General features: G+C 57.7%; 105 protein-coding genes and 5 pseudogenes (1 of these 110 running past the window's edge). 58 read left to right on the top strand and 52 right to left on the bottom strand.

Going from position 1 to position 115343, the window contains the following annotated elements:
• Positions 1–46: the 3' end of a DUF3742 family protein gene (locus BLQ55_RS32815; protein ID WP_092254234.1), read on the top strand. The gene continues 371 nt to the left of window position 1, outside the view; the window shows 46 of its 417 coding nt (coding positions 372–417); the start codon falls outside the window, past its left edge; it ends in the stop codon at positions 44–46.
• Positions 47–56: 10 nt separating this feature from the next.
• Here BLQ55_RS32815 and BLQ55_RS13080 read toward each other — a convergent pair whose 3' ends face one another.
• The 33 genes from BLQ55_RS13080 to BLQ55_RS12910 all read right to left on the bottom strand — a co-directional run bounded on the left by BLQ55_RS13080 (position 57) and on the right by BLQ55_RS12910 (position 30404).
• Positions 57–1562 (bottom strand): conjugal transfer protein TraG N-terminal domain-containing protein, encoded by a 1506-nt coding sequence (locus BLQ55_RS13080; RefSeq protein ID WP_092254232.1) that lies wholly within the window; start codon positions 1560–1562, stop codon positions 57–59.
• Positions 1559–1912: a hypothetical protein gene (locus BLQ55_RS13075; RefSeq protein WP_092254230.1), complete on the bottom strand. Its 354-nt coding sequence runs from the start codon at positions 1910–1912 to the stop codon at positions 1559–1561. Before BLQ55_RS13075 ends, BLQ55_RS13080 begins: the two co-directional genes overlap by 4 nt.
• The gene (locus tag BLQ55_RS13070; protein WP_092254228.1) at positions 1909–3315 is read right to left on the bottom strand and encodes an integrating conjugative element protein; all 1407 of its coding nucleotides are present in this window, start codon (positions 3313–3315) and stop codon (positions 1909–1911) included. Before BLQ55_RS13070 ends, BLQ55_RS13075 begins: the two co-directional genes overlap by 4 nt.
• Complete coding sequence (locus tag BLQ55_RS13065; protein ID WP_092254226.1) at positions 3312–4265, bottom strand: TIGR03756 family integrating conjugative element protein; 954 nt, start codon at positions 4263–4265, stop codon at positions 3312–3314. Before BLQ55_RS13065 ends, BLQ55_RS13070 begins: the two co-directional genes overlap by 4 nt.
• Positions 4266–4431: 166 nt before the next feature.
• On the bottom strand, positions 4432–4926 hold the full coding sequence (gene radC, locus BLQ55_RS13060) for a RadC family protein (RefSeq protein WP_092254224.1): 495 nt from the start codon (positions 4924–4926) through the stop codon (positions 4432–4434).
• Between the two features lie 810 nt (positions 4927–5736).
• Positions 5737–8586 (bottom strand): conjugative transfer ATPase, encoded by a 2850-nt coding sequence (locus tag BLQ55_RS13050; RefSeq protein WP_092254220.1) that lies wholly within the window; start codon positions 8584–8586, stop codon positions 5737–5739.
• Positions 8586–9011 (bottom strand): TIGR03751 family conjugal transfer lipoprotein, encoded by a 426-nt coding sequence (locus BLQ55_RS13045; protein ID WP_092254218.1) that lies wholly within the window; start codon positions 9009–9011, stop codon positions 8586–8588. Before BLQ55_RS13045 ends, BLQ55_RS13050 begins: the two co-directional genes overlap by 1 nt.
• Entirely contained in the window at positions 8989–10416 is a 1428-nt protein-coding gene (locus BLQ55_RS13040; RefSeq protein WP_092254216.1) for a TIGR03752 family integrating conjugative element protein, read from the bottom strand. The genes BLQ55_RS13045 and BLQ55_RS13040 overlap by 23 nt, the downstream gene beginning before the upstream one ends.
• On the bottom strand, positions 10406–11293 hold the full coding sequence (locus BLQ55_RS13035; RefSeq protein WP_092254214.1) for a TIGR03749 family integrating conjugative element protein: 888 nt from the start codon (positions 11291–11293) through the stop codon (positions 10406–10408). The genes BLQ55_RS13040 and BLQ55_RS13035 overlap by 11 nt, the downstream gene beginning before the upstream one ends.
• The gene (locus BLQ55_RS13030) at positions 11290–11973 is read right to left on the bottom strand and encodes a PFL_4703 family integrating conjugative element protein (protein ID WP_092254212.1); all 684 of its coding nucleotides are present in this window, start codon (positions 11971–11973) and stop codon (positions 11290–11292) included. The genes BLQ55_RS13035 and BLQ55_RS13030 overlap by 4 nt, the downstream gene beginning before the upstream one ends.
• The gene (locus BLQ55_RS13025; protein ID WP_092254210.1) at positions 11970–12365 is read right to left on the bottom strand and encodes a TIGR03750 family conjugal transfer protein; all 396 of its coding nucleotides are present in this window, start codon (positions 12363–12365) and stop codon (positions 11970–11972) included. The genes BLQ55_RS13030 and BLQ55_RS13025 overlap by 4 nt, the downstream gene beginning before the upstream one ends.
• 12 nt (positions 12366–12377) lie before the next feature.
• A complete protein-coding gene (locus tag BLQ55_RS13020; protein WP_063321929.1) occupies positions 12378–12737 on the bottom strand; it encodes a TIGR03745 family integrating conjugative element membrane protein in 360 nt (119 codons plus the stop codon).
• Positions 12738–12753: 16 nt separating this feature from the next.
• Positions 12754–12987, bottom strand: a complete 234-nt coding sequence (locus BLQ55_RS13015) for a TIGR03758 family integrating conjugative element protein (protein ID WP_063321928.1) — start codon at positions 12985–12987, stop codon at positions 12754–12756.
• Positions 12984–13322: an integrative conjugative element protein, RAQPRD family gene (locus BLQ55_RS13010; RefSeq protein ID WP_092148112.1), complete on the bottom strand. Its 339-nt coding sequence runs from the start codon at positions 13320–13322 to the stop codon at positions 12984–12986. Before BLQ55_RS13010 ends, BLQ55_RS13015 begins: the two co-directional genes overlap by 4 nt.
• Positions 13323–13436: 114 nt before the next feature.
• A complete protein-coding gene (locus tag BLQ55_RS13005; protein WP_092254208.1) occupies positions 13437–14186 on the bottom strand; it encodes a TIGR03747 family integrating conjugative element membrane protein in 750 nt (249 codons plus the stop codon).
• Entirely contained in the window at positions 14183–16312 is a 2130-nt protein-coding gene (traD, locus tag BLQ55_RS13000; RefSeq protein ID WP_092254206.1) for a type IV conjugative transfer system coupling protein TraD, read from the bottom strand. Before traD ends, BLQ55_RS13005 begins: the two co-directional genes overlap by 4 nt.
• A gap of 2 nt (positions 16313–16314) precedes the next feature.
• The gene (locus BLQ55_RS12995) at positions 16315–16686 is read right to left on the bottom strand and encodes an integrating conjugative element protein (RefSeq protein ID WP_256326576.1); all 372 of its coding nucleotides are present in this window, start codon (positions 16684–16686) and stop codon (positions 16315–16317) included.
• A 53-nt stretch (positions 16687–16739) separates the two neighbouring features.
• A complete protein-coding gene (locus tag BLQ55_RS12990; RefSeq protein WP_092254358.1) occupies positions 16740–17249 on the bottom strand; it encodes a transglycosylase SLT domain-containing protein in 510 nt (169 codons plus the stop codon).
• 50 nt (positions 17250–17299) lie between these two features.
• A complete protein-coding gene (locus BLQ55_RS12985) occupies positions 17300–18019 on the bottom strand; it encodes a TIGR03759 family integrating conjugative element protein (RefSeq protein WP_092254202.1) in 720 nt (239 codons plus the stop codon).
• Between the two features lie 8 nt (positions 18020–18027).
• Positions 18028–18681 (bottom strand): hypothetical protein, encoded by a 654-nt coding sequence (locus BLQ55_RS12980; protein WP_092254200.1) that lies wholly within the window; start codon positions 18679–18681, stop codon positions 18028–18030.
• Positions 18678–19205: a PFGI-1 class ICE element type IV pilus protein PilL2 gene (locus BLQ55_RS12975; protein WP_092254198.1), complete on the bottom strand. Its 528-nt coding sequence runs from the start codon at positions 19203–19205 to the stop codon at positions 18678–18680. Before BLQ55_RS12975 ends, BLQ55_RS12980 begins: the two co-directional genes overlap by 4 nt.
• Before the next feature lie 168 nt (positions 19206–19373).
• Positions 19374–19676, bottom strand: a complete 303-nt coding sequence (locus BLQ55_RS12970; RefSeq protein WP_092148092.1) for a hypothetical protein — start codon at positions 19674–19676, stop codon at positions 19374–19376.
• A gap of 137 nt (positions 19677–19813) precedes the next feature.
• Complete coding sequence (locus BLQ55_RS12965) at positions 19814–20296, bottom strand: STY4534 family ICE replication protein (protein WP_063321919.1); 483 nt, start codon at positions 20294–20296, stop codon at positions 19814–19816.
• Positions 20297–20418: 122 nt separating this feature from the next.
• Complete coding sequence (locus BLQ55_RS12960) at positions 20419–20823, bottom strand: hypothetical protein (RefSeq protein WP_092148086.1); 405 nt, start codon at positions 20821–20823, stop codon at positions 20419–20421.
• 204 nt (positions 20824–21027) lie between these two features.
• Positions 21028–22281 (bottom strand): DNA cytosine methyltransferase, encoded by a 1254-nt coding sequence (locus BLQ55_RS12955; RefSeq protein WP_092254196.1) that lies wholly within the window; start codon positions 22279–22281, stop codon positions 21028–21030.
• A gap of 460 nt (positions 22282–22741) precedes the next feature.
• A complete protein-coding gene (locus tag BLQ55_RS12945; RefSeq protein ID WP_092254191.1) occupies positions 22742–24757 on the bottom strand; it encodes a DNA topoisomerase III in 2016 nt (671 codons plus the stop codon).
• A 285-nt stretch (positions 24758–25042) separates the two neighbouring features.
• A complete protein-coding gene (locus BLQ55_RS12940; RefSeq protein ID WP_063321915.1) occupies positions 25043–25447 on the bottom strand; it encodes a single-stranded DNA-binding protein in 405 nt (134 codons plus the stop codon).
• 11 nt (positions 25448–25458) lie between these two features.
• Complete coding sequence (locus BLQ55_RS12935; RefSeq protein ID WP_092254189.1) at positions 25459–25959, bottom strand: DUF3158 family protein; 501 nt, start codon at positions 25957–25959, stop codon at positions 25459–25461.
• Positions 25959–26750 (bottom strand): PFL_4669 family integrating conjugative element protein, encoded by a 792-nt coding sequence (locus BLQ55_RS12930; protein WP_092254187.1) that lies wholly within the window; start codon positions 26748–26750, stop codon positions 25959–25961. The genes BLQ55_RS12935 and BLQ55_RS12930 overlap by 1 nt, the downstream gene beginning before the upstream one ends.
• A 151-nt stretch (positions 26751–26901) precedes the next feature.
• Positions 26902–28047, bottom strand: coding sequence for an STY4528 family pathogenicity island replication protein (locus BLQ55_RS12925; RefSeq protein WP_092254356.1), 1146 nt, complete (start codon positions 28045–28047; stop codon positions 26902–26904).
• Positions 28048–28051: 4 nt separating this feature from the next.
• A complete protein-coding gene (locus BLQ55_RS12920) occupies positions 28052–28612 on the bottom strand; it encodes a DUF2857 domain-containing protein (RefSeq protein ID WP_092254185.1) in 561 nt (186 codons plus the stop codon).
• Positions 28609–30177 (bottom strand): ParB family protein, encoded by a 1569-nt coding sequence (locus BLQ55_RS12915; protein WP_256326572.1) that lies wholly within the window; start codon positions 30175–30177, stop codon positions 28609–28611. The genes BLQ55_RS12920 and BLQ55_RS12915 overlap by 4 nt, the downstream gene beginning before the upstream one ends.
• Before the next feature lie 14 nt (positions 30178–30191).
• Positions 30192–30404, bottom strand: coding sequence for an AlpA family transcriptional regulator (locus tag BLQ55_RS12910; RefSeq protein WP_092254354.1), 213 nt, complete (start codon positions 30402–30404; stop codon positions 30192–30194).
• An 861-nt stretch (positions 30405–31265) separates the two neighbouring features.
• On the opposite strand from BLQ55_RS12910, the gene BLQ55_RS12905 reads away from it, so the two are divergent.
• From BLQ55_RS12905 to BLQ55_RS12875, 7 genes and pseudogenes are all read left to right on the top strand, one after another.
• A complete protein-coding gene (locus tag BLQ55_RS12905; RefSeq protein ID WP_092254181.1) occupies positions 31266–32081 on the top strand; it encodes a helix-turn-helix domain-containing protein in 816 nt (271 codons plus the stop codon).
• A gap of 402 nt (positions 32082–32483) precedes the next feature.
• A pseudogene (locus BLQ55_RS12900) lies at positions 32484–32750 on the top strand (Arm DNA-binding domain-containing protein); the annotation flags it as partial.
• A 370-nt stretch (positions 32751–33120) separates the two neighbouring features.
• Positions 33121–33792, top strand: coding sequence for a hypothetical protein (locus tag BLQ55_RS12895; protein ID WP_092254177.1), 672 nt, complete (start codon positions 33121–33123; stop codon positions 33790–33792).
• A complete protein-coding gene (locus BLQ55_RS12890; RefSeq protein WP_092254175.1) occupies positions 33785–34492 on the top strand; it encodes an RES family NAD+ phosphorylase in 708 nt (235 codons plus the stop codon). The genes BLQ55_RS12895 and BLQ55_RS12890 overlap by 8 nt, the downstream gene beginning before the upstream one ends.
• A 254-nt stretch (positions 34493–34746) precedes the next feature.
• On the top strand, positions 34747–34995 hold the full coding sequence (locus tag BLQ55_RS12885) for a hypothetical protein (protein WP_092254173.1): 249 nt from the start codon (positions 34747–34749) through the stop codon (positions 34993–34995).
• A 517-nt stretch (positions 34996–35512) separates the two neighbouring features.
• A pseudogene (locus BLQ55_RS31510) lies at positions 35513–35638 on the top strand (MotA/TolQ/ExbB proton channel family protein); the annotation flags it as partial.
• Positions 35639–35660: 22 nt separating this feature from the next.
• A pseudogene (locus BLQ55_RS12875) lies at positions 35661–36057 on the top strand (ExbD/TolR family protein).
• Here BLQ55_RS12875 and BLQ55_RS12870 read toward each other — a convergent pair.
• From BLQ55_RS12870 to BLQ55_RS12860, 3 genes are all read right to left on the bottom strand, one after another.
• On the bottom strand, positions 36044–36826 hold the full coding sequence (locus BLQ55_RS12870; protein ID WP_092254171.1) for an HNH endonuclease: 783 nt from the start codon (positions 36824–36826) through the stop codon (positions 36044–36046). The pseudogene BLQ55_RS12875 and the gene BLQ55_RS12870 sit on opposite strands and share 14 nt — an antisense overlap.
• Entirely contained in the window at positions 36823–39108 is a 2286-nt protein-coding gene (locus tag BLQ55_RS12865) for an AAA family ATPase (protein ID WP_092254169.1), read from the bottom strand. The genes BLQ55_RS12870 and BLQ55_RS12865 overlap by 4 nt, the downstream gene beginning before the upstream one ends.
• Before the next feature lie 108 nt (positions 39109–39216).
• Positions 39217–40311, bottom strand: coding sequence for a PD-(D/E)XK nuclease family protein (locus BLQ55_RS12860; RefSeq protein ID WP_092254167.1), 1095 nt, complete (start codon positions 40309–40311; stop codon positions 39217–39219).
• A 276-nt stretch (positions 40312–40587) separates the two neighbouring features.
• On the opposite strand from BLQ55_RS12860, the gene BLQ55_RS12855 reads away from it, so the two are divergent.
• The gene (locus BLQ55_RS12855; RefSeq protein ID WP_256326570.1) at positions 40588–40836 is read left to right on the top strand and encodes a LysR substrate-binding domain-containing protein; all 249 of its coding nucleotides are present in this window, start codon (positions 40588–40590) and stop codon (positions 40834–40836) included.
• 69 nt (positions 40837–40905) lie between these two features.
• Here the strand turns inward: BLQ55_RS12855 and BLQ55_RS12850 are convergent, their stop codons facing one another.
• Positions 40906–41994 carry a helix-turn-helix transcriptional regulator gene (locus BLQ55_RS12850; protein WP_092254165.1) on the bottom strand — a complete coding sequence of 363 codons (1089 nt, stop codon included), beginning with the start codon at positions 41992–41994 and terminating at the stop codon, positions 40906–40908.
• 98 nt (positions 41995–42092) lie between these two features.
• Here BLQ55_RS12850 and BLQ55_RS12845 point away from each other — a divergent pair, with 98 nt between their 5' ends.
• The 10 genes from BLQ55_RS12845 (at position 42093) to BLQ55_RS12805 (ending at position 50365) form a co-directional block, all read left to right on the top strand.
• Complete coding sequence (locus tag BLQ55_RS12845; protein WP_092254163.1) at positions 42093–42962, top strand: hypothetical protein; 870 nt, start codon at positions 42093–42095, stop codon at positions 42960–42962.
• Positions 42963–43064: 102 nt separating this feature from the next.
• Positions 43065–43433, top strand: coding sequence for a hypothetical protein (locus BLQ55_RS12840; RefSeq protein WP_092254162.1), 369 nt, complete (start codon positions 43065–43067; stop codon positions 43431–43433).
• Between the two features lie 179 nt (positions 43434–43612).
• Complete coding sequence (locus BLQ55_RS12835) at positions 43613–44248, top strand: helix-turn-helix domain-containing protein (protein WP_092254351.1); 636 nt, start codon at positions 43613–43615, stop codon at positions 44246–44248.
• Between the two features lie 11 nt (positions 44249–44259).
• Complete coding sequence (locus BLQ55_RS12830; RefSeq protein WP_092254160.1) at positions 44260–45069, top strand: ubiquinol-cytochrome C chaperone family protein; 810 nt, start codon at positions 44260–44262, stop codon at positions 45067–45069.
• A 31-nt stretch (positions 45070–45100) separates the two neighbouring features.
• On the top strand, positions 45101–45244 hold the full coding sequence (locus BLQ55_RS32160) for a hypothetical protein (RefSeq protein WP_176814209.1): 144 nt from the start codon (positions 45101–45103) through the stop codon (positions 45242–45244).
• Between the two features lie 28 nt (positions 45245–45272).
• Positions 45273–46502 (top strand): AAA family ATPase, encoded by a 1230-nt coding sequence (locus BLQ55_RS12825; protein ID WP_092254158.1) that lies wholly within the window; start codon positions 45273–45275, stop codon positions 46500–46502.
• Positions 46503–46582: 80 nt separating this feature from the next.
• Positions 46583–47611 carry a radical SAM family protein gene (locus BLQ55_RS12820; RefSeq protein ID WP_092254156.1) on the top strand — a complete coding sequence of 343 codons (1029 nt, stop codon included), beginning with the start codon at positions 46583–46585 and terminating at the stop codon, positions 47609–47611.
• Positions 47608–48462, top strand: coding sequence for a histidinol-phosphatase (locus BLQ55_RS12815; protein ID WP_092254154.1), 855 nt, complete (start codon positions 47608–47610; stop codon positions 48460–48462). The genes BLQ55_RS12820 and BLQ55_RS12815 overlap by 4 nt, the downstream gene beginning before the upstream one ends.
• Positions 48459–49592, top strand: a complete 1134-nt coding sequence (locus BLQ55_RS12810; RefSeq protein ID WP_092254152.1) for a hypothetical protein — start codon at positions 48459–48461, stop codon at positions 49590–49592. Before BLQ55_RS12815 ends, BLQ55_RS12810 begins: the two co-directional genes overlap by 4 nt.
• The gene (locus BLQ55_RS12805) at positions 49583–50365 is read left to right on the top strand and encodes a glycosyltransferase (RefSeq protein WP_092254150.1); all 783 of its coding nucleotides are present in this window, start codon (positions 49583–49585) and stop codon (positions 50363–50365) included. The genes BLQ55_RS12810 and BLQ55_RS12805 overlap by 10 nt, the downstream gene beginning before the upstream one ends.
• A 4-nt stretch (positions 50366–50369) precedes the next feature.
• On the opposite strand, the gene BLQ55_RS12800 is transcribed toward BLQ55_RS12805, so the two are convergent.
• From BLQ55_RS12800 to BLQ55_RS12780, 5 genes are all read right to left on the bottom strand, one after another.
• Entirely contained in the window at positions 50370–51836 is a 1467-nt protein-coding gene (locus BLQ55_RS12800; protein ID WP_092254148.1) for a glycosyltransferase family 9 protein, read from the bottom strand.
• A gap of 182 nt (positions 51837–52018) precedes the next feature.
• Positions 52019–52405 carry a hypothetical protein gene (locus BLQ55_RS12795; protein WP_092254146.1) on the bottom strand — a complete coding sequence of 129 codons (387 nt, stop codon included), beginning with the start codon at positions 52403–52405 and terminating at the stop codon, positions 52019–52021.
• The gene (locus BLQ55_RS12790; RefSeq protein WP_092254144.1) at positions 52402–53172 is read right to left on the bottom strand and encodes a hypothetical protein; all 771 of its coding nucleotides are present in this window, start codon (positions 53170–53172) and stop codon (positions 52402–52404) included. Before BLQ55_RS12790 ends, BLQ55_RS12795 begins: the two co-directional genes overlap by 4 nt.
• A 68-nt stretch (positions 53173–53240) precedes the next feature.
• Positions 53241–54431, bottom strand: coding sequence for a hypothetical protein (locus BLQ55_RS12785; RefSeq protein ID WP_092254349.1), 1191 nt, complete (start codon positions 54429–54431; stop codon positions 53241–53243).
• Positions 54432–55109: 678 nt separating this feature from the next.
• On the bottom strand, positions 55110–55574 hold the full coding sequence (locus BLQ55_RS12780; protein ID WP_218130112.1) for an APC family permease: 465 nt from the start codon (positions 55572–55574) through the stop codon (positions 55110–55112).
• A gap of 789 nt (positions 55575–56363) precedes the next feature.
• Here BLQ55_RS12780 and BLQ55_RS32495 point away from each other — a divergent pair.
• Positions 56364–56593: pseudogene (locus BLQ55_RS32495) on the top strand (collagenase-like protease); the annotation flags it as partial.
• A 134-nt stretch (positions 56594–56727) separates the two neighbouring features.
• Here the strand turns inward: BLQ55_RS32495 and BLQ55_RS12775 are convergent.
• Positions 56728–57519, bottom strand: a complete 792-nt coding sequence (locus tag BLQ55_RS12775; RefSeq protein ID WP_092254142.1) for an SDR family NAD(P)-dependent oxidoreductase — start codon at positions 57517–57519, stop codon at positions 56728–56730.
• 60 nt (positions 57520–57579) lie between these two features.
• Positions 57580–58992: an aldehyde dehydrogenase family protein gene (locus BLQ55_RS12770; protein ID WP_092254140.1), complete on the bottom strand. Its 1413-nt coding sequence runs from the start codon at positions 58990–58992 to the stop codon at positions 57580–57582.
• Positions 58993–59273: 281 nt separating this feature from the next.
• Between BLQ55_RS12770 and BLQ55_RS12765 the strand changes: the two genes are divergently transcribed.
• The 7 genes from BLQ55_RS12765 to BLQ55_RS12735 are packed head-to-tail and all read left to right on the top strand — an operon-like array spanning position 59274 to position 67238.
• On the top strand, positions 59274–61601 hold the full coding sequence (locus BLQ55_RS12765) for an enoyl-CoA hydratase-related protein (protein WP_092254138.1): 2328 nt from the start codon (positions 59274–59276) through the stop codon (positions 61599–61601).
• Positions 61598–62824 (top strand): acyl-CoA dehydrogenase family protein, encoded by a 1227-nt coding sequence (locus tag BLQ55_RS12760; RefSeq protein WP_092254136.1) that lies wholly within the window; start codon positions 61598–61600, stop codon positions 62822–62824. The genes BLQ55_RS12765 and BLQ55_RS12760 overlap by 4 nt, the downstream gene beginning before the upstream one ends.
• Before the next feature lie 37 nt (positions 62825–62861).
• Positions 62862–63290, top strand: coding sequence for a Zn-ribbon domain-containing OB-fold protein (locus BLQ55_RS12755; RefSeq protein WP_092254135.1), 429 nt, complete (start codon positions 62862–62864; stop codon positions 63288–63290).
• A 1-nt stretch (position 63291) separates the two neighbouring features.
• Positions 63292–64458 (top strand): thiolase C-terminal domain-containing protein, encoded by a 1167-nt coding sequence (locus tag BLQ55_RS12750; protein WP_092254133.1) that lies wholly within the window; start codon positions 63292–63294, stop codon positions 64456–64458.
• A 28-nt stretch (positions 64459–64486) separates the two neighbouring features.
• Positions 64487–65734 (top strand): NAD(P)/FAD-dependent oxidoreductase, encoded by a 1248-nt coding sequence (locus BLQ55_RS12745; protein WP_092254131.1) that lies wholly within the window; start codon positions 64487–64489, stop codon positions 65732–65734.
• Positions 65725–66045, top strand: a complete 321-nt coding sequence (locus BLQ55_RS12740; protein WP_092254129.1) for a 2Fe-2S iron-sulfur cluster-binding protein — start codon at positions 65725–65727, stop codon at positions 66043–66045. The genes BLQ55_RS12745 and BLQ55_RS12740 overlap by 10 nt, the downstream gene beginning before the upstream one ends.
• Positions 66046–66080: 35 nt before the next feature.
• Positions 66081–67238 (top strand): acyl-CoA dehydrogenase family protein, encoded by a 1158-nt coding sequence (locus BLQ55_RS12735; protein ID WP_256326569.1) that lies wholly within the window; start codon positions 66081–66083, stop codon positions 67236–67238.
• Positions 67239–67294: 56 nt separating this feature from the next.
• Here the strand turns inward: BLQ55_RS12735 and BLQ55_RS32695 are convergent, their stop codons facing one another.
• Both BLQ55_RS32695 and BLQ55_RS12725 read right to left on the bottom strand, forming a co-directional pair.
• Positions 67295–69958 (bottom strand): winged helix-turn-helix domain-containing protein, encoded by a 2664-nt coding sequence (locus BLQ55_RS32695; RefSeq protein WP_092254127.1) that lies wholly within the window; start codon positions 69956–69958, stop codon positions 67295–67297.
• A gap of 75 nt (positions 69959–70033) precedes the next feature.
• On the bottom strand, positions 70034–71203 hold the full coding sequence (locus BLQ55_RS12725) for an aromatic ring-hydroxylating oxygenase subunit alpha (RefSeq protein WP_092254125.1): 1170 nt from the start codon (positions 71201–71203) through the stop codon (positions 70034–70036).
• 242 nt (positions 71204–71445) lie between these two features.
• On the opposite strand from BLQ55_RS12725, the gene BLQ55_RS12720 reads away from it, so the two are divergent.
• From BLQ55_RS12720 to BLQ55_RS12655, 14 genes are all read left to right on the top strand, one after another.
• Entirely contained in the window at positions 71446–72651 is a 1206-nt protein-coding gene (locus BLQ55_RS12720) for an acetyl-CoA C-acetyltransferase (RefSeq protein ID WP_092254124.1), read from the top strand.
• Between the two features lie 19 nt (positions 72652–72670).
• A complete protein-coding gene (locus tag BLQ55_RS12715) occupies positions 72671–74830 on the top strand; it encodes a 3-hydroxyacyl-CoA dehydrogenase NAD-binding domain-containing protein (RefSeq protein WP_092254122.1) in 2160 nt (719 codons plus the stop codon).
• Entirely contained in the window at positions 74827–76113 is a 1287-nt protein-coding gene (locus tag BLQ55_RS12710) for a 3-hydroxyacyl-CoA dehydrogenase NAD-binding domain-containing protein (RefSeq protein WP_143011725.1), read from the top strand. Before BLQ55_RS12715 ends, BLQ55_RS12710 begins: the two co-directional genes overlap by 4 nt.
• A gap of 43 nt (positions 76114–76156) precedes the next feature.
• Positions 76157–76957: an enoyl-CoA hydratase-related protein gene (locus BLQ55_RS12705; RefSeq protein WP_092254118.1), complete on the top strand. Its 801-nt coding sequence runs from the start codon at positions 76157–76159 to the stop codon at positions 76955–76957.
• A 117-nt stretch (positions 76958–77074) separates the two neighbouring features.
• Complete coding sequence (locus tag BLQ55_RS12700) at positions 77075–79627, top strand: LuxR C-terminal-related transcriptional regulator (RefSeq protein WP_092254116.1); 2553 nt, start codon at positions 77075–77077, stop codon at positions 79625–79627.
• Between the two features lie 374 nt (positions 79628–80001).
• Positions 80002–80832 carry an alpha/beta fold hydrolase gene (locus tag BLQ55_RS12695; protein ID WP_256326568.1) on the top strand — a complete coding sequence of 277 codons (831 nt, stop codon included), beginning with the start codon at positions 80002–80004 and terminating at the stop codon, positions 80830–80832.
• A 155-nt stretch (positions 80833–80987) separates the two neighbouring features.
• On the top strand, positions 80988–83444 hold the full coding sequence (locus BLQ55_RS12690) for a CaiB/BaiF CoA-transferase family protein (protein ID WP_092254344.1): 2457 nt from the start codon (positions 80988–80990) through the stop codon (positions 83442–83444).
• Positions 83441–84307, top strand: a complete 867-nt coding sequence (locus BLQ55_RS12685) for a crotonase/enoyl-CoA hydratase family protein (protein WP_092254112.1) — start codon at positions 83441–83443, stop codon at positions 84305–84307. The genes BLQ55_RS12690 and BLQ55_RS12685 overlap by 4 nt, the downstream gene beginning before the upstream one ends.
• Positions 84308–84602: 295 nt before the next feature.
• On the top strand, positions 84603–86222 hold the full coding sequence (locus BLQ55_RS12680) for a DUF1302 domain-containing protein (RefSeq protein ID WP_176814208.1): 1620 nt from the start codon (positions 84603–84605) through the stop codon (positions 86220–86222).
• A gap of 397 nt (positions 86223–86619) precedes the next feature.
• Positions 86620–87702, top strand: coding sequence for a WD40/YVTN/BNR-like repeat-containing protein (locus BLQ55_RS12675; RefSeq protein ID WP_176814207.1), 1083 nt, complete (start codon positions 86620–86622; stop codon positions 87700–87702).
• Positions 87699–90191, top strand: a complete 2493-nt coding sequence (locus BLQ55_RS12670; RefSeq protein WP_218130111.1) for an efflux RND transporter permease subunit — start codon at positions 87699–87701, stop codon at positions 90189–90191. Before BLQ55_RS12675 ends, BLQ55_RS12670 begins: the two co-directional genes overlap by 4 nt.
• 47 nt (positions 90192–90238) lie before the next feature.
• Positions 90239–91594, top strand: a complete 1356-nt coding sequence (locus BLQ55_RS12665; protein WP_092254107.1) for a DUF1329 domain-containing protein — start codon at positions 90239–90241, stop codon at positions 91592–91594.
• 153 nt (positions 91595–91747) lie between these two features.
• Positions 91748–93271: a class I adenylate-forming enzyme family protein gene (locus BLQ55_RS12660; RefSeq protein WP_092254106.1), complete on the top strand. Its 1524-nt coding sequence runs from the start codon at positions 91748–91750 to the stop codon at positions 93269–93271.
• 67 nt (positions 93272–93338) lie between these two features.
• Entirely contained in the window at positions 93339–93953 is a 615-nt protein-coding gene (locus BLQ55_RS12655) for a glutathione S-transferase family protein (protein WP_092254104.1), read from the top strand.
• Positions 93954–93992: 39 nt separating this feature from the next.
• Here the strand turns inward: BLQ55_RS12655 and BLQ55_RS12650 are convergent, their stop codons facing one another.
• Together BLQ55_RS12650 and BLQ55_RS12645 are read right to left on the bottom strand one after the other, a co-directional pair.
• The gene (locus BLQ55_RS12650; RefSeq protein WP_092254102.1) at positions 93993–95198 is read right to left on the bottom strand and encodes a cytochrome P450; all 1206 of its coding nucleotides are present in this window, start codon (positions 95196–95198) and stop codon (positions 93993–93995) included.
• Between the two features lie 112 nt (positions 95199–95310).
• Positions 95311–95631, bottom strand: coding sequence for a 2Fe-2S iron-sulfur cluster-binding protein (locus BLQ55_RS12645; RefSeq protein WP_092254101.1), 321 nt, complete (start codon positions 95629–95631; stop codon positions 95311–95313).
• Between the two features lie 168 nt (positions 95632–95799).
• Here BLQ55_RS12645 and BLQ55_RS12640 point away from each other — a divergent pair, with 168 nt between their 5' ends.
• The 13 genes from BLQ55_RS12640 (at position 95800) to BLQ55_RS12580 (ending at position 109193) form a co-directional block, all read left to right on the top strand.
• Positions 95800–97425, top strand: a complete 1626-nt coding sequence (locus tag BLQ55_RS12640; protein WP_092254099.1) for a GMC family oxidoreductase — start codon at positions 95800–95802, stop codon at positions 97423–97425.
• A 12-nt stretch (positions 97426–97437) separates the two neighbouring features.
• Positions 97438–98547 (top strand): acyl-CoA dehydrogenase family protein, encoded by a 1110-nt coding sequence (locus tag BLQ55_RS12635; RefSeq protein ID WP_092254097.1) that lies wholly within the window; start codon positions 97438–97440, stop codon positions 98545–98547.
• A 103-nt stretch (positions 98548–98650) separates the two neighbouring features.
• Positions 98651–99244 carry a TetR/AcrR family transcriptional regulator gene (locus tag BLQ55_RS12630; RefSeq protein ID WP_092254095.1) on the top strand — a complete coding sequence of 198 codons (594 nt, stop codon included), beginning with the start codon at positions 98651–98653 and terminating at the stop codon, positions 99242–99244.
• 124 nt (positions 99245–99368) lie between these two features.
• Positions 99369–100340, top strand: coding sequence for an NAD(P)H-dependent flavin oxidoreductase (locus BLQ55_RS12625; protein ID WP_092254093.1), 972 nt, complete (start codon positions 99369–99371; stop codon positions 100338–100340).
• 31 nt (positions 100341–100371) lie between these two features.
• Entirely contained in the window at positions 100372–102522 is a 2151-nt protein-coding gene (fadB, locus tag BLQ55_RS12620; RefSeq protein ID WP_218130110.1) for a fatty acid oxidation complex subunit alpha FadB, read from the top strand.
• Positions 102523–102563: 41 nt separating this feature from the next.
• On the top strand, positions 102564–103736 hold the full coding sequence (locus tag BLQ55_RS12615) for an acetyl-CoA C-acetyltransferase (protein ID WP_092254091.1): 1173 nt from the start codon (positions 102564–102566) through the stop codon (positions 103734–103736).
• A gap of 19 nt (positions 103737–103755) precedes the next feature.
• The gene (locus BLQ55_RS12610; RefSeq protein WP_092254089.1) at positions 103756–104538 is read left to right on the top strand and encodes an SDR family NAD(P)-dependent oxidoreductase; all 783 of its coding nucleotides are present in this window, start codon (positions 103756–103758) and stop codon (positions 104536–104538) included.
• 10 nt (positions 104539–104548) lie between these two features.
• Positions 104549–105730 (top strand): acyl-CoA dehydrogenase family protein, encoded by a 1182-nt coding sequence (locus BLQ55_RS12605; RefSeq protein ID WP_092254087.1) that lies wholly within the window; start codon positions 104549–104551, stop codon positions 105728–105730.
• Positions 105727–106488 carry an SDR family NAD(P)-dependent oxidoreductase gene (locus BLQ55_RS12600; protein ID WP_092254085.1) on the top strand — a complete coding sequence of 254 codons (762 nt, stop codon included), beginning with the start codon at positions 105727–105729 and terminating at the stop codon, positions 106486–106488. The genes BLQ55_RS12605 and BLQ55_RS12600 overlap by 4 nt, the downstream gene beginning before the upstream one ends.
• Positions 106489–106497: 9 nt before the next feature.
• Entirely contained in the window at positions 106498–107160 is a 663-nt protein-coding gene (locus BLQ55_RS12595; protein WP_092254083.1) for a histidine phosphatase family protein, read from the top strand.
• Between the two features lie 14 nt (positions 107161–107174).
• A complete protein-coding gene (locus BLQ55_RS12590) occupies positions 107175–108224 on the top strand; it encodes a phosphotransferase family protein (RefSeq protein ID WP_092254081.1) in 1050 nt (349 codons plus the stop codon).
• Positions 108221–108535 carry a hypothetical protein gene (locus BLQ55_RS12585; protein WP_092254079.1) on the top strand — a complete coding sequence of 105 codons (315 nt, stop codon included), beginning with the start codon at positions 108221–108223 and terminating at the stop codon, positions 108533–108535. Before BLQ55_RS12590 ends, BLQ55_RS12585 begins: the two co-directional genes overlap by 4 nt.
• Positions 108536–108899: 364 nt before the next feature.
• Positions 108900–109193, top strand: coding sequence for a DCL family protein (locus BLQ55_RS12580; RefSeq protein WP_176814205.1), 294 nt, complete (start codon positions 108900–108902; stop codon positions 109191–109193).
• Here BLQ55_RS12580 and BLQ55_RS12575 read toward each other — a convergent pair.
• The 3 genes from BLQ55_RS12575 to BLQ55_RS12565 all read right to left on the bottom strand — a co-directional run bounded on the left by BLQ55_RS12575 (position 109174) and on the right by BLQ55_RS12565 (position 111779).
• Positions 109174–109899 carry an RHS repeat-associated core domain-containing protein gene (locus tag BLQ55_RS12575; protein ID WP_218130109.1) on the bottom strand — a complete coding sequence of 242 codons (726 nt, stop codon included), beginning with the start codon at positions 109897–109899 and terminating at the stop codon, positions 109174–109176. The genes BLQ55_RS12580 and BLQ55_RS12575 overlap by 20 nt on opposite strands.
• Before the next feature lie 41 nt (positions 109900–109940).
• Positions 109941–110513 carry an ArsR/SmtB family transcription factor gene (locus tag BLQ55_RS32295; protein ID WP_218130108.1) on the bottom strand — a complete coding sequence of 191 codons (573 nt, stop codon included), beginning with the start codon at positions 110511–110513 and terminating at the stop codon, positions 109941–109943.
• Between the two features lie 369 nt (positions 110514–110882).
• The gene (locus BLQ55_RS12565; protein WP_092254075.1) at positions 110883–111779 is read right to left on the bottom strand and encodes an AraC family transcriptional regulator; all 897 of its coding nucleotides are present in this window, start codon (positions 111777–111779) and stop codon (positions 110883–110885) included.
• Positions 111780–111928: 149 nt separating this feature from the next.
• On the opposite strand from BLQ55_RS12565, the gene BLQ55_RS12560 reads away from it, so the two are divergent.
• The gene (locus BLQ55_RS12560) at positions 111929–112654 is read left to right on the top strand and encodes an SDR family oxidoreductase (RefSeq protein ID WP_063321876.1); all 726 of its coding nucleotides are present in this window, start codon (positions 111929–111931) and stop codon (positions 112652–112654) included.
• A 205-nt stretch (positions 112655–112859) separates the two neighbouring features.
• Here the strand turns inward: BLQ55_RS12560 and BLQ55_RS12555 are convergent.
• A pseudogene (locus tag BLQ55_RS12555) lies at positions 112860–113480 on the bottom strand (TetR/AcrR family transcriptional regulator); the annotation flags it as partial.
• Positions 113481–113581: 101 nt separating this feature from the next.
• Between BLQ55_RS12555 and BLQ55_RS12550 the strand changes: the two are divergent.
• The 3 genes from BLQ55_RS12550 to BLQ55_RS12540 all read left to right on the top strand — a co-directional run.
• On the top strand, positions 113582–114475 hold the full coding sequence (locus tag BLQ55_RS12550; protein WP_092254073.1) for an NAD(P)/FAD-dependent oxidoreductase: 894 nt from the start codon (positions 113582–113584) through the stop codon (positions 114473–114475).
• 56 nt (positions 114476–114531) lie between these two features.
• Entirely contained in the window at positions 114532–114912 is a 381-nt protein-coding gene (locus tag BLQ55_RS12545) for an antibiotic biosynthesis monooxygenase family protein (RefSeq protein ID WP_063321874.1), read from the top strand.
• Between the two features lie 83 nt (positions 114913–114995).
• Positions 114996–115343, top strand: a 348-nt coding sequence (locus BLQ55_RS12540) for a methyltransferase family protein (protein ID WP_092254071.1), incomplete at its 3' end; no start/stop codon positions are given.

Below are 115343 nucleotides of genomic sequence, written 5' to 3'. Positions count from 1 at the left end.
GGATACACGTATCGACTACGGAGAAATGTTCGACGACCTTGAATGAGCTGGAATGATCACTTTTTCATTCCTTTGATCACCGAAGTACCTGAACGACCAGCCCCTTTAGCGTCGAAAATTGCATCACCCATCCCTTTGATTAAGCCTCCTGCGTTGATACCCACCCATGTTAGAGCTGCAATCCAGAACGCAGGCAGCACTACGAAAAGTGATCCCATTACGTAATTCAGCAGCATGTCCCCAAAGGAATTGTTCGCGCCTAGGAGCACGTTGAAATTGCTGTGGGGTGAGTTCCAACCGTAGAGGGCATCGAGGATCGTGCTGTCGAGCCAGCGTGCGAGCTGGAACCAGAAGTCGACGAAGAACAGGGCGAATTGCACGCAGCTGATGGTGACCAGGGCTTTGAGCTCGTAGGTGCCGATGACCAGGATCAGTGGGATGCTGATGGTCAGCGCCATCTTCAGAAAAGACAGGACCATGGGCAGGGCTTGGCGTACGACATCCATCGCAGGGAAGTACGCTGTTGCACCTACGGTCAGGCCCAGATCTGAGGCTAAGCGTGCGGTCAGGTTGGAGACACTCATGTCGATCTGGCCTGCGTAGCTGGAATAGACTTGGCCTTGGTTCAGCGTCTGCTGACGTGGTGAAGCCACCGAACGAACAACGGCGTCCTCGGCTTGGGCCATGCTGAGGAAGCGTGCCCACTGGGTAAGTCGAAACAGTAGATTGGGATCAACCTGCCGCAACAGCCTGTTCCTTAGTCCGTGACCGACATCCGACCACCACTGCTTGCAACTCGGATAGCCACCACCGCCCGGAACCTGCAAGAGGCCTGCATCACGTGCACTGTTGTAGGGCCAGCGACTGCGAGGTGTTTTCGAGCGGTACGCGTCGTAGTAACCGTGGGTATCGAGCAGGTATTTTGAGCCAATCCAGTTGATGTCATCCATCAACGCTTCGCTCAACGTAGGCCGGTTCATGAACAGCTTGGCCCGGGCTGGGCCGTAGCAGTCTTGGCTAAAGTCAGCCACTTCCTGAGCCAGGAGAGGATCGTCGATGCGCGCTGCATCGATGTCGATGCGTATCTGCCGCAGATCTGTACCGCAGGGGATTGCAGCAGTGGCTCCCCCCGTCAGAGCCTTGGACAACGAGTGCATGAAGAACCACCACACAGGCACCTTTGCACTTTGGTTGTTGAGCGTGGTGAACGTGTTGGACCAGCGCGTGTCCTGTGGTGTGGCCACGTTGACCTGGCACTGTGTAGAGCGTGTGTCGTCGAACTCAATGGTGTTCAAGTCCACATCAATGAACGGTACGCCCGCGAACATGATCACGACGATGGCGACCCAAACCCGATTTTCGATACGCAGCGAGGAGAGCACGCCCTTATTGCCTTCGTCAGCACCTTCACTACGGGCCCTGAGCCACTCCTGAATGATGATCGCCAGGAAGGGCAGGGTGAAGACTCCGCTGGCGACCAGCATCTCCCATATCCCGTTGTTGACGATCCATGCGACCAGGGTCAGGTAATACTCCAGATAATCGTTCGTGTAGAGCGTCATGGGCGTGTCCAAGGCCGGCTTTCGTCGGTGACGGCTAACAGCTCAAGCAGGGTGAGGACTCCAATGGCGGCGATCTCGGCGCACAGCAGGCGTCGATGCTGTTCGGCTGTGAGTCCGCGGCGGGTCAGGCGCCGACGCATTCGGTACCACGCCACCGCAGTTGCGCCATAGAGGGTCAATCGCCAGATCAGCAGGGCTGTCTTGTTCTTGTCCAGCCAGGAGTACCAACCGTTCAAATCGTTGGCTGCTTCCAGGGTTAGCAATCCGACGACTGTGAATGCCAGGCCAAGGATGACGCCCCATAGAACCAGATGAGCGATTACAAGTCGTGTCTTTGTTGGACGCATCATCGAGATTGGCCCTCCGGTACCGTCTGCTGGATCAGATCCAGGCGGTTGCGGACGGAGTCCCCCTGATAAACACCGCGAGAGGCAGCGGCGCGGTCGCTCTGACGCTGGATCAGCATCATGGGTGAGTTGCTCGCCAGGGTGCGACGCAGCTCGAGTTCGATCTTGAGGTTGTTGATTTCCTGAGTCAGGGATTCGCTTTCGGTGTTGATAGCTTGCTGAGCCAGTTGGTTGGCCGCTACGTTGGGTTCTTTGCGTCCGGTGAGTAAGGTTCGTTGCAGCAGCAGAGCTTTTTCCAGGACGCTGGAGAGGGCTATTTCTGAGGCAAGACGTTTTGCCAGCAAGTCTTGATCAGGTTCATCGCGCAGTGCTTCGATGACGCCGCGGGTGATGGGCAATGATTGGCTGCCCGCTGCCATGAGGTGTTCGGCGGAGGTGGGCTTGCTGCCTTTGATCAAGGCCTCAAGAACTTGCAGCTTGGCTTCGTACTCTTCCTGAATGAGTGGAGTGAGACCCACGCCAGGTTTGGTTTGAGTTTTGGTGCAGTTGTCGCAAGTCTGGTGTTCTCGTTCTCCCAGAACACGGATTGCCCAGGCTTCGGCCTCCTGGGGAGACGACCAGGTCTGGCAACTTAGGCGGTTGCCGCAGCTGTTTTTGGGAATAGGGGTACGGTTGCCGGCGTCACGGCCATTGAGCAAATTGAAACCGGCGCGGGTGACGTCGGAGACGACTTTGATGGGCGGCTGTCGTCTGCCTCCAGCCGACTGACCTCCAATCCAGGGGACGCCGTTGTTGCCTCGATTTGCCTCGGCCTGCTCAACCGCCGCAACGGCGTCGTGGTTTTTGACGGTATGACTCAGCGCCATACCTTCGGCCAACTGCCCCCAACCGAGCTGGCCGCCGGCGATATCTGCCATTCGTTCGGCGACAGCTCGGCACGTCGACTTGGATCGGTCAAAGTCCAGCCGTGCTTGGAGAATGCCGTTGGTGAGTAGGTTGTAGAGACCGGGGTCAGCACGCTGGATGATCAAGGCTGGGAGAGAGGCTACTGCGCTGGTAGCGTTCTGGATGATATTGCCCATGATGGATTTGAAGCCGCGTGTGGCACCGTTGAGTTGGTTCTGCAGCGTGGTGTCCAGGCTCATGTCACCGCAGATCAAGTTGGCGTCCCAGCCGGCCCCTACCGAAATGCTGTCCATGGACGCCGATCCCCCCATGGACACAGCGCGTCCGCCGCCAATGCTGTAGAGCACATCGTCTCCAATCGAACCGCTGTGGTTGATGCCGTCTTTGTTGATCTGGGTTTGAGTGGCGTATGCGTTGTGGGCCGTGAGAAGCAGAGTGGCGATGATGATTCTGGTGACGGAACGAGGTGAGACTGGAGTGCGAAAGTGGGCTGTTTTCATTCGCTTGCTCCCGCGAAATCGGTACTGCCCAGGAAGATCTGCCCCTTGCGTTCGCAGCAGCTGTAGGGCCGCCAGAGGGCCCAGGCGTAGTCGCCACGTGGTGATTGAACATGCACAGCGTTGTTAGGAAAGACAACGCAGGTTGGGGATTGGCTGGGCATCAGCTCTTGCCATTTCCCGGTGCTTGCGTCGCTTTCTTTCAGCGGGCCGGCTGGCCAGTACCCATCCCGCTTGGAGCCCAGAAGCGGCTGGTACACGTGTGCTTGACCTTGCCGAGTGACAATGTCTCCCGCGCGTTGAGCGACAACCGCAGCGCTTTTGTGGTCGTCGACGCCATGCAAAAAACCTCCACGGGGATAGACCGCTCCCCACAGGTTCCCGGCAGCGCGACTGCCGATCTCCCTCATGCCCGGCGTGACAGACTCAGGAAAGACCAGCTCCGGAATGTTGTAGCGCCAGGCGACACTGTCCAAGGTGCTCAGGAAGTAGGGCATCATCATCTGTCCAGCACCTGGGCAGGAGTAACCAGACTGCCCCGCAAACTGGCTGAAGGTGGCTCCTCCAGGATGACCGATTACATCGGCATTCTTGAATTTGGCGAGGTCATTTTCATGGCTGATGCCTGCACTGCCATCGCCGCCGCCCTGGGCAGAGGCATTGGCTGAGCTCATGGCTCGGACTTCCGTCCAAGGGTTCCCGCCGGTGGTGCTGTAGCTCGACACCACTGCGTCAGGGACATAGTGGTGAACCTTCGAAGAGGTTTTAACGCTGCATCCGAACTTGGTGCAGAAGAGCCAGTAACAAATGCCTACCACGCGATAGGCAATGCAATCTGGCGACAGGCTGGACGCAGTGATGGTTGCGGTATTCAAAGCGTGTGCGGAGAGCGGAATTCCGACGGCCAGGGGGATGGCAATCAAACGAAAGATTTTTGAGCGGTGGTAGGACATGGATTGATCCTGTGCAGGGTTATCTGCACAGTGAATCAGCGCTCGGAAGCCCATACCCTTGAAAAACGGATTTTGCCGCAGCCCGCATAGTCGTTACCCAGAAAAAAAGCGCCCTGAAAGGGCGCTTCGGCTAGGAGGTAGCGGAAAGATCAGGCTGCCTGATGGTTCAGAGCAAGCCAGCTTCAGCGAAAGAGTAGGGCTCACCTTCTCCGATGATGAAATGATCCAACAGACGGACATTGAGCCTTGGCAGCAGGTCGTTTAGCACCTTGGTGATTTCTTTATCCACGTTGCTCGGCTGAGTTTCGCCAGACGGGTGATTATGGGCGACGATGATCGCTGCGCAGTTATGCTCCAGAGCGCGTTGCAGTATCCGTCTTGGATAGACGCTCACCGAGTCAATCGTGCCGTAGAACAGCGGTTCATAGGCTACCACTCGATGAGCGCTGTCTAGGAAAAGCGCAGAAAACACCTCTTGAGGTTCCCCTGCAAGTTGGAGCTTTAAATATTGGCGAACGTCGTGCGGCCTTGCGAGGTAAGGACCGCGCTTGAACATACGCTGCTCCAGAATGGAGATCGCTTTTTCGACCAGCAGGTCATCATGATTAGAGGGCTCATTCTCTTGAATGGAGGGCTTGGCCGGTGGAAAAATTGTTGTCATGGGAGACTCCGTTGACGAAAAGAGGCTCCCGTCCCAAAGGGCGGGAACCCCAAGGGAATGTGTGAGATAGAAGACCCGAGCTGACTCGGAAGGGAGAAAGGTGCATCCGCCACCGCTTGAGCGGAGATTCGCTAAAAAGGATGCTCAGCGAACGATTTTGGTCTGCGCAGTGAGGCTGCGCCGTAGCCTTAAGGACCAGAGCTACCTGGGCAGTTGCTAAGGGTGTCAGAGGTGACACGTCGTTGCCGGATCATTGTTATGAGAATGAAGGTCGCTGTCCCGATTTAAACCGTCCTGACAGCTCTCCACTTTTTCATTCGTACTTCAACGTCTTCCCCCGGCTCGATCACTTATGTGGGGTGGACCTGTATTAAGTGGAGGAGTGCTCATCTGGGTGTCTGGCATGCGGCCAGCTAGCCTCTCGCTTCATCCTCAAGCTTTCCTTGGCCACTGCTGAGTGGAGTGCTTCCGTCAAAAGATCCGCAAGTCGTAAAGCCACGTCCTGCTCCAATCTTCTGATTGTCCCCGTTCTAGGGGTGGCGCAACTAATAGTTTTCTCAGCGATACGGAGCGAGGAGATCACGCCCCGTAGGTACCCGTCCAAAAATTGATTATCAAAGAGGACATGGCTTTCAGGCGCTTCCTGATAGTCCCAGTCCACTCTGAAATACTTCCCGTCTTTAGACACTTCGATTTTCGGCAACGATGACTCTGAAAGAGACGATTGTGCTCGGCTCATTGACTGACCTCTTGAAGGCTTGGGGGCATGAGATTCACACAGTATGGAGAACGGCTGCTACGATGATGGTGTTAACCATCGCTATGAAATTGTAACGGTTGAATTCCTCGATCCCGGTCTATGTTTTCTGCCATTCGAATGGCGGCATCAAGCTCACTTATTCCATGTTCCTGCATGAGCTTGAACCTCGCTGCTTTCTCCTCAGGTTCGGTCATGGCCATGGCCAAATACAGGCTAGGTGGCACGGCGCGAAAGAGCGCCTCCATCGACTTGGAGAGCACGACGCCTTCGCAGTATTTTCCGGCCTCTTTGCGGGCTGACATCATCATCGATTTTTGGGCAGGGCTGAGCTCGCGGAAGCGCGCGATCTTCTCGACCTCGTCAGGCGGCATGCTCAGGCAAATCCACCACTCGATCATGTTCAGCATTGGCTCTGCGGCTTTGGGTAAGTCGTCAAGATTTTGTGTGGCCAGCCAGAACCAGGCCCCCAGTTTTCGCCACATCTTGGTGATCTTTACGACGTAGGGCGAGAGCAGGGGATTCTTGGTGATGATGTGTCCTTCGTCCGTGACGTTGATAATGGGCCGTCCCTGGAATTGGTCCCGTTCAGCGATGTTGTTCACTGTGTTGAGCAACGAAAGGTAAGCAATTGAGAGTTGAGCGTTGTAACCCTCACGAGCGAAGGTGGCCAGGTCGACAATGGTGATGTCCGCCTCCGGCCAAGGTGTACCAGGGCGGTTGAATAATTCGCCATCCAGCCCCTGACAGAACAGATCCATGGCCTCAGCCATCTCGAGTAGTCGCGTTCGCCGCGACTCAGGCAAGCCAGTATCTCGGCCACGGTCACGCATTGCATCGCGCACGTCCTGAGTCAGCACGGATCGATGCTCATCGGCGCAACGTTGTGCCGCGTCGAGAATGCTCTGACGAATCAGACTACGGTCTGCCCGGGTCAGGCGAGCCTCTTCTTTGTCTTCGCCCCCGGTGATCATCAGGCGCGCCGTGATCTCCAATTCTCCAAGGACGTCGCGCTGCTCATCGGCCTCCTGAGGAGTGGCCGTCTCTTCTAGCCGCTCAGCATCCAATGTCTCGATTTCCTCAGGCGTTTCAATCAAACGGCGAGCATCTGCAAACGGCGCCAGGCTTACGCCGGCTCCTGGCGAGAGCTTCACATGATGCACCGTCAGGCCCAGGCGCTTGGCGAACTCAGCAAACAGCCCAAAGGAGTTGCCAGCCTCTACGATGAACAACCGTGGTCGATAAATGGCAGTGATCTGGTTGAGGATATTATTGAGCGTCGCTGACTTGCCGGAACCGGTAGGCCCAAACAAAAACAGATGCGCATTCATTTGCCGATCGAGGCGGTTCAGCGGATCGAAGGAGAGGGTACCGCCGCCGCGATTGAAGAATGTGATGCCTGGGTGTCCCGTCCCTTGGCTACGGCCCCACACCGGGGCTAGGTTCGCCGCGTGCTGTGCGAACATCAATTGGCTGTACCACTGCCGTTTGTCCTTGGCCGGGTCGAAGACACACGGCAGCCAACGTAGGTAGCTATTGAGCGGGGCTACTTCGTCGTCCTCTCGTACGGGCTGCAATCCGGCATTGAGCATCACGTTGGCCAACTGCAAGCCGCGGGCATCCAGTTCCGCAATGTCTTTGCCACGTAGGAAAAACGCGAGGGATCCGCGATACAGTTTGTGAGCGCTTCCGATAATTGATCGAGCCTGCTGGACATCTTGGCGGGTTTGCTCCGAGGCCAGTGTGTCGCCCACGGATTTCTTGCTGAGGTGATTAAGGTGAGCCTCCAGTACATCCTGAGGTGTGGCCACCAAGGTCAGACACATCATGGTGTCTTCTGGCATCTGGTCGAAGTAACTGTTGATGGCGTCACCCTTGCGCGTTTCACCCGTCAAATGGCCTGTGTGGGGTACTGAGCGCATACGGTCCATCAACATGACCCGATGCGGCATGCCGTTGAAGGACCAGGTGCCGTGGGCTGCATCAGAGTGAGGTTGGCTGAAGAACAGACGTTGAGAGAAGTCTGTGCCGCTGGCCAATTCGACTTCCCCGAGATCTGTTTCCTCAGGGTAGGCGGTTAACTGATAGAACCTGTCCCGATCACTTGCAGCATCCCCCAAAAGCGTGGGATTGGGGTTGAACCAGCGCAGTAGCCAGTCGTAAATATCCTTTGCCTCAAGGCGTTGCGTCTTGAGTCCAGCACTGCTCAAGCCGGCCGTCAGCCTATCGCAAACATTGCTCAGGGCTTGTTCTGCGGAGTGCCCCTTTCTGGATGTCGCGACGGAGGCCCGTCGGTAAACAACCATTCGTACCCGCCGATTCTGTCCCTTCCAGGGCAGACGAGTGAGCGTGGTGTCCTCAAAGAGTCCGCCAGGCTTGGCAATCGCCTTTAGGTGGTGGGCAAAGAACCGTAAATAGAAATCACTGAAGGCGCTGTCTCGTGCTCGTGGTCTAAGGTACTGACCCAGCGTATTCAGGTAAGCGTCCCAGTTGGTTTCGTCCTGGGCATAGAGCTGCACCACCCATGGGTTGCTATCCAGTTCGTCGAAGCTGTCCTGCAACACGTTTTCAAGCGTATCCCTGGCCTGCAACAGCCAGGCAGTTTCCCGGCCTTCGGTACCCAGTGGCATCAGCTCGAAGAAGGCCGCAACTGAAACGCCATCCTCCAGCAACATGCATTTGGATTGGGGCAGGAATTCGACCCATGGCAGCCGCTCCACAAAGGACGGCGACACGTCGTAAAACCGGGTGTCGTCTGCTTCAGTCACGGGTTTGTTGTGCCAGCCACCGGGCCCAGCGATACCTCGCTTAGCGAGTTTTGCAATGTGCCGGCTCCAGGCATCCTGTTCCGTAGGCTCCGACGTTGGCTCATAACTTTTGCGAGGAGAGAAAAACCAGGCCATCAGTAGTCCTCCAGGCGTTCACCAGGCAGGGCGTATTGCACGCGTTGGTGCAGTGGAAAAACGGTGCTGTACCCAGGCACCGGTACGGCTTCTGTTCCAGCCCGGTGAGGAAAGACGTACATCACCAGGTCCGGATTGGGTAACCGATGGAACTGACGCTGGATTTCGTTTTGTGCGGTCCGTGTATAGGGAGCCGAAAAGGAGGGCACCAAAGGTTCTGTCAGTGGACGTCTCAAGGCTTGTCGCGCCTCGAGCAATCGTTGACTCGATTGCCCATGACGCGAGCCGGTTGTTTGCCGATTCCAGACCTCCAGCATGGTGCTGCCGTCATGGCTGAGTAGGTCCTGGGTATTGGTTGCGCATCCAGACAACGTGATGACGATCAGCGCAGCCGCCATTGCTTCAATCCAAGTCCGTGATGCCATGACGACCTCCGAGGGTGTGATCGACTTTGCGTCCTTGAGGTTCGTAGTCGAGAGTAAGTGGTTGTTCGATATGGACGGCGATCTGTGCGCCAGGCTCCACGTACACGGCGGCGAAGGCTTGTCCGTAGAGTTTGTTGACCCATTGCGAGATGTCCTGCACACCGCTAGCCAGCAATCGGTTCATGGCTTCACCGCTGGAGATGCCTACGGTCCCCATTGCACCGTCGCCATTGCCGGCATAGAGGGTCGTGTTGTCTGACTTGATCAAAGAGGCTGCGCCAACCCCAGCGGCCGTAATCAGAGCCTGTGAGCCCAGATACTGCTGAGCGTTGCTTCGCCGTTTGCCCGGTACACACGGAATGCCATGTTGATCACTGATCCAGCCGAGACCTTCTTGCCCATGATTTGAGTCGCTCCTGGACTGTCCTGCAGACTCCTCACGGCTGTCACCCGGTAGGGTTCGGATGGTGCTGTCCTGGAAAACGAAGGTGATGGAGCGGATCTGACCTCTGACGCAAGACAGTGTCCAATCACCCGACGCAGTACCACTGACGACCGCACCTGCGATCTCAGGGAGATCAATGCCATTGGCCGTCAGGTTGTCGGCCCCAATCAGTACCTTGAACGGGTAGGGGTCATTAACGGTGCCGTCGATGGGGATTCTTCCAATGAGCGCTGTCATTGCCACGGACCCCATCAGCGTGGCATTGGATGGAACGGTATAGGTGGGCTTCAGCAGCCGGCTACCAAGGTCTCCGATAGCTCGTGTGGCGAAATTGTTTGCTATATCGCTCAGAGGATTCTGCGCGGGACCGAAACGTGTCGGGAAGCTGAAGCTCGGTTCGTTGGAGGTGTTCGCAGATTCTTTTGGTATTGCATCATCGGGCTCAATCCAGCGAATACCGTTCTTGAGTGCCGTGCCGTCGCCGTCCTGCAAGCCGAGTCCCAGCGGCAGGTCCGACGGATCATCCGGCTGCTGCAAGGTACTCAGCTGCCGTTGAAGATCTTGTAGAAGCCATTGAGTCTCAGCGTTACCGTCATCGGTAGTGCTTTTTTCCTCCTGGATTCGTCGTCGTTCATTCTCCAGGGCGAGTTGAATGCGCTGCTCGATGACATCTGCGAATTGGCCCAACGATTCGGGTGTACCCGTGCGAAGCTCGTTTTCGTTTATGGTTCTTTTCAGCTCAGCCCGAAGCTGCCTGACCTGAGCGACCAGGGTGGCCACCGTATCGCTTGGCGTGTCGCCCTCCAGTCCCAGTGCCTTCATTTCTTCGGCGGTGAGCTGGCTTTCTAGCGCTGGCGGTTCGGCTGGGGAGGGCTTATTGGAGAACACTTTCACAAGGATCAGCACGACAAGCAGCACCATCGGAACCATTAACCATTTGAGCAGCCCGTTACTTTTCATTTGGCCTCTCCTTCGGCGATGCTCCAAGTGCTTGAGGCAGGTTCAGGGCTGCATCTACCGGGCTAATCGTGGGAATCAACGCAGCCGCAATGCCTTGCCCACGAGTGGTGAGGTACAGCACCGTGGTGTCTGAGGGAGTGCCCCTGGGGCCAAGGAACTGATGTTGGAAGGTGGCCGTCGCGAAATCTCCCAACAGATATCGAGGATCCAGATCAACATGAGATTGGGTTTGATTGCTGAGCCGAATAGCCGTAACCCAGTAATCATCCAACCGCCACGCAGCGAGCGTTTTGGCACTGATTGATAGGCTAGGCATCAATAGGTGGAGCGCGAGATCGGCCGGCAGGTTAACGGGTCTGACGCCGGGTAAAGGTTCTACAGTTCTAAGCGGTGCGTATAGGTTTTGGGCTGCATACCGAGTCAGTACGACTGGTACCGGAGTTTGTTGTATATGTTCATGGACAGAGGCTGTCGGTTCGGAATGGCCATCTTTCGTGTGTGCTTGGTTTATGGGGGATTCGACGATCTTTATCGCTTCCAACGGCGCCTGACCCGCTTGAGCTACCTCAGCAGCGATATCCAGGAGAATCAGCTCTCCCGTTGCCGCGTCTTGTAGCTGCAAACGTGTCGGCTCGATCGGTTCATTGGCCCGCAGGTACACGGTTCCTCCTGCACTTTGGACTCGTAAGCGATCTCCCAGCCCGGCCGGTATACCGACCCTTACGTTACGTTCAACAAACAGCACGCGCTCTTGGCCAACAACCAGCGGAACTGTCAAAGGCAGCCGCTCCCAACGCATTATCTCCACTGCTTGGCATTTGAAGAGGGGAAGAATCAACGTCAGCCCTAGCACAACGGACGTCGCGAATGGATTCATGGGGCATCTCCCAACGAACGGTCCAGGGTTCGTGTAGCAGGTGTCGAGGACGTGGGCAGTGTTATGCGTTGAGGCGTGCCTTCGTAGCAGTCCAGGGCCAGTCCGAAGGGGTTGAGCTCAGGGTCGATATCCAGGCGTACGACCTTGATGGGATAGCGAACGAGTGCACGCTTAACCTGCTCGGCGCCGTGGTACTCATCGGCATTGATGTCCAAGGTGACCAGCCAATCATTGTCTGAAATTACTTTCACCCGAGTTTCCGGGTCGTCCCCGTAGCCGCGTCCAGGAATTTCATACACTCCGCGCATACGCTTTCTGAGCTCACCTAATCGGCGGCGCTGGTCATAGTCCTGTTGGAAGAACGATCGGCACGCGGGAGTCAGATAGGCCGTCAGTGATTGCAGGTTACGGCTGTAGTCGTCTTCACCGTCGTTGGGCCAGCGGTTGAGCTGCTGGAAGATGTAGAAGGTGAATGCATAGACAGATTCGGGAGGGATCTCCCACCACTTACGAGTGCTGCCAGAGCGCAGGTCCGGGGGGACATGGATGGTTAAATCTCGTGGGGCATTCCACCATCCCGCGCCTAACCCGACGACAACAAGAAATAACCCACCGGTGCAGAGCCTCAGCGTCCTGACATGAGATTGCAGGTGAAGGACCTCGTTTTTAAACCGGCTCATGCCTCACCTCGACGCGTCACCCAGAAGCCGGAGTAGGTAATGAGCCCATGAATACCCAATTGGCGGCTCACCTGAGGGTATTTTGTGGCGAGCCTCCATTGGAGATGTCGATAGAGCCAAGTCTCCGGTTGACCGCGTTTCTGTCGACGTAATAACCCTCCGCCGAAGAAGAGTCCGGCTGCAATCGACAGTACGATCATGGTGGGGACCATGGCGATGCTGCTGGTGAGGCAGACTAGCGGTACGCCCAGAATCAGGCCAATTGCCGCTGATAATCCGGTGCAAATCCAGAGTTCATCTGCGGTCAATCCTCGAACGACAACAGGTTGTCGATTCAGGCGGTGGGGCAGGAAGGTAATGGTGGCCTTAGGCGCACTCTGTAGAGACTCCATGGGGCGTCGTCCTCACAAAATCCCGGTGGCTTTGGTCAGCAGCCAAATGCCGACCACCAGCATGACTGCACCCACCGCGATGCTCAGGCCGAACTGACCCCAGGTAGATCGTCCTGTATGAATTTCGGAGTAACGGGTGTAAGCGTGATAGCAGACACCGATGAACATGGAAGCAACCACTAGCAGCGCCACAAGCATCACGATGTCGTAGCCATAGTTTTGCATCGTATCCATGATGCCCTTGCCCGCACCGCGGGATGGGTCCTCCATCGTCGGTAACTTGCCTTTGGCCAAAGCCAAGGAGGGCAGTGCGCTAGTCCAAAGGGCTGGTACGACAGTGAATCTTTTGGAGCACGAGATATAAAAATTCATGGAAGATTCCATTGGCTTACGAAAGGAGGAGGTAGGTCAGGGCCAGGTACATCGCCATGAAGCGGATCACCACGCCGAGGAACTGGCGCTGGTTCAGCCGTTGCTCAGCCCAGCCGGAATAGGCGGTTCGTATAGCCCAGGTGCCCCAGAGCAACAGCACCGCAAACACGGTTGAAGTCAGAACCAGGGCGGTGATTGAAGGTGAGAAGCCACCGTTTGCTTGAAAAGCAGCGATTTGGGCGGTGCTCATTGATGAGGCACCGTTTCATCGAAATAACTGCCGTACAACGCCCCGGCGTCGCGAGGGGAGGCCCGCTTGGGAGACAGATAGTCTTTGATTCCCGTACTGACACGATGGATATCCATGCGTAAACGGACATAGTCAAAGTGGTAGCGAGCGGTCTCGGGGGCTTTGATGAAATCATCGGCAGCGACAAGCCGCTCGATAGCCGTCAGCTCGCGAAGGACGGTGGCTAGGCGGGTATGTTCATCAACGATCTCATTGGCTGTTGCAGTGACTGCTCCCACGAGTGTGAAGAGCAGGCCGGTAGCCTTTGTGAGTGTTGGAGGTGAGGGAGTGATCATGGTTGAGCTCGTTCAGTCAGACGGCTCGATAGTGCTAGGGGGGACGTACTGATGCTGCGATCAATATGTCATGGGAGAACCCCCTATTGATCAGCGATATATCACTAGCAACGGTCAGAGATATTTCTTGAATCTACTGGCTGCTAGGGAAAGAGTGATTGCCAGAAAAATCGCACCAGGTAACAGAATCCAGGCAGCATTCAAGCTCACAGGCAGCGCCAGGTAAATGACCCAGGGCCATGTCAGCAACGGCATCACACAGGCCTTGGCTCGATGGTAGACGTAGCCTGACTCACGACCTGCACCGAAACGACGGATGTCACGTTGTATGAGTCCATCCACCAAGCCGATGAAGGCCGCCATAAACAACAGCGGCACTGAGAGAAACAGCACGATCAGCCGAACGACGAACACCAGGACGCAAAATGCCGCAGCGATCAGGTTGTTTTCCAAGTGTATGTACAGCAGCGCAATGTAGTAGTGAGGTTGGTGAAGCGCCTCAGCGTGGGCTCGGGTCGCGCCCTCCGATGTTTCTTTCAGAGACCTGATGATTCCGGTCTTGATCAGCACACCTTCATACACCAGCTGGACAATTGCATTGGCGCTGCGACCTGGTTCTTGCACCAATGCGCTGCGTTTGAAGTCATTGGACAACTGGGCCAGCTCATATTCAAACATCTGTCTTGAATGCCGCCAGCCATCTTCAGGCCAGAAGGCATACATACCGATACACTCGATCACGATGTTCAGCAACAGCGACCCGAACAACACAGCGACAAACCGGAAAGGCAGTGTAATCAAACCGAACACAAATCCCTGTTGCTGCCGCTGCTGACGTTGCGCTGTCGATGACGGTTCGCTCATTCTTCGGTCTGCTCGGACGGTGCAGACTCTTCGAGTAGATCCTTTGGCAGTGGGGCATCTTGATAGAGCACGGCTGCCAAATTCAACCAATCATCCGCCGCGACGTAACGTTTACGCATGTAGCTGGCCATCATTTGGAGGTCCCTGGGCATCACTTCATCGGGATCTGGTGCGGGGAGTGGCATGCGAATCTTCCAAAGCTGACCGCCTTCAATCAATCCGAAGGCTTGCCCTTTGGGCAGGGCGACCACATGGGCAGGTTCGATCATAGGAACTGAGGTCGCGGTGACTCGATCCTGGGTATTTGAAGTGAAGGCAGTGTTGCCATGCGGGTCTGAGCTGTCGGTAGCAGCGCTCATCACCGACGCTGTATACACCTCCACCTTGGGCAACTGGTTGGTGAGTAACTCGGCTGTGACCGTTTCACGAACGCGCAACATGAACAGATTATTGAAGTTGCCGATGACCTGGCCCGCCTTGGCCCGGTTTCCGATTCGTGCCTCGATATCACTGAGCGTCTGGGTGTAGGCCGTGACCTGAATCCCGGCACCACCACCTTTGTTAATCATCGGGATGAATTCGTCTCCCATCAGCTCGTTGAATTCATCGGCATGGAGGTTGATGGGGATTTTCTTATCTGCCACTGCTTTATCCAACCCAAAGTCCACTCCGAACTTGTAGATGTGACCGGCCACAGACACCAGGTCCGAAAACATGGAGTTGCCCACGGCAGAGGCCACCTCGGCATCCGAAAGTGCATCGAGGCCAACGTAAACGACAGCACGTTTGCGCATGACTTCCATCCAGTCAAAGATCGGTCGCGAGTCATTCAGATTGGTGTAGTCGGGAGCCAATAGATGGGCGATCTCACCCGTGGTGAGTTTTTCCAGCAGAGGCAGTAGGGAGGCGACGATCTTGTCGAAATAGGTCCGGTCATAGCGCACGGCTGAACGCAGTCCGTCGAGCACAGGATCATACAGGCGTGCCTGCGCCAGGTATTGCTCAATCGCCACGACCCGTTTCTCACGACCCATCATGTGCCGCGGAGTGTTTTTTTCATTGATCCTGGCTTCCAGTTGCACGATGACGTCCCAAGCCTTGGGAGCTTTTTCGGCAAAGAAGTGAGCCGCATATTCGATGAATAGCGCGTCGATGTTGATCACGTGCCGCTGGATCAGCAAATAATCCGGACGTTGGCCCAGTTCAACCAGGGCACGAGCGATAATGTTGACGAAGCGCCAGGCAAACTCCCTGAAAGCAGCAGAGTTACCTTCACCGGATAGTTGCCCGGCAATTCGGGATGCCACCTCAGTGATACGTCCGAAACGGCCGATGGCGTTATATCGGGCTGAGATTGTGGGTTGTCCTAGGTGAAAAACATAGAATTCGTCACCGCGACCTGCACGTTGGGTCTCAACGTACATGCGCTTGAGCAGCTCGGCATCACCCTTTGGATCGAAAACGATGCAGACCTCGCCGCGACGAATGTCCTGGCTGATGAATAGCTCGGCAAGTCGAGTTTTTCCAACTCGAGTGGTACCTAGCACCAGCGTGTGACCGACCCTTTCACCCAAGGGGAGGGTGACATCCAATTCTTGAAGCTCTACAGCATGGAGCCGTGGCATACCCCCCACTGGCGGTAATGGCCTCATCGGGTTCAGCGGATGGTCCCAGCCAGTGAGGCGGGGGAGCTGGCTCAACGGGTGAGGAGAAAATTCAAGTCTTGCTTCCAGCCGGCGTGCCCACTTGTACAGAATCGAGGGTTCTACAAAACGTCGGAATTCCGGTCGGTAAGTCTGCATCAGTCGGTGGGTATGGCGTTGATCCCAACGAAATCCTTTTCCCACAAACAGGCGCTGATGACTGACTGGGATTTCACGGCTGGTCATCATATAGCGTGGCAATCGCCTCATCTGCCTGCGATAGCGCAAAACGGTGCATGCCTGGTTTAGGCGAATGACGCCTAGAACCGCGAAGGCGCAGGCCGCGGCTGCACCGATAGCAGGCGCTAGGGCTAATGACCACGGCGCTGTGATACATAGGATCGCCCCGGAGCTGCATGCAGCGACGCTATACAACTCCACCGCCGGTCGTAGCAGCGTTTCAATGCCATGGTTGTGCGTCATGGTTACTGCTCGATACTGCTGGCCGTGACTAAAACGGGGTAGTGTTGAAGTTGCAGTCGTTGGGCCAGATCATCGGCGGAGACGGGAGACAGGGTGAGACCTGGCGCTAACTGACGAAGTTGAATGAGTGATGCGTTGGACTCCACATTGACGACCAACCCGGCGGCCTTGAGCTTGGTCAGTTGGGGTAGTCGCTGCCTAAGCCAAGATCGTGAAAGCGCGTCGTCTCCGATCAGGAAGAATGCCGGTAAACCAGAGGCATTCAGGGGCCTGCGTTTAACGGTTCCGGGGGACAAGGTCTTGGAGTGAATCGGCAGTAGGTCGTCTTCGCGAAAGCGGTCCTCTGCGTATTGAGGCATCGATTTGTCCGCCATGCATGGAGTGCAATCGAGTGCTAAAAGAATGCATATCCACCCAATGGTATTTTTCATGGTTGCAGTCTCCTTTTTGAAGCCAATTGGTCCAGGTGTTTGCGGATGCGATCTCGGTAGCGTGTAGCCAACGGTCCGCCTGCCGGACGGTGATAACGACCAGCAGCTAGGAGCCAATCTTCGCCCTGGCGGTGATGGTTACGCAGGATGGTGGCGGCAACCTCCAGATTCCGATGAGGTCGCAGCAACTCACAAGGGTGCCGATAAAAATGGCGTTGGTGACCCAGGTTGATCTGGGCCAGACCTGCGTCTATTTGAGAGGGAGGGTGGTGCTTAAGGGCTCGTTGAAGTGTGTCGCAGGCATCAGATTCTCTAGGGAAATAACGGGAGCCCCCCGCGATGTTGAGCGTCCAGGGCCATGGCATTCGTTGGCCTCGCAGCGTGACGCCGCTTTCCTGTAGCGCCACTGCAAACAACAGTTCCGCAGGCACTCCCATTCGCCGCGCAGCTAAACCGTAGGCTGGGGGCGGTTCCAGAGCGGTCACGGCCCCTTCAGCAAAACCCATCCAAAAAAGGCTGGCGAGGCTCAGGAGGCGAAGCAGTGGACTGCGAGTACTCACTGTCGCACCCACCTGCCATTGACCTCCTGCATCACAGCCGGCAGTTCTCCGGCATCACCGATCGATACCCAGCGTCCTTTGTCATGGTTGATTGAAATGGTTCCGTCTCGAACCTTGATGGGCCTGATCCCAACTTTATGAGCCCACTGACGAATGCCGTTGTCGTCATGTTGGCTATCAATGATGTAAAGATCGAACGCTGTCCCTGAGGCTTGGAGTTGCCTGACCCGATGCTCGCATTCAGCACAGTCAAGGCGCACGAAAACAGATTTTCTTCCGGCGGTCTTGATCAGTAGTGGACTGTGTAACGGAGGAGGATTGATCAGTACCATCCCCGGAATTCGGTTTTTCCATGCTTGATCATAGGCACGTTGATAGGAGAGTAACTTCTCGACGCGTACAGCTTCGGCTTCAACCTGAAGCTGGGCATAGTGCTGCCGTTCAGCATCAGTTCGGGCCTCGATCCCCAGAGCGCTCAATGGGTCCAGGTGAGGGGAGTACGTACCCAGTGGGCCGCGCATCAGTGCAGTGAAACGGTCGAATTCTTCTTGCTCCAACCCCCATTGTTGAGCCAATAACGCGCTTTCAAGAGAAACCGCCGTATCGGTATGTGGCTTGGACTTGAGCCCAGCGAGGGTGCTCGGAGTGAAGTGTTGTGCCTGAACCCCACAACATAGCGACAGGGCCAGCAGGGGCAGTAAATGCAAGCGGAACATAGCCACTCCTATCGAACGTTCAATTTGTGCGTGATGCCGTCGACAGAAAACACTGCCGTCTGCTCGTCGAGGCGCTCAAGCCTCCAGCCGAGATAGGTATCGCCGATCCTCAAAAGTTGGCTTTGATCCAGCGCTTGGACACCTACTGGTGCGACAGACAGAAACTGCACTGCGCCTCGTAGCTCCAGACCCAAGATCTGGAAGCTAGGCTCAGCGCCTTTCTTCGGTTTTTGAATAGAGGGCTTGGCTTGTTTGGGAGTGGGAGTGGGAGTTTGCGTGATTGATTTCTGACTGGATTCGAGCCGCTCCAATCGTTGCAGCAATGGTTGCAAATCCTGCTGCGCCATATGTGTTGCTAAGGTGTTCTCCAGGTCTACCAGGCGCTTGTTCAGATCAACCTGCAGATCCTCCAGGTCGTTACGATTGGGTACGTGTCTCGCTGTCTGTTGCACTTGCAGGACAGCTTGCTCTAGCCCTAACACCGTACTTTCAAGATGCTCCAGGCGATTAACGTCAGGATGGTCGCTCAGACCCTGGGCCAGCTTCGACAACGACACCTGATGAGAGGCGAGCACGCAGCTCATCAGCGTGAATACAAGCGCAGGCGTCCAGCGTTTAAGGCGACTGTGCAAACGAGGCCCAGGCAGGGTGGCGTATATCATTGTGCGACCTCCAGATTGACTTCCGCTTGTGCTGTAGGGCTGGGTTTGGCAGCCCCGGCAACAGGGATGAAGCAGACCAGGCGAAGCTGATCATCGGTTTGCAGCGCCCAGGCTGGCCCCGCAAGCGTCTGTAACGCGTCGCGAAGTTGAACAGGGCCGAGCTTCAGGTGAGGTGCAGGGAGGGGTAGGGCAAACAGTGCCGCGTTTTCTGGTGTGCGATCACAAAGTCGATACCCCGAGCGCAAAAGGACATAGCGCAGCGCATCAGCAACTGAGATGGACCAATTGCCGGGAAGATCGATATCGATCACTTGAAGCAGAAGGTTTTGTTGTGCAACGTGCGGCGCGAGCTCCACCAGGGTGTATCGACCATATCGTTGAACGGGGATGTAGTGGTCGGAAGAGGGCTGGGGCACACTCGGTACGGCCTGTTCTATGGAGGTTCGTTCCGTAGACAGGCACGCAGTCAGGGTTAGGTGGCTCAATAGCATGAAGGGCAGCAGACGCATCTGTATCGTGGGCATACGAGGAGTTCCTGGATGGGATATGCGAACGATCTCAAGCAGGTGACTCTGTAGCAGCCATCAATAGGTAATGACCCGTTACCTGTTTCAAGGCCATCAAAGAAAACGGCCTCCGAGGAGGCCGTTGCGAGGATTAACTGAAGTGCTAGAGAGGTCTGGCCGCAGGCCTCAATATTCCTCAGGTAGAAGAATGGTGGTCACGGTACGATCAGCTTCGGTGATAACCCACAATCTCAAGCCAGGTTCAACATCGTAGGCAGACATCAGACGATAACCCGATTGCAGCGCATCTTCATTGAGCTGACGATCTTCATCACAGATATCGCCCCAGTCGCCCAAGATGTGGCGGCCGAAGTAATGGAACGGATCTAATCGTTTCGTTTTCATCAGTGCATCAACGCCAGGGGTCATAACCAAAGCGCCGTGCTCGGACCAGGGTTTGGCCGAATCTCCAAATTTGATAACAATCATGGTCTGCTTCCTATTTAAAAAGTGGGGCCATGACACCCCCCTCGGGCGTCATGGCTTACGAGGGAGGGTGGGAGCTTCAAACGTCGACGTGAATGACGACGTTGAGGAAAAACCAAGACCCGTAGCCGGATCTGAGATCAGAATGCAAAGTCCTCTTCGGGTGATGGAGGAGCTGCATTCACTGGTTGAGTTGTAGCTTCGGATTTCAGGCTGTCTTGATTCGAAGGTTCGCGCTTATGCACCAAAACACCGTCGATCTTGATCCAGTTCAACAAGAGCAATCGGGCCTTGAAGCTCACGCCCAACTGTCCCTGGTTAATGCCTTTGGAGTAAGTGAACGTGTCCACCCAGGGATCTCCCAGACGAAAACCAACCAGGACCTTACGGTCCAACTCAACGGCTCTGGCACAGCGCCGAACCAGTACCTGTGCATCTTCGCCTGTGACACGAACGTCGAAACGCCGATACTCAGCGCAGTCGGTCGGACCATTGAGCGCTGCGATGTCGCAAGCTAGGAATGATTCACCTTTCTTGAGCTTCACTTCACGAATGCGATTGAGGTAACCCAGTCCAGTGATGTGAAGGTCAAAATAGGTCGTTTCATCAAACGTAGGATTCATGACATGCCTCCAGGCTAGGAATAACGATGGAGGCGCCTCTCCCGAAGGGGCAGTCGCCCCCAATGGGTGATTGGTTTGAAAAGTGGGGAAAACTGCCAGGCCCCAGTGAATAAAGAGGCTGATTACCAGCCGTGGTAATGAAGGATCAGCGAAGCAATGATGCCTCGCTGTAGAGGGTCTAAAAGGCCCAGATCAGCCAAGCCTTTAACCCCTGCCTGCTTGAGCAACTCACAACCTTTTTGGGTGTCGTGGAAGCTCACCATTGCAGCTATTAATATCCGTTCCTGATTGCTCAGGACTTCGAAGTTTTTATCGATCAATCGCATGATGGGGCGCAGATCCCATCGGCAATTGGCCTTGTTGAATCCAGCTTTAGAACCGTCACCAAAATAGGTGAAACCGGCTAAGGCAACGCCTTTTTTCCAAGCGGCGAAGAAAGCGGCTGCTGTATTGCCGACATCAGCAAGTTGTGCGGCGGGCTTAGGCTGGGACAGAGACGACAGTTGAGTAGCGGGAGCGTTTTTCATCGCTAATGACTCCTTGGATCTGATTTAAGTGAAAGGTGTGGGTAACCCTCACGGCGAAAGACAGGCATCAACGCCTTCGAAGGCGCACGTCCACGGAAACGATGCCGGGCGGACTGGGCGGGGCCAGCGTGAAACATTTCACGACACAGCTTTGAAGACCCTAGCTGCCTGGGCATGCGCTGATCAGTGATCAGTCTTGCGTGGTCAAGAATGGTTTTTCTTAGCCGGCCTGTCAGTGATCAATACCTCGCTGAAAGACTCCGGATTTCTAAGCACGTCGAGCAAACGTTTACCGAGCCAAGTCAGGCAGGGGACGGCCATTGAGTTGCCTATGACCTTGTAACGGGGGCCGTCAGCAGCCATCAGCATCCAGCCATTGTCGGTGACTTCCCACATGTCCGGAGGCCGACGGTGGCTGATGCGCCTTATTGCGTAATGACGCCTGGGAATGCGTGTGTAGTTATCGGGTAGTCCCTGCAAGCGCTCACATTCAATGGGAAGCAGGCGCCTGGCCGTAGGGCGCGCGTGGCGGCTGTTGCATGCGATAACGTTTTGGTGCAGCAGATGGGGAATTGAGGTTTCACAGACGGAGCCGTGTGTGCCACACACCACAATCGCAACGTCGTGATTGCAGGTCAGTGTAGGGCAGCATTCCAACGCCGCCTCAGCCCCGCCTTGGCCGTTGGCCATGCCATAGGCGTTGCTGAACACGACGGCGCGTAAGGGGGCACTTAAGGTTGCAAGGCCTGCGCCAGCAGGGGTGGCAGCCTGCGTTTGTAGCGTGCGGTGCGGCGCAGTATCCCGGCGCGGGCCTTGGCGCTCAAAAAGTACCGCGGAGGGATCAAATCCCACACGAGCACTTGCGACAAGGAACACGCGACGGCGTCGTTGGGCCAGGCCGAAATATTGGGCATCCAGGACGCGCCACGCGACTGTTCTTTGGGGACCAAACACAACACCTGCGTGCGACCAAGTCTTCCTTGGGGGGACGAGTTCATGTTCTTCGCCAGCCAGTGCTGCGAGAAAACATCCGAAGGCGTTACCCCTATCGTTGAGCACGCCGAGAACGTTTTCCCAGACGATGATGGCTTCAGGTTCCTTTTGTTGTATTCGGACTTGATCGATTGCATTGGCAAGCTCCACAAATGTAAGAGTCAGAGCACCTCGAGCATCTGCGAGGCCCGCGCGAAAACCCGCCACACTGAATGCCTGGCACGGCGTGCCGCCAATCAGAATGGCAGGAGCAGCAATGGTTCTGTCGAGTGCCCGACGAGCCAGTCGCTTCATGTCACCGAGATTAGGTACGGCTGGGTAATGATGGGCCAGCACCGCACAAGGGAACGGTGCTATTTCGGAAAACCAAGCCGGGGTGAGGCCTAAAGGCTTCCAGGCGACGGTCACCGCTTCAATCCCGCTGCAAACACTGGCGTATTGCAGTGGCGGAGAGGTTTGAATCATGGGGTATGTCCTTTGCAAGCGCGCATTTTTTTGCCCGAGCGATGTCAGGCACGGCGCAAAGTGGGAGAAAGGACAAAGGCGCCGAAGGCGTGACCTTCGGCTTGAACAGAGAGGCCACCCGTGGGGCTGTTCCGGGCTTGGCGGTCGTCAGGCCAGGCGCCTTCACAAGCATCTCACCCGACCCGTTTCGTGGCGTGGGTCGGTATCATCAGGCACACATCCGCGTACAAAAGGAGCTCGTTGTTTGACCGGCGGGGTCCGGTACCGACTATGTCCACCCTGAAGGGTCTCCTGATCGCCCCAGGGAAGGCGATCAGGGGACCCTTCAGCACGGCACTGTCCTACTGAACCATCATGCTGTAGGCACAGCTCAGACGATGTGTTCCTCCGTGCCACCGGCTGTTGCTCGGCTTGGCGCGCTCGCTGTTTCAGAAGGAGAAGCGAGCTTGGGCAAGGTCGTTCAGGCGTTTCCAGGTTTTGAACGACGCGGCTTTCGGTGGCGTGGGGGCACCCTCCCTTGCGAGGCGATGGGTAAAGCCCCCCGACATTCTGGATACCGAGTACAGGACCAAAACTTGTTGTGCTTGCCGTCACGTTGACGCATCGGCGCCCCACACAAAGGGCAGCTCGGGCCGCCAGGGCTATGGAGCGCCAAGGTCGTCGTACGGTAATGCTCGACCAGTCGGCTGATCCAGGCGGTTTGTTTTGCGAGGAAATCCTCCAGCGTCAGTTGACCGGCCTCGATCATGTCGAACGCCTGCTCCCAGATGGCGGTGGTGGCCGGATCCGCTATGGCGGGAGGTACCGAATCGATCAAGGTGAAGGCTGCCTCAGAAGCCCGTACAGATCGCCCTTTGATGTACAGATACCCTCGGCTCAGCAAACCGCTGATGATATTGGCCCGTGTGGCTTCTGTGCCGATGCCTGTCGTCTCCTTGAGAACCTGCTTCAGCCTTGGGTCTGTCACCAGTTTGGCCACGCCTTTCATGGCCTTGATCAGTTCACCCTGGGTATAAGCTTTGGGGGGCTGAGTCTTGAGGGACTTTAGCTCCACGTCCACCACGTTGCAGCAAACACCCGAATGCAGGTCTGGTAGCGCTTGGCTGCGTGGCGACGCTTCGTCGTCGTTGGGGGGGCATTCGCTACCCAATACTTGGTGCCAACCTGATTCCACGATGTGTTTGCCATGGGCTTTCAATGCATGGTTGCCACAGGTGAGCTTCACGGCGGTGCGGTCGTACTCATGAGGGGGCAGAAACTGCGCCAGATAACGGGCACGAATCAACTCATAGACCGCGCATTCGCGTTCGCTTAAGGCCAACCGTTCAAACGGTTCCAGTGTCGGGATAATGCCGTGATGCGCGCTGACATGGCTGTCGTTCCAAGCCCGGGAGCGCAACGTGGGATCGACGGATTGCACCAAAGGGCCCACGCCAGGATCGCTCTTTATCAGTGCAGCGAAGACCGCTTCTGCCTCGTGCAACATGCTTTCGGGAAGGTAGCCTGAGTCTGTGCGCGGATAGGTCGTCGCTTTGTGGGTCTCATAAAGCGATTGAGCAATGTCCAATGTTTCCTGCACGCCGTAGCCCAAGCGTCTTGAGCAAACTTCTTGCAAGGTGCTCAAGTCGAAGGGGAGCGGCGGAGCCTCTCGAGTTCGTTGCGTCTCAACCTCCAATACCTGTGCAACCCCTGTCGCTCTGAGGCTCTGCTGCGCCTGCAAAGCGATGGCTTGCCTGATGCAGCGGCCAGCTTCGTCAGTGGCACTGTCGGGTACCACCCACTGCGCTGTAAACGCTTGCCCCAGTACTTCAAGCTTCACCTGGATAACCCAGTAAGGCGTTGGTACAAATCGTTCGATCTCGCGATCCCGATCAACCACTAAGCGTAAGGTCGGCGTTTGCACACGTCCCACCGACAACACTCCGTTGAGCCCTGCCTGGCGGCCCAGGAGGGTAAACAGTCGGCTCATGTTCATGCCGATCAGCCAATCCGCTCGTGAGCGGGCAAGGGCAGAATGGTAGAGGGACTGAGTTTCTTCTGCCTGTCGTAACTGACTCAGGGCTTTGCGGATGGAGGCGTCGTTAAGTGCTGACAGCCACAGCCGTTGGATAGAACCGCGGTACTGACACAGCTCAAGCACCTCTCGAGCAATCATCTCGCCTTCGCGGTCCGCATCAGTGGCGATCACTAATTCAGATGTTTGGGCCAGTAGTTGTTTGACGATTTTGTACTGAGCCGCCGTGTTCGCTTTGACGCGGACGCGCCACGAGATTGGAAGGATGGGCAAATGGTCCAGCGACCACTTTTTGAAGCGCTCATCATAAGTTTCAGGTGGTGCCGCTTCGACCAGGTGTCCGATGCACCAGGTCACACTGATACCCACGCCTTTGAAGCAGCCGCTGCCACGTTGTCGAGCGCCAAGTACCCTGGCAATGTCTTTGCCCTGGGAAGGTTTTTCACACAGAAAGAGTCGCATGTCATGCCCAGCAAAGCAGTTGAGAGGGCAGGAAGATGCATGAGGGGAGACGGTGCGCGCGACTCTCAAAGCGATTCTGCATCAGAGCGTATTGATGATCAGTCGGCAGAGACGACCATGAGCCAGGCTTGGGAGCAGCGGTCTTTGCACCAGCGAATTCGTCATGTGCCGCTGGCTGGAACAGGATGGACGTCAGTGGACACTCACAACGCAGTAGGGCTTGCGAGCGTTTTGGGACAAAAGAGCGACTGACGACAGGGCCAGCCGCTCTCGCGCTTCCAAGGATCAATGCGGATGGTCGTCGCCATCGGTAGCGGCGGCAGATGATTTGCCACCCAATGTGACCCGTTCGACCCGGTAGGGCAGGATGCCCACACGCCGCGCCTCGATTTTGAACGTCACTCGCGCGTTCTCATCCGCATCGGCCCATTCCTCCTTGACCGAGCGTCCTTCGACCATCACCCGCATGCCTTTTTGATACAACGTGCTCCAGTGCTCTGCTTCACGGTGCCAGATTTCAACCGGCGCCCAGAAGCCGCCTCGATCTTCATAGCCGTCTTTGACAGGGACAGGGTTGTCGAAATAAACGTTGAGCCTCAGCAGACGCCTGGGCTCGTCATTGCGGTTGTTGAATTCCCGAAATTCGGGCGCCGATCCGATATTACCTTCACCGAAAAAATGAGTGCTCATGAGGGGCTCGCTTATACAAGGGCGCGTTGGTTAACGCAGCGTTGATAGACCGCTTCGGCATGCGCCATTTTGATGGCGCAGTCATTGGCTTGGCGGGCCAGGACGTGGGTCATGCTGATTTGCATATTCAGCACGATCCGCTGTTGCTCCAGTGCGTAGAGGTCGTCAATCAGCAGATTGGGAGTGGCCTCGTGTTCAATGCATTGCTGCCACAGGGATACCCCCATGTTGGTGCGATCGGGGTTGCGCCAGCGCAGAAAGGTCGTCCCAGCCCCCGTGCTGTGGCGGGTCAACTGGGCTGCCAGCAGGTTGAAGGGATAACGCCGAGCTTGGGTCAGGATTCGTGTCTGCGCCAGCTCAATCAGACCGTCACGAAGTGCATTGCAATCGCTGGCCCAGTCCTCCAAACAGCCCTTACCTTTAAAAGGCTGTAAAAGGCCTTTTAGGTAGGCCGCATGCTGCAGTTGCTCGAGCTCTGAATGAACCAAGGGTTTGAAATAATGCAAGGCCATCAGCGCTTTTCCTCTGCTGGCTGCTCCGGAGCGCAGGAGGCAGGTTCATGAGGGCAGGGCCCTTCACTGTCGATGGCGACGTCCAGGGTATTCTCTTCGTCCCTTTGAGGGGCACTGATCGTGAGACGGCGCATCAAGGGTGGGGCAAAGCGCGAGCGACGGTTGCCTTCCAGAATGTCTTGATCAATCTCACCAAAACGTTCTTTGGCCGATATTGCCAGGGGGGTATTGGCCTGATAGTCCTCACGGTTCAAGCCGGATGATTTGTACTGTTGAGCCAGGCTGAACAGGCTTCGTAAAGCGTGTGCTCCTTCGTTAAGCCAGTGTTCTAAGCTGGAGCGATCAATCAATGCGGTGTGATGAGCCAGGATCAGACGTCGCGCCAGGTCGTCATAGTCTGCCAACAGATACACGGCCATGAAGCCGAGTTGGGCGTTGACGAATAGCGGTAATTTGACTGGCTGCACATTGAGGTTCTCGCCCAAGCTCAAGGCGGAAGGGACTTCTGATAGCGCCAGGTTCACCTGCTCATTCAAGGCGTTGAGGATGTCTTTGGTCGCGTTGAGCTTGTCTTCGATTCTTAACATCCAGACGTCGGCGTAGGGGTCATCCAGTTCCGCGCCACGTTTCATTTTGTTCATGACGGCAATGAAACCGTTCAAGCCGATGATCGTTGCTCGGCCTTGGGAGGCGTCTCGCCCGTGCCAGATGCGAGATGCGTGATGGGTGTGCAAGGTCAATTGCACGCTACTGCGCAATGTACCGAGGTTCAGTTGCAGGTCGTTTGCCATGGGAAGTCACTCAGGGACTGTGGGAGGGTGCCCAGCTTTGCGGCACGGCGGGACTCTGTCATTGAACAAAGCGCAGGCAGTGCGAGCCTGATTGGTGACTGCGGAGGTGGGGGCGACAGCTATCCCCAGGGGATAGCTCGATACCCTGCCGTCATCGTTCCTTCAGCAGACCCTTGAGCTCGTCCAGATAGGCGTGAGCAACAGCTGGGTCCCGCTCCGTCTTCTGAGTTTGCTTGGGGCTGGGCTTCGTTCCACCCGATTCAGAAGCTTGTTCCTTGGCTGCCCAGACGGTGAATTGACCCTGCAACGCTTTCTGCAAAATGCCAAACAGGTAGCCGGCTGGATTGCGTATGTGGGCCTCTCGACACCGAGCTGCCCATTCATCCAGGACTGCCTGCCGCAATTCGCCTGGCAATCGCTGCAACGCCACTTTGGCACCCGATTGCTGTGCAGGCGTGAGCGATGAAAAGCGGGGAGGGAGATCCAGCTCGAAACCTTCCTGCGAACACTCGCCAGTACGTAGTGTTTTTAACGCTTTTGTACTTAACATACTCGCAGGCTTCGGATGCCGAAGAGAGTGGTCCTGCGGGGCTTTGGGCCTTGGTTCGGATACCGAAGACGGGGCGTTTTGTTTCCGAAGAGCCTGAGAGGTACATTCTTCGGTCGGCATATCTGGCGCAACATCGACGGCCTGCGCTTGCTGCAGACGCAAGGCTAAAACCTGTAGATGGCTGGGCAGCAATTGAGTCTGAACGCTGGGGTCATGGCTTATTTCTTCGAGCACCGCCAATCCGACGCGCTGAATACCCTTATTGGCGTGCTTGAGCGTGTGGCTGACCAATACCATGTATTCGGGATCGATCTGCATAGCTTCAAAGGGCGTCAAAGGGCGATCATGCAGCACATACAGGTTACCGAGCACACGTCCGGTACGTGCATCTCGCCGTCGACGGGCCAAGCTCAACCACCTTGTCAGACGCAGGAGTGTCAAGGTCTTCGCAACTGACTCATGGGAGGCCAGGGCGCCGCAGGGTACGGAGGCCAGATACTTACGTAACTGGTCATAGGTCGGAAAAGCGGTGACTCCGTCGTCGTTGAGCAGCAGCCGAAAAACTTGCCAGGCATTGCGTTCAAGCGGGGTCAAACGCTCATCGAGAAGCAACGCCCTAGGGACGGTTTCATGGCGGTTGCCACTGAACAGGAAACCGTCCCCATTCCCTTGCGTGCTCGGGGCACACAAGCTCTTCAGGGCGCTATCAAGCACGGAGGAGAGAGGTTTGGGGGCCGAGCTTTTCACCACGCTAGACCAACCCTTGATCGATCCAGTCACGCAATGATGCCCAAACCACCGAGGCCGGGTATGAAAGCTCCTCAGCCAGATCAAGCGTCAGGTCCAGTAAGGCCCGGTCATCGTCTACCGAAATTTTTCGTGCCTTGAATTGAGGATGCCAACGCTCCCAGAGCAGTGTGTCCTGTGCTTCGCTGAGCACATGGTGCCGGCCTTTACGCTTGGGCAGTCCCAAAATGTTGCGACGCAGGGCCACTTCCTGATGAGTCAGACCGTAGAAGTGACTGACCATCTCCGTACTGGCGCCCAGGTGCAGCATCCGATCAACACTGGCGATTTCTAGCCCCACGCCTTCTGCCTGACCGAGGATTTTCTGCAGTACTCCACGGTTTATCTGGACCGTGCACCAAGGCACACGGGCATTGAGCAGGACACTGATCAGCCCGGGCTCCTTGAGGGCGGCCAAATCCTCATCAGCAAATCCCATGGTCTTGCAGCGTCTGAGTTGGCCGTTGCGCAGATCATGCAGCGCCTGGGCTATAACGGCTTGGTTGATCGGATGGGGTGTCGTCATGAGTCCTCCTTGGTGTGCATGTCCTGGTCGGTGCCAAATTCTGATTTGAGGTCAATCAAGCGTCGGGCTAAACGAATCAAGCGAAACAATTTGATCAGATTGGCGTCGCTCAATCGGTATGCTTGGGCATCCCGATGTGCGCTTCCCAATAGAAGAGGGCCGATTTGCATCGGGACGCTTGGTACAGAGGAATTGGTCGTCAATGTCTCGAGCAAGGCGACCAAGGTTAACTGTGAGGGATGCTCGGGTACCGTCTCGAGGCGACAACGAAAGCCGATCCCTTCATCCACTTCGGTGATGAGGTCGGCCTGGGCAACGTCCTGACAAATTTCACGTGCGAATTGGCTGATATGTATCCGCAGGCGTTGTGGCTCATCCAGTGCCGGATCAATGTTCCAGATGTCCGAAATAGGGAAGAGACTCCCTTGTGAAAACGGCAGGACGTCAGATGCCAGAGAGGGTTCATCGCCCGTATGTCTGGCCACCAACGCTTGGATGGATTGCAGGCGATCAGAACCAGATGCATCCGGATGGTCAGGCTCTTTAAGCGCCTGAACAGTTTTCGTTGGAGGGCCAGTCGGGATAGACGGGACGGTTGGGAGGTCCAGACCGGTTTCCGAAGCAGCCGTTTTTGGAGGGCAGGGCGCGTAGCGATGACTCGGAACGTGAGTTAATGCCTGCTCACGTTTTTCGCCTGCCTCAGACGCCAAGGCCAGCGTGTCGTAGTCAACACCCAAGTAATGAGCCATTTGCCCAATGACCTCATCCTGAGCGCGGTCGATAGAAAAATCGGCCGTTGCTCCATCAAATAACATCAGAGCTTCCTGAAAAAGGGATGCAAAATCGATGGTCAGGATTTTTGTTTTTGCATGCTCATCCCAGATCTTGGCACAGGTCCGTCGAAGCACAGCAAGGCGCTCGACTTGATGTCGGCCTAGCCCTCCGTACAGAACGTTGGGAATCGCAGGCAGCAAGTAGTGAATCGCATCTCGCATCCGGCTGATGTGGGATTGGTGAACAGGGTAGCCGTCCGAGGTTAAGCGCCTGGACAGCTCTGACTGGGAAAGCGCCGCTCCGCTCTCAAGCTCGTAAAGCTCCCTGGCTTTCTCAACGCCGAGCGCGCGCTCGATAAATGTCAGACCGCCGCGCATTTCATTCTCAGCTAGGTGGCCTGTCAGGGAAATGATTTCACCGCGCTCGGGCCAAGGGCGAAACGTGCAGGTCAGATGATAAAACTGCTCGTCCTTTGTTTCAGACCAGAGCTCGCGCAGGATCGAAAGCCGCGTGTTGCCACCGTTGCGCACGCGGAAACAAGATTCACCTGGACGCCGGGTAATCGGCGGCGGCGAGTCGAGTCCACGCTGGCGGATGGACGCCTTGATTTCATCGTACTTGGGATTGCGCGTGACCCTCGGGTCCAGGTCGTAGGGCTTCAAGCAGTCCAGTGTGACGACCATAGGCGTTTCGACCTCTGGATCGCTCGAGCATGCCGAGACAGCGTTTTCGCAAGGCGCATTTGAAACACGTTTAGACGCCTGATCTTGTGTAGGGAAGGTTGATGCCACGCTCGCATAACTCCTTAGCCGCGATCGCTTAAACGATCGGCAATCCACTGATCGACTTCCGTGGCATCCCAGCCTACGGCCCGAACGCCCAGGCGGACGGATTTTGGGAATTTGCCCTGATTCATCAGGCTGTAAAGGAACGAGCGCTTGAGCCCCGTTTTTTGCTCGACGTCTGAAAGTCGCAAAATGCGAAGCTCATGAAGGGGAGGTTTTGAATCAATATGCATAGGCATGGTTGACACTCCTTGACGATTGATCGCGCCCGATAGAGCACGGGTAATAATGTTTCAAGGCAAACGAGCGTCGCTAATGAGCGCTTTGGTTGCAGCGGTCAGGTCATGGCTGGGCTCAGAAACGGCGTAGTTCGTTAACTGTTTGCAAATGTGTCATGGGTACAGTGAGCTTTACGAATACATGCAGGGATGTTCAGGCAGACTGCTAGATTGAAATGCCGCCTTTAGCACACGGTAGTAAGCGTTGGTGCCGTTGAACTGTTCATTTTGATCATGAGTCTTTCCATAGCCTGCAATGTCCATCTATGGAACTGCATGCTTGGGAACGACGAAAGATTCAATGCGTCAAGGCACATACCCGTTTAACTGGTAGACAGCTGATGATTTCTAGATATTGCATTGGAGAGGTCGCAGCGTTGCGTTGTTCGCGGATCGTACGCGTTATGAACGAGTACTCGAAGACGCCGCGGATCAACACGGTTCAGGCTTGAGCTCACTGCCAAAGCATTGTCTTTGAGAGATTCCAACTGATGCATGCAGCGAACATGAGAGGGTTGCCATGTTGGTAATAGGCAGTAACATTTTGAAGAAACTTGCGTGCCTATTACACATGGTGAAACGGATGTGAAGTTGACAGCAATAAGACCTTTCCCTAGGAGGAAGTCGTTTATGACTTCGAGCATGTGGTATTCCTTACCATATGTTGCAGTGACTTACGTGAAGATGTTTCGCGACGGTTTGCAAGGGCAATATTTCGTTAATGTCTTCTCATAAGCAAGTGCTCGAAGTGCCATTATCTGATGCGAGTTGCTGCTACTTTATTGGTCTTGTCGCTCTGAGACTGAAAATTCAAGTATGTATGAACACTTTTCATCAAACCTGTACCATCTGTGCCGCCATTATCGATCTGTCGCAGAGGTGTGCCGCAAACTGAAGATCAACCGGGGGCAGTTCACCAAGTATCTGAACGGCAGCAGCCGACCCACGCCTTACAACTTGAAGCGAATTTGTGATTTCTTCGGCGTGGAGGAGGGCGAGATCGCGCTGCCAACCGAGCAGTTTCTTCCCCTGATTGGCGTCCAATCTCGCTCTCGAACGACCGAGCCGCTGAGCGCCGCTATGAGAATGTTCGATCATCTAAGCAAATGCTCGTCAGACGGAGCCTCGACGTTGCTTGGGTACTACTATGAGTACTGCTACGCCATGACCGAGCCCAGCCAAATCCTTTGCTCATTGGTCCATTTGCGCGAGGAAGCTGGACAGGTGGTGTATGAGCGTCATGAGCGAGTACAAACGATTGAGGCGGGGCAAGAAATTTTTGAGCGATACCTGTACAAGGGAATTGCCTACTACCTGCGAGACCGAGTGTTTCTTCTCGATTACGAATCGCTGACGAATAATGAGATCACCCAGACCATCCTGATTCCTAGCTACAAAAGCCGTTTGTCTCGACTCAATGGACTGAAACTAGGGGTATCGGCTACAGACCAACGCGCACCCACATGCACGCGCGTGGTGTGGGCTTTCTTGGGCACCCATATTGATCAGGAGGACGCTCTAAAGCGGACTCGATTGTATCGGCCCGAAGATTCGAGATTGGATGCCGATTTGCTTGAGCGTTTATCGCGGACGGAGTTCGAGGGAGGGAAATTCAGGCTGGTGTCATCATAGAAAACCGTACCGTCTTTTTATCGGACCAGAATCTGGCCACCAGGAAGGCGATCATCCGTTAACGCCTCCGCTACCTGTACAGTGTGATTTACAGTCGAGAATCACTATCTGCTCCCACAAATAACGGGAAACCTTATATTACGTAAGGTCATGAATTCGAGTCTCGTTTCCCGCTCCAATTATTTTTCTATAGACTTCCATTGAAGTATGCAGAAACCAAAAAAAGAGGCTTAGGCCTCTTTCGTTGTTCCAGTAAAGTCTACTCTTATACATCAATATCCACGAATTTTTAGTACATTTTTTAGTACATAAATCCGACGCTTGGTAAATCAGTTTTTAGAGCTGCTGGGCACTTTGAAAACTGTACAAAACTCCTTCATTCATATGAGTGGAGTTAGTACGATGGTTCTCACCAATACGGCGATCCGGCACGCCAAACCTCGCGCCAAAAACTACACCCTTCCTGATTTTGACGGCCTCGCGCTTTTCGTGAATACGAAGGGCAGCAAAAGCTGGCACTTCCGTTTCTCTTGGGCGGGAAAGCAGGCTCGTATTTCGCTCGGTACTTATCCTGAAATAGGTCTACGCGATGCTCGCGCTCTGTGTGATATCGCCAGAGGGCTGGTCGTGAAGGGTATCGATCCCCGCGATCAGCGACGCCTTCAGCGCAATGCCAGACTGGTAGTTCTGAAAAGCACCTCCTGAACGTTGTTTTAGCATCTGCGTTGCAGATCCTCAGTCCAAGGAGGGACCGCCCGAGGAGTTGGCTTTCGTGGTGCGCTGGGAATCCAAGCAGTGCTGAACTCGGTTATGCCAACTTTTCGCTCCACCGTCGCGGGGCTTGAGCAAGATTGCTTGCTACACATCTGATTGCCAATATCGTGTCCTTGGGCTTCTCGCCTCAACGCCGCGCTGAGCGCGGCAAGGCTCGCTCCCTCAAACCTATCTATGCATCCGGATGAATGGAGGCTAGGCCACGGCTGGGGTTATCAAAGATATGCTAGTATTTGATAGCGTAGATAACTGATGGGGGATTTCCATGAGCGTTATAGAGCAATCGGGCGTCTCCACCTTGATCGGTACGCCTAAGGAGGCTCGGGCCAGCTTGAGCCGCTCGCATGCGGACCGAGTGCTGGTCGTGTCCTTCGATCAGGTCAACCTCAGCGTATTTGAGGTGTTGGCGGAAAACTTCGCCAATGTGGCTTTCTCAATGTATGAGGTGCTGCAGGAGCGTCAGGACCCGAAGTCGCTGGAGCGACTGGCCGAGGTCTTTGTGACGCGTAAGCCGCCGTCGCCTCGCCTGCTCAAGGAAGCGGCAATGCTGGTCCAAGCCCGCAAAGCGGTATTGGAAAGTGGTGACTGGTTGACCGCCGCAGACATCGCTCAGGTGGCTCAATTGAGTACTCGTAACCCGAGTGCCCAGCCTAACAAGTGGAAAAAGCAGGGGCAGATTTTTGCCATTAATCACGGAGGGGCCGACTATTTCCCGGGTTACGGCTTGGATCCGGACGCGGGCTATCGGCCGTTCAAGGCGTTAGCCAAAGTCATTGAGGTTTTTGGTGGCCATAAGGATGGCTGGGGGATGGCTTACTGGTTCCGCTCAGATAACAGCTTTCTGGGCGGCAGAAGGCCCCAGGACCTTCTGGCATCGGCGCCTGATCGGGTGATTGCTGCCGCACAGGATGAAATCCAGGGCATTGTCCATGGCTAAGCAGCGGAACGAGTCCAGTAAGGGTAGGGCGACGGCTGCCACCGATTTGACGGCGTCCGTTACCCCAGCGCCTGCGGCTACGTTGCACGTCACTTTCACCGTGATCGCCAAAGGCGATGTGCTTCATCGTGTGCATCAAGATAAGTATCAGCCTGATCAATTCAATCCTGGTGTGCACGGCAACGCACGCTTCAGCCCGATCCAGGATGATCAGGGGCGGGCGATTCCCACCTTGTATGGCGGCACGACAGTCGGTTGCGCCTTGATGGAGACGGTCTTCCACGACGTTCCCCATACGGCTGGCTTCAAGAGCTTCGACAAAGGCAAGCTGACTGGACAGGTGCATTCTACCGTCCAGGTTAGCCACCCGCTGCACTTGGTTGATCTGTCCAGCGTGCCCCTGCGGAAACTGGGCATCATGCGCAAACAACTGATCGACACTGAGAAAGATCAATATCCTGCGACACGCAAATGGGCAGAGGCAATCTACCGTCAGTGTCCAGATGCCCAAGGGCTATCTTGGGTGTCGCGACAAGATGATTTGGCACGTGCGGTGGTGCTCTTTGGTGATCGGATTCCTGACGGTGCGCTCCATCCGCAGGGGTTGTCACGGAGCTTGACCGGGGACTCGAATGCATTCGACACGGTGTTAGATCTGGCCGAGCGGATTGGGGTCGTTATCATCGCGGGAAAAAGCTGAGTCAAAATGACCGAACAGTGGCCCCTGGAATCCGCTCTCTGAGGCTGGAATTGCCATTCCTCAGTCATTAGATCTTGCTGAAGACGGCGGGCTTTGATGGGGCATTGATGAATTCTTCCGTACAGGACTGCGTAGCATCGACGGTCAACAAATAGGTCTTCGGTGCGTTCTAGGAGCGGACGGTGCTTGTCCCGGAACACGCAGCAATAACATGATGACTGGCTCCGTGCTGGCCTAAAAATGCGGAGCTTGTTATGGACATCAACCCGATGTTAAGTGATGAACTGGTGAGCCGGCTGGAACAGAAAATTCCAGACATGGCGAAAGGCGCGATTAAGGCGGCCTATATCAATACGCTGGCGGCCGGACTCAGTGTGATGGAAATCAGGAATGGCATGCTCGTTGAAACAATGGCTGATGGTCAGCACAAGGTTATTCGAGCGGCCAAGCCCAAGCATAAGGTAGCTTCGGACATGATTATCAAGGTGCGCCGCTTTTCATAACGAAAGGTTGAGGGCGCCCGTATCTTCACGATGTCGCCGCGCAGCGCGCGGGAGTTCTGACACTTCGGCGAGTCCAGCCTTTATGCTGTGCAGGATACCGCCAAGCTCGCCATCGCGTGGGCCGTTAAGTCAGTGACCCTGGGTTCTCAGCTTAGCCAAGCCCTGCTTGATGTGTCCGGCATTCTCTCCGATGGTCTGAAGTGCACCTCGGACGTTGGCACCAATCTCCGCTGCACCTTGGTCCTCTACCTTCAAGGTCAGTTCCATCACCGCGGCCTCCAAGGCGAGCTGATTTTGGTACAGCCGCTCGAGAACATCAGAAAGTGAATATTAGGTGGGCATTGTTTCCACTCCAATCGAGGACTCAAGAGCGTAGCAGCGGAAGGGGCGGAAACCAAAGGGCGGACGAGGGAAGCGCGTACCTGTTGGTATCGAACGAAAGTAATCGGCCCAGAAGGTAAAACGCTAAATCGGGTCTATAGCAGCGGCTGTTTTAAGCCAGGTTTCCAGCGCCGCCTTGAAGCTGACCGCCGCAGACTTGGTCGATTTCGCCTACGACTTCTACAGCCTGGCGCAGAAAGATGCCTTCCGCGTGTTGTTGCACCCGGTCCTGAACAAGCCTGGCGCGACCGTCGCCGTGTAACACGTCAAGGAGGCGTCCTGACATGGCCTTCTCGACACGAGACAGCGATGAAGTGCTCAGCGAGATCAACGTCACGCCCTTGCTGGATGTCATATTGGTGCTGCTGGTGGTGTTCATCGTCACCGCGTCGCTGCTGACAAACGCCATCCCCATCAACCTGCCCAAGACCGAGTCGGTACCAGTAGCGCAGAAAGACCGTTGGTGGTGAGCATTGATGGCAAGGGCAAGGTCTTCATCAATAAGGACGAGATCCAGGCAGATTTGCTGGAGTTGAACCTTAAAGCCGCCAAGGCGAAAAAACCTGATGTCCGCGTGCAGCTGCAGGCGGACAACGGCGTGAATTATGGCGAGGTGGCTCGGGCCATGGCGTCTATTGAAAGGCGGGGATCAGCAAGTTATCAGTGATTACGGCGAAGTAGATTGAGATTCGTCAGGCACTATCCATAGTGCACTGACGTTGTCGCCGTCATCGAGGCGCTCGGCTATCGCCTTGTCCATCGCATCACGGAATGCTTGCAAGGCAGGGCGAGACGTTGATTGAGGCTCGGTATCAAATTCCTCAAGCGTACGCAGCCAGCCGGCTAACTGAGGATAACTTTTTTTCAGGTTAATCTTACCGACTACCCTGCTTAGCAGCTTTGTACACAGGTGTTGTCCTTGAGGGGTGAGTCCATGGTAAGTGACGAATTCCTGTCGATTTGTTTCCATACGCAGGTAGCGGATATGTTCATCATAAAAATGGTAGCGGGGATGAAAAAAATGCATGGTCGCAGGGGAAGGGTAAACTTTAGGCGATCCGGTGAAATTTCCCCAATCAGCGTCGGATTTCAATGAATTGCAATCATTGCAGGCAATCGCGAGGTTGCGCGCACGGAGGGCAAATTCTGGATAGTGCTTGCGTGGCAGAATATGTTCTATGGGGCTCGCATGTGCATTGTTTAATAGCCAACGCTTGCAATAGCAGCAACGTGGCTCTTGGCGAGCCTTCAGGCTTTTACGAAGCTGGGCCTTGAGATCCTTGCTCGGAGCATTTTTAGTATCGCCCAGGCGAGTCCAGACATCGATATCGCCACCTTTTGCCGCGATCCGCAATTCACGCAGGAGGGTCAGACGGTCCTGTCGGAGGCTCAGGCGTTTTTCGGCTCGGGAAGGTTTGAGGTCTGTGGCTTCGGCCGCTTTACCCGTCATTCAGGCAACTCCTCTTGGGCGAAGCGAAATGTCTCGGCAATCGCCTGACGAGCTTGAATGATCAGTTGCCGGTCCTGCTCATATCGCTTGTCTTCGCGATTGCCGGAGTTCGTCATGATCTCCTCCATGTCATTTAGCTCATCCACCAGATTTTGTTGCTGGCTGGCCTCGATACCTTGGCTGTGATTAATTGCTCTAATTGCTTTTGCGACAAGGGCGGCACAACGTTCGGCGATTTCGCGATTGTGTGGCGTATAGGTCTCGAATCCCTCCAGTAGTATGGTCTCCACTGAATGGCGCTGCTCAGGCGGAACCGGGTGAAGCTGCTGGTTTTTGGCGAGGAAACAAGCACTGATGTCGTCCTGGGCATTGGCGATCAGTGTGGGCGAGTGCGTCGCGATGACCATTCGTGTTTCCGTTTCCCGGGCAATCAGGCTGAAACATGCCGGCAGCAATTGCTGCCATCGGACGTGCAGACTGATTTCTGGCTCGTCGATGAGCAGAACCTTTCCAGGGCCGGCGCCCGCCATGATCTTTCCGAGCAGCAGCAAGACTTGTTGTTCCCCGGAGCTCAGCTCGTTGAATTTCACCAAATGGGAACTGCCTTGCCGGGACAGGGCGAGCGTGACGTGGTTAGTTGGCGCGGAGTCCTGAAATGCTTCTGCCAGAGGCTTAACTCGATCAATTAAATTGTCGGGGACTAGAAATTTATTGAAAAGCTCGATCGGGGCGAGGTAGACCCGGCCTTTCAGACCAAGGAGTTCCAGCGCTTTTTCGAATAGCTGAACACGGTCGGGTAGGGCGAAAGCCTCCTTTAGGAAAGCGAGTAGTTTTTTTTCGGTGTTTTGTGTGGAACTGCCTTTCGTCGTCCTATCGCCCATGTAACGGTAGGTACTTTTGTTGCTGGTCACGGGGAAGCGATCCGTGCTGCCGCTGGCAATCACGGCACAGGCCGTTGCTTGATCTTGCAGGTGGGCAGCCAGGGCGGCCAGCAAAAGACTTTTACCTGCGCCATTGTCGCCAATGATATAGAAGCACAATGGCCCCTTCCCTACACGTTTTAATGCATCTACAAGCAGATGCTTATCCAGAAGGGAAAACTCTCCACCGCCCGAGGTGGCGGGCGGGACAAGTCGACTCCATGGTGCATTTAGTACATACCCTGAGTCATGAACGGCGCAGAAACCCTCTATGTCTCGGTAGTCGCTTTGAAAGTATTGGCTAAAAAGGCCTTGAAGTAATCCTAGACGTGCATGGGGAAACTGTCCGATGCGAAACTTTGCAGGAGAAGCCCAGAGTTCACACGCTGCTGACGCAAACCATGCAAGCTGTTCCGCTGTAGTGCCGGGAAAATGCTCGAGCAGTTTTCGCGTATCGATGCATAGCGTCTTCGTGCCGTGATACTTGTCGCTGTTCAATAACCAAGCGCGAAATGGAACAGGCCTGCCTTTCGCGCTGTAGCTGGTGAATTCGAAAACAGCCTCCAGAAGATCGTCTTTCCGCAGTATGTGTTTGAGCTCGTCCAACGTCTGACGCTTTGACCCGACGCTGGGTTTGAACAGTACCAGCGTACGCCCTGCCAACTTGCCGGATTGGAGTTGTTGGTAGAGTGTCCGAAGTGGAGCCGCATGAGTTGCGGAAAGATCAAGCAGTGTCAGGCATTCGCTGTCGAGCTCGTCGAGCGCATCATTAACCCGCCGGGCGCCAGTCTGATACACCGCTAACCTGAGTCGCAATAAGTCCTGGCGATGATCTTTGGTCGATGTGTAGCTGTATATCGGCGAACCTTTGTCCAAGCGTGAGTGCACGATAAATGGTTCACCGCTGTACCCTTGCAGCTCGATCAAACCTTCCTTGCGGGCCAAACCGTTGGCAAAAGCGGCACTGATCTCTGCGTGTCTGCGATCAATACCGGCTTGGGCGATGATGCGATAGAACAAGGTGTCAAAGAGTGCGAGGTGTTCATTTGGGTGGAGTCGTATCAGCGCATCTGTTACCAGATGCGATAGATGTTCGTGAATGCTGCTATGGCGAGCCGAGAGTTCGTCACCGCGGTCACAGTAGTCCATCAGCATTTGTGCGCGATCGTCCAGATTGCGGTCGGCCGCCCAAGACCTATTCGCTCGTCCGTGATGCCATTTGTCGCTGCTCCAATCCACCATGTGAACGGCGAGCCAATAAAGTAGCAGTTGTTGGAAATCCAACTTTGTCATGTCTTTATCAAGCTGACGATCCGTCGATGCTTTGAGTAGCCTGTTCAGCCAGATGACACTTTCGTCCATGATGGAAACCAAAAATTGATAAGGGGATAGATTTTCAATCAGCTCCGATGAGACGCGGGAGCGTGCAAAAATCAATAGGGCGAGTTTATTGGTGTCTCAGTCAGTTGCCTACGTGGTTGATGACGCTAACTTGTCTTCATCTCGGCGATCGTCATTCTCAAATCGCATCAGCAGCTTCATCTTTTCAGTGATCACTTCGATAATCGTCTGCTCATCGAACGTCTCCAGTTGCCATTCGAATCCGATGACAGACTTGCCTTCGGTCCATGGTTGCCGGCTGGGGCGTATGAAATGCTTGCGTGCCTGCTCCATGAGGTTTGTGTCGGCATCGCATAAATAAACACGTATGAAGGGTTTTAACGTTGATTGACTGCAATCCAGGTAGAGGAGAACGTCCGACCAGTTCTCCCAATCATTGCAGGCGTAGCGCAGAACCGGGCCATCAGCCCAGTTTTGCCGTCGCGTATAAGGTACGTAGTCAGGGATTTCGGCTTGGAGATTGCCTAGGATCTTGCTGTTCAACGCTTCCAGGGCCTTATCGCGCAGCTTGTTCAAGGCGTTAATTTGGGGAAGCTGATCAAAGATAAATCCAACGCTGTTCGTATCCATAGCCTGCTCAATAGTAAGATTTTCTAAGTGCAACACGAACTCTCCCACCAGTACTCGCCATTTATCCATTGGCTCAAGTAGGGAGTAACAAGATAGTTCTTCACGTAACTTATTGATAAATAACACGTAGCTCAAGCCAATCCAGTTAACGTCTGGGCTGCGTCCTGATGGAGACAGCACGACGAGAATAGGATGGCTAGAACTTCCGTACGCAAGCGCTTTAGCGTGGAGTTCATAATCGGCAAACGGATTGACTTGGCCATGGAATATCTTGTTTTCCAGAACCAAGATCCATTCCTTCCCCTGAAGGAGTAGATCGATCCGGTTGCCATTGCTGGTCATTACCTCTCGCTCGGGCGGAGAACGAAGCGCAGTAGAGGGCAATGGTTCCTGGCCTATACAACTCAGCAAGACTCGAAGGAAGCAATCGCCAAAGCCATGTATCTGAGTGGGATCGAGGAAGAATGCCAGCAAATCACTCGTAGGATTTTCGTAATAGCCCCTTCCGCCAAGAGCAAAGATGCTGGGCTCGTAGGTGGGTTGTCGATGCTGTTGAGCTTGCGCTAACAAAGCTCGAGCCTGTTCCTGGTTCATCGCGTCTCCTGAGTTGAACCCTTTCTCCTCGGTAGAGGCTGCCTCAATGGCATAGTGATATCAAGTGGTGAATGAAGCGGCGTGACGGTTTGCCTTAAAGCCTATGCAGGATGCGTGTGTACCCTTCATGGCTGACGGTCGTGGGGGCTTGAGGCGGGACTGGTGGGAGCAGCCTGTGACGGTTGGAGGTGCACGATCAGTCGAGCTTCGCTGTCCCCATGGTGGCACAGCGAACGCTGTATCATCCTGAAATCGATACCACCGGCAATTTCATTGATGACCACCGAGCCGGGCCATGCTGGTCTGCAACAACATCGACATGCTTTTCAATGCCGCCATGGAAGGGCGGGCATTGCCTGCCTGCAGGAATTTTCCGTCAAGGAGGCCCTTGAGTCTGGAGAATTGCGGGCCGTGCTTACCCAGGAGGTAACCCGCACAATTCACTTTAGTGTGCTGTGGCCGCCGAATCGCTTTATCACGCCCACGCTGCGCTGTTTTGTGGATTTCATTTCTTTGCACATTTGAGGGGAGGGCGGCGTGGGGCGATGGATGTACAAAATCTGCCCCAGGTGCCGGGAGCCTTTCCAGTGGATTTCAGCACGTGTACTGCGATAGCGCTGTTTCGAGTTGCTCGCGGACATGACAGCGAAGGTGCTCGGGCGACACGACTTCGACGTCTGCGGCATTGCTCATCAGGAATAATCTAAGCCCCTGAGTGTCGAGCAATTCACAACGCAGCAACCATCCGTTGCCATCTCTTTCGACCCGTTGATTCGCCGCAAGCGCGTTTTCCGTAAGGCGATTGTGAAGGTTCTCCTTCAACCGCAACACCAACTCTATCGTCTCGTTCGCGTGGACAGAAATTAGGTCTCGCTGAACCTCGATGGAGCGAACGTCATAGCCTTCAGGTTCTTGGATAGCATCCCTCGCCACCCGCACGTCCACCATCCGATGCAACATCAGCGCACAGGTTTTACCAATCCCGTTGCTGCTGTACTTTCCTCTTGGCAAGCCAGGATCGGGCGCCTCTCCATGCCAGGTCTCCTTTGCTACAAATGCTGACAGGTAGATGTTGCTGTCCTGGTATGCGAGCGCGAGCGGTTTCAGAAGGTAGGAGCACTCCACGCCGTTGGCATCTCGAGGTCTATAACGCACGGTCAGGCTATGATCGTCGATCATTGCACCTTGTATGAGCTTGAGGTGCTCATGGTCATGTTGCCCATGCTCCAGCACCGTGAACCGCGTGCCAGTGATGATGCGACCCTCGGCGACTAAATGCCGGGCTGATCGAGACTTCAGCTCCCAGGCCGCGTACTCGCGCAGCTTTGTAAGCTCTTTCGTGTCCATCCAGAAACCGAAGCGTTCAGCATGTTGGAAAATAGCGCTAAGGGTCATCGATTCTTGCGGCGAAAGCGCCAAGTCAAAACTGCCCTTGCCCAATTTCCAGCGATGCGCTCTGCGTCGCTGTCCTGATTCTTCGGGTACTTTTTCTACAAACCCTTCCGCCTTCAACTCAAACAGGTCACGCCGAGTTGTCCTCGGATTGGCGGTACCGTCCGCCCATTCGAGCATCTCTTGATGCAACTCCTCGGTCGACAAAGCGCGGCCTGCACGTTGGAGAATCTTGCGCAAATATTTGCGCCGCTTTTCTCGGTGTTCAGTTTCATCTGAAATAATTCGCATAATTTTTCAACTCGGACAAATCAGTGTCTAGTAGGACTGCATCATAGCCCCGCTGGCACGCAATTGGGCGTTGAATATGCCAGCCCACAGGAGCATTCATGAACACTAAACACCCCTACGCTAAGCTTGATCACGTCCCCGAATTCATCGACTGGTTGGCGGGTCATCTTGATTCGGACACGCTCATCACGCATGAGTACGTTGATCGTCGCTCGGGAGTACGGTGGTCGTGTAACAGCCTGTACGGCGCGTTTACCTCGTATTGCTGGAATCACCCGGGTAATACCCGCCTCGCGTTCAACCCAGGGGTTAGCGCTGCCAGCAACGAAATGGCGCTGTCCGCACTGCGCGCAGACTTGATCGGCGCTGGCAGCAGCGATGCGTTGATCCTCCAGGCGTCCCTCGACGTCATGGCCTGGGGAGGTGTCACCTCCCGAAACAACGAATGGTTGAAAGCCAACAAGACTGGCCTTGCAAAGATGATTTCGGATGTCGCTACAGCATTGGTAGACAATGATCCCGACGCCCCGATTCTTCGTAATCAATCGCTGCGCTTCAATTCGGGAATGACCAAAATCTATTCGTTGCTTTGCCCTGATTTCATCATCTACGACAGCCGGGTAGCCGCTGCATTGGGATTGCTGGTGGTCAAATACTGCAATGCCAAATGCCTGACGAAAGTTCCGCCGGCGCTTAATTTCCCTTGGGCCGGGGCGAAAGAGTCGACCACTGCTCTCGCACCTAAACGCCGTAACCCAAGTATCGGAAGTCTTCAGTTCAAACGCCTGCGCTCAGGGTCGCATCACGCACGTTGGAACATGCACGCCAGCTACGTGCTCAGCCAAGTGGCAAAACATCCTCTCTGTTCTGAGAGTCCTTTCCGGGTCGGTAAAACAACCCAACAAACACTTCGCAGCATCGAACAGGCGCTGTTCAGTATTGGGTATGACTTGCCGGTGAACGACTGACCACCATTGCTTGGTGAAACGATCTCACAAGTCACCCTGCTGGAGGAAGCGAGGGGGCGTCCTGCGCCCTTGCGCCCCCACTAACTTAAATCGGAGGCCCCAATGGCCGAGATGACCTCGCTGCAACTCATGATTGTCGAGTTGGCGAAAAGCGGTATTAGTTCGTCGTTGCTCAAATCTGCTGTCCTAAGCGTTCACCCACACCTGAACGATGGTGCTTACTTGGGGGAATTGGCCACCTTGCAAGTCGAAGGCCGGCTTGTTGGTGAAGAGAAGGAGGGCGCTTGGTTTTTCACGTCTTTCATCGACGACGTGGTCTCTGAGCGGGTACCTGAGTACAGCCCGGAGTTCGCCGAAATGATTGTGGCCGCGGATTGTGGCAACTGGACCGAATTGGACCCGGATGAACTCATAGCGCAGTTGGATGAAATGCTCAGAAAGGCAAACGCCCGGCGTTCGGGAAAAGCGTAGCGTTGGATTTACAGGGCTCCGTTGTTGTCTTCACCCTGACAACGTACAGAATAATGGAGTGACAACGCTCCAGTCACCATCGGGGGATCCTAAAAATGGAGTGGCAGCGCTCCAGTTAGGCCTTTCGCTACGCTAAAAATATTACTAAAGTGCCACTATCTAATAGCGAGATGATGGCAATGAATATCCTCACGCCTCAACCCATTCAGGTTTCGCTCGGCCAATGGTTTAGCCGCAACCTATCCTCCGTTCTCGCTGTCGCAGGTGCGCTGCGGGAAACGCAACACGATGCCGACGGCCCCGGGCCTTTGTCCGCGGTGCAGATCCAGCAGCAAACCGGCATCGCTCGTAGCACGCTGCGGGCCCTGAAATCACCAGCGCAAGGTAGCGATGCCAACCCGGACCTGAGCACTATCGAGCGTCTTGCCCAGGCTCTGGGGGTGCCACCTGCTTTCCTGTTGATGCGCCCCCAGGACTGGGCACTGCTGGCCAGCGCGATCGGCAACAGTGGCGATTACTTGGTTGCAGCTCACAAGTTGGAGGCCGAAGAGCGGCTTCAAGAGATTAATCCGGTGGAAAAGGTCTTGCGCGAATGCAAGGTCCATCCGGATCAGCGCCCCAGTATTGTGGGTGCCTCGCCGGAAGTTGCCCGGGCCAATGCCCGCGATGAGTGGCGTAGACGCGCATGTCTCAAGCTCGATGCGCTGATGCTGCGCGAGATTTCAAAATCCGGCCCACGCAAGTGGTTGGCCGCGATAGCGGGCGCCTGGGTCAGCCAGACCACGCCACACGATCCTTCTTCTAGCGAACAATAAGGAGTGCCGGGATGCCGATCATTCACGACCCCGATCTTGCCGATGTATTGATGAGTGCCAGCGCCGACGACGTGGGCCTGTTGATAGATGTGATCACCGACAACGGCAAGGGCCGCATCTCCCTGTCATCTTCAGTCTGTCGTCAGTTGATGTCCGACAAGGACAAGGGTGTCGGCGAGTCGACCCGGGCTATTTTCGCCGAGGAGCTTACCCGCTTTGGCGGCAACTCACTGGTCAACCTGTTCCGCGGCGGCAGTGGTGTGCCGTACCGCGAGCTGTTGGCTGATGTGGCCGGGCACGTCGGCGCGAAGAACAAGGCGAGCGCCAGCTGCGCCGAGATGGAAATGGCGATCATCACCAAGGTATTCGCCCAGTCCCTGGCGCGGATGAGCGAGGAAGACCGCAAAACACTGTTCGAATCCCTGGGCGGACTAACGTACCGACCCGGCATGGGGCCGGGGGCATTGGCGGCTTTGCTGGCTTCACTCGGTAGTTCCGGGTTGGCTTCCTACAACGTGGCGGCGGTGGTCGCCAGCGCGACCATGAGCAGCCTGGTAGGGCGTGGCGTGGTGCTGGCGGGTTCGAGCACCCTGGGTCGTGGTCTAGCAGTGCTGGCTGGCCCGGTGGGCTGGGCCATCACCGGGATCTGGACGGCATTCGACCTAGCAAGCCCGGCGTACCGGGTCACCGTGCCCTGCGTCATCCAGATCGGCCATATGCGCCAGAAGATGTTGCTCAAACCCACCTGTCCCGGTTGCCACGCGATAGTCGCGGCCGGCGCCAACTTCTGTGGCAAATGCGGGATACGCCTGGGCGCCTGATGCCCACTTTAGACGACCAAGGAGTGAGTCAATGAACCCTGTGATTTCCCCTCTCGAATTTCTCCTGACCAACGTCATCTGCTTCGCCGCTGGCGCGGCCACGGTGGTCGCGCTGAGCCTTGCGGCGAAAGCCGTGCATGCCTCCGGCAAACGCGCCGCGCAGAGCGCCACCTGAACCAACGGATTGAGTAGGAGCGAGAACCGTGTACAGCAACCATCACGCCAAGCGACTGGTATCCCTCAAGGGGGAAATCATAAAGATCAATGCAGACATCCAGAATCTGCGTGCCGACCTCGAATGGTTCGAGCGATTCGACCAGGAGAGCAACCATAGCAGGCTCGCTCAGGTGCAACGGGAAACTCTCGCCGCGCGGGAGCAGCTTGCCAGGGTCGAACAGAGCATCAAGGCCAGCCGCGCTGAGCTGAACAGCGCCAAGGGCGTTGCCGAGGCGGGCTGGTCGCCGTTGCACTGGTTTTCCAGTGAACGGCGCGTGGCTGAGCGCCAGGTCAGCACCCTGCAGGAGCGGCTGGCGCAGTTCAAGAGCCGGCAGGAGGGCTTGGTATCCGGGCTCGGCGAAAGCGAACGGGAGCAGCTGCGCCTGAGCGCCAATTCGCGGCGATACCAGGGCTTCGATTCATTGCAGGCCAAGGCCACCATCACGCAACTGGACAACGACGTGCAACGCCTGCAGAGCGTCGTCGACGAAGTCAGAAAGGCCAGCGCCCACTGGGAGGCGGTGGCCGGAGAGGTGTATCGCAATTGGAAAACTACTCATGACCAGTTGCGGGCGACGGAGCGGGACATCATCGATGCCGAATGCTTCATCAACCAGTTGGACAATGCGCAAAGCTCATTCGATAAAAGGATGGCCCATGACGAATGTGAAAACCGCTTTGGTGTCGGGCAACGCAGTCCGGATAGGGTGTTGAAGGATCGGCAATTCCACCAGCGCAAACTGGAACGGGAAGAGGAAAAACGCAAGCGGCGCCTGCGCGACACCATTCGCTTGCTGGAAAACGAAATCCGCAACTTGGTGGTAGATGGCAATAATCTTTGCTACCTGAACGAAGCGGGCGGAAAACGGCGCTTCATCGGTCTGGAGGTGCTCAAGACACTTGTGCCTCACCTGGCCGCGACTTATGGCGTGACCTTGGTCTTCGATCCGGGCATCCGCCGCCAGCTCGATATGAGCGACAACGCACTCCAAGCGATGTTTCCGCAGGCCCGGGTACTGGTTATGCCGCCCACCCTTACCGCCGACCATCCGGTGCTGGCCGCCGCGGAGTTCGATGTCGAGACCTATGTGATCAGCAACGACCACTACAGCGATTACCCGGACATGGCTGCGGTCCGAGAGGATCGGGTACTGCATACAGTGGTCCATCGCGACTCCGTGCAGATCCCGCAGCTGCAGGTATTGCAGCCTTACTGATGCCCCACGCGACCGGTGACTACCGGTCATGTGCAACCCACGCCTGTGCAATCGTGCAGGCTAGCAACGAGTCAAGAAAGATGGATCTGAAAGGCCACCTGCTGTACATCGATATCACCCAAATCTGCGGCATCGGTTGCGCGTTCTGCATGTACGCCGACAAGCACAAGACGGGGATGAGCATGGAGTTATCGAGCCTCGCCCGGGAGAACCTGGCGGCGCTGATCAACGCCCCCGACGTCAAGCGCATCTCCATCAGCGGAGAGGGCGAACCCCTCAACAACGCCAGAGTCTTCCACGAGATTCTTGAGCTTTCCCAGGGCGGCAAGCGTTTCGAGTTCATCACAAGCGGTTTCTTTCCCCACGAGAAGATGGCGGAGTTCTATGACACCACCAATCGCATCGTGGTCAGCCGGGGCGACACCTGCAATATCCGACTGAGCTCGGACAGCCACCATATCGAAAAGGTGAAATGGCGGGCTCATGGCTTCAGCCTGGATTACCTGCGACGAAACAAACCGGCCGGGCTGAGCTTTTCGTTTCGCTCGATCGACACTGATCGGGAGTTCACCCGCGACTACCTCCGGGAGGAACTGGCGCGCTGGGGCCTCGACGCCGGGATCGTCGCGGGCAATGCCCTGGAAGATACGCTGGTGGTCGGCGAGGAACGGTTCGGTATCGACTACAAGAACCTGGTCCACCCGGCGGCCGACACGCCACCAGGTTATCTGGATCTGCATGGCTACATCGACGCGATCGAAGCCCGGGTCAACAAGCGCTTCACCCTCGGCAGCCTCAACCCGCCTCCTCACGCCAACGGCATGGACCTGACGGTGAAACCTAATGGTGACGTCTACCTGTACGGCATCGAGCACCAGCGCCTGGGCAATATCCACTTTGACCGGATTGGCTGGGAGCGACTGGCCAGCCATGTACGCGACACGCCCCTGGTCCGCGCCCTTTACAGCCAACCACTGAGGGACCTGCTGGCGCGTCTCGACGACCTCGAACTGGTGCACAAGATCCTGCGCAAGGCGAATAACCCCTACTGGCTGGTCAAGGAACTGGCCAATCACGATGGCCTGTTAGAACAGATGGTGCCGGCATGATCGACTCCCACAGTCATACCTTTTATTCCAAGCATGCCGTCGGTACGGTGGACGAATTGGTGCGGGCGTCAATCGCCGCCGGAGTGAAGATCCTCACCATTACCGACCACGCGCCGTTTCCGGTGGACAGCGACAATCGCCTGCTGGAGGCGGAACTGGAGCGCTATTTCGCCGATATTGAGCGGGCACGACAGGAGCACCAGGGGAAGATCAAGATCCTGCGCGGACTGGAGTTCGACTACATGCCGGGTGCGGATGCCTACAACCGCGAGATACTGGCCCGGTACGAGCTGGATTTCGCCATCGGCTCGATCCACTACGTCGAGTTGCCGGGCGAGACCATGGCTAAGGTTTGGGAGTTGGCCCGGCTGTCCGCCCCGGCCTTTCTCGACCGTTATTTCGCCCATCTGCAAGCCTTGCTGGAGTGCGGGCTGTTCGACGCAGTCGGGCACGCCGACACGCTGCTGCGCGGCGTGGCGGAAGACGTAGTGCTGCGCCGGATGGAACCGCTGCTGCCGCTGTTCGCCCGCAATGGTGTGGCCTACGAATTGAATGCCTCGGGCATTCGCAAGTCGAGCCTGTTGCCCGGTTCGACTCGTGAGGTTCAGGGTGTCTGGAGCTATCCATCACGCACCCTGCTGCCCCAACTGATCGCCCACGGCGCGGCCTTCACCATAGGTTCAGACGCCCACGATCCGCTGGACGCGGGGGCAGGCATCCGCACTTTGGTCGATGAATTGCAACCGCTGGGCCTGGACCGGATCAGCTACTTCGAAGAGCGTCGACGCATCGACATGCCCCTAGACTTCTTCAGCCTGTCGTCTGGCTCCGATACAAGGATTGTCCCGTGAACTCCCGATCGAATGACTGGAAACTACTCGCCAAGGCGCCTGTCGACGAACAGCTGGCGCGCTTTCGCGAGGCCGTGGCCCGGCCGCAGGCGGAGGACGTGAATGGAGGTCTGCGCGCGTTCGCTGGCGGCTTGCTTGCGCAAGACCTGATCGATATGGACAGCTATGTCGCGGTGCTCGGTGGTCATGCCCTGAACTGTCTGACGCCCGACGGCACCAACGGATTCCGCGACATGAGTAGTGGCGCAAGCGCCTCCGCGCTCACAGCCATCTACAGCCGTGCCAAGTACGGCAGCCAGAAGGACATCCGTTTTCTCGCCGGCCTGGTGATCAACTATCTGGCGCGGCAGCTGGATGACCCGGCATCGCACTGGGCACGGCTGTTCACCAGCGCGCGGGAGCTCAACGACAATGTGGTGCTGATGACCACTGGCTGGCGCAACGTGCCTTCGACGGCCAACGTGCTCTACGACATCGTGGTTGAGGAGATAAACGTCAAGCTCGCCCATATGGGGCTGCCCACCCTGATCAACGTCAAGCTGCCGCGCATCGCCCCTCCTTGCGAGAACTACGCGAGCCTGAGTACTGAAGAGCGCGAGCGGGTCAATCTTGTCCAGGACCATGTGATACCCGCGGAGAACTTCTATCGCTGGAGCGGCGTGCACGTCATCTTCGGCGACGATGTGCTGGTGACGGGATCGACCGCCGACAAGGTGTTGCGTGAGTCTCTGCTAGCCGGTGCCCGCTCGTTCCAGGCGATCTACCCGGTTGCCATCGATCCGCGGGTCGCCCTGGCGGATGCCACCGTCGAGGAGCGCCTGAACATGGTGGAAATCAGCCATCAGCTGGACGACACATTGGCCAAACTGCTTGGAGCCGTGGATTACCAACCCATCCTGCGCACGTTGCGTCTACTGTTTTCGACGAACAACTACCAAGCCTTGCCGTCATTCCTGGCGCGAGTGCCGGCGGCCAATTGGTTGCGGCTGTACAAGGCGGCTCTCGGAAACGAGTTCCTGCGCCAGGCCGAATGCATACCCTCGCTGACGCTGCTGCGGCATTACCTGGAGGACCATGGGCTGCTTGGTAGTAGCGGCGTGAAGGCAAAGAGGGCCCCGTTGTGCGTGTGAACTACGTGAGCTACTGGGAAACGGCGGCGGGGCAGAGCATGCCGCCGTGGATCGCCTTGGCCCTGGTCTCCATGCAGCGGGCGCTGGGGAACCATTTCACCCTGCTAACCCCGGACAGCCTGGAGCATTGCATAGATGCTTCTATCCTCGGCAAGGTTTGGCGCTTCGAGCCGCTGACCTTCAACATGGACAAGGGGATCGAGGCGATCGTCGCCAGGAGCGACTTCATCCGCATGGCCTACGTGCATCGCCATGGCGGTGCATGGATCGACGCGGACAGCATCCTACTGCGCGACCCGACCTCGCTGCTGTTCCCGACGGGACTCGACGAGCGACTGCACTGGCACAGCGAATGCCTGTTCGCCTCACTGCCGGGAAATGCCCATCTCGCTGAGGCACTGGCGTCCGGGCTCGCCGTCGAGAAACATGCCTGGGGCAACCCGGGAGGGATCAAGGAGATTGTCGCCAGGTCGCCGCACCAGCTGGTGCCAATTTCGCCCTCGGTATGCGACCCGGGTTATCGACCGCTGTACAACTTCGACAGTTGCGCGGTGATGAGGCGCACGGACATTGGCGTGAGCGACTTCCTGCTACGCGACGTGAGTCTGCTCAAGCTGTACAACACCTGGTTCAAGCGGACAGCGACACGCGATGAGTCGGTGGCGGAATTCCTTGGCGAGGGAACCCTGCTGTCACGCATCTTCCTGCATATCGAACCCGATCGTGGCTATTGGCTGGGGGAGTGTGAGCGCTTGATCGAACGCTGTGGCTGAGGATTCAGGCCAGATCCACTGCATGCGCCGGCAGGTGCACGCGGCAACGTTTGGCCCCGTTTAGCTCCAAGCGAGTCGCGATCACCTCGTGCACTGTCGAGGTCCGCCGGTGTGGCGAGCCATGTGCGACATATAGCCAGGCCGGCACGCGGTGGGCAAGGTGGTCGAATTCCAACTCGATGCGCAATAGGTCGAACACCTCTTTGGTACGTCCGCTCGGAGTCCAAGCCAGCGGCGCGCTGCGGTGATGAGGATGGATCAAACGCAACGGTCGTGACAGTTGCAGGTTCAGCGTGCCCGGATGGCACTCGGCGACTTCAGGAAAAGACCGGCTGATCAAGGGCAGCTGGCGGGCAAGGGTGCCAGTGGCCACGCCCAGGCCGGAAACGATATGCGCATCCACTGCGAGAGTCGCAGCGATCGACTCTTGCAGCAGTTCGGCGACGGGTTGAATCACGTCGACATCAATGAATTCGTTCAAGTTTTTCCTGCCGGTATGCGGGTACTGACGTGGTTCCTGGCGGCTGAAGACAACCCGGGTACGGGGGGAAAGCGGCGGCAGCCAGGGATTGAAAAAGTTACTGGCTGGATAGATCGCGACCAATGCCGCTTTAAGTCCGACGGCCATATGGACAATGGCGGTATCGACGCTGACAACCACCCCGGCCCGCTGGATGGCACCCGCGACCGCGCGGGGCGTATCCAGTTCGAACAGTGTCCGGACGTTGCTGCGGGCGATGGCGTGCTCGAGTCGCAGTGCCTCGGCACGGCTGGCGGGACTGCACAGAATGCCAATATGGTGCTGCGGCCAGGCATCCGCCAGTGCACGGACCAGCGATAGCGCTCTGGCAAACCCAAGGCTTTTGTCAGGTCGGCTGGCATAGGGATTGACCAGGATGTGCGCGACGGTGTTGCCGTCCTGTCGTTCGGGAAGCGGGACGATATAGTCGCGGTTGATCCGGGGCGCCCCGAGATCGAGCAGGACCCGGGCGTAGCGCTCGACCACGTTAAGCTGGGCGGTGGCTTCACCCAGTTTGCCGCTGACGCAGTGTAAAGCATCGTCCAGCGAGTAAACCCGGGCAGGTTTAAGCAAGCGAATGAACAGTATCTCGAGGGGCTGGATACGGCCAACTAAGTGGACCAACACATCTACCGATCCCAATTCGCGTACCAGTTGGCCCATCCCGGTCAACGTGGATGGGCAAGTGACGGGGATGACCCGGTCGACGCCGAAGTCGAGCCGATGCAGGTCGACGAGCTCCGGTACGGTGAGCACAGTGAGCCGGGCACCGAGCTTCTGCGCTTCGCGAAAGAAGAATGAAGAAACGATCGCGTCGCCCAGTTTGGCGTCCCAGCGGGGAAGCACGATATGCAGGGGTTGGGCAAGGTCGCGACGTGCCAGCTGGCGGTCCACCAGGCAACGCATCAACAGACGTGCCATTGACTTCCGATGGTTTTGCAAAATCGGCATCAGCTCACACTTTCGGGAATAGCTGGCGATGATATCTATGGCATGGGGCCGTTGCCAGTACTGGCCTAAGGCGCGTGAAATATGCCGATGAGGCAGGGCTTTGCGCTCTTATCTCGGCCACTCGCAAAGTCGATACCTACCGACGAAAGCGGCCACGCTTTCGCCTCTGCCTTCGCACTTCATTATTCAAAACTCAACATTACAGATGAGGGAGCTTTTTCACCGAACAGCTTCTCTTGGCGCTTTTTCTGGACCTTAATTGCTCTGTTGCTGATCTCCCGACTTATTGTCGGCATAAAGGCCGTGAAGATGGCTGTTGGTGCTATCGAGGCTTCGGACCATATGTCAAAACGGCCATCGACGATCTTCATAAACAGAATGGACGCGCTCCAGAAATCCTCCTGCCGTTGGGCATTTAGCATCTTTTCATACCAAGTCTTTACCCAAAGATTCCTTGCATACGAATCGCTCGCAGTTGAGTGGGCCTTGCCAATGAAACCCTCGGTGCCGTCGAAGCGAGACAGAACCGCCTCAGCGTGGACGCTACCGTCGCAAAAGCCTGCAATCATGAGCGCAAGTGCTGTCTCGTACGGCCGGTCCGTGGCAAGAAGTTCATCAATACAGGTCTGTAGAATTGCCACCTTTCCGCAGAGATGGGCTGCGATGACCTCGCGCGCGATGTCGCTGTCGCTTTGCGGTGTTCGTAGGTTCGTAGGCGCCTTTTGCATATGTCCACCATCGCCGGGTTAGCAGTGTTGCTCCATAGGACAATGGTCTCTACAGGGATTTTTGCAGCGCCGGTGACACGACGTATGGTCGGGCCCAATGCCAAAATGCGGGTAATGAACTCAGGTGCTAAGAGATTGCCGCTGGTGCCGAGTGCGATCGCTACCTGCAGGGCGACGTGGTGAAGATGACGGAGCTTTCGATCGGAGGTGGCGACCAACATCCGGAGCCAGCGCTGATCGCGATCAGCATCCTGTCCGATGATCGATTTGATGCCGTCGAACGTGAGGTCGGAGAGTATTAGGTCTGCTTCAACAGCGGTAAGCTCACCGACAAAGCGTTCATAGGCATTGTTCATGCGGCGTTGGCGCTCGTCGAACTGTTCTTCCGTTTCCGAAAGCCGATTCATCTGGGATGCGAAGTCGTTTTCCGATGGAGCCCGTTCCGCTAACGAAACTAGGGGAGGCGCGAGGTCGGACACTGTCGGCGCCCCAGCCTCAATCTCCGGCAACTCCACATCCCCCTCATAGTCCAATGCTTTCACAAGCGCGGCTTCGATGCGAGCGGCGATGGCATCATTTTGTTCGGTAGGTAGCGTTTCGGCGCCCATATCCTGGGAGACGGGCGAATCGACGAATTTAAGCCAGGCAGGTAGGTATGGAATGCTCCTTTCAGCGCTTATTCGGACCACCAACCTTTTTCCACTTGGCCGTAGTGTGAACCACTGAACCAGCTTTCCAGCTGCACGTCCAAATTGGTGATCTGTGCGAGATTTTCCTGGAGTGGATCTAAGAGGTTAGCCTGCTTGTGAGCCCAATCAATCCATCTCTGGGCCATTTCGGGGTCTGCTAGAGAGGCAGATCTAAGGCTGTCTTCAACACTCTTTATGAACGCCCGTAAGCGCTCGGCGCGTTCCCAGCACTCCGTATGCTTAACGAGTGACCGCCTGAGACGACGCTGTGTTTCTGCTTCTCGGACATGTTCAAGGCGACGTTTCTCATTTTCAGCCCATTCACGATTTCTTGCCTCCTCTTTCTCTCGAAGCGCCTTGATGGAGATTGAGGCGGACGTGAGGCCGGACAAAATGCTAGGTAGTTTTTTCTCGAGCGGTGCGGTCTTGGTGTCCTTCCAATTTTTCCGCTCCCCATAATCCATCCGCGCTTCAATCTGAAAGGTCAGCTCACCCGTTGAGGCCCACTCAAACTGTGGCCTTCGCAGAGACATAAAATCAGGTTCCCAAGGAGCACCGGGGCGGCGCTTGGGGGGAGGCGGGGGCGGTATCGGATGTTTGTCTAAGCGTTCCACGAGTCGCATGGCTATGGGCTCGTCGTTAACAGTGACAATGGTTTTTCCTTCAGCATTGATCTTCCATGCATAACCTTCAGCTTCACCTTCATTGATCAGTGCATCGAACAGGATTGCGCAGCGTTCGATCAATGACGAGGAGATCATTGCATTCAAGACACGCTTGCCTGCGTAATCGAGGTAGCCATCTTTGAGCTTTGCTGCCTTTGCGCTTTTTAACCACTGACTCACCAGAGCGTGGGGCTCGGTCAATTGAGACGGGACTTCAATCATCCGCTGGACTGTAGGTGAGTTTGTCTCCGCATTATTCGCAGCGGGTAGGGGGGCACGGTCGAGAACTTGGAATTGGATCACGCCCTCAATAGCAGGAAGCTTGGGTTTGCGTGGTCGCTGCTTTTCCTGCTTCGCCCAGTAGCCACGGCCAGGGAGAGGGATGCCGGCTTTTCGGCAAGCCTTGGCGACAGCAACGTCAGACACACCGATGTCCTGAGCCAATTTGACCATCGGCGTTTCCCATACCTTTTCGAACAGTTCCGCAATGGTGAAGGTCACTAATGTGTACATGCAGTCTGCCATCCCAATCTATCGCGAGTTTAGGTCAACTCGGTCGGAGCGGATGTTAAATTTCAGAGAATTTTGGGCACAAGCAGTCCACATGGCGGGCGTGTTACGCTGGTGCTGAAAGGGCATCATCGACTCGGTCGGCGGGTGCTCGCTCGTGAAGAGATGAGCCTGCCGTCCTTCACGGACCGACGCGTCATCGTCATCTCGTAAACCATCGCCTAACTGTCCAGACCGGACGCTTCCGGTCCGGTTGGCTATGGATAGAAGGAAATGGCACAGCCCGGAGTCACCCCTTCTTGGCCCTTGATACTCCCCAAAAACGAGTCCAGAATTAAGTCTTTTCCTGCTTCGGCAAGAAAAGAAAACCCTTATTTTTCAATGGGTCGGTCGCCAGATACGAGTCTCGTTTCCCGCTCCAAATATTGCGCTACTAGAGTTCCAGTGAATTCTATAGCGACTGAAATCAGGACCTTCGGGTCCTTTTTTCGTTTCGGCGGGAACCACTGGATGGGCTTGCGCTCAATGTCACGGCCCGTGGGGGAAGGATCTGGTATTTCAGGTGCTACTGAGCAGGTAAGCAGAAGCGGATGTCCCAGGGTAGTTTACCCGCAGATCAATCTCAAAAGCACGTGGGCGCCGTGATGAGGCGCGTGCCTTGGTTGCTCAAGGCATCAATACTTATGAGTGCGTGAACAGCAGCGTCGCTCTGTTCGTAATGTGGCAGAACACACCTATGAAGCGGTGTAAACGGATCAATACCCAACGCTGCAGGAAGGAAACTTGCGATGGCATAACCATTAGATGCAAAAACAAAATCAGTGTCCAGATGTAAAACCATCCAGTAATCCAACCTAAGTTATCCCCAAGTAGGCGGCGCGCCCATTGATAACTACCGCCTTGAAGAGGCCAGCGGGAAACCATTACACCTAGTGATAGTGCGATTAATAATTGTAGGCATAAGCCAATGGGGAATACCCACCAACCCGCAGGGCCCGCTGCCTGAACAATAAGTCCGAAAACAGCATATAGAGCGACGATCGGTGAAATGTAAACAAATGCTAGAGTGAACGCATCATGCATTTTAAACTGGCGCTTCAATGGCTCAGTGGTTGCGGTTTGACTTTGTGTGGGCGGAAATGTCATTGTTAGTATTCCGTATTATATTAAGCCTGCTGATGAAAGTTCGCTCTAACCTTTTTGTTTTATAGCGCTCGGAATAAACGTCTGGTTAGGCTGATAGCCATTGTGTCACCAAGATTAAAAAATATTCTATAGAGAGGCTGCAAGTTGGCCGTTTGGGCTAATTTATGGCCTAATCTGCAATGTAGATTTAAGTTGCGGAAATTTTCTCAAGCGCAAGGGGGGGCTAATTATGAGTCTTGGATGCCTTGACGATTGCAGCGTAAGCTCGACCCGCCGTCCTTACGGACTGAGATTCGACCGGCCAGATTGCCATCCTCCCGGAGGATTCGGCCGGCATCGTTGGCGGTCAGCGACTCGAGTTCTTTGATTGTAATTTTGGCCATGAAACGGCCCCCCCCCCTACTTTTCCTCCCACAAAAACGTCGGCTCTTGATGGGCGTTACTGGACTCTCGTAGAGCAGAACACCGCTGGAGCTGAAGTAAATACTAGTTTAGAGAAATCCAGAGTAAAATTTTGGAAACTCTCAAGAAGTATGGAAAAGAAGATAGGGTGCTAGGGGGCGTGTTCGAAAAACTCCGTCCCGACCATATAATTCAAGAGGTTGCGACATTTTATCTCGCGACCCTTTTTATTGGTAGGTATTTTTACCCCTACAAAACCACTGGCTCTGAGTGGACGTCAAGTTTTGAAGCGATTGAACAACTGATTCAGCTGCGCGACTGCTCGGTTAGCTCGGTACGCGCCGATATGCAATATGATTTTGGCAGACGTTTACAAATCTCCCCTTTCGCTCGTTCAAGATCGAAGGGCGCTATAAGGATATAAAGTAAGAGAAGAGTATCGCGGTTTACTGCCTTCAGCATCTGAAAGACGTGCTTGAAGATCGCCCAAATTTAGCTCAGGCGTCGACTGGCCGCATCGCGCATTTCTTCTGTCCGACCCGGTCAAGAAGTTCAACCTTGGCAGCACCGACTACTTTGCCAGTGGGCGTAAGATAGGCATCAACTACCTCGATTCAAGTTGAGATCGCTGCGCAAATGGCGCTTCGAACTATGCGCATTTCCAGACTGCAAGGCGACCGTTATACGGAACGAGTCGCTGCTCTTGAGTACGGTCCCGGTTATACAGATACCCGGGCGGTACGGCAGCAGACTATCTGGGATACTGCGCATCGTCCACGCGCAAACAAAGCCCGGTTACAAACGCTGAATCTGGTGACACCAGGTAAAGTAATGTGCTGTCCAACTGATGAGGCTGTCCAACACGTTTGCGCGGTAGGCGCTCGATCATGCGCTCACGGTGCCGAGACAGTGGCGCCTGAGTCATTTCGGTTTCAAATAATCCTGGTGCTATAGCGTTGACGTTGATGCCGTGTCTTGCCCATTCCATCGCCAGGGCTTCGGTCATGCGGACCACTGCGGCCTTGCAGGCGCAGTAGAAAGCGGCATTCATCCCAGGGCTGTAGTGGAACGCGCCAACGGAAGCAATGTTGACAATCTTGCCTGGGCGCTCCCGAGTGATCATGATCCGTGCGACTTCGCTGGCCAATATAAACGGAGCACGAACATTGGTCGCGTAAAGCTGATCCATGGCTTCTATATCAGTTTCCAGCGCGCTACTGCTGGTGCCTACACCGGCGTTGTTCACCAGGATATCGATGATGCCGTGGGTCTGGGTCAGCTCGGCAATGCGTTGGCGCAAGGCCGCTGCGTTACGTACGTCCATGACTTCGACAATCGCTTCGCCACCTGCATCGATAATGGCTTTTGCCAATTCTTCGAGTCGTTCGCGTCGTCGACCGCAAATGATGACCCGCGCCCCGGCAGCCGCGAGCACGCTGGCAAAGCGCGAGCCCAGGCCACTACCAGCTCCCGTGACCAACGCAAGTTGCCCCGATAAGTCAGTGCGCAGGGATGCACTGGCTTTCGATGAAAGAGTATTCATTTGGATGACTCCGAAATTCAGCGAAACCGGTGGCGACTGCCACCGGCATAAGAGGGCGTGTCAGGCTGATTTAGGAACAAAAATCGATTTGGCCTGGGTGAACTCCATCAAGCCAGCAACGCCGTTTTCTACACCAATACCCGATTGCTTGTGCCCGCCCAATGGCACCGCAGGGGAAGACTCCAGGTTCTGATTGATCCATACGGTGCCAGTCTCCAGGCGCTTGGCGATTGCCAGGGCCTGGTCTACGTCATTGCTCCACACGGCGCCGGCCAAGCCGTATTCGCTGTTGTTGGCACGAGCGATGACATCGTCGATATCGCTGAAGCGCAGCAGCGGCAGCAGTGGACCGAACGCTTCCTCGGTGACGACTCGCGCGTCGTCCGGTGGATTGTCCACCAGCGTCAGTGGCATGAAGTAGCCTTGTTCGGGGACGGCGGCGCCCTCCAGCAGCACCAGACCGGCAGCTCTTGCCTCATCCCGCATCTGCAGCACTCGGCGGTATTGCGGCAGGTTCTGGATCGGACCGAACAGTGTGCCTGGCTGCATGCCGTCACCAATTGGCATGGTTAGGGCCAGTTCGTGCAGTTTGTCGCGTACTCGGTCATAGATGTCTTCGTGGATATACAGGCGTTTGCAGGCTACGCAGACCTGCCCGCTGTTGAAGAATGCGCCCATGAACAACTTCATCGCGATTGCATCGACATCCACGTCGGGCAGGACTATCGCTGCGTCGTTCCCACCCAGCTCCAGAGTGATGCGCTTCAGGTCTTTGGCGGCGGTTTCCATGATTCTGCGCCCGGTGGCGGTAGAACCGGTGAAGGAGATCTTGGCAAAACCTTTGTGGGCGGTCATCAGCGGGCCGAGGTGGTCACCGCCGCTGATGATATTCAGCACGCCAGCGGGAAAGATGTCATGGGTCAGTTCGCCTAGCCGCAGCGTGGTGAGTGGCGTGAACGGCGAGGGTTTGAGGACGATGGTATTGCCGGTGATCAGCGCATGGGAAATCTTCCAGGCCGCCAACAGGACGGGGAAATTCCACGGCACCAGCGCGCAGACCACGCCCAATGGTTCGTGATGGACTTCCACCCGGCGGGTTTCAGTTTCCTCGACGATTTCTGTCGGAATTTCCAGCTGGCCGATGCCGCGAATCCAGAAGGCCGCACCGAGAATTTCCTCCTTGGCCATTGCCAGCGGACGACCATGTTCCAGGGTGAACAGCGCGGCCAGTTCGTCGACGTGTTCCACCATACGTTTGGCGAAAGCGTTGAGCCGTTCGCGGCGCTGTGCATGGGAGGTTGCCTTCCAGATAGGAAAGGCTTTGCGCGCACAGGCGACGGCATGATCCAGCTCCAACTGGCCGGCGTCAGGGGCATGACCGATGACTTCAGTAGTTGCCGGGTTGATGACTTCCAGCAGGCGTTCAGTGGTGAGCGGCTCGGCGCCGATGGTCATTTGGGGGGCGAGGGACATGGAAGACTCCTTTTCTGGCTTTTGTTGTTGTGTGGGCTCGCCCCGACAAGGCGGAAAGCGGCTGTAACGGGGGGTCTATTTACCTAATGTAATTAGGTGAAAAGGTCTCGTCAATCGAAAAAAAACCTAAATTAAGGCTATTAATAGCTAAAAGAAGGAGGGGGTTTTCAAAGCCTAACTAATGCTGTTAGATTAATTTCATCGCTGCCCTTCCTGCCAAAAGGCGCAGCGAAAGCCAGAACAATAAAAGGGCCACGCCCCGCTGTTTCGAGGAGCTGCAGATGCTGAATCCAGCTACCACCGCGGTAATTATCGGGGTCGGTGAATACGTCGATCGTCCCCTTGAACTACAGCAGGCGCTTGAGCCGCTAGCGCTCATGCAAGAGGCTGCGGTCAAGGCCGAACAAGATGCCGGTACCCGCGTGCTGGCACAGGTCGAATCCGTGGAAGTCGTCGGTTTTGTCAGCTGGCGCTACGAAAATCCCGTCGCCACTTTATGCGAGCGTTTGGGCATTGCGCCCTCGCGTCAGGTCAACGCGTCCATGGGTGGCGAAACACCGGTGCGCCTGCTTCACGAGGCCGCCTTGCGCATTGCAAGCGGGCAGGGGCTGACCTCGCTGATCGTCGGGGGCGAGGCGATGAGTTCGCTGAATAAGGCACGTAAACAGAAGCTGCGCCTTGATTGGACGGCGATTGCGGATAAAGACCGGGCCTGCCGGTTCGCCAATGACTCGATTACGATTCGTCCGCTGGCGAAGGCTTTGGGAATTCGTGATCCTGCACAGATGTATCCGCTGTACGAAATGGCCTGGCAGGCACGCCAGGGCGTCACTCCCGCACAAGGGCGTGAACAATCAGCGCACTTGTGGGCCCGTTATGCGCAGGTCGCGACAGGTAACCCTAACGCGTGGTTGCGCGATGCTCCTTCGGCGGCGGCCATCGCCGAACATGGCGAAGAAAACCGCCTAATTTGCTGGCCTTACTCGAAGTGGATGATGGCCAACCCGAACGTCAATCAGGCATCGGCAATCCTGGTGACCAGCCTGGCTAAAGCGTTGGAACTGGGCGTGCCCGAAGATCAATTGATCTATATCTGGGGCGGTGCCAACGCCAGCGAGCCCGATGATTTTCTTGATCGCGCCGACTTCAGCCGCAGTGCAGCACAAGAGCGTGTTCTCGCGGCTGCCGTGGCAATTGCCGGAGGGCAAGCATCGGCATTCGACCTGATGGAGCTCTACAGTTGCTTCCCGATCGTGCCGAAAATGGCCTTGGCCAATCTGGGCATGAACCTTGATGCATCGCCCGAGCCTACAGTCGCAGGCGGGCTCAGTTTCTTCGGTGGCCCTTTGAACGAATACATGGGGCATGCCACGTGCAGCATGGTCCGGGCATTGCGCGCCCGCGTGCAAGGGTGTGGCCTGCTGTATGGGCAGGGCGGGTTTGTTACCAAGCACCAGACGCTGGTTCTGGGCCGTCAGCCATCGCAGCTATCGGCTCCGCCAGTGCTCGGCGAACCCTTGCCCGCCACGGCGCCCGATTTTGTGGACACCTACAGCGGGCCCGCGACGATCGAAACCTACACCGTGCTGTATGGCCGTGACGGTCAGCCCTATCAGGGCGTACTGGTCCTGCGCACGCCGGAGGGCGCGCGCACATTGGCGCGAGTCTGTGCAGACGACCCGCAAACGCTGAACCTGTTGGTGTCGCTGGAGTCCAGCGCGGTTGGCATCGACGGCGTTGTCAGCACCGATGTTTTCGGCAAGCCGACCTGGCGATTCGGGGATGCCGCTCGTCCGACCTACCGTTATGCCCAGGTGGAGCGACGCGGCCACGTGACTGTCGTGACCATTAACCGCCCCGAGCAAATGAACGCATTGCACCGGGATGCCAATGCCGAGTTCGCTCAGATATTCGACGATTTCGCCAACGACCCTGAGCAGTGGGTCGCGATCCTCACCGGCGCCGGAGAGCGTGCGTTCTGCGCGGGCAACGACTTGAAGTACACCGCCAATGTCATGGCGCAAGGTGGGCAGATCGAAGTACCGCTATCCGGTTTTGCCGGTCTGACCTCGCGTTTTGACCTGAACAAACCGGTTATCGCAGCCGTAAATGGCAGCGCCATGGGCGGCGGTTTCGAGATCGCCCTGGTATGTGACTTGATCATCGCTGCAGAACACGCGTCGTTTGCCTTGCCAGAGCCCAGGGTCGGTCTCGCCGCGCTGGCGGGTGGGCTGTTGCGCTTACCGCAGCAGATCGGCCTCAAGCAGGCGATGGGCATGATCCTCACTGGCCGAAGTGTGAAAGCACAAGAGGCGCAGACGTTAGGCCTGGTCAACCAGGTGGTGCCCGCGAGCGAGCTGATGGCTGCTGCGTTGCAATGGGCCGACCAGATTGTTGCATGCAGCCCGATGTCCATTCGGGCTTCCAAAGCGTTGGTGCGCAATGGTCTGGAGGATGGCGCGACAGAACAATCCTATGCCGCCCAGATGCGCTCACCGGCTGTTCGTGCACTGTTCCGCAGCGCGGATGTATTGGAAGGTCCGCGGGCATTCGCCGAGAAACGCGCGCCACGCTGGGCGCCGACTCAGCACGCCGGAGACAAAAAATGAACATTGCCTGGACCGCGCAAGATAATGCTTTTCGCCAAGAGGTCATTCAATTCTTCGAGCGCGAGTTGACCGATGAACTGCGTAATGCTGGTCGCTTCATGACCAGCGTCTACGGCGATCACGAGCTGTGCTTGCGCTGGCAGCGCAAGCTGCTCGCACAGGGCTGGCTGGCGCCTTCATGGCCGGTAGAGTCGGGTGGCTGCGACTGGAGTGTCGCCCAACATTACATCTTCGCTCAGGAAAAGGCTTATGCCGGGGCACCGCCGGTGTCACCCATGGGAATACAGATGTGCGCACCGGCGCTGATTGCGTTCGGCACGGCCGAGCAAAAAACCTTTTTTCTGCCACGTATGCTCAGCGGCGAACATTTTTGGTGTCAGGGTTATTCGGAACCAGGGGCTGGCTCAGATCTGGCGGCGTTGAATATGACTGCCGTGGACGAGGGCGACACATTCGTCTGCAATGGCAGCAAGCTCTGGAGTACCCACGCGCATGTCGCCAACTGGGTCTTCTGCCTGGTGCGTACGTCCCGTGAGGATCGCCCACAAAAGGGCATTACCTTTCTGCTGATCGAAATGGGCAGCCCCGGTATCGACGTACGCCCGATTGTTTCGCTCACCGGCGAACATATTCAGAACGAGATCATTTTCACCGATGTACGAGTCCCTAAAACCAATGCGGTCGGCAAGATCGGTGCGGGCTGGACGGTAGCCAAGTACCTGCTGGAGTTCGAACGCGGTGGCGCGGCCTACGCACCATTGATGCATGTCAGGCTGCGCGAACTGCGCCAGCTGGCGCTACAAGCACCGTCGGATCAGGGGGGCTGCCTGGCGGACGATCCCCTGTTCATGTCGCGGCTGGCCGACGTCGAATGCCAGGTCAATGCCCTTGAGCTTTACGAACTCGAAACGCTTTCCCGCCTCACCCGTGGCGAGTCGCCCGGTGCTTCGGCTTCAGTACTGAAAATCCTCGGCACCGAACTGCAGCAAGCCGTTACAGAACTGGGTCTTGATGCCGCCGGACATTATTCGACGGCATTTCAACCTCAGGCAGGACATCCCGGCGGACCGGTGCTGCGAGCTCATCGCAGCGACGCCTTTTCAGGCGGACGCGCCGCGGCCCTTGCACCCTTGCGCTACTTCAATGAGCGCGCCGGGACCATCTATGCCGGCTCCAACGAGATTCAGCGAAACATCCTGGCGAAGACCGTATTGGGACTTTGAACCAGTGACTGATAACAAGAATAAGGAGTGACGCACAGTGAAAGGTATAGGCGCCGATGGCGAGTACTGGGTAGCGCTTGCCCAAGGCAAATTGAAAATGCAGCGATGCGCAGGCTGCAGCCAGTGGCACTGGCCGGCAGTGTGGCGCTGCGGTGAGTGCGGCAGTTGGGACCAGCAATGGCATGAAGTTGAGCCGCAGGGCCGGATCTACAGCTGGACTCGCTCCTGGTACGATTTCGGCGGACCACGCGATCTGCCAATGCCCTACATCAGTGTCGTGGTCGAACTCGATGACGTGGAAGGCAAGCGGCTGTTGGGCACCCTGGATAGCTCCAGTGTGGAGCCGTTCATTGGCATGCCAGTGACAGGCCGCACGCACCACTCCGAATTCGAAGGCGAAGCGTTGCTGTCGATACGCTGGATCCCGCTCGAAACGCCTCGAACAGCCACGGTAGAGGGCGTCTGACATGTCCAGTGCAAACTTTCGCAATGCGGTCTCGGTCGCGGGCGTTGGCCTGCGTCAATACAAGCGAGGCAAGGCGCCTCTGCCAGAACAGGGCGTATTGATCGGAGCGATTATCGATGCCTGTGAGGACGCGGGATTCGCCCCCGCGTTGATCGACGGTTTTGTCTCCTACGGTGACGATAACAATGAGCCGGTGCGGCTGATGTCGGACCTGGGTACGCAAGAGCTGCGCCTCAACGCACAAATGTGGGGTGGCGGTGGCGGCGGTATCGCTGGCGCGTTCGGTCTGGCGGCCTCTGCCATTGCGACTGGGCAGGCAACCGCAGTGGTGGTGTTTCGTGCACTGGTGCAGGACAACAGCGGGCGCCTGTCTGCTGCGGTGATGCGCCACCACCTCAACGACCACTTGATCGGTGCCGGCCTGTTGTCGCCAGCGCAGATCTGCGCGTTGCGTGCGCGACGCCTGTATGAGTTCCACGGTGTGCGGCCTTCGGTGGCAGAGGAGCTGGTCCGCGCCTCCTATTACCACGGCTCTCGCAACCCGGATGCCACGGCCTACGGGCAGCCGCTGGATCTGCAGGCTTACCGCGAAGGCCGCTGGATTGCCGAACCCTTTCGCCTGTTCGATTGTTCCCGCGAAAACGATGGTGCTGGTGCGTTGCTACTGGTCTCCACCGAGCGCGCACGCGACTTGCGCAAGCCGCCGGTACGTTTGCTGGGGGTTGCCAACGGCACTGCCAAAGGCTGGGGTGACTTGTGCGAGAACGATCAGGATTACGCCTCGGCGGGATTTAAACCGATCGCCAGGCGACTGTGGGAGCAGACCGGAATCACTCCGGCGGATGTCGACGTGGTTCAGCTTTATGAAAACTTCAGTGCCCAAGGCGTGGCGTCGTTGATCGACCATGGCTTTTGCAACTATGAAAATGCCGCCGAATTTATCCGTTTCGACAACTTGATCGCTCCCGGCGGCGGGTTGCCCGTGAACACCGCGGGCGGCAACTTTGCTCACGGTTTCGTCCATGGCATTGGCATGGCTGTAGAAGCGGTGCGCGTGCTGCGTGGCGAGTCGGCCAACCCGGTGGCGGACGCCAAGATCTGCCTGATGACGGGTGGGCCGGGTGCTCCGACCGTCAGTTCTGCTTTGTTCAGCCGCGACGATCTTTAACGTCGGCTTTGCCGAAGAGGAAACTGTTATGTCGAACCCTTCTCACTGCATCATCGTCGGCGGCAGCCACGCCGGCGCCCAGGCCGCGGCGAGTCTGCGCCAGGAAGGCTTTGCTGGAGCGATTACGATAATCTCCAGCGAGCGGACTTTGCCTTATCACCGGCCACCGTTGTCCAAGGCGTCGCTGTGTGTCGGCGCCTGCGATCAAGACTTGTTCATTCGGCCGTCCGAATTCTATGCCAAGCAGGCCATTGAAGTGCGAACGGCCACGCGGGTCACCGCGATCGATGCACAACGGCGCAGCGTGCAATGTGACAATGGCGAGCAATTGTTTTACAGCCACTTGATCCTGGCCACGGGGGCGGACGTGAGACGCCTGATCCTGCCTGGCGCAGAGCTCCCTGCGGTGTGTTACCTGCGAGACCGCGAAGACGTACTGAAAATACGCACATTCATTCGTCCCGGCGGTCATGCGGTGATTATCGGTGGTGGCTACATCGGTCTGGAGACAGCCGCTTCGTTGCGCAAGCAGGGGATGTACGTCACCGTAATCGAGGCCCAGTCACGGATACTCCAGCGGGTTACTGCGGCCGAAGTCTCGGCGTTTTACATGCGGGTGCACCGTGAAGAGGGTGTCGAGTTCTTACTGGACGCTAGTATCGAGTGCCTCAACGCCGAGGGCGAGCAGACCGCCGTGCAATTGGCAGATGGACAGCGTCTGCTGGCAGACCTGATCGTGGTCGGCATCGGCGTGTTGCCCAATGTTGAGCTGGCGCGCCAGTTGGGCCTGGATTGCCCGAATGGTATCGCGGTGGATGAGCACGCCCGCACCGCCTGCGAGAATGTCTACGCCGTGGGCGACTGCACCTATCATCACAACCCAATCTACAACACCTCACTGCGCCTGGAGTCGGTGCAGAACGCAACAGACCAGGCCCGTGTCGCCGCGCAAGACATTTGCGGCAAGCCGACTGCCTACAAGGTGCTGCCATGGTTCTGGTCTGATCAGTACGACCTCAAGCTGCAGATCGCCGGGCTCTCCAACGGCTACGACCGTGTCGTGCTGCGGGGTGACAGTCTTCAGGGACGCAGTTTCTCTGCCTTCTATTTTTGCGGTGCGCGATTGCTGGCGGTGGATGCGATCAATCGCCCCAAAGAATTCACCTTTACCAAGCGCTTCCTGGCCGAGGGTCGCAGTGCCGATCCGAGCCTGTTGGCCGACGAATCGATTGATATCCAGAACTGTTTTACCCAAGAGGCCAGTTCATGCCACTGATTACTTTCGTCGCCCACGACGGTTCGTCCTATGAAGTACAAGCGGCAGCGGGCAGCAGTCTGATGCAAGTGGCACTGGCCAATGGCATCGACGGCATCCTAGGTGAATGCGGCGGCTCGTGCAGTTGCGCAACTTGCCATTGTTACCTGGCTGAAGCGGACTATGGCCGAGTGTCGGCGCCCGGTCGCACAGAAAGAGAGATGCTCGAATGCGTCTCCGAGCCGCAGGCTACCAGCCGCCTGGGCTGCCAGGTGATAGTCACTGGCGACATGGAAGGCATGGTCGTGCACATGCCGGCTTCGCAATACTGAGCCCTATGACAACAATGATTCAGGAGATCGCGAGCATGATGCCACGGGTCATTTTTGACACTGAGCATGAGCAGTTCCGAGACAGCGTACGCCGCTACATCCAGGGCGAAGTAGGTCCTCGTGCCGAAGGTTGGCGAAAGGCCGGGCAGGTGGACAAACAAGCCTGGCGCGGACTGGGCGAACAGGGCTATTTGCTGATGTGGGCACCGGAAGAATACGGCGGCCTGGGCATCGAGGATTTTCGTTACGACCAGATCCTGTATGAGGAGAACGTGCGCTACGGCGAGGTGGGTTTCTACATGCAGCTGCACTCGCGCCTGGTGGCGCCCTACATCGGTCATTTCGGCAGCGCAGAGCAAAAGGCTCGTTTCTTGCCTGACTGCATCAGCGGGGAAACCGTACTTGCCGTGGCCATGACCGAGCCCGGTGCCGGCTCTGACCTGGCGGGGATGAAAATGCGCGCTGAGGACAAGGGCGATCATTGGCTACTGAACGGCTCCAAGACCTATATCTCCAATGGTTTGACTGCTGACCTGATCCTGGTAGCTGCCCGTACCGTACCGGACGCCCGCTATGGCATTGGTCTGTTCCTGGTGGAGGCCGACATGCCGGGCTTCAGTCGTGGGCAGAAACTGCACAAGATGGGGCTGGACGCCCAGGACACCGCGGAGCTGTTTTTCCAGGATGTGAAAGTGCCCAAGGCCAATGTGCTGGGCGACCCGACACAGGGATTCACCTACATGATGCAGGGCCTGGCCGAGGAGCGCCTGACCGGCTCGGTGATGTCAATGGCGAGTGCGCAAACTGCGTTCGATCTGACACTGGAATACATTCGGGAACGCCGTGCCTTTGGTGTGACAGTCGGCAGCTTCCAGAACTCGCGGTTCAAAATGGCTGACATGCGTTCGCAACTCGATGCGGTCCAGACGTTTCTTGACCAATGCGTGCTGCTGCACAACAAAAAGCAACTGAGCAGTGAAGTGGCGGCGCAGATCAAATTGCTCACCACCGAGCTGGAAGGCAAGGTCATAGACGAATGCCTGCAGCTGTTTGGGGGGGCCGGCTATATGGAGGAATACCGCATCTGCCGCATGTATCGGGATGCGCGCATCACCCGGATCTTTGCCGGCACCAGTGAGATCATGAAGGAAATTGTCGGGCGAAAATTGGGCTTGGATGATCGCAAACGCTGATCGGGCTGGCAGGTGTCGGCGGTACTGCAAGTGGCGCCGCCGATATCAAGCACTTTTCACAGCAGTTTCATATGCCGTGCCAGTGATACCGCCTCGGTGCGGCTATGGGCGCCGAGCTTGGCGCTGATATTGCGCAAGTGCGTACGCACGGTGGTTTCCGAAACGAACAGCTTGTTGGCAATCTCGGTGTTGCGCAGGCCCGTTTCCAGGAGCGCCAACACTTCGACCTCTCGGGGCGACAAGATCACATCCTCTTGGGATTGTCGTGTTTCGCAGGCCAGGGCATGGCCCAATTGAGCCATGAAGGACTCCAGGAGCGAGTCATGACCACTGTCGTTTCGCAGCAACGCGCGGTTGGTCTCGCACCAGCGCAATGCCATGCGACAGATGTCCGCCCCTTCATCCAGAAACAGTCGACTGTAGCCTTGATCGATGGCATGACGCAGGGGCGCGGCGATCAGAGCCATGGCGCGGTCGTCGTTTGAATCGAGGGTGAGATGGGCGCGAACCAGCAAAAGCTGCAGCTCCAGGCTGCGACGAATACGCCCACAGCGCTTTGCCTCTTCGATAGCGCTGTGCAACTGATCGAGGGTGCCGGGCGCTACCCGACCTTGCACGGCCAGGCGCAGTTGCAGCAGCGGCGCCCAGTCTGATTCATGCTGGTAAACCACCAATAGCCCGGAATCCTTATGGCCAGAATGCACGGTGGCGCGGCGGTAGGCATAGTGGGCACCAGCAATATCGCCTTGTTTCCAGGCCATCCAGGCACGCCCGAGCCAGGCGCTGGCGCTCAAGCGCGGAATATCATGCACGCAGCTCAGTGCATCGAGTTCGTCGAGGTATTCGTTCGCCAGCGCCGGTTCCTGATTGAGGGCGTGGATTCGCGCCATCAATAAGTGGGCATAGATCAGTTGATCAGGCGTACCGTTGTCGGTAATCAACGGCATGATCTCCGTCAGCAGGCTCTGGCAACGCGTCAATTCGTTGCGTTCGTAGAGCGCGATGGCCAGGGTTACGTCGTTCAGACTGCGACTGCGATAGCGAAAGAGTGGTTGGGTAGTGGAGGGCAGATCGTACTCTGAAGTCAGTTGGCCGAGGGCCGTGCTCAAGCGCCCTTGGATCAAGTCAATGGATGCGCTGAAGCCATTGGCCATGGCCTGGGTGAAGTTGCCTTTGTGTTCCAGGGGCAGGGCCAGGGATTGTGCCAATGCATTACGCGCACCGGTAAAATCGTTCTCGGCGATCAGCCCGTAGATGATGATATGCAACATCACCTGTTGGCGTAGCGGGTGAGGGTCGGCAACAATTTCGGGTGACTGCTTGAGCAGCGCCAGACTTTGGTGAGTGCGGTCCACCATGGCCAGGCTCACCGCGCGGATGGCCTGAATTTCGCGGCACTGTTCTACCGGCAGGTCGTCTTCTTGGGCCAGCGCACCCAGATGACTCTGGGTCTCGGTGTGGCGACGACTCAAACCGAGTGCCCAACTCAACGTGATCGTCAGCGCACGGTGGCTTTTGATGCTCTGCGGGGAAAGCTGATCAAGCCAGCGAAGGAGTAAACGAGCGCGTCCTTTGGCCAACAGGTCAGGTGAAATCTGTTCGATCAAGCGTATGGCTGCTTCATGGCAGTCGGCCAACAGGAAGTGGTTGACTGCTGGAATCGGCCGACCGTGCAACACATACCATTGCGCTGCACGGCGCTGAATGTGGCGGCGACGATCAGCGCTGATGCCGCTTTGCAGCAGATCGGCGAAAAGGCTGTGATAGCGATACAAATCGCGCTCGGGATCGCGCCGACTGATGAATAGCTGATGGCGTTCCAGGTATTCGATGTGTTCTCGGCTGTCTTGGCGGCCCAAGGCGTGATCGCACACCGCCGCGTCAAACTCACCCAGGACACTGGAGTCTTCGAGAAACTGACGCACTTCGCTCGATAAGCCATCGAGTACCTGTCGGGAAATCAGACTGCCCATGGACGCACCACCGACTCCGATACGTCGAGCCAGTTCCTGATCCGAAACCGGGCCATCCAGTGTGCCGCTGAACAAGCCGATAAACGCCGCCCAGCCACCACTCTTGCGATGCAACATTGCCAGTTGATGATCGTTCAAGCTCTGTCCGCTACGCTCAATCAGCAAGCGCTGGACTTCGTCATGGCTGAAGCTCAACTGGTGCGCGGTGAACTCTAGTATCGCGCCTTTGGCACGCAGCCGAGGAACGCCGACGCCAGGAATGCTGCGCGACCCAATGAAGATTTCACTGTCACTGGTAACGCGTTTTAGCAGTTCGCGCACAAAGCTCAAGACACCTTCATTGGTTATGGTTTCGAACTCATCAAGGAACAGGCAAAAGGGCGCTTTGAGCAGCACGCCCTCCAGGCGCTCAAACGCATTGTGAGTAGGGTCATCCCCCGGTGTCTTTTCAAACGTCAGTTCCAGACGACGGGCGAAGTAGTTGATGTCGTTGTCGGGCTCGGTCAGCGTCAGCCAGTGGCACGTGCGGTGCGCCGAGCGGGCGACGAAAAATTGCCGCAGCAAGGTCGTCTTGCCGTAACCCATGGGGGCGTGAACCAGGGTCAGGGCGTGGGATCGGGCCTGATTGAAACGCTCAAGCAAACGCACGCGCGGAATCGCCTTGACCTCATCCGAGATCCGTTGGCGTGTTCTAGTCGCAGGCGCATCCACCGTCAACAAGCGGATGGCAGAGGTATTATTATGCATTGTCCCCCCTAGCCGGCACGTATCTGATCGCCCGCCCGGCTGCCGCCCGTGCCAGCGGCGGTGCGGGACAGAGGGTCAGTTCATGTATTTTTCAAGGGTTTCGTACTGCATGAGAATGCAGTGCTCCAGGCCTGAATAGACCACGTCGATATCGTCCAGCACCCCGGTTTTCAAACCCTTGAAGCAATACTCGGCGGCAACGAAATCCTCGTTGCCGAATACGCCGAGTACGGTTTCGTAGGAGGTTTTGTAGAGCGCCTCGGATTTTGGGTTGTCGGCTTTGTTCAGCGTCAGCATGTGGTACATCACTCGGGTTTTTCCGGCGGCCAGCGGGATGACGATCATCAAGCTCATGTAATACGGGCTGGTAATGACCACGGTGTTGGGGAACAACAGGTACGCATGAGTAATGGTCTTGTGGATGTTCTTCTCGTTCTCGAGCCCTTCGGGAGCGAACTCCAGCTTGCCCGAGACCTGACGGATATGGTCGCCTAGCCGGGTGACGACGGTGGGTACGTCAGCAAACAGCGGGCCGACTGACTTGGCGTGCAGACGCTGTACGTGATAGCCCTCGAGGAACGGTTCTATGACTTGTTTCCAGTTGGAATCGAGGTCGAACTGTTTATGACCGTAGAGGTGCTGGCGATCCAGCTCAAGCGCAGTCAAGTCAGAGAGGATGTCGTCGCTCAACAGGCTGAAGTCCGGTTCTGCGTTGCGGTCCAGAATCGCCCAAACGATGCCGCCGGCTTCTTTGCAAGGCAGCTCAACCAGATTGCGTTTCTGCTTGTCGAGGCAATCGAACGTTTCCCCCCGCGCAACGCCGGCCAGGCTACCGTCCAGACGCCAGGACCAGGCATGGTAGGGGCAGGTGATTCGCGCACCCTTATGGGCTTCGCAGTTGGTCACCAAGGTCGAACCTTTATGCATGCAGGCGTTGAGAAAAACGTGGGCGGCGCCCTGCTGATCGCGAGACACGATCAACGCGATACCGTAGGCATCATGGGCCAGCATGCTGCCAGGCTCAGCGAGCGTCGCTGATGGAGTGATGGCAACCGGGAGCCGGCGAAACAGGCGTGTCTGCTCTTGTTGGAAGACGTCTTCGTCAAGAAACATTGACACCGGGCGCGTAGCGCGGATCGCGTGGTAGACAGCTTCGTCATGGGCCGGGATGGCGCGGATCGCCTCGACCTGGCTTTCGCTCAGGTCGCTCAAACGCTGGTAGCGAATTGGAGTTTCGGTGCTCATCGCGTGGTCCTTCTGCTTGTTGTTATGGTCGCTTGAGAAGTTAACTAACGCTGTTAGGTTATTGCTCGTTCGCTGACTTTGCAAGATACCGCTGAGCGGCTGATGAAAATCACAACGTTGGGTTTGGTTCGCGATGGCGGAATCGTCGGAAGCGACGACGGCGCGGAAAGAGCGTGGCGCTAGCATGTGAAGCGTTCGCTCCCAGCCGGGAGCACATTGACGTATTGAATCGGAGTCGCCCTGTGACCGACGCATACATTTACGACCACATCCGAACGCCCCGTGGCAGGGGGCGCCTGGACGGAGCACTGGCTCAAATCACCCCAGTCCAATTGGCCGCGCAAACCCTGATCGCACTGCGTGAGCGCAATCGCCTGGACACCACTGAAGTGGGCGATGTCATCCTTGGTTGTGTCGCGCCCATCGGCGAGCAAGGGGCCAACCTGGGACGTCTTGCCGCCATCGTCGCCGACTACGACCAGGCGGTGCCGGGTCAGCAGATCAACCGCTTTTGTGCCTCGGCACTGGAGTCGGTCAACCTCGCCGCCGCCGTGGTCGCCATGGGGCAAGCCGATGCGATTGTGGCTGGTGGTGTGGAGTCGATGTCCCGCACGCCGATGGGAGGGGATGGCGGCCCTTGGTATGCCGACCCACAAACCAACTGGAAGTCCTACTACACACCGCAAGGGATCGGCGCCGACCTGATCGCGACCCTCGATGGCTACAGCCGTCAGGACGTTGACAGCTTCGCTGTGGAGAGTCAGCGCCGGGCCGCACACGCATGGGAACAGGGCTACTTCGCTCGCTCGGTGGTGCCGGTGCGCGATGTGATCGGTGAAGTGCTGCTCAGGCAAGACGAGCACATGCGTCCCGGCACGCGACTTGAAGATCTGGCCAAGTTGAAGGCGGCGTTCACTGCAATGGGCGAGTCAGGCTATGACGCTCTGGCGCTGCAGCGTTATCCCGAGGTGGAACGCATTGCGCATGTCCATACCGGTGGCAACTCTTCAGGCATTGTTGACGGCGCCAGTGCGGTATTGATTGGCAGTCGCGGCTTCGGCCAGCGCAGCGGCCTCGTTCCGAGAGGACGCATTCTCGGCTTCCAGTCCATTGGCAGCGAACCGACCATAATGCTGACCGGCCCCGCGCCGTGCAGTGCGAAATTACTGCAGCGCCTGGGCCTCGGTTTTGACGATATCGACCTGTTCGAAGTCAATGAAGCCTTCGCTTCTGTGGTGATGCGCTTCATGCAGGATACCGGCGTCGAGCATGGGCGAATCAACGTCAATGGCGGCTCCATCGCGATGGGCCATCCCCTTGGCGCCACTGGCGCCATGCTGGTCGGCACGGCACTGGATGAACTGGAGCGGCGCGGCGGCAAGCGTGCGCTGATCACATTGTGTGCGGCGGCTGGCATGGCTACGGCAACCGTCATCGAGCGAATTTGAGGGCAGGAGTGAATTACCCATGGAAACCATCGAGTACAGAGTCGAAGACGGCGTCGCGCTGATCGGTATCAACGTGCCGGGTCGTAGCCTGAACATCCTCACCCCGCAGTTGCAACGCGAGTTGGTTGCGCTGTTCACTCAGTTGGCCGGCGATGACGTGGTCAAAGGTGTGGTGATCCATTCGGCCAAAACACGCGGATTTATCGCTGGCGCCGACCTGATGGCACTGGTCGAAGCGTTCGAACGAGGCACCAGTAAAGTCGAGGCGCGTGACCAAAGTGCGTACTTGCAGAATCTGACGCGACGTATCGAAACACTGGGCAAGCCTGTTGCTACAGCCATCGGCGGACTGGCCTTGGGTGGTGGTCTGGAACTGGCGTTGGGCACGCACTATCGGGTGCTGAGCAATGCTCCCGATGCGCTGATCGGTCTACCTGAAGTGACTGTTGGTCTACTGCCTGGTGGTGGTGGTACTCAGCGTCTGGCGCGGTTGATCGGTGTCGCGCAAGCACTGCCAATGTTACTTGATGGCAAGCCAGTCGGGCCGGAGCAAGCGCTCAAACTCGGTATTGTCGATGAGTTGGCTTCCCCCGAAGAAGTAGTTTCCCGTGCGAAAGCCTGGGTACTGGTCAATCCGGATGCTTGTCAGCCCTGGGATCGCAAAGGCTGGAAATCACGCGATCTCGCGACGCTGGCGTATCCCCATGGACCATTGACCGCAAAGATCCTTCAGGCGCATGTGGCGTCACGCGGCAACTACCCGGCACCGTTGGCGATTCTGTCCTGTGTCAGTGAGGGTATGGTCGTCGATATCGACACGGGGCTGTGCATTGAGCGCAATTATTTCGCGCAATTGCTGACCAACCCGGTGTCGCGCAATTTGATTCGTACCCAATTCATCAACAAGTCGGCGGCCGAGAAATTGGTGCGGCGCCCGGCAAGTTTCGATAGCCGCCAATTCAGCCGTATTGGCGTGTTGGGTGCTGGGCAGATGGGTGCTGGTATTGCGCGTGTCGCCGCATTGGCGGGCATGGACGTGGTGCTATTGGATACGTCCCTGGAGCAGGCCCGGGCCGCTCACACCCGGTTGGCCGGAGATCTTGCTCGTCAGATTGAGCGCGGCCAACTGGCTCAGAGTAAAGCTGATGAAGCATTGGCGCGCATTCGGCCAACCGCCGATTATGCGGAACTGGCGAATGTCGAGTGGGTTATCGAAGCCGTGTTCGAGGACTTGGCTGTCAAGGCGGATGTCACGGCCAAGGCCGTCGCGGCGATGCCAGCCGGTGCCTTGTTTGCCAGCAATACCTCGACGCTGCCGATTGCTCGTTTGGCAAAAGGTTTTCCTCGTCCCGATACATTTATTGGCCTGCATTTTTTCTCGCCGGTCGAGCGCATGCCTCTGGTCGAGATCATTCGCGCAGAGGCCACCAGCAATGCAACGCTGGCCGCCGCAATGGATCTTGTCGGGCAGTTGCGCAAGACCCCGATTGTGGTTCACGACAGCCCTGGATTCTTCACCAGCCGTGTGTTCGGCAGCTTTGTCGACGAAGGCTTCATGATGCTCAAGGAAGGTGTGGCGCCAGCCCTGATTGAACAGGCGGCGCGTCAGGCAGGTATGCCAGTCGGTCCGCTTGCGGTTGCGGACGAGGTGTCACTGACGCTGCAGTTGAACGTCAACCGGCAAGCCATCGAACTGGGGCTGGACGAGCGTTTCCAGCGCGGCGCGGCCATCGACCTGGTGAAAACCATGGTGCATGAGTTCGGGCGTTCCGGCCGTCGGTCAGGCCGGGGGTTCTACGAGTATCCCGAGGGTGGGCCTAAGTATCTGTGGCCGGAACTTTCCCGGCATTATCCGGTGGCCGTGCAACAGCCCGCCCTGGAAGCATTGCGCTTGCGTTTCCTGACGATCCAGGCGCTTGAATCGGCCCGGTGTATGGAAGAGGGCGTGGTCACCGATGCGGCCGATGCCGATCTTGGCTCGACGCTGGGGGTAGGTTTCCCGAGCTGGACGGGTGGTGTGCTGTCATACATTGATACCCTCGGGGCTGCTGCTTTCGTCGCCAACTGCGAGCACTTTGCCGAGCTCTGTGGTGAGCGTTATCGCCCATCAGCCTGGCTGCGCAATCGTGCGGCCGAGCAACAGACCTTTCACCCGGGTCTGGCCCGGAGCCCGAATTGAAACGCGAGCAGGCGCCAGGTGTTTGTTTCGAGTCGTCACGACGCGATACATTCGGCTCATCAAATGACTTGCTGATGCGAACCTGCGTGGTGGGGGCGGGAGTTATGGGGACTGGCATCGCCTACACCTGTGCCGCGCATGGCCTGCCGGTGCGGGTCAAGGATGTGCGCCCCGCGGCATTGCAGCAGTCGATGCGCGAAGTTGAGCGGCTGCTGGCACGCTACACCGATAGCGAGCGAGCCAACAGCATCCGCAGCGCGATTCACACACAGCTGGACTACCAAGGTTTTGAACACGCCAATGTAGTGATAGAGGCGGTGGTGGATAACCTAGGGCTGAAAAACAAGGTGCTCGGCGAAATCGAAGGTTTGCTTGCCGAAGACGCGGTGTTGCTGAGCAACACTTCTTCGTTGCGCATCGATGATCTGGCTACTGCGCTGCAGCGTCCGGAAAATTTTGCCGGTATGCATTTCTTCAACCCGGCGCCAGCGATGCCCCTTGTCGAAGTCATCCGGGGCCGGTCGAGCAGTGATTACGCTGTACAGACGGCAGTCAACCAGGCGCTAGCGATGGGCAAGACCCCCATCGTGGTGCGCGATGGTCCCGGTTTTTTGGTTAATCGCATCCTGATGGCTTACATCCATGCTTTCTTGCGCTTGCTTGCCGATGGCGTGGACTACGAACGCATCGACCGGGTCGCAGAGGCGTTTGGTTGGCCAATGGGACCGGCCTATCTGGAAGACGTGGTGGGGTTGGATATCGGGACTTCGTCCTGCGACCTTATATTCGCCAGCTATCCGGAACGGATGCCACCTATCGAGCGCAACGCTTTTCGTGTGCTCCTTGCTGCCGGCATTTATGGTCAAAAGCGCGGCGCGGGTTTCTATCTGCATCCGCTTGAACATCACTCGCGCGCAGCACGCAAAAGCAATCCGCTCGCCCGGCAGTTGTTGCGCGAACAGCTGTCGGGCACTGCTCGGCAATTGCACGACACGCAGATCATCGATCGGTTGATGCTGCCAATGATCGTGGAGTCTGTGCATGCCTTGCAGGAGTCCGTGGTGGACAGCGCTGCCGAACTTGACCGCGCACTGGCGCTAGGCATCGGCTTCCCACCACGGCACGCAGGCATCCTGCGCTACGCCGATGATTTGGGCCTGCGGGAAGTACAGGCACGCTGTGAGCGTTACATGGGCCTGGGCGAAGCCTACAGGCCGCCGCCGATGCTGGTGGACCTTGCGTCAGGCAATGGCCGTTTCTATCCCAGGGACGATGTCCATTAGCGTCCCGATTGTTACTTTCTCTTCTTACAAAGGACTACCCCCGATGACCGAGTCTTTGCATTTTATTCGTTACCAGGCCGCTGGAACCGTTGGCGTATTGACCCTGAACCTTCCTGACAAACTCAACGGGCTGACAGGTCCAATGCAGGCAGAAATTCGCCACATCCTGGCGCATTTGAAGGACCAACAGCAGGTAAGGGCATTAATCGTGACGGGTGCAGGGCGCGCTTTCAGTGCCGGCGCGGACCTGGCCGATATTCTCGCCAAGGGTGACGGCAGGTCCCAGGCTGAAGAGACCTACCGGGCCATGATTGAACAGTCCAATCCGCTCATTCTGGAGTTGCGTGCATCGCCGATACCGATTGTGGCTGCCGTCAATGGTATCGCCGCCGGGGCTGGGGCAAGTCTGGCACTGGCGGCCGATATTGTGGTTGCCGGTAAATCAGCCGGTTTTCTGATGCCGTTTATTCCGCGTCTGGGCATCGTCCCCGATTTGGGGATGACCTGGATGCTACCGCGTATGCTGGGTGAGGCGCGGGCACTGGCCTTGCTGTTGCTGGGCGAGCGCATCAGCGCGGAGCAGGCCGCCGCCTGGGGGATGATCTGGTCCTGCGTCGAAGATGCCGATTTGATGACGGTCGCCCATGAACTGGCGACACGCCTGGGGGCTGCCCCGCGCCATGCCACCGCAGAACTCAAGGCATCTTTGCGCAACGCACAAGACCATACGCTTGAAGAACAGTTGCGTTATGAAGCTGACCGCCAACGGCAATTGATTGCCCGGGACGAGTTTCAGGAGGGCATCGCGGCCTTTATGGCGAAGCGCGTTCCGGTTTTTCCATAATTTCACGTTAAGAGTAATTGCGTAACTATTTAAATTAGGTTTAGCCTAGGGCATCACAACAATAAAAAAAGGCCAGGATCACTGCTCTGAGCCTTTGCCGCCCGAGTACTGAACGCGATGTCTATTCTCTTATCTGACGAGAGCTGTAAGGGTTATGACTTCCATAGCGTGTACGCTTTGCTGGCCGTTAGCGCGGTCCGGCTGCAGCCTTTGGTGCGTCCTCGACTGATCATTCCATTGCTTGATAATATCGAACGTCATAAGGTGACTTTGATTCGGGGACCGGCGGGTAGCGGTAAGTCGGTCCTGATCGAGCAACTTATCCGGGCGTTGCCCCCAGGCACACAGTCAGCCCTGCTTTCACTCAATACCGGCAGGCTGGCCGGAGGCTCAATTCGTGCAAGCCTGCTGTCACTATTTGCCCGCTTTTCGTCGATGGGCAAGTCGCGTTCGCGGTTCGTGATTTTCATTGATGACGCCGATGAGGTGCTCAAGCGCGAGACCGAGGCGTTGGAGCAGTGCCTGAACAGCCTCCCGCCGCAAGGTCGCCTGGTCATCGCCAGTCGTCGACCACTGCAGACATTTCATCCGGGGATCAGCGCCGGACATGACCAGGCACTGCGTCTGGGGGACATGTTGTTCACCCTCGACGAGTTGCGTGCAGCTCTTACCCAAGCAGAAAAACCTCTGAATGCGGCTGCATTGATGACGCTTTGGCGTTTCACCGAGGGGTGGCCTGCGGTGGTGGCGTTGTTGTGCGCAAGCGACCCAGGCGACAGCGTCCTGGATGTGCAACGGCTCCTGCAGGAGTGGTTTGAAGAAGAGCTGCTCAGTGCCCTGGAGCCCGGGTTACTTGCCTTTGTACTGGATGCCAGTACCGTAGACCCTATGCAGCCAGAGCTGATTGACAGCATGCGCGGTCAACCTGGCAGCGCTCAGATGTTACGCAAGCTGGGCTGCGAGCATGATCTTCTGGTGCGCTCCAGCACTGGTTTTCCTCGTCCTTTATTGTTCGTCCTGCGCAGCATGCACCGGCGCATCGCCGCACACCGGGTGCGGGAACTGCATCGCGCGGCGCTGGAGACCCTGCTCGACAGTCAAGCGCTGGAACCGGCCCTGGAACACGCCTTCCATATGGGGGATCGGCGGTTGCTGCTGGGGCTTCTGGCACAACACGACAACGCTTTGCTGTGCGCCGGTCGCATGCGCTCGCTGGCGCGTTGGCTGGAGGCGCTGGATAGCGAAGGCCATTTGGCTGAAGCACCACGCCTGCAACTCACCCTGGCGTGGGCGAAATTGTTTATCAGCGATCAGGATGTCGCTCGCAGAATTGTCCAGCATCTGCGGCAAAGGCCGATGGCTGCAGAGCAGGAGCGCACCGTTCAGGCGCTGGAACTGACCTGGCTGAGTACCCGCGATCATGTCGAGGTACTGAGCGCACGCGCCGAACTGTGGCTGGAGGAAGACTCGGCGAACCCCTTTGCCCAAGGTATGAACAACTGCACGGTGGCGCTTGCCCATTTAGTCTGCGGCAAATTTGCACAGGCCGAGCAGAGCCTGGCGCAAGGCGTGGTGAAGCATGCGGGTATCTTTGTCGACGCCTATGCGGCGTCCATCAGGTCCATGCTTTGCCTCTTCAGGGGGCAACCTGAGGCGGCGCGCGAGCAGTTGCAACAGATGCTTAATCACGACTGCGGATCTGGTAAGGCGCGGCGCGGTAATTCGTTGATGGCGATGTTGGAGGCGCTGGCGCTCTACGAGATGGGATGCTGCGATGAGGTGCTGGCACTGCTCGAATTGCACATGCCGTTATTGCGGCAAACCGGCCTGCTTGATCAGATCATCCTGGCGTACAAGCTCCATGCCCGGATTCTCATGGCGCGCGGTGACAGCGGTCAGGCCCAGGTGACGCTGGCATCCCTGGAATGTTTGGGACGTGCCGGGAAAATGGCCCGCTTGGTGTTTTGCGCCAGACTGGAAGAGGTGCGCTGTGCGCTGATTCGCGGCGACGTCGATTTGGCCCGTGAGCAGTTGCAGGCCCTGCACAGTAATGAAGGCGCGGCGTTTATTCGTGACTTCAGTTTTTTGCCCAGCGACAACGACACCTGGGAACTGATGGATGCGCGGGTTCGTCTGGCAGAAGATAAAATCGAGTACCTGCCCGAGCAATTATCGCAAGCGCTGGAGCAGGCGCTGGCCGCCGGGCGTGAGCGCCGGGCGTTGACATTGCGCATTCTGCTGGCCATGGCATTAGAGCAACGCAACAACGAACATGCGGCGCTGAAGGTCATGGAAGCTGCGCTGGATTTTGCCGAACCACGCGGGTTGATCCAGGCGTTCCGCGATGAGGGAAAAGCCGCGTTGGCATTGGCCCTGCGTGCCAGCCAGGCGGCAGCCCAGCGCAGGGATTTCGCGCAGCGGCTGGTAGCGGGCAGTGGTCTGAAGATGCCCGATTGTCCTGGCGAGGCTGCGGCGAACCTGACGTCCAAGGAACTGCAGGTTCTCGCACTATTGGCCGGCGGCCAGAGCAACATTGCCTTGGCAGAAAAACTCTTCGTATCCGAGAGCACTGTCCGTACCCACTTGCGCAGTATCAACGCAAAACTCAACGCTCGAAGCCGTCTGGAAGCCTTGGCCATCGCTCGTCGCGATGGCTTGATCGCGGTCTGATGCTCGTCAAAATCCACGAGGCGCCGCCAGGCTAAGGGCTGCGCAGCAAACCGCTGCGAACAAGGTGTCGAAGGATGTCTTCGGGCTCTCGGGGGTAAGCTGGCGCAATGCATCGCCGGTTGATTCGTCGGTTACGACGATGCCCGCTTTCATGACCTCGCCGATACTCGTTTCAAGCCCTTGGCGAGGTGTTGGGAGCCTTGATCTGTCAGGGCCTTCTGCCCGATACCGGTTACGCGATGGCACAAGACATCGCGGGTCGATTCGCCTACTACGACAAAAACTGCTTGAGGCGAAACATGCAACCACAAGGTTCAGTACCCTTTGTTGATTCAACCAAACTGGCTCGTGCATCTCTTGTGGGAGACCGTGGCGTGCGCCTGGCTGCCGATGTGGGTGGCTGCCCTGGCGAGAAAAGCATCGTGTTGCTGCACGGTGGTGGCCAGACCCGCCATTCATGGGGGCAAGCAGCCGCAGACCTGACCCGTGCCGGTTATCACGTGGTGTCATTGGACCTGCGCGGCCACGGCGAAAGTGATTGGGCCCGGGACGGTGATTATTCGTTGGAGGCCTTCGTTGCGGACTTGCGAGCAGTTGTCGCCACCCTGCAACAGCCGCCGGTGATCATCGGCGCTTCGCTTGGTGGCGCGACCGCGCTGGTAACCGTAGGTGAAGCCGAGTCTGGCCTGGCCCGTGCGCTGGTACTGGTTGATGTGGTGCCGCGCATGTCCACCAAGGGGGTCGCGCAGATTCGCGACTTCATGCAAGGCAACATGAAAGGCTTCGACAATGTCCAGCAGGCCGCGGATGCGGTGGCGCGCTACTTGCCGAACCGACCGACGCCGCGCTCCAGCGAGGGCCTGATGAAGAACCTGCGAGAAGGCGAGGACGGGCGCCTTTACTGGCACTGGGACCCGGCCTTTCAGGTAGGCGACAAGCGCATCGATGCGACAGTCATGACCGCTCGCATGGAGCGTGCGGCACAACGCGTACGAGTGCCGACCTTGCTGGTACGCGGCAAACAAAGTGATGTGGTCAGCAGCGAGGCCGCTGGCCAGCTTATCGATTTGATACCTCACGCCCGCTGCGTCGATGTCGAGGGCGCCGGGCACATGGTCGCCGGGGATCGTAACGATGCGTTCAATGGCGCAATCCGCGCCTTTATCGACAACCTGGATTCACCTGTCCCGCAGTTCTCCGGTTAATCGCCGATCTACCCTCGAAAATCGTCGGAAACGATGAGGTCTGCGATCCCGTCGCTGCCCGATACTTCCCCTGTCTCGCTCGTACCAGGCTACGCCTTGCGTTGTGCAAGGTGCTGCACCTGGCGATGGCGCATGATCAGAAAAGGGGCCCCAATATGGACACTTCCACTGTGCAATCGAACCTGCCGTTGTCCGGTGTTCGCGTCGTCGAACTGACATACGGCAATTTGGAGACCTGTGGGCGATTTCTGGCCGACCTGGGTGCCGAGGTGTTGTTGATCGAGCCTCGTGGGGGCCTGACATCGCGCTTGAAGCCGCCGTTGCATGACGGCGTCAGCCTGCACTTTGCCAGCCACAACGCCAACAAGCGCAGCGTCGAACTGGAACTCGACAGCCAGACCGGCGTGCAAAGCCTCGGCGCATTGATCGACACGGCCGACATTTTCCTCGAATCGACACCCGCTGACTGGCTGCAGCAGACCGGCCTGCAAGCGCGATTGAGGCCGGACCTGGTGACCTTGAGCCTCACCGATTTTGGCCGCAGCGGGCCCTATGCGGGGTTCACCGCCAGCAATGCAGTGCTTCTGGCGATGGGTGGGGTGCTCGCGCGTTCCGGACTCAAAGGTGCCACGCCGCTGTTACCTCCGGGAGAATTGGCCTACGAAACCGCTGCACTGCAAGCGGCCTGGGTTGCGTTGGCGGCGCTGTGGAATGTGAGCAACGGTGGACTGGGTGGGTGCTTCGATTTCTCTGTTTACGAAGCGACCCTGCAGATCCTCGATCCCGGCATGGGGGTAACAGGCAGTGCGGCGGGCGGGCGCAGCGCCCTTGAACTGGCCCCCCGTGGTCGCCCGCCGATAGGCAACGGCTACCCGATCTTCCCGTGTCGAGACGGTGCCGTACGTATCTGCCTGCTCAATCCTCGTCAGTGGCAGGGCATGAGCCTATGGTTGGGGGACGATCATCCCTTTACCGATCCGTCGTATGCCAATCTCGCCAAGCGCTTCAAGGTGATTCGCGAAATCAATGCGGTGATCGCCGAGTTGTTTCGTTTGCGTGACGTCGCCGAACTGGTTGCCGAAGGGCAGCGCAGAGGCGTGCCCATCGCCGCCGTGTCGACGCCGGCGCAAGTGCTGGAAGATCCACATTTCCGGGCGCGCGACAGTTTCGTCGAGCTGTCACTGAGCGAACAGGCGCGCGGGCGCGTGCCGTTCGGGTTTCTCGAAATCGACGGCCAACAGGCGGGCGTGCGTGGTCCGGCGCCCCTGCTGGGCCAGCACACGCCGGGCGATTGCCTGCAACGAAATGCTGCGACCGCCACGGGTAATTCGAAGGCGACCTTGCGGCGTCCCTTCAGTGGCCTGCGGGTTCTGGATCTGGGAGTGATTGTCGCAGGGGCTGAACTGGGTCGCTTGCTGGCCGATCAGGGGGCCGAGGTGATCAAAATCGAAAGCCTTGCTTACCCGGATGGCCTGCGCCAGTCGATGGACAACCGTCCCATGACCATTTCGTTTGCCCAGGGCTCTCGTGGCAAGCAGTCGTTTGGTCTGAATCTGCGCGATCCTCGTGGCATCGAGGTGTTCAAGCAACTGGTTGTCCAGGCGGATGTGGTGTTGTCCAATTTCAAGCCCGGTACCCTGGAGTCGCTGGGCATCGGCTATGACGTGCTATCGATGATCAAGCCCGACATTATCATGGCTGACAGCAGTGCCCTGGGTAACCACGGGCCGGCAAGCCAGAGTATGGGATACGGCCCGTTGGTGCGCGCCGCGACAGGGTTGACCTGGTTGTGGCGCTACCCGCAGCAGGTCGATGGATACAGCGACAGTACCACCATATTTCCCGACCATTTTGCAGCGCGTGTTTCTGCTGCTGCCATTGCAGCGGCCTTGCTGCGGCGCAAACGAACCGGACGAGGAGGGCGCGTCAGCGTCTGTCAGGCAGAAACTATTCTGGCCACGCTCGCCACTGACTTTCTGCACGAATCCATTGTGCCTGGGGCGTTCACGGCCCAAGGCAATCGCGGCCGCTTCGACGCTCCGGACAATGTCTTTGGCTGCCACGGTGATGATGAGTGGTGTGCCATTAGCGTGCAGAACGACCATCAATGGCGTCAGCTGTGCCTGGCGATGGAGCGCGCTGACTGGTTGAAGGACGCGCGCTTGAACACACGTGCAGGGCGCTTGCTGCAGGCCGAAGAATTGGAGGCTGGCGTCGCACAGTGGACCGCGCAACGCACTCCGTTCCAGGTACGCGATGTGCTCCAGGCGTCGGGTGTGCCAGCAGGCAACATGCTGCGCCTGGACCAGTTGGCCGACGACCCACAGCTGCGCGCTCGGCACTTTTTCAAAGTGCTGCATCAGCCCGGTCTCGATGCGCCGCTGCTCACCGAAAATACCCCGGCCCTGGGCCCTCTGCCTGAACCGCTTATTCGTCCTGCGCCTTTCCCGGGCCAGCATACCCTGGACATTGCCCGCAACCTGCTGGGTCTCGACGATAGCCGTTGCGCCGAGCTGGTGCGCGAAGGGGTACTGGAACCGGCATCCGCGCAGATTGTCGAGTTGCTGGTCGCTGAAACCGACCGTTTGTTACGCAAGGAGCCACAGCCATGATGTGCCCTCGCTTCAACAGCCTTTTCCTCAAGCTCGATGACGACGGTATCGCGGTGCTGTACCTCAATCGTCCTGACAAGCTCAATGCATTCACCTCCGAGATGGTCAATGAATTTATCGCCGCTCTCGACTACACCGACAGCGCGGACAGTGTGCGCGCGGTGATTGTTACCGGGGCCGGGCGCGCGTTCTGTGCCGGGGCCGATCTTTCGGCCGGTTCGGGGAGTTTCGATTACGACACCAGCGAAGGCGCGGACGAAGTGTTTCGCGATGAGGGCGGCTTGCTGACCTTGCGCATCTTTCGCAGCCTCAAGCCGATCATCGCTGCGGTCAACGGCGTGGCGGTGGGCGTGGGCGCCACCCTACAGCTGGCAATGGACGTGCGCCTGGCGTCCAGTGAGGCACGATTCGGTTTCGTTTTTGCGCGCCGCGGGATCGTCCCGGAAGCGGCTTCTTCGTGGTTTCTGTCAAAGGCGGTGGGTATCTCCACGGCATTGCAGTGGTGTTATTCCGGCCGGCTGGTCAATGCTGACGAAGCCTTGGCCAGAGGTCTGCTGCACTCCACCCACGCTCCCGAAAAATTGTTGGACGCGGCCAAGGACATGGCCCGCAGTTTCGTCGAGCACAGCGCCCCGGTTTCCCTCGCCGTCACCCGGCAAATGATCTGGCGAATGAGCTCGGTGGAGCATCCGATGGCCGCGCATCAACTGGACAGTCGCGCGGTGCAGGACAGGGGGCGCTCCCTGGATGCGCGGGAAGGAATTGCCTCGTTCCTGGAAAAACGTCCCGCGAACTTCCCACTTCGGGTTTCCACTGACTTGCCGACGTGTTTCGACTGGAATGGCGAGCCCGAATTTCATTGAAAACCGGCTGGTTCTGGCGCGTTTGAGGCGCGCCTTTCTGATGCGGAAAGGGAAAATCGTCGCATCCGACGATGGGGCTCGCAGCAACGATACCGTAGCGTTGAATGGTCTGTTTGGGTCGTGCTTTCGACTGGCGGGAAAGTCGGGCGACACGGGCGTACGAGACTCGGACATTCATACGCATCACATCCGTCCAGACGGGGTGAGCATCGAGATTCCAAGAATAATTACAAAAGGAGTGCCACTGATGAAGGTCAGTCGGAGAGAGTCTTGCAACGCGCGGATGCGGCTGCCCATGCTGCCTGCCGTAGTGATCACTGCAATCTGTTCCACCACCGCTCAGGCGGTCACTTTCCAGGCCGGTGAGTGGAACGGGTACTTTGATAACACCGTGACGTACAACCTGGGCTTTCGTGCGCGGGACGTCGATAACAAGATTGGCAACAACCCGGCGTACGATGAGTCCGATTACAAATTCAAGAACCGTGGCGATGTCGTCACCAACCGCTTCAGCCTCCTGACCGAGCTGGGCGGCAGCTATCACGACAAGTTTGCCTTTAGGGTTTCGGCGCAAGGCTGGCACGACTTTGCCTACGACGACAATGTCGACAGCCATCCGGGCGACTACGCCCCTGGTGTCTCCTACCAGTCGATTGCCGCTTACTCGAACGGCAAGTATCGCAGTGGCGTGAAGCACGACTACATCTCCGGCGGTAGATTGCTCGACGCCTTTGTGCAGTACTCCGACACCTTCGACAACTACTATTACACCGCCCGCCTGGGGCGCAATACGCAGTACTGGGGCAATGGGTTGTTCTTCCCGTACCAGAGCATCTCCTACTCCCAGGGTGCCATCGACGGGATCGCCGGTTCCGCGTCGCCCGGCACCCCGGCCAAGGCGTTGTTCATTCCACGCAACCAGGTGAACCTGAGTACCCAGTTGAACCCGTCGCTTACGGTCGGCTTCCAGTACTTTCTGGAGCGCGCAGAGAACGTACTGCCTCAGGGTGGCACCTTCCTGGCACCGGCGGATTTCCTGTTCAGCGGTCAGGACAGCATGCTTGGCATTCCCCGTGGTTCGAGCAGGCGAGCAGATAAAATCAACGATAACTTTGGTCTGAGCGCTACCTGGCAGGCCACCCCGGACACCACTCTGAGTTTCTTCTACCGCAAGCTTGATGAGGTACAACCGTGGGCACCGTTGCTGCGCTTGCAAAATGGGGCGCCGAATTACTTCCTGTCCTACAACCAGGATGTCAACCTCTACGGCATCAGCCTCGATACCCCGCTGGGTGACAGCAGCCTGGGCATGGAAGTGTCTTACCGCGACGGCACTGCGCTCAACACGACACCTGGTGTGGTGGCCGATGATCCCGAAACCGGCGCCACCGGTAACGTGATGAACGTGATTGCCAACGTGCTGGTGCCGCTGGGTTCCACGCCTTTGTACGAGAGCGGGACGTTTATCGCTGAAGTGGCGTACTCGCGTGTGCTGTCGGTCGATTCGAAAAATCGTTCGCTGTACAACGGTGAAGGTTACGGCGGGTGCGCGGGCGATAAATGGGACGGCTGTTCGACCCGCAACGGAACGGCGTTGGCGCTGTCGTTCACACCGGAATGGAACCAGGTCGCACCCGGCATCAACATGAGTATGCCGACCAGCCTGACGGTGGGCCTTGATGGTAACCCTGGCATGCTCGGTGGTACCGCTCAAGGTTCGGTCAGGTATTCCATCGGTGTCGCGGCGACTTATCTGGCCAAGCACACACTGAAGATCGAGTACATCGGCAGTCGTGCGCACACTGGCGCGACCACGTTGACGCCAGCCGGGCAGGAGGTTTACGGCAGCGGAAACGGCCCTTACATGCTCAACGACCGTGACTGGGTATCGATTACCGCGCAAACCGTGTTCTGACTTTTTGCCTGCTTGCAAAGCCCTCACGCTCCGAGGGCTTTTTTTGTATATCTGCAGAAGCCAGCGCGCGCGGGGCGTCAACGATACCGCAGCGCGTTCAGGTTTTTCGCGGGCACGCTCGCTTCTACAAGAAACCCATCCAATCGAAAAGCTCCCCTCGCACCCACGTCCCAGAGCCTTTGGCTGTGGATCGAAAATCCTTGGTCAGGCTGCGCCAATATCGTCGTATCCGACGATGGCATGCCTGCTCAGGTCTCTAGAATCGAAGCCAACCACTTGGCCCGTTAGAGACTGAGCCGAGAAGACCAATAAGAAGAAGGACTCCTGTATGTGGCGGCTCATCACAAAACAAATCGCGCGTCTGCGCTATGGCGCCAGCTCGCTCAGACGCTCAGGTGTGACATTGGCGTTGTGCCTGACAGCGGCCTGCAACGGTGTGCCGCTGGTGTGCGCTCAAGGCTTTGCTGATCCCCTGGACACCCCTGCCGAACAACACGCTGACGATCTTGCCAATTTGCCGATCCAAGCCATGGCACGGGCGGGTGACAATCTGGTCGCCGTGGGTATGCGCGGTGTCATTCTTCAAAGCAGTGATGGCGGCGGTCACTGGCGCCAGGTGGCGGTGCCGGTCAGTTCCGATCTGCTTGATGTGTCGTTCCTCACCCCGTCCCTGGGCTGGGCGGTGGGGCAGGATGGTGTGATTTTGATCAGTACCGATGGTGGCTCAAGCTGGCGCAAACAGTTCGATGGCCGTCAGTTGCTCACGCAGTTCAAGCACTACTACCAGGAAAGCACCGGGCTTGATCCCCTGGTCCGCGACAGTTTCGTTCAGCAACTTGAAACCAATTTCGCGGCAGGCCCGGTGCTGCCGTTTTTCGCCGTGCATTTTGTCGACTTCCTTCACGGACTGGCGGTGGGGCCCTTCGGGACCTTGGTGGCCAGCGACGATGGCGGTAAGCACTGGCGCCCGGCGCTGCAGCAAATCGATAACCCGGAGTTCTTGCACCTGAATGCCATTGCCCAGGTGGGGGATCAACTGTTCATCACCTCCGAGCAGGGCATTGTGTTCAAGGCCGACGTCAACACTCGCCAGTTTCGCCGAATTGACACCGGGCACACGGGGTCTTTTTTCAGCATCGCCGGCCATGACCGGGTCATCGTTGCTGGCGGGTTGGGGGGCGTTCTTTATGGTAGCCACGACCAGGGCGAGACCTGGAGCGCACTGCGCAGCCCCTTGAAGCAACTGGTCACGCGGGTTGGCTATAACCCGTTGCAGCAAGGTTTTTTTGCATTGACGGCTCAAGGCGAAGTGCTCGTCCTGTCGGCCGATCTCAGCCAGATGTCCCTACGCAAGACCCGTGCGCCGATGCTGTACACCGATGCCACGGTGCTTGCCGACAAAACCCTGTATGCCGGCATTCAGGGCCTGCGTGAGGATCCTCTGACAACCCTGCAAGTGCAACGAGGTGAGCAGCCATGAAAGTCGTGGTATCGCGCCTCAAGAATATGCCGGTGGTCACCCATTTCGCCGATTTCGACCGCAACACTGGCGACCTGATGGAGCGTACGATCTTCAACTCGCGCGCCCTGGTAATTGTGCTGTCATTGCTGGCGACGCTGTTTCTAGGCTGGCAGGCATCGAAGTTGACCACTGGCGCCAACTTCAATCAGATGATTCCGCAGTCCCATCCGTTTATTCGCAATTACTTCGCCAATGCCGGTTCTCTGGGCGGTCTTGGCAATGCCGTCAGGGTGGTGGTGGAAAACAAAAAAGGCGACATCTATGACGCCGAATACCTGGAGACCCTCAAGCAGATCAACGACAAAATTTACCTGCTGCCTGGAGTAGACCGGGCTTACATGAAGTCCTTGTGGATGCCGGCAGTGCGCTGGACCGAGGTCATCGACGAAGGTTTCGTCGGTGGACCAGTGATGCCCGACGACTACAACGGTTCGACGACCTCATTGGAACTGCTTAAACGAAATGTGGCGCGAGGCAATCTCAACGGTACGCTGGTGGCCAGCGATGGCCAGTCGAGCATGCTGTTCGTGCCGCTGCTGGAGCAGTACGCGGATACTGGCAAGTTGGTGGACTCGGCGGAATTTGCGCGTCGACTGGACGAGATACGCGCGTTCGACAGCGACCGTATCAGCGTCCACGTGGTCGGTTTTGCGCAATTGATCGGGGACCTGGTCAGCGGTCTGGGCAAGGTGATGGGGTTCTTTGTCTTCGCAGCGTTCATCGCAATGGCAATCATTTTTGCCTACACCCGCTGCGTGCGCAGCACCTTGCTGGTTACCGCGTGTTCGATCGCTGCGGTGGCGTGGGAGCTGGGCATTTTCCACCTTATGGGCTACGTGATCGATCCGTATTCGATCCTGGTGCCGTTTCTGGTGTTTGCCATCGGGATCTCCCACGGCGCCCAGAAAATGAATGGTGTGATGCAAGATATCGGTCGTGGCACACACCCCTATGTTGCCGCGCGTTACACCTTCCGACGTCTGTTCCTGGCAGGGCTGACCGCACTGCTGGCGGATGTGGTGGGTTTCGCCGTGCTGATGATGATTGATATTCCGATGATCCAGGGCCTGGCCATCGCGGCCAGTATCGGCGTAGGCGTGCTGATCTTCACCAACCTGATCCTGCTGCCCGTGCTGTTGTCTTATACCGGTGTCTCGCCTAAAGCTGCCGCGCGCAGCCTGCAGGCAGACGAGGCGACTGGCCGTCTGGAGTTTCTGGTGCGGTTTACCCAGCCAGGGCCGGCAAAAATCATGTTGGGCATCTCGTTGTTGCTGGTCGCTGGGGGTTACCTGGTTAGCCGGGAAATGCGCGTCGGCGACCTTGATCCCGGTGCGCCGGAGTTGCGTGCCGACTCGCGCTACAACCAGGACAACGGTTTTATCAACCGCAATTTCCGGCTGTCGAGCGACCAGTTCGCAATCATCGTCAAGACGCCTTCCGGGAAGATCAACAGCTTCGAAACCTTGCTTGAGATGGACCGCCTGGAAGAGCGCCTGCGCCGCTTGCCAGGAGTACAGACCACGGTTTCGCTGGGCAGCCTGACGCGACTGTTCACCGCCGGAAACTCCGAGAACAACCCGAAGTGGATGAGCATCCCCCGTGACAAGCTGATGACGACCAACGCCATTTCGCAGATTGCCGTGACCTACCCGGACCTGGTCAATGACGACTATTCGGTCGCACCGGTCATCGCCTACCTCGCTGATCACAAGGCCGAAACACTGGAGCGGGTGGTGGCGATGGCGCAGGACTATGCCCGCGAACATGACACGGCAGATCGTCAGTTTCTGCTGGCGGCTGGCAGCGCCGGTATCGAGGCTGCGACCAACGACATGGTCAAGCACGCGCACTATCGCCTGATTCTCTGGGTTTACCTGGCGGTGGTGCTGCTCTGCTTCGTGACGTTCCGTTCCTGGCGGGCGGTGTTGGTCGCGGTGGTTCCGCTGATCATCACCACGGTGCTGTGTGAGGCATTGATGGTGGGGCTGGGTATAGGCCTCAAAGTCGCGACTTTGCCGGTGATGGCCCTGGGTGTCGGGATCGGCGTGGATTACGCGCTCTACCTGCTCAGTGTGCAACTGGCCCACTTGCGTGACGGTGTACCACTGGCGCAGGCCTATCGCAACGCCCTGAATTTTACCGGCAAGGTGGTGGCCTTGATCGGCGTCACCCTGTCGGTGGCGGTGGTCACCTGGATCTGGTCGCCGATCAAGTTCCAGGCAGACATGGGCTGGCTGCTCACCTTCATGTTCCTCTGGAACATGATCGGCGCCCTGGTCTTGATCCCGGCACTCTCGTATTTCCTGCTGTCGGGCCAGTTTCAGCGTTCGCACTCCCGCCTGGGCAAAACCGAAATCTCAAACCTAGCCAAAGGCAGGGAGGGGGAAAGAGAAGGGCAGCAACACGCGGTTTCGGAACACAGCATCAAACTGCCTGAAGTTCAGTGACATCCACGATCAAAAACAAAAACAAACGCGTAAACCGGAGAATAAAAATGACAAAGCGAGATTGGATACCGCGATTGACCACCCTGGGTCTTGCAGCTGCCATGGTACTGGCGACCGCCCAGGTCAGCGCACAGGAGATGACGGTGTTCGGCGCGATCAAGGAAGGCAACGCCGATGGCAGCATTCCGGCGTACACCGGTGGCCTGACGACGCCGCCTGCAGGTTATGCCGGCGGTGGCAACTACATCGACCCGTATGCCGCCGATAAGCCGGTCGCCAGCATTACCAAGCAGAACCTCGCGCAGTACAAGGATCAACTGACCCCGGGGACGCAGGCACTGTTCGAGCGTTTCCCCGAGTACCGCATCGATGTGTATCCCACTCACCGCAGCATGCACTGGCCCGACAGCGTGCTGAAAGCCACCACCGAACATGCCGGCCAGGCCAAGCTTGGTGGGGCTGTCGAGGGTGACAAGATCGAGAACGCCTTTGCCGGTGTGCCGTTCCCGGCGCCAAAGACAGGCTACGAAGCCTTGTGGAACCGTTACTTCACCTACATTCCATACCTTGAGCTCACCGCGGGCTCCTACATGATCGACTCGCGAGGGAATATCTCCAACCTCTCGCAAGGCACCATGCACAAGGCCAACGTGATGTACGAGCCGCAACTGCAAGGCGCCGACAACGCTGGTCTGACCGACATGGCCAACATCGTCACCAGCGCACCGGTGAACGTCGCCGGCTACTCGCAGCTGCGCAAGGAGCGCCTCGACTATGGCTCCGGCGGCACCCTGGCCTGGTTCTTCGACCCAAGTCAGCGGCGTGTCCGGGTCGCCCCGAACTACACCTACGACATTCCTTCGTCGGCCTTTGGTGGCACCCTGTTCTACGACGAGGTGTTCCTGTTCTCCGGGCGTATGGACCGCTTCAACTACAAGCTGGTGGGTCGCCAGGAAATGATCCTGCCGTATAACAGCTACAAGACCTTGCAGGCCAACTACACCGATGTGCTGGGCAAGAAGTTCCTCAACCCGGATTTCATTCGCTGGGAGAAGCACCGTGTCTGGGTGGTCGAGGCTGATCTGAAACCCGATGCCCGCCACGCGTACAAAAAGCGTCGTTACTTCCTGGACGAAGACACCTGGCTGGTGCTGGCGACCGAAGGCTATGACCATAGCGGCGCGTTGTATCGAGTGGGTTACACCTATCCAATCTTTGAATACACCGGCATCGGTGGTGTGTCCAACGGTAGCTACAGCTTCTACGACTTCAACCGTGGCAACTATGCTTTTACCTGGTTGGGCAAGTCCAACGGCCAGCCTGCGGAAGTGAAGTTCTACAAGGATGTGCGTCGTCCGGAAATGTTCACCCCGAAAGGTATCGCCGGTACGTCCACGCGCTAGACAGACTGCGTTGGCACGTTGAAATGCAAGTACTTCAGGTGCCGCTTGGCCCGCCGGCCGAATTGCAATTCGCGTCCGGCAGGGGCGGGCATATGGAACCCTATTCTCTGGCAACACGGCGTTCGCGAAGGGCGCCTTTGAGGAGCAATAATAATGTCCGGTACGCTTATCGAGACCCTCAATTGGTGGGCGGTTGAGCGCGCAGAGGTCCCCGCGCTAGTGGTGGGCAGCGAGCAGGTCACCTATGCCCAGCTTCGCGCCTGGTCCGAGTCTGCTGCCCAATGGCTCGCGAGTCTGGGTGTGGAACCGGGTGACCGGGTCGGGGTGATGGCGGGTAACTCACTGCAGTGGGTCATTCTAAGCCAGGCTGCAATGCTCACTGGAGCGATCCTGGCGCCTGTCAATCCGCGTTTCACCTTTAGTGAGGCGTCCTACCTGCTGGTAGAGCGCTATCGCGCAAAAGTGATTTTCCATGATGAAGAGCGAAGCGAACTGGTCGCCAAACTCATTGATCAGATGCCGGGAGGCAAAGCTGTCGATCTGTCGGCACTGGACAGTCTGCGCAACGTTGTTCCCGCCGTTCCAACGCACACTCACGGCATAGGCCTGGACACTGAGCTTGTCATCATCCCCACCAGTGGCTCGACGGGCAGGCCCAAGGGGGTGGTGTTGTCACATCGGACGGTATCCGGCTACATCGCCGACTCGTGCCTGGCGCGTCCTGGCGCTTTTGCTGCACCGAGGATTTTGCTGTTCGCGCCGTTGTGCACGTCGGCGGGCTACGTGGTCTTGACGCAATACCTGGCCTACGGCGGAACGGTGTTCCTGGAGCAAGCGTTTGACGCGGAAGTGGCGCTGGACAAAATCGTGACTCAGCGCATTTCGACCATGATGGGCACCCCGATTTTTTTCGAGCGCATGGCAGCCTGCGAAGGTTTTCGTGATGCTGACCTCAGCAGTCTCTATTACTGCCTGGTGGGTGGAGCGCGGGTGGCGCGGACATTGCTGGAAGCCTGGTCGCACAAAGGCGTGCTGCTGCGTCAGCTGTATGGCCAGACCGAGGTCGGTGGGCAAGCAACCTTCAACACAGACCAGGCTTCGATTACCCACCCGGAAAAATGCGGACGCGGTTCGATTTACACCCGCATTGCGGTGATTGATGAACACGGTGAATTCTGCCCGCCGCATACGCCGGGCCAGATTGTGGTCAAAGGCCCCGGCACCATGGTGCGTTACTGGGACGACCCTGAGGCCACCGCCGTGACGATCGTCGATGGCTGGGTGCGCACGGGAGATCTAGGGGTGCTCGACGAGCAAGGTCTGTTGACCATGCTCGATCGGATCAAGGACATCATCATCTCCGGCGGATTGAATATCTCGGCCGCAGAGGTTGAGCGGGTGATCGCAGAGTACCCGGGTGTCCAGGAAGTGGCGGTGATCGCAGCCCTCGACGACAACTTTGGCGAGACGCCGCTGGCCATCGTCCATGGCTTGCATTCGGGCCATATTCCCGAGTTGCTGCAGCATTGCACGACGCATTTGAGCAGCTACAAGGTGCCACGCTATATGGTTTGCATCCCTGAACCACTGCCGCGCCTGGCCACCGGCAAAATTGCCAAACCGTTGTTGCGCGAACAGTTTGCCGAGGCTCACCTGAATCTGCCACGGATTCGCTGATCCTGCGTCGTCACACCAGCCTTGCCTTTGAGCGAGGCTGGCTTCTATCGTCTGGAGGAAAGTTGCGATGATCACCCTTTATCACAGCAAGGACACCCGCTCACTGCGTTGCCTTTGGCTGCTCGAAGAGCTCGATGTGCCGCGGGAGGTCGAGATGGTGGCTTTTCCGCCGCAACTCAAACAGCCCGGATACCTGGAAACCAACCCCAACGGCACGGTTCCGTTTCTGGTGGACGGCCAAACGCGGATGCGCGAATCAGGCGCCATGCTGTTGTACATTGCCAACCGCTATGGTGAGGGGCGCTGCCTGGTAGACAGTGGCTCGTTGCTGTACGGCGCGATGCTGGACTGGACGTTCTATGGCGAAACGGCATTGACCGTGTCGCTGTCAACGGCGCTGCGCTATTCGATGCTTCTTCCCCGTGAACAGCGCATTCCTGCGGTGTCGGAAGATTACCGTGCGCAGATGCTGCGCAAACTGCAGGTGCTGGAGCAGGCGCTGGAATCCGGTACTTACTTGTGCGGGGATGAGCTCACCGTAGCGGATATTTCGGTTGGCTATGGCCTGTTGCTGGGCGAGATGTTTGCCCTGGGTGAGCAGTATCCGCCACAGGTCAACGCTTACTTGCAACGCCTGAAGGCCCGTCCCGCCTTTATACGAGCACGGACCTACGGCGCCTGATGCAAACCTTCGGCGGCGGGTGCTGCCGAAGGGCTGCTTTCAATTCCATTGCAAGGGCAAATCCAGCAGCGCCAAGGCCAGTCCCATCCGATAGCGTGGGCGATGATCGGCCGCTACCTTGAACGCGGGAATGCGCTTGAGCCATTCCTCGGTGAGGATGCGCATCTCCGCGCGGGCCAGAAAATGCCCAAGGCACAAGTGGGCTCCGGTGGAGAAGGTCAGCGACTCGCGCTTGGTGCGATCGATGTCGAAGGTGTGCGGTTGCGGATTGCGCCGGTCATCACGTCCGGAAATCGGCAACAGGTTGAGCACCATGTCACCCTGTTTGAAAAACACACCGAAACGTTCGCAGTCCTTGATCACGATCCGCGGTGTACTGATGATGCCAAAGCAACGCAAGCCCTCGTCGACAAAGGCCGGAATCAGGGCCGGATCGGCGACCAGCCGTGCCTGCAAGGCCGGGTCCTGGGCCAGTTGGCGAAACGTGAAGGCGGTTGCATTGGCGACGGTGTCCATACCGCCCAGAAACAGCAGGAAGCACATGTTCTGAATTTCGTCCTGGCGGATCGGCCGATCTTCGATTTGTACACCCAGCAGGTAGCTGATCAGGTCATCACCGGGTGCCTGGCGTTTGGCCTCGATCAACTCGGTCATGATGCCGATGATCTGCCCGCTCAATGCGTGCAGTTCAGCCTGGACGTTGGTGGAAAAGAAGCGGTCCGACAGTTCGCGAAACTCGCGCAGCCGCTCCAGGGGCATGCCCATCAATTCCATGAAGATCGACACCGGAAACGCCGATGAAATCGATTGGGTGAATTCGCAGCTGCCGTTTTCCTGAACCTCGTCAATCAAGCGGTTAGCCCAGAAGCGGATTTTTTCCTCCAGCGCCTTTACATTCTTTGGCGAAAAATGCGGCATCAACGCCTGGCGATAGGGCAGGTTGGCCGGAGGGTCGAGGCTTAGGGGAATGAACACCGGCGGATTTTCGATGCGCGGAATCTGCTGCTCCGAGGCGGAAAAATGCTCGGGGTCGCGCACCACTTCGCTGATCGGGTCGTAGCGAGTGATGACCCAGTGGCCGCCGTTGTGCAGCGTGTAGAACACGTCTGGTGCTTGCTCGTGCAGGCGGCTTGCGTAGGCTTCATGCAGGTTATCAACCGGTTCTTGCGTACCGGTGACATTGAACATGTCGAAGTCATAAAGCCGGTCTTGCGGAACGTGAGTGGGGCGGGTGACGGTGGTCATCGTTGCTTCCTCTATCAGGACGTTGATTTTTGTTGTTGTGGTCATCAATAGCTGAAATTTTAACTAATGTCATTAGTCATTTTTGCGCAGTTTTATGGCGTTTGGCGAGTTATCAGCGTTGTTCGGAAGGGACGTGGAGCTCAAGGCCGTCGTGTGCTTGCTCCAGCTTGATCTGGCAGCACAGGCGGGTATGAGGTTGAGGGGACGGGACGCATTCGAGGATGTCCCGTTCCATTTGAGTCTGAGCGGGCAATAGTGGATGAAAGTGCTCTGGAATGACGACGTGGCAGGTTCCGCAGACGAGGTTTGCGCCGCAGTCGCCAAGAATTCCATCGATGCCGTTTGCCACGGCAACCTCCATCAGGTTAGCGCCGGGTTCGGCTGTAATCGTTTGCCTTTGAGTGTTGGCGGACACGAACGTTAGCGTGATCAAAGAGATTGACTCCTTATTGTTTTATCGGTGTTGACCAAAGAATAATATCTAAATAGATTAGATAAGTCTCCCAGGCAAGTGTCATTTTTCAGCAACGTTGATTGCACGCGACCCATGACGCCACTTGCCAGGGGTTGCAGGCCAAAACAAAAAGAAGGAACACCGCCCGTGGCTCAGTTCGATTACATCATTGTGGGTGCCGGCGCTGCCGGTTGCGTTCTGGCCTATCGGCTTTGCGCCGATCCGAGCGTGCGTGTCGCATTGCTCGAGGCCGGTGGCGCCGACAGTAGCTTCTTCGTAAAGATGCCCAAGGGGCTGGCCAAGGTCATGCAGGATCCCCGCTGCACCTGGCTGTACCCGGCAAAGCCCGATGTCGGCAATACCTTTGCCGACGAAGTGTGGGCCCGTGGCCGTTTGATGGGCGGATCGAGCAGCATCAATGGCATGATGTATGTGCGCGGCCAGCCGGCCGACTTTGATGAAATGGCGGCGCAATCCAGTGACAACTGGAGCTGGCGTTTCATCTCTGAGGCCTATCGTGCTCTGGAAAACCACGAACTCGGTGCAGGACCCGCTCGTGGCGCCGCTGGGCCTTTGCGTCTGAGTTTGCCGGACAGGCGCAGTGCACTGACTGAGGCGGTGATCCGCGCCGGTCAATCCCTGGGTCTGCCACGCAAGGAAGACGTCAATGAGCCGGATGACTGTCCCGCCGTCGGTTATGCCTCGCGCACCATCTGGAAGGGGCAGCGGCAAAGCGCATCCAAGGCATTCATCGATCCTGTGCGCAACCGCCCCAATTTAACGGTGATCACCCAGGCCACAGTGGATCGGGTGATCTTCGATGGCACGCACGCGGTGGGTGTCGAGCTGGCGCCCAATGCCGGGGAACGAGGTCAACAGTTGATGGCCCGGCGCGAGGTGATTCTGGCGGGTGGCACCCTGGCTTCGCCGGGAATCCTGCAGCGCTCCGGCGTCGGGCCGCGTGCCTTGCTGGAGCGACTGCAGATTCCACTCGTGCACGACAACCCGCAAGTTGGCCGCAACCTCATCGAACACCGCGGGATTCTTCCTCAATGGAAGCTCAGCCAGGCGCTGTCGGACAATCGCGAATACGCCGGTTTGCGCCTGCTGAAAAACACCCTGCAATACGTGGTCAACCGCAGTGGACCCATGTCGTCGGCCGCTTATGAGATCGGCGCATGGCTGAAGTCTGACGAAAGCGTCAGCCGTCCCGATATTCAGTTCCTGGTGGCGCCATTCACGTTTGATTATTCCACTCGCCGGCAAACCCTGGAGAAGCACCCGGGGATGGGAATGGTCGCTTATCCGTTGCGTCCACAATCGCGCGGCTCGGTCGATATTGTTAGTCGTGACCCCGCCGAAACCCCGGATCTGAAGGTCAATTACCGAAGCAATGAACACGATTGCAAGTTGATGGTGCGTACTTTGGAACTGGCCCGAAAGTTCGTTGCACAGATGCCGCTGGCGTCCTACATCCTTGAAGAAACGTTCCCCGGCCCGCACTGTGTCACCGACGAACAGATTCTCGATGCCTACGACCAGCACGGCAGCTGTGGCTATCACGCAGTGGGCACTTGCCGCATGGGGCGTGATGCCGAGTCGGTGGTCGACCCCGAGCTGCGGGTGCGGGGCGTGACCGGACTGCGCGTGGTGGACGCCTCGATTTTTGCGCAGATACCGGCAGGCAATACCAATGGCCCGACCATGGCCATGGCCTGGCGCGCCGCTGACCTGATCCTTGAGCGCACAGCCGGCCAGGCCCAGGCATCCTGAGAGGGGAACACGATGGATTTTTCGTTGACCACCGAACAGCGCCTGCTGCAAGACAACCTCGTACGCTTTTTTAGAGAAGCCACCCAGGACAAAACCCAAGGCTCAGCGCGTTCACTGTGGAGCTCCTTGTTTGACGTGCTGGGGCTTGGCGAACTGGTGCCGATGCCCGGCGCGCAGCCCATGCATGTCGAGCATGCGCTGGTGATGGAAGCGTTGGGGCAGGAGCAGGTGCGCCTGCCGTTTCTCGACGCGGTGATGGTGTGCGGCGATCTGCTGGCCAGCGCTGGTACGGCGCCAGCCACTGAACTGCTCGAACACTTGACGCAAGGCCTGGCCCTGCCAGTACTGGCCTGGGCGGAACCCGGCATGCGCTACGACTTTACACGCATCGGCCTGAGTGCCTGCAGGGTGGGTGAACATTGGCAGCTGGACGGCCACAAGTGCATGGTCCGATCGGCTCCGTTGGCCAGCCACTTCTTGATTGTCGCGCGTACCTCGGGGGTAGCCGGTGATGAGCAGGGGGTGTCGCTGTTCCTGGTGCCGCGCAACACTTCGGGACTGCAGGTGCAGGAGTGTCCGACAGTGGACGACGTCGGCGCCGCAGACCTGATGCTGGCGGGCGTCACACTGAACGCGAGCGCCTTGCTCGGTGTCGAAGGCCAGGCCTGGTCGGTGCTGGAGCGTGCGCGCGATATTGCGGTGGCCGGATTATGCGCTGAGGCCCGAGGCGCATTGGGGCAGATGCTTGAACTCACCCGAGAGCACCTTGGTACTCGTCAGCAGTTCGGCCAGCGATTGTCAGCGTTTCAGGTGTTGCAACATCGTCTGGTCGATATGTACCTGCATTTGACGAAGGCAGGATCTGCCGCACGGCTGGCGACCCTGAGTCTTGGCATGGAGCCGCGCCGTAGCCTGGCCGCGTCATCGGCGCAGGTCGTCGTCGCCCATGCGTGCCGCTTCATCGGCCAGCAAGCCGTGCAGTTGCACGGCGCAATGGGCATGTGCGAAGTGGTTGGCATCAGCCAGTACTTCAGACGTGTAACCGTGCTAGAGCGGGAGTTTGGTGATCGGGACTTCCATCTGGCCCGATACAATGCGCTACAGAGAGATCTGCACTGGTAGACTAGGGCGCGGTGGCAAACGATTTGCCGACGCAAACACTACAATTTGATTCGGGCCTGCCGCTCAACATGCAGCGCTCGAGCATTCAAAGGAAGTATTTCACTTGGCAAGACCGTCTAAGCCGATCATCTCGAAAGAACTGGCAGTTCGAGCCGCATTGGAAGTCGTGGATGATGCCGGGATCGAAGGCCTGACCGTGCAAATGGTTGCGCGTAAGTTGGGTGTCAAGGCACCTTCACTCTACTACCACTTCAAGGGCAAGGCAGAAATGCTTGAGGAGATCGCCCGGATGATTCAGGTCGAAGCGGTCATCCCGAACATGCATCAACATGGAAACTGGCGCGAGCAATTGATCGAGCTTGCCGTTGCCGTACGTGCCTCGATCCTTCGTCACCCTCGGGCTGCTCCTCTGTTGTTGCAGTTTTTTCCGCGCCATTTGATGCTCAAGTACTACGATTTCTGGGCGAACCGCTACGACGTGCCCGCAGAGCGTAAAATGGTGCTCATCGAGGGTGTTGAAAAACTCACCTATGGCTCTGCTTTGATTGGTGCCATGAGTCGCGCCACGGGCATCGCGCCGATGCCTGAGTTCGACAAGAGCGAATACCCGTATCTGGCAGAAGCCGTGAACGCTAACCCCATGACCGATGACCAGGCGTTCGTCGAGTCCCTGAAAACCTTTCTCTACGCCTTCTAGATTGCGCCCCGGCACCTGTGCCGGGCCTGCCCTCAAGCCAGGCGGAAATTCGTCGTAAGCGACGATGCTTAACTTCCCGCGATACGTGACCATGCCTTACGACCACTGCTGGATGGCGCAAGGTATGAAAACACGTATCACAGAAATGCTGGGCATTCGTTATCCCATCATCCAGGGCGGTATGATGTGGGTCGGGCGCGCCGAACTGGCAGCGGCCGTTTCCAATGCTGGCGGCCTGGGCATTGTCACGGCGCTGACACAGCCGACCCCCCAGGCACTTGCCGATGAAATCGCCCGATGCCGGGCACTGACGGACCGGCCATTCGGCGTCAATCTGACGATCCTGCCATCGATTTCCCCGCCGCCCTATGAGGCCTATCTGGACGTCATCATTGCGGCGGGCGTACCGGTCCTGGAAACGGCGGGCAATAACCCTCGCGAGTTCATTGCCAAGGCCAAGGCCGCCGGCATGACCGTCATCCACAAGTGTGTAGCGGTGCGTCATGCGCTGTCTGCTGAGCGCAATGGTGTGGATGCAGTCTCCATCGATGGCTTCGAATGCGCCGGACATCCGGGTGAAGATGACATCTGCGCAATGGTGCTTATTCCTGCTGCGGTACGCCGCCTGTCGATCCCGGTCATCGCTTCTGGCGGCATCGCCGACGGGCGTGGTCTGGCGGCGGCATTGGCGCTGGGCGCCGAAGGCGTGAACATGGGCACGCGTTTTTGCGCCACTCAAGAAGCGCCTATTCATGAATCGATCAAACGCGCACTGGTGGCCGCTGACGAACGCGATACCCGGTTGATTTTTCGCTCGCTGCGCAACACCGCACGGGTCCTGCGCAACGCGATCTCCGAAGAAGTGGTGAGCCTGGAACAGCGTGAAGGTGGTGTCGCCTTTGAAGAACTGCGGCCGCTGGTGGCCGGAGTGCGGGGGCGTGCCGCGCTGGAGTCCGGCGCGGTTGACGACGGGATTATCACCGCCGGTCAGTGTGTCGGCCTGATCCATGACGTGCCCAGTTGCGCCGAACTGATCGAGCGCATGGTCGGCGAAGCACGTGGGCACCTGCAGCGGTCGCTTGCACGTTTTAACTAATAACAACAAGACGAACACACTGGAGCACGCCGTGAGCGAGATTCTATTTTCTGGCCAGTCGCTGACGTTGGCGCGCATCGCCGATGGCTTTGCCGAACTGCGCCTGGCGCGTACCGACGCATCCATCAACAAACTGGACCGCCGTACCTTGAGCGAGCTGGATGCAGCCGCGACGATTCTGGAACACGCCGACGACGTACGCGGCCTGTTGGTTACCAGTGGGCTCGATGTCTTCGTGGTGGGAGCCGATATCACCGAATTCGGTGAAATGTTCGAGCGTTCTCAAGACGACATCGTCCAACACAACTGGCAGGCGAATCAATTGTTCGAGCGCCTGGCGGCGTTGCCCATGCCCAGCGTGGTGGCGATCAATGGATTCGCCCTGGGGGGCGGCCTGGAGCTGGCGCTCGCGTTTGACTATCGAGTGATGGCTGAGGAGGCTCGCGTCGGTTTGCCTGAAGTCGGTCTCGGGCTGATTCCAGGTTTCGGCGGCACTGTACGTTTGCCTCGGGTCAGTAATGTTGAAGTGGCGCTGGCGTGGATCGTCAGTGGCAAACCGCAATCGGCCGCTGCTGCCTTGGCCGCCGGTGTGGTCGAGCAAACATTGTCGGCCCAGGCGCTCTGCGCTGGCGCACTGGAGCTGTTGCGCGAAGCCGTCAGCGGCCGCCTGGACTGGCGGGCAGCTCGTCAGGCTCGTCTGGGTAAAGTCGCCGTGGTCGTCAGCCCTGAACTTTTTGACAAGTCGCGGGAAACACTGCGCAGCGATGTCCATCAACCGGCGCGCGCAGTAGCCATCGATCTGTTGGAGCAGGCCTGGCAAGTGGATCATCCGCAGGCACTGCGCCTGGAAGGGCAAGCCTTTGCTCGCCTGGCCAAGACCCAGGCCGCCGCGTCACTGGTGCGCAACTTCCTCAACGATCAGTGGGTCAAGAAAACCTGCAGGATCCAGCGCAGTGGCCAGTCCGTCATAGCGCAAGCAGTGGTGCTGGGAGCCGGGATAATGGGCGGCGGTATCGCGTACACCAGTGCGTTGCACGGCACGGCGGTGCGCATGAAGGATATCCGCCAGCAAGCCCTCGACCTGGGTGTGGCCGAAGCCGAGAAATTGCTGGCACGGCAGATCTCCAATGGTCGCTTGAGTGAAGAACGCGCCGGCCAGGTACGTGCGGCTATTCAACCGCAGCTCGATTATCAAGGTTTCGCTGACGCCGACGTGGTGATTGAGGCGGTGGTGGAAAATCTGGCAATCAAGCACAGCGTGTTGTGTGAAGTGGAGCGCGAGGTGGCGCCCGATGCAGTGTTGTTGTCCAACACGTCGTCATTGCGCATCGATGACCTGGCCACGCCTCTGCAACGCCCAGAATGTTTTGCCGGCATGCATTTTTTCAACCCGGTGCCCGTCATGCCGCTGGTGGAGATCATACGTGGCAAGCACACGGGTGATCGTGCGGTCGCCATCGCCGTCAGCATGGCCTTGTCGATGGGCAAGACGCCTATTGTGGTGCGGGATGGACCGGGTTTTCTGGTCAACCGGATTCTGGCCGCCTACATCCGCGCCTTTTTGCAATTGATCAGCGACGGTGCGGATTTTGAACAGATCGACCGTGCTGCCGAAGCATTCGGTTGGCCAATGGGCCCGGCGTATCTGGAGGACGTAGTTGGCCTGGATACCGGTTCGCATGTCTGCGACCTAATCTTCGCAGGCTTCCCGTCACGTATGACATCCGTGCCCGGCAACGCCTTCAAGACGTTGCTGGCCGATGGCCGTCTGGGTCAGAAGAACGGTTTGGGCTTTTACCGCTATGAGCCCGGCCCCGGCGGGCGGCCACGTAAGTTTTCCGATGAACGAGCCCGTCAACAAATCGCAGCCGCTCGCCCGGGGCTGGCTCGGCATTTCGAAGATGACGAAGTCACTGAACGGCTGATGCTGGCCTTGATCATCGAATCGATCCACGCGCTCCAAGAAGGTGTCGTGGCCAGTGCCGCCGAATTGGATACCGCTTTGCTCCTGGGACTGGGGTTCCCCGCGTACTTGGGCGGCGCCTTGGTCTACGCCGACTGGCTGGGTGCCGAACACCTCTTGGCGCGGTGCGCCCACTACGTCGCACTGGGTCCGGCCTACGAGGCCCCTGACCTGTTGCGCGAGCTGGCCGCAAGCGGCGGGTGCTTCTATCCCCGGTAATCACAGCCCATTTTGCATTCAATAAAAAGAGGACAACAACAATGGCTGAAGCCTATATCGTCGCCGCTGCGCGCACTGCCGGCGGGCGTCGCGCTGGCCGCTTGAGTGGCTGGCACCCTGCGGATCTCGCGGGTGAAGTGCTCAAGGCTCTGGTCGAACGCTGCGACGCCGACCCTGCAATGATCGATGACGTCATCTTCGGCTGCGTCGGCCAATTGGGTGAGCAATCAACCAATATCGCCCGCAATGCAGTGCTGGCTGCCGGGTTTCCGGAAAGCGTGCCCGCGACCACCATCGACCGCCAATGCGGTTCGTCCCAGCAAGCGCTGCACTTTGCCGTGCAAGCGGTTTTGTCCGGAACCCAGGATATGGTTATCGCCGGCGGTGTGGAAAGCATGAGCCGGGTGCCCATGGGCATGGGCCAATGGTTGCCGGAGAAGGCGGGCTACGGTCAGTACATCAGCCCGGCGATTCAGCGTCGTTATCCCGGGGTCGTGTTCAGCCAGTTCGATGGCGCTGAAGCCATCGCCCGTAAATACGGGTTCAAGAAAGAACAGATGGACAACTACGCGCTACAGAGTCACCTCAAGGCTGCCGTGGCGACTCGGGAAGGCCGTTTTGAAGAAGAGATCGTGCCCATACTGGTGACTCAGGAAGACGGCACGCAGGTGTGGCATCACCAGGACGAAGGCATTCGTTTTGACGCTTCACTGGAAGGTATTGCCGGGGTCAAGTTGCTCACCGAGGGTGGGCGTATCAGCGCCGCCAGCGCCAGCCAGATCTGTGACGGTGCATCCGCTGTGCTGGTCGTCAACGAGCGTGGATTGAAGGAGTTGGGGGTTGCGCCACTCGCACGGATCGAGCACATCAGCGTCATGGGGCACGACCCGGTGATCATGCTCGAAGCACCGATCCCGGCCACCCGCCGTGCTCTGCGTCGCAGCGGTTTGAGCATGGACGATATCGACCTGTACGAGGTCAACGAAGCCTTCGCCTCGGTGCCCATGGCCTGGCTGAAGGCCTTGGAAGCGGACCCGCAACGCTTGAACGTCAACGGCGGCGCGATTGCCCTAGGGCACCCATTGGGCGGCACCGGTACCAAACTGCTGACCACGCTGCTGCATTCCCTGCGCCGAGAAAGCAAACGCTATGGCCTGCAGACCGTCTGTGAAGGTGGCGGCATGGCCAACGTCACCATCATTGAGCGCCTTTGAGCCCCCAGGAGAGCACCCCATGAAACTGGATAACAGTATTGTTGCGGTCATCACCGGCGGCGCTTCGGGCCTCGGTGCAGCAACGGCCAGAGCCTTGGCCGAACGCGGCGTAAAGGTATCGCTGTTCGACCTCAACGAGGCCGCAGGAGCGGCGCTGGCGCAAGAAATAGGCGGCGCGTTTTTCAAGGTCGATGTCACGAGCGACGCCAGTGTCGATGAAGGCTTTGCCGCCTCCCGCGCCACCTTTGGCCAGGAGCGCGTGCTGGTCAATTGCGCGGGCACGGGCAACGCCATCAAGACCGCTTCCAGAGACAGGAACAGCGGTGAGATCAAGCATTTTCCTCTCGACGCTTTCGAACGGATTGTGCAGATCAACTTGCTGGGCACCTTCCGTGCTCTGGCCAAATCAGCAGCCGGCCAGCTGACCCTGGCGCCGCTGTCGTGCGGCGAGCGCGGTGTGATTGTCAACACGTCGTCGGTTGCCGCCGAAGACGGGCAGATTGGCCAGGCGGCTTACTCGGCCTCAAAGGGCGGTGTCGTTGCCATGACGTTGCCAATCGCAAGGGATCTGGCGGGGGAGGGTATCCGTGTCAATACGGTGATGCCGGGCATCTTCGATACACCGCTGCTCAAAGGGTCGCCACAACCCGTACTCGACGCGCTTGGCGCTTCGGTGCCGTTCCCCAAGCGTCTGGGGCAAGTCGAAGAGTTCGCGGCATTGGTGCTGTCGATGATTGAAAACGGTTACGTCAACGGCGCCTCGTGGCGTCTGGACGGCGCCATCCGCATGACTCCACGTTGAAGGAATAGCCATGGATTTCGCAATCGCGCCGGCCCTGCAGGAATGGCAAGCCCGGACCCGCACCTTCATCCACGAAGTGGTGACGGCCTACGAAAACGACCCACGTCAGGACGCTCATGGGCCTCACGAGGCTCTACGTGACGAGCTGATCAAGCATGCCCGTGAGTGGGGATTGCTCAGCCCGCACGCGGGTGTCGAATGCGGCGGGCATGGCCTGTCCCATGTGGCCAAGGCGTTGGTCTTCGAAGAGGCCGGTTACTCGCCGTTGGGGCCGGTCGCGCTAAACGTGCACGCCCCGGACGAAGGCAACATTCATTTGCTCGAGCAGGTCGCCAGCCCGGCGCAGAAAGAACGTTGGCTCAAGCCGTTGGTACAGGGCCATGTGCGCTCGTGTTTTTGCATGACTGAACCGGCGCCAGGGGCGGGCTCTGATCCGTCTATGTTGCAGACCACCGCGCGGCGCGATGGCGACGATTACGTGATCGACGGCCTGAAGTGGTTCATCACCGGTGCCCGTGGCGCGGGGTTCGCAATCATTATGGCGCGCTTGGAAGACGGCGAAGCCACCATGTTCCTGGCGGACATGAACCAGCCGGGCGTGTGCGTGGAGCGCCTGATGGACTCCCTGGACTCGTGTTTCACCGGCGGTCACGGAGTGGTGCGCTTTGAAGGCTTGCGCGTGCCGAAGGAAGACGTATTGGGCGCGCCGGGGCAAGGACTGCGCTATGCCCAGGTGCGTCTGGCTCCGGCCCGGCTGACGCACTGCATGCGTTGGCTGGGTCAGGCCCGCCGTGCCCATGACGAGGCGGTGGCTTATGCCACGCAGCGTCAGGCATTTGGCAAACGCTTGATCGAGCATGAGGGCGTAGGTTTTCAACTGGCTGACAATGAACTCGACCTGCACAGCGCGCGCCTGGCTATCTGGCATTGCGCCTGGGTGCTTGACCAGGGACAAAAAGGCCGCCACGAGTCGAGCGTGGCCAAGGTCATGTGTTCTGAGGCGCTGTGGCGGGTGGTGGATCGAAGCGTCCAGGTGCTGGGCGGCAGCGGTGTCACCGGCGAACGCATTGTTTCGCGAATCTTCCGCGATATGCGCGCCTTCCGTATCTACGACGGTCCGTCGGAAACCCACCGTTGGAGCATCGCCAAACACATTGATCGCCAGGCCTGCAAAGCCGGAGAGGGCGCATGAATGGTGTGTTCGATATAAGCGGCAAGCGCGCGCTGGTGACCGGCGCGTCCAGTGGTTTGGGCGAGCATTTTGCCCAGACCCTGGCACGTGCCGGTGCTCACGTGCTGGTCGCGGCGCGGCGCGTTGAACGATTACAGTCGCTGGTGGAGCGCATTCGCGAAAACGGCGGTTCGGCGCAAGCGCTGGCGCTGGATGTCTGTTGTGCGGACTCAGTTGCACGAGCAGTGCAGATCGCCAGCGAACCGGGCCTGGATATCGTCGTCAACAATGCCGGTGTTTCAGTCGCCCGACCTGTCCTGGAGCAAACCGAAGAAGACTGGGATGTTGTGCTGGAGACCAATCTCAAAGGCAGTTGGCGGGTCGCCAGCGAAAGTGCGCGCTGGATGGTCAAGCAGGGACGCCCTGGGAGTATCGTCAATATTGCTTCGATTCTTGGCGAGCGGGTGGCCGGTGGCGTGGTGCCCTACGCGGTCTCCAAGGCTGGAGTGCTGCACATGACCCGGGCACTGGCGCTGGAGTTCGCGCGGTATGACATTCGTGTCAATGCACTTGCACCGGGGTATGTGAGTACCGAGCTCAACGCTGACTTTCTGGCCAGTGAGAGCGGTAAGCGGTTGATGTCGAGGATACCTCAGCGGCGCTTTGCCGACCCTCAGGACCTGGACGGTGCGCTGCTATTGCTGGTATCGCAAGCGGGACGAGCCATCACCGGTACCACTTTGGCCGTGGATGGCGGCCATCTGATCAGCTCGCTCTAGGGGCGCCTTATGTCCAGCCTTTATCTGCTGCGTCACGGTCAGGCCTGTTTTGACAGCGAAGATTACGACCGCCTTTCACCGTTGGGTTTGCGTCAGGCCTTTGTCACCGGGTCGAGTCTAGCGATGCGCGAGATGCATTTCGATCAAGTGCTGGTGGGGCCTCGGCGTCGGCATCTGCAAACCGCCGACGCGGTGCTGGCGTCGATGTCGGGCAGCACCGTGATGTCGAGGGTCGAGGCGTTGGATGAGTTTGCCGATGGCGGGGCGCTGCTGTGCGCCGCCCAATCTCGCGTATCGGCTGACCACTGGCCTGCGGACATGAGGGGCAGAATGCACCTTTACCACGAGGAAATCCGCCGCTGGGCCTCGGGTGTTGAGGACATTCCCGGATGCATGCCGATCACGCCGTTTCGCGCGGGGCTGGCTGAATGGCTAAGTGCGCTGACCTGCCAGGTGGACAGCGGCAGTCGCCTGTTGGCGGTGACGTCGGCAGGAGTGATTGCCGCGCTGGTTTCCAACGTACTCGACCTGCCCAGCCGACGCATTCTTGATTTGCTCGCGGTGCTCGACAACGCCGCGCTCAGTGAGCTGGTGTTCCGGCCGGGGCACGTGTCGTTGCGTTTTTTCAATAGTACCCATCACCTGCCCGTAGCGCTGACAAGCCGAATTTAAGGTCAACAATAAGCATGACGACTGAACCGAAACGAGTTGCTTCACTCGACGACCCAACCGTGTGTGCCGCCCTGTCTGATGAGCTTGCCGGGCAATTGGGCGCCCGAAACCTTACCCTTACGGCGACTCGCCTGTCTGGCGGTGCCATCCAGGAAAACTGGGAACTGCACGCCAGCGTGGACGGCGGTCAACTGCAGGGTCATCAGCGCTGGGTGCTGCGCACCGACGCACTTTCTTCAGTCAGTGCCAGTCTGGGCCGGAGTCAGGAGTATGCCGTGTTGCGCCGGGTGGTCGAGGCGGGGGTTCTTGCTCCGAAACCACTGTTGTTGATGGAGCACAGTCCGACGCTTCGTCGCCCGTATTTCCTGATGGAACATCGCTCGGGAGACGCGGCCGGCCATCGCCTGACGCGCAATGCTGGCAATGCGGCGCAGCCGCAACGGTTGCTCGAAGACCTAGCCCAAAGCCTGGCGCGCCTGCATCAGCTGACACCGGAGTCCGCCGACCTGAGCTTCTTGCACGTTCCGACGTTGCCGCCGACTGTTGAAGCCATCGCGCACTACAGGAGGTTTCTCGACACCTTGACCGAGCCGCAACCGGTGCTGGAATGGGGGCTGCGCTGGTGTGAATTGAATCTACAAGAGCCCTTGCCGTTACGGATGATTCATCGCGATTTTCGCACCGGCAACTACCTGGTCGAGCAAGGACGCCTGAGCGCAATTCTCGATTGGGAGTTCGCCAGTTTCGGTGATCCCAGAGAGGACCTCGGTTGGTTCTCGGCGCGTTGCTGGCGTTTCGCAGCGCCGGAATGCGAAGCCGGGGGAATTGGCTCGCTGAATGATTTCCTGAAGGCTTACGCGAAGGCGGGCGGAGTGTCAGTCAGCGCTGATGAGCTGGTGTTCTGGCAGGTGCTGGCCCACATCCGTTGGGGCGTGATTGCCTTGCAGCAGGCTCAACGGCATTTGAGCGGCCAGGAGCGCTCATTGGAACTGGCCCTGACCGGGCGAATGTTGCCTGAACTCGAAATCGAGATACTTCATTTAACCGCCGGGAGACGCTCATGAGTCGCTTGCCTGATACCGCTGATCTGCTCTTGACCGCCCGAAGCGTGTTGATCGAAAAGTTGATCGCGCATTTGCCACCGTCGTTGCACTACGAAGCAAGAATGGTCGCCAGGGTTATGGCCATCGCCGCTCGAGAGCCTGGTGTCAGCATCCTCGACGTCGGGCCGCAGGAGGCTGACCTGGCATCCGCCATCCGAGCGGGGGAGCATGATCAGGGCACCGCATTCCATGCGCTGCTGGATCTGACTCGCAGCAAACTACTGATCAGCAACCCGGATATGCTCGCCTGCTATGACCACTTGGGTATCTGATTCTTGAGTGGAAATAGCCGTTTGCGTTACAGAAAATTAGGCTGACAGGGCCGACGGCGGAGGCCGAGTGTCGTTTTTATTTCGAGTAGCCTGGCCCCTGCATACTTGGCAAGTTTGGGTTCTACGGCGGAGTTTCGGCACGCATGAACGGACATGATCCGTATGCGTATCTGAAAAGTGCTCACTGCGCTGGGCTTTGAATTCGTCTAAACAATATTCGGGAAAAGTGGGGGCTCGCAATTTGGCAAGTGCTGTAAGGCGGTGGCCTAAGATTTCATTTATAGCTGTAGATTTTCTGATGGGCCTGAGACGTTACCTTGCGGTTGCGGCTTTGAGTTTACTGATGAGGTAGGGAGGCTTCTGAATGTTCTGGCTGGGGCCATTCGAGTACAAATCAAAAAAAGAGCTTTTGGATAGGCTCAAGGATTATCTACAAAAAGCACCAGCAGGCATGATCACCAATAAGCTTGCAGTCAAAAAACTACACCTGTTGCTTGCGATGCATCCGGACGCGGACAGAAAAATTGGCGTCGGAATTGACCACTTCAGGATCGAGAGAAATGCATTGGGGGCGGGGAAAGGGATCTGGCTCGTCCGCGTGGATGGCAGCGAAGATACCTTTTCCTACAAACGGTGCATCACTGGCGTCGTTCAGTAGCTACAGTACTCGCTGCCATTACAGTAGGTGTTCGCCCAATAATTCTCAGTGCTCGGGTTTTAAACCTTCCTGACCAACGACTCAATTGGCTAGTCCATGGATTGATCTCACCTTTTGGGGGGCCGAGAGCTCTCATCTCATTTGAAGTTTTTGGCATGGTTCCAATAGCTTCCGTTGTCAAAAGACTTCCCAAAGTAAGGGCGCTATCCGCTCGATTCTGCTCAATTTCATTAGTAAATTTATCGAAGTCAAAGCACATCAATCCAAGCGGATCGGTACTATAAATAGGGTTGCCCTCCACATAAGTATACATATTAATACCTCCAGCAAGACCAATCGGATCTCCCGAGATAAAACGCCCAAAACCTGATTGGTAATACCGTGCTCGATAATAATAGACGCCGGTGCCATCATTTTCTCGTCCGGTGTACTGCTGACTGTTGGTGCTGGCGGAACCGCTACTGCTGGTTTGGCCATAAGGCTCATAGGTATATTGCGTGGTGGATGCGCCGGTGCTGTCGCTGAGTGCTTGGGTTGAACCCAGCGCATCAACCAAGTAGCTGTAGGTGCTGCCACTGGCCTCGGTGCGGCTGAATACTTCATCCACGCCGCCCGTGAGGAGCTTGGCGGCTGCGTGGTCCACGCCATATTCGTGATGGTTGAGAATCTCCTCCAGCGTCTCATGGGCCTTGTGCGTCAGGCTCACAAGACTGACCCTGTGATCGGTGGCCAACGGTAGCCGTTTGATCAAGTCGAGGCTTTCCAGGCGATCCAGGAGCTTGGTGATTGCGCCTTTGGTATGCCCAGGCGCTGCTGCAGTTGTGAAGGTGTCAAGGTGTGCCCTGGCGTTAGTGTCAGGGCATCCAGCAGAAGTAACTCGCTGCCCTGCAGAGCGTGGCGCTCGGCGGTTTCCTTCAGGCTTCGCTCTACATGCCGACCCAATTGCAGCAGGCGCATCGTGACGGAATAGACATGCGCACTTTGTCCCGGCCACTCCTTTTCCCATAGCTGCGCTGCTGTCGATATGGCATCCGACGGTGGCTGATCCCCCTGTTCCGCCGCTGTGGAAGCGGCGCTTGGCAGGCTTAGCTGGCGAAGGTAGTGCTGCGGATCATCCAGCGCTCCAACCACAACGCTGTAGACCCGTCGCGGTCCATTTCGCGCTTCTGTGATCAGGCCTGCGTCGCGGAGCACTTTCAAATGCTGGGAAATGGCAGGCTGACTCATGGATAGATGGGCAACCAACTCATTGGCATGGCTTGGTGCCTGCCGTAGGCGCTCATAAATGGTCTGTCGAGTCGGATCGGCAAGGACGTTCAAGATTATTTATAAGGCATTACTTATGTTTTCGCTCGTCAAAGAGATTGCCACGTCAAGACTACGTCGGGCGTCCGGTTTTGATCGTCGTTAGAGAGGATCCCCGTCCTTTAGCACGCATCCGTAATCCAATTTTTTGGACAAGATGCTCCATCTTCGGGTATTGCGGGACGACCTGATCCAGCAGCTTCATACGGCACGATCTGTTCCATCCGCGTCAAGAAGATCTTGTACCGTGTACGCTTACGCTTGCCCCTGTGCTCGCCGTCCTGAAGCTCAGCTGCATCGCCGTCATCTGTTCAATCTTGCGCTATTGCCGCTCGGCGAGGACAAGCTGTTTCCCCTTCGGTAGATCGTTGGCACGCAACGGTTCTAAAGAGACACGGCCGTCGCTGGCGCGGCATGCAACCGTTCGATGTCCTGCCTGGGTGGAGCGCCGAACAGGCGCCGATATTCACGACTGAACTGCGACGGGCTTTCATATCCAACCGCAAACCCCGCTGCGCCTGCCGTCGCGTTCCCTACCAGCATCAGGCGGCGCGCCTCTTGCAATCGCAACTGCTTCTGGTACTCGAGCGGCGTCAGGCCTGTGATGCCCTTGAAGTGCGCGTGGAGTGAGGAGGGGCTCATGCCCGCCTCGGCTGCAATGTCCTCGATGCGGATTTGGCCGTCGAACTGCCGGCGGATTACGCCGATGGCGCGGCTTACCTGGTTGAGGTGGCTGCCGGCTGTTGCGACGTGGCGCAGCATCGGACCATGTGGGCCAGTAAGGAGCCTATAAAGGATCTCTCGCTCTATGAGGGGCGCCAGAGCGCCGATTGTCTCGGGCCGGTCGAGGAGTCGAACAAATCTGCAGACAGCATCGATAAGGTCCGGATCGCTGGGGTGTACTCCAAGTATCGGTAGATCGGTGCGAGGGGAAGTGCGGCCCTCCGTCATCAACAGCTCTGCAAGTAGTACGGGATCGAACCCGATCTTGCAGCAAAGGTAGGGTTTGTCTGGGCTCGCATCGATGACGTGGCATAGGAGGGGCATGTCGACTGAGACCAGTAAGTAGTTCGCGGCGTCGTAGACCATGCTGCGCTCGCCCATCGAAACGCGGTTCGCCCCTTGGGCGATCATGCAAAGCCCAGCCTCATAAACCACCGGCGTCGGCATGCTAGGCCGATCTACATGGACCAGTGATAAGCGGGGTATGGCGGTGACACAGAGGCCCGATCCGGGGGCGTGGCGGTCGATTGCAGTCGCGAGTTCGTTGATCCTGTCCATGAAGGCCTTCTTGAGTCGAGTTCACGCCAGGCTGGCGCCGCATCCAATCTTAGAGGATCGTGCAAACTATTTGTAGGATCGCACTACCGCATGTTGCGACCCAAGTAACATCCTGAGTGCCTCATTTTTAAGGCGAAAAGGATCGGTTCATGACCTCCAAAATCGACAAAGTGGTGCTAATTACTGGCGCATCGAGCGGCATCGGCGAGGCGACCACGCGGGAGCTGGCGGCTGCAGGCGCGCGGCTGTTCATTGGCGCACGTCGCGGCACGCGCCTGGAGGCATTGGCGGACGAGCTCGGTGAGAATGTTGCGTGGCGCGAGCTCGACGTAACCGACGGCTGCGCATTCGATGCGTTCGCCGGTGCGGCGAAGGAGCGGTTCGGTCGGATCGACGCGCTGGTCAACAATGCTGGCGTCATGCCGCTATCGATGCTCGCCGCGCTCAAGAGGGACGAGTGGAAGCGGATGATCGACGTGAACATCCACGGCGTCCTCAACGGCATCGCCGCAGTGCTGCCCGACTTCATCGCGCAAAAGAATGGGCATGTCATCAATATTGCCTCCATTGCGGCGCGCATTGTGATGCCGTCGTCTTCCGTCTATTCCGCGACCAAGCATGCAGTGCGTGCAATTACCGAAGGGTTGAGGCAGGAGCACGATATGATTCGTACGACACTCATCTCGCCCGGACCTACCGCAACCGAACTGGGTCACGACGTCACCGATCCCGATATCGCCGCAATGCTCAAGGTCTCGATTCCGCAGGGAATGTCTCCTGATGCGATCGCTCGGGCGATCCGCTACGCACTTGAGCAGCCTGATAGCGTCGACGTCAACGAGCTGGTCGTACGGCCGACGGCCTCTGCAATGTAGACTGGCGACACGCCAGTTTTCGGCCAACACAGACTGAATCGCCCAGCGTTTCGTTAAGTTTATCGGAGCGCCTGGCGCGGCTCGAATTTTGTAGCAGATCATCCTGACGGCATTTTAGTTATCGACATGACAACGTTTCAGCTTTGGCTGCGGTACCGATCGATGCTCCGGACCCGATAGCATATCGTCGGGATGGCACCGTCGTGTGTGCGGCGATGAACATGGCGACAGCCGACCGGCAATAGGATTCTATTTCGTTGTCGTCCTCCGCTCTCGCTTCATCGAAGCGCGCGATGATCAGAAGATCGGATCCTTTGAAAAGCGCGGCAAACAAGCGGGCGGACTGGCGAGGGTCGGGAACGTTCAGAACCGCCTTCGCGTGCAGCTGACGCAGCAGGGTTTCTATTTGCGCGATGATATAGGCGGGGCCGGCTTCGTATTGGGGCTTGCTTAACGACTTTTGATTCGTTTTGTCGGCCATGATCATGGCTTCGACACTGCGCACGTCCGGACTCAACAGCGTGCGAAGCAGGGTTGTTCCCACCGCCGTGAGCTGATCTTCGGCCGAACCGTCGATGCCTGCAAAAAGGGCCTTTGGTGCCAACTGCTGGCAGTGGGCCGCAATGGCCGCGCTGAACAGCGCCTCCTTGTTTTCGAAGTGCCGATAGATGCTCAGCTTGGATATCTTCGCCCGTTGGGCCACCTTGTCCATGGTGGTCGCTTGAAAACCCAATTCCACAAAGAGTTCGCCTGCGGCGTCGATGATCGTTTGGCCAAGCGCCTCGTTGGCCGGTCGGCCGCGCCGGGCCTGGCTGTTTTCGGTCATAAAAACTCCAGTACTTGACAGTATTCTAATTCGTAAATTAGGGTACTTCAAAGTATCTTAAGGCGGCAAATCAATTCATACACAGCGCGGAGCCCATCACCATGAATGACGTCATCATCATCGGCGGCAGTTTTGCCGGTCTTGCTGCAGCTCTGCAGCTCGGCCGTGCCCGCCGAAAGGTCACCGTTCTCGATACCGGCCTGCCACGCAATCGCTTCGCCGGTCGCTCGCATGGCGTGCTTGGCCACGATCACAAGCCTCCATCGGACATCCTGGCCGAGGCGCGGCAGCAGCTGGCGCGCTATCCCACGATCCAACTGGTCAATGCCCGGGCCGAGAGCGTCTCCGGCGCCATCGATGATTTCTCCGTCCTCACGGGAGAGGGCGAAACCCTCAGGGCGCGCCGCCTGATCCTGAGCTATGGCGTCGCCGACCAGATGCCTGCTGTTCCGGGCTTTGCCGAAGGCTGGGGCACATCCATCATCCCGTGTCCCTATTGCGATGGCTTCGAAGTCGCCGACCAGCATTGGGGCCTCGTCTGGTTCCGCCCGCAGTCGCACATTCAGGTCAAGCTGTTTCAGCATTGGACCGACAGGTTGACGGTCTTCGCCGATGGTCACGACATTGCACCCGATCTCCGGGCCGATATGGCCCACCGCAACATACCTGTCGTTGATGGCCGGATCACCGGGATCGCCCGTCACGGGGGCCATAGCGCCACCGTCAAGCTCGATACCGGCCCCGATGTCGCAGTCGACATTCTGTTCGCGCATCCGCCCACTAAGCCATCCGCAAGCCTTCATGACTCATTGGGACTCGCCACGGTCGATACGCCTCTCGGCATCGTCCTCAAGGTCGACGAGCGCCGCGAAACCAGCATACCCGGCATCTATGCCGCCGGCGATCTCGCCACCCCCGGAATGCCCTCGGTCACTACGGCATCATGGCAGGGCGCAACGGCCGGAATCTCCGCTCAGCAGTCGATGCTGACTTGAGAGCAGGCAGCATCGATCACCCCAGTTTCAATTTCACAATAGACAGGAGCGCCACCATGTCCGCCATAAAACCATTCAAACCTCTAGACGAGAAATTTCCGTTCGACCGCCAACTCGGTATCGCGGCCGCGCCTCTCGTGCTTATCAACCTCTTCATGGTCGTCGATCCCGCCGATGAAGCGGGCTTCCTGGACGCTTTCAAGGCAGCTGCCGAGATCATAACGAAGCAACCGGGCTTCATTTCCATGCAACTGCATCGAGCGATCGGCGATAGCCCGACTTACCTGAACTATGTGGTGTGGGAATCCACCGAGGCGGTCCGCGCCGCCTTCACTGATCCCGCGTTCCTCGCGAAACTTCCAGCATATCCGTCATCCGTTGTGGCCAGCCCGCACCTGTTCCAGAAGGTCGCCGTCCCCGGCTTCTGCACGGCCTGACCCCGGAGATATGGCAAAGCGCGCTGACGAGTATCTTCGCCCAGCGCTCGATGCTGGCTTGAGAGCACAAATTGGAGATGAGTATGACCGTCGAGCCGCACAACGCGGGTGTGCGCTTCCCTCTACCCTTACTCTATCTGGGAGCGCTGCTGTTGGGGCTGGCGGCGGACCGGTTCATTACCCTGCGCTCTTTCGACATCGACTGGCGGTTGCTGGTCGCGACGGGCGCGCTGCTGTTCGTTGCCGGCGCGGCGATGATGCTCGCAGCGGCAGGGCTGTTCCGGCGGCTGGGCACCAACATTCCGCCGTCGCAGCCAACGACCCTCATCGCAACGACCGGTCCCTATCGGTGGACGCGCAATCCCATGTATCTCGGCATGGCGCTTATCTATGCCGGCCTTGCGATTGGCTTTGACGGGCCGATCGCCTTC

Origin of the sequence: Pseudomonas sp. NFACC13-1, from assembly GCF_900104425.1 — a bacterium.
In the GTDB taxonomy this organism is placed as follows: domain Bacteria; phylum Pseudomonadota; class Gammaproteobacteria; order Pseudomonadales; family Pseudomonadaceae; genus Aquipseudomonas; species Aquipseudomonas fluorescens_AA.
The sequence above is the reverse complement of the archived record's forward strand: the minus strand, read 5'-3'. Positions and strand labels throughout refer to the sequence as shown.

Excerpts from the sequence above, each read along its gene's own strand:
- BLQ55_RS13080 (WP_092254232.1), bottom strand. The coding sequence starts at position 1,562 with ATGACGCTCTACACGAACGATTATCTGGAGTATTACCTGACCCTGGTC.
- BLQ55_RS13075 (WP_092254230.1), bottom strand. The coding sequence starts at position 1,912 with ATGATGCGTCCAACAAAGACACGACTTGTAATCGCTCATCTGGTTCTA.
- BLQ55_RS13070 (WP_092254228.1), bottom strand. The coding sequence starts at position 3,315 with ATGAAAACAGCCCACTTTCGCACTCCAGTCTCACCTCGTTCCGTCACC.
- BLQ55_RS13065 (WP_092254226.1), bottom strand. The coding sequence starts at position 4,265 with ATGTCCTACCACCGCTCAAAAATCTTTCGTTTGATTGCCATCCCCCTG.
- radC (WP_092254224.1), bottom strand. The coding sequence starts at position 4,926 with ATGACAACAATTTTTCCACCGGCCAAGCCCTCCATTCAAGAGAATGAG.
- BLQ55_RS13050 (WP_092254220.1), bottom strand. The coding sequence starts at position 8,586 with ATGGCCTGGTTTTTCTCTCCTCGCAAAAGTTATGAGCCAACGTCGGAG.
- BLQ55_RS13045 (WP_092254218.1), bottom strand. The coding sequence starts at position 9,011 with ATGGCATCACGGACTTGGATTGAAGCAATGGCGGCTGCGCTGATCGTC.
- BLQ55_RS13040 (WP_092254216.1), bottom strand. The coding sequence starts at position 10,416 with ATGAAAAGTAACGGGCTGCTCAAATGGTTAATGGTTCCGATGGTGCTG.
- BLQ55_RS13035 (WP_092254214.1), bottom strand. The coding sequence starts at position 11,293 with ATGAATCCATTCGCGACGTCCGTTGTGCTAGGGCTGACGTTGATTCTT.
- BLQ55_RS13030 (WP_092254212.1), bottom strand. The coding sequence starts at position 11,973 with ATGAGCCGGTTTAAAAACGAGGTCCTTCACCTGCAATCTCATGTCAGG.
- BLQ55_RS13025 (WP_092254210.1), bottom strand. The coding sequence starts at position 12,365 with ATGGAGTCTCTACAGAGTGCGCCTAAGGCCACCATTACCTTCCTGCCC.
- BLQ55_RS13020 (WP_063321929.1), bottom strand. The coding sequence starts at position 12,737 with ATGAATTTTTATATCTCGTGCTCCAAAAGATTCACTGTCGTACCAGCC.
- BLQ55_RS13015 (WP_063321928.1), bottom strand. The coding sequence starts at position 12,987 with ATGAGCACCGCCCAAATCGCTGCTTTTCAAGCAAACGGTGGCTTCTCA.
- BLQ55_RS13010 (WP_092148112.1), bottom strand. The coding sequence starts at position 13,322 with ATGATCACTCCCTCACCTCCAACACTCACAAAGGCTACCGGCCTGCTC.
- BLQ55_RS13005 (WP_092254208.1), bottom strand. The coding sequence starts at position 14,186 with ATGAGCGAACCGTCATCGACAGCGCAACGTCAGCAGCGGCAGCAACAG.
- traD (WP_092254206.1), bottom strand. The coding sequence starts at position 16,312 with ATGACGCACAACCATGGCATTGAAACGCTGCTACGACCGGCGGTGGAG.
- BLQ55_RS12995 (WP_256326576.1), bottom strand. The coding sequence starts at position 16,686 with ATGGCGGACAAATCGATGCCTCAATACGCAGAGGACCGCTTTCGCGAA.
- BLQ55_RS12990 (WP_092254358.1), bottom strand. The coding sequence starts at position 17,249 with ATGGGTTTTGCTGAAGGGGCCGTGACCGCTCTGGAACCGCCCCCAGCC.
- BLQ55_RS12985 (WP_092254202.1), bottom strand. The coding sequence starts at position 18,019 with ATGTTCCGCTTGCATTTACTGCCCCTGCTGGCCCTGTCGCTATGTTGT.
- BLQ55_RS12980 (WP_092254200.1), bottom strand. The coding sequence starts at position 18,681 with ATGATATACGCCACCCTGCCTGGGCCTCGTTTGCACAGTCGCCTTAAA.
- BLQ55_RS12975 (WP_092254198.1), bottom strand. The coding sequence starts at position 19,205 with ATGCCCACGATACAGATGCGTCTGCTGCCCTTCATGCTATTGAGCCAC.
- BLQ55_RS12970 (WP_092148092.1), bottom strand. The coding sequence starts at position 19,676 with ATGATTGTTATCAAATTTGGAGATTCGGCCAAACCCTGGTCCGAGCAC.
- BLQ55_RS12965 (WP_063321919.1), bottom strand. The coding sequence starts at position 20,296 with ATGAATCCTACGTTTGATGAAACGACCTATTTTGACCTTCACATCACT.
- BLQ55_RS12960 (WP_092148086.1), bottom strand. The coding sequence starts at position 20,823 with ATGAAAAACGCTCCCGCTACTCAACTGTCGTCTCTGTCCCAGCCTAAG.
- BLQ55_RS12955 (WP_092254196.1), bottom strand. The coding sequence starts at position 22,281 with ATGATTCAAACCTCTCCGCCACTGCAATACGCCAGTGTTTGCAGCGGG.
- BLQ55_RS12945 (WP_092254191.1), bottom strand. The coding sequence starts at position 24,757 with ATGCGACTCTTTCTGTGTGAAAAACCTTCCCAGGGCAAAGACATTGCC.
- BLQ55_RS12940 (WP_063321915.1), bottom strand. The coding sequence starts at position 25,447 with ATGAGCACTCATTTTTTCGGTGAAGGTAATATCGGATCGGCGCCCGAA.
- BLQ55_RS12935 (WP_092254189.1), bottom strand. The coding sequence starts at position 25,959 with ATGGCCTTGCATTATTTCAAACCCTTGGTTCATTCAGAGCTCGAGCAA.
- BLQ55_RS12930 (WP_092254187.1), bottom strand. The coding sequence starts at position 26,750 with ATGGCAAACGACCTGCAACTGAACCTCGGTACATTGCGCAGTAGCGTG.
- BLQ55_RS12920 (WP_092254185.1), bottom strand. The coding sequence starts at position 28,612 with ATGACGACACCCCATCCGATCAACCAAGCCGTTATAGCCCAGGCGCTG.
- BLQ55_RS12910 (WP_092254354.1), bottom strand. The coding sequence starts at position 30,404 with ATGCATATTGATTCAAAACCTCCCCTTCATGAGCTTCGCATTTTGCGA.
- BLQ55_RS12905 (WP_092254181.1), top strand. The coding sequence starts at position 31,266 with ATGTATGAACACTTTTCATCAAACCTGTACCATCTGTGCCGCCATTAT.
- BLQ55_RS12895 (WP_092254177.1), top strand. The coding sequence starts at position 33,121 with ATGAGCGTTATAGAGCAATCGGGCGTCTCCACCTTGATCGGTACGCCT.
- BLQ55_RS12890 (WP_092254175.1), top strand. The coding sequence starts at position 33,785 with ATGGCTAAGCAGCGGAACGAGTCCAGTAAGGGTAGGGCGACGGCTGCC.
- BLQ55_RS12885 (WP_092254173.1), top strand. The coding sequence starts at position 34,747 with ATGGACATCAACCCGATGTTAAGTGATGAACTGGTGAGCCGGCTGGAA.
- BLQ55_RS12870 (WP_092254171.1), bottom strand. The coding sequence starts at position 36,826 with ATGACGGGTAAAGCGGCCGAAGCCACAGACCTCAAACCTTCCCGAGCC.
- BLQ55_RS12865 (WP_092254169.1), bottom strand. The coding sequence starts at position 39,108 with ATGGACGAAAGTGTCATCTGGCTGAACAGGCTACTCAAAGCATCGACG.
- BLQ55_RS12860 (WP_092254167.1), bottom strand. The coding sequence starts at position 40,311 with ATGAACCAGGAACAGGCTCGAGCTTTGTTAGCGCAAGCTCAACAGCAT.
- BLQ55_RS12855 (WP_256326570.1), top strand. The coding sequence starts at position 40,588 with ATGACCACCGAGCCGGGCCATGCTGGTCTGCAACAACATCGACATGCT.
- BLQ55_RS12850 (WP_092254165.1), bottom strand. The coding sequence starts at position 41,994 with ATGCGAATTATTTCAGATGAAACTGAACACCGAGAAAAGCGGCGCAAA.
- BLQ55_RS12845 (WP_092254163.1), top strand. The coding sequence starts at position 42,093 with ATGAACACTAAACACCCCTACGCTAAGCTTGATCACGTCCCCGAATTC.
- BLQ55_RS12840 (WP_092254162.1), top strand. The coding sequence starts at position 43,065 with ATGGCCGAGATGACCTCGCTGCAACTCATGATTGTCGAGTTGGCGAAA.
- BLQ55_RS12835 (WP_092254351.1), top strand. The coding sequence starts at position 43,613 with ATGAATATCCTCACGCCTCAACCCATTCAGGTTTCGCTCGGCCAATGG.
- BLQ55_RS12830 (WP_092254160.1), top strand. The coding sequence starts at position 44,260 with ATGCCGATCATTCACGACCCCGATCTTGCCGATGTATTGATGAGTGCC.
- BLQ55_RS32160 (WP_176814209.1), top strand. The coding sequence starts at position 45,101 with ATGAACCCTGTGATTTCCCCTCTCGAATTTCTCCTGACCAACGTCATC.
- BLQ55_RS12820 (WP_092254156.1), top strand. The coding sequence starts at position 46,583 with ATGGATCTGAAAGGCCACCTGCTGTACATCGATATCACCCAAATCTGC.
- BLQ55_RS12815 (WP_092254154.1), top strand. The coding sequence starts at position 47,608 with ATGATCGACTCCCACAGTCATACCTTTTATTCCAAGCATGCCGTCGGT.
- BLQ55_RS12800 (WP_092254148.1), bottom strand. The coding sequence starts at position 51,836 with ATGCCGATTTTGCAAAACCATCGGAAGTCAATGGCACGTCTGTTGATG.
- BLQ55_RS12795 (WP_092254146.1), bottom strand. The coding sequence starts at position 52,405 with ATGATTGCAGGCTTTTGCGACGGTAGCGTCCACGCTGAGGCGGTTCTG.
- BLQ55_RS12790 (WP_092254144.1), bottom strand. The coding sequence starts at position 53,172 with ATGGGCGCCGAAACGCTACCTACCGAACAAAATGATGCCATCGCCGCT.
- BLQ55_RS12785 (WP_092254349.1), bottom strand. The coding sequence starts at position 54,431 with ATGTACACATTAGTGACCTTCACCATTGCGGAACTGTTCGAAAAGGTA.
- BLQ55_RS12780 (WP_218130112.1), bottom strand. The coding sequence starts at position 55,574 with ATGACATTTCCGCCCACACAAAGTCAAACCGCAACCACTGAGCCATTG.
- BLQ55_RS12775 (WP_092254142.1), bottom strand. The coding sequence starts at position 57,519 with ATGAATACTCTTTCATCGAAAGCCAGTGCATCCCTGCGCACTGACTTA.
- BLQ55_RS12770 (WP_092254140.1), bottom strand. The coding sequence starts at position 58,992 with ATGTCCCTCGCCCCCCAAATGACCATCGGCGCCGAGCCGCTCACCACT.
- BLQ55_RS12765 (WP_092254138.1), top strand. The coding sequence starts at position 59,274 with ATGCTGAATCCAGCTACCACCGCGGTAATTATCGGGGTCGGTGAATAC.
- BLQ55_RS12760 (WP_092254136.1), top strand. The coding sequence starts at position 61,598 with ATGAACATTGCCTGGACCGCGCAAGATAATGCTTTTCGCCAAGAGGTC.
- BLQ55_RS12750 (WP_092254133.1), top strand. The coding sequence starts at position 63,292 with ATGTCCAGTGCAAACTTTCGCAATGCGGTCTCGGTCGCGGGCGTTGGC.
- BLQ55_RS12745 (WP_092254131.1), top strand. The coding sequence starts at position 64,487 with ATGTCGAACCCTTCTCACTGCATCATCGTCGGCGGCAGCCACGCCGGC.
- BLQ55_RS12740 (WP_092254129.1), top strand. The coding sequence starts at position 65,725 with ATGCCACTGATTACTTTCGTCGCCCACGACGGTTCGTCCTATGAAGTA.
- BLQ55_RS12735 (WP_256326569.1), top strand. The coding sequence starts at position 66,081 with ATGATGCCACGGGTCATTTTTGACACTGAGCATGAGCAGTTCCGAGAC.
- BLQ55_RS32695 (WP_092254127.1), bottom strand. The coding sequence starts at position 69,958 with ATGCATAATAATACCTCTGCCATCCGCTTGTTGACGGTGGATGCGCCT.
- BLQ55_RS12725 (WP_092254125.1), bottom strand. The coding sequence starts at position 71,203 with ATGAGCACCGAAACTCCAATTCGCTACCAGCGTTTGAGCGACCTGAGC.
- BLQ55_RS12715 (WP_092254122.1), top strand. The coding sequence starts at position 72,671 with ATGGAAACCATCGAGTACAGAGTCGAAGACGGCGTCGCGCTGATCGGT.
- BLQ55_RS12705 (WP_092254118.1), top strand. The coding sequence starts at position 76,157 with ATGACCGAGTCTTTGCATTTTATTCGTTACCAGGCCGCTGGAACCGTT.
- BLQ55_RS12700 (WP_092254116.1), top strand. The coding sequence starts at position 77,075 with ATGTCTATTCTCTTATCTGACGAGAGCTGTAAGGGTTATGACTTCCAT.
- BLQ55_RS12690 (WP_092254344.1), top strand. The coding sequence starts at position 80,988 with ATGGACACTTCCACTGTGCAATCGAACCTGCCGTTGTCCGGTGTTCGC.
- BLQ55_RS12685 (WP_092254112.1), top strand. The coding sequence starts at position 83,441 with ATGATGTGCCCTCGCTTCAACAGCCTTTTCCTCAAGCTCGATGACGAC.
- BLQ55_RS12680 (WP_176814208.1), top strand. The coding sequence starts at position 84,603 with ATGCTGCCTGCCGTAGTGATCACTGCAATCTGTTCCACCACCGCTCAG.
- BLQ55_RS12670 (WP_218130111.1), top strand. The coding sequence starts at position 87,699 with ATGAAAGTCGTGGTATCGCGCCTCAAGAATATGCCGGTGGTCACCCAT.
- BLQ55_RS12665 (WP_092254107.1), top strand. The coding sequence starts at position 90,239 with ATGACAAAGCGAGATTGGATACCGCGATTGACCACCCTGGGTCTTGCA.
- BLQ55_RS12660 (WP_092254106.1), top strand. The coding sequence starts at position 91,748 with ATGTCCGGTACGCTTATCGAGACCCTCAATTGGTGGGCGGTTGAGCGC.
- BLQ55_RS12655 (WP_092254104.1), top strand. The coding sequence starts at position 93,339 with ATGATCACCCTTTATCACAGCAAGGACACCCGCTCACTGCGTTGCCTT.
- BLQ55_RS12650 (WP_092254102.1), bottom strand. The coding sequence starts at position 95,198 with ATGACCACCGTCACCCGCCCCACTCACGTTCCGCAAGACCGGCTTTAT.
- BLQ55_RS12635 (WP_092254097.1), top strand. The coding sequence starts at position 97,438 with ATGGATTTTTCGTTGACCACCGAACAGCGCCTGCTGCAAGACAACCTC.
- BLQ55_RS12625 (WP_092254093.1), top strand. The coding sequence starts at position 99,369 with ATGAAAACACGTATCACAGAAATGCTGGGCATTCGTTATCCCATCATC.
- BLQ55_RS12615 (WP_092254091.1), top strand. The coding sequence starts at position 102,564 with ATGGCTGAAGCCTATATCGTCGCCGCTGCGCGCACTGCCGGCGGGCGT.
- BLQ55_RS12610 (WP_092254089.1), top strand. The coding sequence starts at position 103,756 with ATGAAACTGGATAACAGTATTGTTGCGGTCATCACCGGCGGCGCTTCG.
- BLQ55_RS12605 (WP_092254087.1), top strand. The coding sequence starts at position 104,549 with ATGGATTTCGCAATCGCGCCGGCCCTGCAGGAATGGCAAGCCCGGACC.
- BLQ55_RS12600 (WP_092254085.1), top strand. The coding sequence starts at position 105,727 with ATGAATGGTGTGTTCGATATAAGCGGCAAGCGCGCGCTGGTGACCGGC.
- BLQ55_RS12595 (WP_092254083.1), top strand. The coding sequence starts at position 106,498 with ATGTCCAGCCTTTATCTGCTGCGTCACGGTCAGGCCTGTTTTGACAGC.
- BLQ55_RS12590 (WP_092254081.1), top strand. The coding sequence starts at position 107,175 with ATGACGACTGAACCGAAACGAGTTGCTTCACTCGACGACCCAACCGTG.
- BLQ55_RS12585 (WP_092254079.1), top strand. The coding sequence starts at position 108,221 with ATGAGTCGCTTGCCTGATACCGCTGATCTGCTCTTGACCGCCCGAAGC.
- BLQ55_RS12580 (WP_176814205.1), top strand. The coding sequence starts at position 108,900 with ATGTTCTGGCTGGGGCCATTCGAGTACAAATCAAAAAAAGAGCTTTTG.
- BLQ55_RS12565 (WP_092254075.1), bottom strand. The coding sequence starts at position 111,779 with ATGGACAGGATCAACGAACTCGCGACTGCAATCGACCGCCACGCCCCC.
- BLQ55_RS12560 (WP_063321876.1), top strand. The coding sequence starts at position 111,929 with ATGACCTCCAAAATCGACAAAGTGGTGCTAATTACTGGCGCATCGAGC.
- BLQ55_RS12550 (WP_092254073.1), top strand. The coding sequence starts at position 113,582 with ATGAATGACGTCATCATCATCGGCGGCAGTTTTGCCGGTCTTGCTGCA.
- BLQ55_RS12545 (WP_063321874.1), top strand. The coding sequence starts at position 114,532 with ATGTCCGCCATAAAACCATTCAAACCTCTAGACGAGAAATTTCCGTTC.